The organism is Methylomonas sp. AM2-LC (genome assembly GCF_039904985.1).
Classification (GTDB): Bacteria; Pseudomonadota; Gammaproteobacteria; order Methylococcales; family Methylomonadaceae; genus Methylomonas.
Genome location: NZ_CP157005.1, coordinates 2,306,859 through 2,422,201, shown reverse-complemented (window position 1 = coordinate 2,422,201; position 115,343 = coordinate 2,306,859). Strand labels below are relative to the sequence as shown.

93 protein-coding genes and 3 pseudogenes (2 of these 96 cut by a window edge) are annotated in these 115,343 nt (G+C 44.0%); 38 read left to right on the top strand and 58 right to left on the bottom strand.

Annotated elements, in window-relative coordinates:
* From ABH008_RS10960 to ABH008_RS10940, 5 genes are all read left to right on the top strand, one after another.
* Nucleotides 1-979, top strand: the 3' portion of a protein-coding gene (locus tag ABH008_RS10960) for an IS110 family transposase (protein ID WP_347985910.1). Its footprint begins 56 nt before the window's first position; the window shows 979 of its 1,035 coding nt (coding positions 57-1,035); its start codon lies beyond the left edge, outside the window; its stop codon occupies nt 977-979.
* 1,260 nt (nt 980-2,239) lie between these two features.
* Entirely contained in the window at nt 2,240-2,572 is a 333-nt protein-coding gene (locus ABH008_RS10955; RefSeq protein WP_347989890.1) for a hypothetical protein, read from the top strand.
* 321 nt (nt 2,573-2,893) lie between these two features.
* Nucleotides 2,894-3,169 carry a hypothetical protein gene (locus ABH008_RS10950; protein ID WP_347989889.1) on the top strand — a complete coding sequence of 92 codons (276 nt, stop codon included), beginning with the start codon at nt 2,894-2,896 and terminating at the stop codon, nt 3,167-3,169.
* Between the two features lie 219 nt (nt 3,170-3,388).
* Entirely contained in the window at nt 3,389-3,982 is a 594-nt protein-coding gene (locus ABH008_RS10945; protein WP_347989888.1) for a hypothetical protein, read from the top strand.
* A 315-nt stretch (nt 3,983-4,297) separates the two neighbouring features.
* Nucleotides 4,298-4,714: a hypothetical protein gene (locus ABH008_RS10940; protein ID WP_347989887.1), complete on the top strand. Its 417-nt coding sequence runs from the start codon at nt 4,298-4,300 to the stop codon at nt 4,712-4,714.
* 14 nt (nt 4,715-4,728) lie between these two features.
* Here the strand turns inward: ABH008_RS10940 and ABH008_RS10935 are convergent, their stop codons facing one another.
* From ABH008_RS10935 to ABH008_RS10865, 15 genes and pseudogenes are all read right to left on the bottom strand, one after another.
* On the bottom strand, nt 4,729-5,865 hold the full coding sequence (locus tag ABH008_RS10935) for an HD domain-containing phosphohydrolase (RefSeq protein WP_347989886.1): 1,137 nt from the start codon (nt 5,863-5,865) through the stop codon (nt 4,729-4,731).
* A gap of 1 nt (nt 5,866) precedes the next feature.
* On the bottom strand, nt 5,867-6,865 hold the full coding sequence (locus ABH008_RS10930) for a response regulator (RefSeq protein WP_347989885.1): 999 nt from the start codon (nt 6,863-6,865) through the stop codon (nt 5,867-5,869).
* A complete protein-coding gene (locus tag ABH008_RS10925; protein ID WP_347989884.1) occupies nt 6,801-9,353 on the bottom strand; it encodes an ATP-binding protein in 2,553 nt (850 codons plus the stop codon). The genes ABH008_RS10930 and ABH008_RS10925 overlap by 65 nt, the downstream gene beginning before the upstream one ends.
* Nucleotides 9,354-9,937: 584 nt before the next feature.
* Nucleotides 9,938-13,207, bottom strand: coding sequence for a DEAD/DEAH box helicase family protein (locus tag ABH008_RS10920; RefSeq protein WP_347989883.1), 3,270 nt, complete (start codon nt 13,205-13,207; stop codon nt 9,938-9,940).
* Nucleotides 13,204-14,580, bottom strand: coding sequence for a restriction endonuclease subunit S (locus ABH008_RS10915; protein WP_347989882.1), 1,377 nt, complete (start codon nt 14,578-14,580; stop codon nt 13,204-13,206). The genes ABH008_RS10920 and ABH008_RS10915 overlap by 4 nt, the downstream gene beginning before the upstream one ends.
* Nucleotides 14,580-16,907, bottom strand: coding sequence for a class I SAM-dependent DNA methyltransferase (locus ABH008_RS10910; RefSeq protein ID WP_347989881.1), 2,328 nt, complete (start codon nt 16,905-16,907; stop codon nt 14,580-14,582). The genes ABH008_RS10915 and ABH008_RS10910 overlap by 1 nt, the downstream gene beginning before the upstream one ends.
* Nucleotides 16,908-17,407: 500 nt before the next feature.
* Nucleotides 17,408-17,668 (bottom strand): type II toxin-antitoxin system ParD family antitoxin, encoded by a 261-nt coding sequence (locus ABH008_RS10905; protein WP_347989880.1) that lies wholly within the window; start codon nt 17,666-17,668, stop codon nt 17,408-17,410.
* A gap of 122 nt (nt 17,669-17,790) precedes the next feature.
* Complete coding sequence (locus ABH008_RS10900) at nt 17,791-18,621, bottom strand: transposase (protein WP_347989879.1); 831 nt, start codon at nt 18,619-18,621, stop codon at nt 17,791-17,793.
* Between the two features lie 177 nt (nt 18,622-18,798).
* On the bottom strand, nt 18,799-19,419 hold the full coding sequence (locus ABH008_RS10895) for a hypothetical protein (protein ID WP_347989878.1): 621 nt from the start codon (nt 19,417-19,419) through the stop codon (nt 18,799-18,801).
* 881 nt (nt 19,420-20,300) lie between these two features.
* Nucleotides 20,301-21,131 (bottom strand): transposase, encoded by an 831-nt coding sequence (locus ABH008_RS10890; RefSeq protein WP_347989877.1) that lies wholly within the window; start codon nt 21,129-21,131, stop codon nt 20,301-20,303.
* A gap of 111 nt (nt 21,132-21,242) precedes the next feature.
* Nucleotides 21,243-21,734 carry a DNA-binding protein gene (locus tag ABH008_RS10885; RefSeq protein WP_347989876.1) on the bottom strand — a complete coding sequence of 164 codons (492 nt, stop codon included), beginning with the start codon at nt 21,732-21,734 and terminating at the stop codon, nt 21,243-21,245.
* Between the two features lie 524 nt (nt 21,735-22,258).
* Nucleotides 22,259-23,509, bottom strand: a complete 1,251-nt coding sequence (gene ltrA / locus ABH008_RS10880; RefSeq protein ID WP_347989875.1) for a group II intron reverse transcriptase/maturase — start codon at nt 23,507-23,509, stop codon at nt 22,259-22,261.
* A complete protein-coding gene (locus ABH008_RS10875) occupies nt 23,499-23,705 on the bottom strand; it encodes a hypothetical protein (protein ID WP_347989874.1) in 207 nt (68 codons plus the stop codon). The genes ltrA (ABH008_RS10880) and ABH008_RS10875 overlap by 11 nt, the downstream gene beginning before the upstream one ends.
* A 279-nt stretch (nt 23,706-23,984) precedes the next feature.
* A complete protein-coding gene (locus ABH008_RS10870) occupies nt 23,985-24,215 on the bottom strand; it encodes a hypothetical protein (RefSeq protein ID WP_347989873.1) in 231 nt (76 codons plus the stop codon).
* A gap of 225 nt (nt 24,216-24,440) precedes the next feature.
* Nucleotides 24,441-24,516 (bottom strand): annotated as a pseudogene (locus tag ABH008_RS10865) (helix-turn-helix domain-containing protein); the annotation flags it as partial.
* Between the two features lie 902 nt (nt 24,517-25,418).
* On the opposite strand from ABH008_RS10865, the gene ltrA (ABH008_RS10860) reads away from it, so the two are divergent.
* Nucleotides 25,419-26,750: a group II intron reverse transcriptase/maturase gene (ltrA, locus tag ABH008_RS10860; RefSeq protein ID WP_347989591.1), complete on the top strand. Its 1,332-nt coding sequence runs from the start codon at nt 25,419-25,421 to the stop codon at nt 26,748-26,750.
* 137 nt (nt 26,751-26,887) lie between these two features.
* Here the strand turns inward: ltrA (ABH008_RS10860) and ABH008_RS10855 are convergent, their stop codons facing one another.
* From ABH008_RS10855 to galU, 10 genes and pseudogenes are all read right to left on the bottom strand, one after another.
* Complete coding sequence (locus ABH008_RS10855; protein ID WP_347989968.1) at nt 26,888-27,043, bottom strand: helix-turn-helix domain-containing protein; 156 nt, start codon at nt 27,041-27,043, stop codon at nt 26,888-26,890.
* A gap of 54 nt (nt 27,044-27,097) precedes the next feature.
* Nucleotides 27,098-27,173, bottom strand: a pseudogene (locus tag ABH008_RS10850) (helix-turn-helix domain-containing protein); the annotation flags it as partial.
* A 569-nt stretch (nt 27,174-27,742) separates the two neighbouring features.
* A pseudogene (locus tag ABH008_RS10845) lies at nt 27,743-27,818 on the bottom strand (helix-turn-helix domain-containing protein); the annotation flags it as partial.
* Nucleotides 27,819-28,004: 186 nt separating this feature from the next.
* Entirely contained in the window at nt 28,005-29,057 is a 1,053-nt protein-coding gene (locus ABH008_RS10840; protein WP_347989872.1) for a PIG-L family deacetylase, read from the bottom strand.
* Nucleotides 29,058-29,205: 148 nt separating this feature from the next.
* The gene (gene kdsB, locus ABH008_RS10835) at nt 29,206-29,970 is read right to left on the bottom strand and encodes a 3-deoxy-manno-octulosonate cytidylyltransferase (RefSeq protein ID WP_347989871.1); all 765 of its coding nucleotides are present in this window, start codon (nt 29,968-29,970) and stop codon (nt 29,206-29,208) included.
* Nucleotides 29,967-30,158, bottom strand: a complete 192-nt coding sequence (locus tag ABH008_RS10830) for a Trm112 family protein (RefSeq protein WP_347989870.1) — start codon at nt 30,156-30,158, stop codon at nt 29,967-29,969. The genes kdsB and ABH008_RS10830 overlap by 4 nt, the downstream gene beginning before the upstream one ends.
* On the bottom strand, nt 30,151-31,152 hold the full coding sequence (gene lpxK, locus ABH008_RS10825; RefSeq protein ID WP_347989869.1) for a tetraacyldisaccharide 4'-kinase: 1,002 nt from the start codon (nt 31,150-31,152) through the stop codon (nt 30,151-30,153). Before lpxK ends, ABH008_RS10830 begins: the two co-directional genes overlap by 8 nt.
* On the bottom strand, nt 31,149-31,583 hold the full coding sequence (locus tag ABH008_RS10820) for a biopolymer transporter ExbD (RefSeq protein ID WP_347989868.1): 435 nt from the start codon (nt 31,581-31,583) through the stop codon (nt 31,149-31,151). The genes lpxK and ABH008_RS10820 overlap by 4 nt, the downstream gene beginning before the upstream one ends.
* Nucleotides 31,583-32,197: a MotA/TolQ/ExbB proton channel family protein gene (locus tag ABH008_RS10815; RefSeq protein WP_347989867.1), complete on the bottom strand. Its 615-nt coding sequence runs from the start codon at nt 32,195-32,197 to the stop codon at nt 31,583-31,585. Before ABH008_RS10815 ends, ABH008_RS10820 begins: the two co-directional genes overlap by 1 nt.
* 161 nt (nt 32,198-32,358) lie before the next feature.
* Nucleotides 32,359-33,240 carry a UTP--glucose-1-phosphate uridylyltransferase GalU gene (gene galU / locus ABH008_RS10810; RefSeq protein WP_347989866.1) on the bottom strand — a complete coding sequence of 294 codons (882 nt, stop codon included), beginning with the start codon at nt 33,238-33,240 and terminating at the stop codon, nt 32,359-32,361.
* A 987-nt stretch (nt 33,241-34,227) separates the two neighbouring features.
* On the opposite strand from galU, the gene ABH008_RS10805 reads away from it, so the two are divergent.
* Nucleotides 34,228-35,586 (top strand): hypothetical protein, encoded by a 1,359-nt coding sequence (locus ABH008_RS10805; RefSeq protein ID WP_347989865.1) that lies wholly within the window; start codon nt 34,228-34,230, stop codon nt 35,584-35,586.
* Nucleotides 35,587-35,630: 44 nt separating this feature from the next.
* On the opposite strand, the gene ABH008_RS10800 is transcribed toward ABH008_RS10805, so the two are convergent.
* Nucleotides 35,631-36,677 carry a hypothetical protein gene (locus tag ABH008_RS10800; protein ID WP_347989864.1) on the bottom strand — a complete coding sequence of 349 codons (1,047 nt, stop codon included), beginning with the start codon at nt 36,675-36,677 and terminating at the stop codon, nt 35,631-35,633.
* A 200-nt stretch (nt 36,678-36,877) separates the two neighbouring features.
* On the opposite strand from ABH008_RS10800, the gene ABH008_RS10795 reads away from it, so the two are divergent.
* Together ABH008_RS10795 and soxY are read left to right on the top strand one after the other, a co-directional pair.
* A complete protein-coding gene (locus tag ABH008_RS10795; protein ID WP_347989863.1) occupies nt 36,878-37,399 on the top strand; it encodes a CinA family protein in 522 nt (173 codons plus the stop codon).
* Between the two features lie 5 nt (nt 37,400-37,404).
* Nucleotides 37,405-37,851: a thiosulfate oxidation carrier protein SoxY gene (gene soxY / locus ABH008_RS10790; protein ID WP_347989862.1), complete on the top strand. Its 447-nt coding sequence runs from the start codon at nt 37,405-37,407 to the stop codon at nt 37,849-37,851.
* Between the two features lie 82 nt (nt 37,852-37,933).
* On the opposite strand, the gene ABH008_RS10785 is transcribed toward soxY, so the two are convergent.
* From ABH008_RS10785 to ABH008_RS10755, 7 genes are all read right to left on the bottom strand, one after another.
* Complete coding sequence (locus tag ABH008_RS10785) at nt 37,934-39,355, bottom strand: dockerin type I domain-containing protein (RefSeq protein ID WP_347989861.1); 1,422 nt, start codon at nt 39,353-39,355, stop codon at nt 37,934-37,936.
* Between the two features lie 14 nt (nt 39,356-39,369).
* Nucleotides 39,370-40,017, bottom strand: a complete 648-nt coding sequence (locus tag ABH008_RS10780) for a hypothetical protein (protein WP_347989860.1) — start codon at nt 40,015-40,017, stop codon at nt 39,370-39,372.
* A 647-nt stretch (nt 40,018-40,664) separates the two neighbouring features.
* Nucleotides 40,665-40,880 (bottom strand): hypothetical protein, encoded by a 216-nt coding sequence (locus ABH008_RS10775; protein ID WP_347989859.1) that lies wholly within the window; start codon nt 40,878-40,880, stop codon nt 40,665-40,667.
* 78 nt (nt 40,881-40,958) lie between these two features.
* Nucleotides 40,959-41,384: a hypothetical protein gene (locus ABH008_RS10770; protein WP_347989858.1), complete on the bottom strand. Its 426-nt coding sequence runs from the start codon at nt 41,382-41,384 to the stop codon at nt 40,959-40,961.
* Nucleotides 41,385-41,412: 28 nt separating this feature from the next.
* The gene (locus tag ABH008_RS10765; RefSeq protein WP_347989857.1) at nt 41,413-42,477 is read right to left on the bottom strand and encodes a hypothetical protein; all 1,065 of its coding nucleotides are present in this window, start codon (nt 42,475-42,477) and stop codon (nt 41,413-41,415) included.
* A 9-nt stretch (nt 42,478-42,486) separates the two neighbouring features.
* Nucleotides 42,487-43,869: a sigma-54 dependent transcriptional regulator gene (locus ABH008_RS10760; protein WP_347989856.1), complete on the bottom strand. Its 1,383-nt coding sequence runs from the start codon at nt 43,867-43,869 to the stop codon at nt 42,487-42,489.
* 4 nt (nt 43,870-43,873) lie between these two features.
* Nucleotides 43,874-45,646 carry a HAMP domain-containing sensor histidine kinase gene (locus tag ABH008_RS10755; protein ID WP_347989855.1) on the bottom strand — a complete coding sequence of 591 codons (1,773 nt, stop codon included), beginning with the start codon at nt 45,644-45,646 and terminating at the stop codon, nt 43,874-43,876.
* 700 nt (nt 45,647-46,346) lie between these two features.
* Between ABH008_RS10755 and ABH008_RS10750 the strand changes: the two genes are divergently transcribed.
* The 4 genes from ABH008_RS10750 (at nt 46,347) to ABH008_RS10735 (ending at nt 52,746) form a co-directional block, all read left to right on the top strand.
* Entirely contained in the window at nt 46,347-46,988 is a 642-nt protein-coding gene (locus tag ABH008_RS10750; RefSeq protein WP_347989854.1) for a TetR/AcrR family transcriptional regulator, read from the top strand.
* The gene (locus tag ABH008_RS10745; RefSeq protein ID WP_347989853.1) at nt 46,989-48,062 is read left to right on the top strand and encodes an efflux RND transporter periplasmic adaptor subunit; all 1,074 of its coding nucleotides are present in this window, start codon (nt 46,989-46,991) and stop codon (nt 48,060-48,062) included.
* Nucleotides 48,059-51,223: an efflux RND transporter permease subunit gene (locus ABH008_RS10740; protein WP_347989852.1), complete on the top strand. Its 3,165-nt coding sequence runs from the start codon at nt 48,059-48,061 to the stop codon at nt 51,221-51,223. Before ABH008_RS10745 ends, ABH008_RS10740 begins: the two co-directional genes overlap by 4 nt.
* A 158-nt stretch (nt 51,224-51,381) precedes the next feature.
* Nucleotides 51,382-52,746, top strand: a complete 1,365-nt coding sequence (locus ABH008_RS10735) for a TolC family outer membrane protein (protein WP_347989851.1) — start codon at nt 51,382-51,384, stop codon at nt 52,744-52,746.
* A gap of 291 nt (nt 52,747-53,037) precedes the next feature.
* Here ABH008_RS10735 and ABH008_RS10730 read toward each other — a convergent pair whose 3' ends face one another.
* Complete coding sequence (locus ABH008_RS10730; RefSeq protein WP_347989850.1) at nt 53,038-53,628, bottom strand: TIGR00730 family Rossman fold protein; 591 nt, start codon at nt 53,626-53,628, stop codon at nt 53,038-53,040.
* A 444-nt stretch (nt 53,629-54,072) separates the two neighbouring features.
* Between ABH008_RS10730 and ABH008_RS10725 the strand changes: the two genes are divergently transcribed.
* A complete protein-coding gene (locus ABH008_RS10725) occupies nt 54,073-56,106 on the top strand; it encodes a methyl-accepting chemotaxis protein (RefSeq protein ID WP_347989849.1) in 2,034 nt (677 codons plus the stop codon).
* Nucleotides 56,107-56,621: 515 nt separating this feature from the next.
* Here ABH008_RS10725 and ABH008_RS10720 read toward each other — a convergent pair.
* From ABH008_RS10720 to ABH008_RS10710, 3 genes are all read right to left on the bottom strand, one after another.
* Nucleotides 56,622-57,281 carry a hypothetical protein gene (locus ABH008_RS10720; RefSeq protein ID WP_347989848.1) on the bottom strand — a complete coding sequence of 220 codons (660 nt, stop codon included), beginning with the start codon at nt 57,279-57,281 and terminating at the stop codon, nt 56,622-56,624.
* Between the two features lie 25 nt (nt 57,282-57,306).
* A complete protein-coding gene (locus ABH008_RS10715) occupies nt 57,307-58,851 on the bottom strand; it encodes a metallophosphoesterase (protein WP_347989847.1) in 1,545 nt (514 codons plus the stop codon).
* 392 nt (nt 58,852-59,243) lie between these two features.
* On the bottom strand, nt 59,244-59,612 hold the full coding sequence (locus tag ABH008_RS10710) for a hypothetical protein (protein WP_347989846.1): 369 nt from the start codon (nt 59,610-59,612) through the stop codon (nt 59,244-59,246).
* A gap of 619 nt (nt 59,613-60,231) precedes the next feature.
* On the opposite strand from ABH008_RS10710, the gene ABH008_RS10705 reads away from it, so the two are divergent.
* Nucleotides 60,232-60,828 (top strand): putative adhesin, encoded by a 597-nt coding sequence (locus ABH008_RS10705; protein ID WP_347989845.1) that lies wholly within the window; start codon nt 60,232-60,234, stop codon nt 60,826-60,828.
* A gap of 477 nt (nt 60,829-61,305) precedes the next feature.
* On the top strand, nt 61,306-64,647 hold the full coding sequence (locus ABH008_RS10700; protein ID WP_347989844.1) for an EAL domain-containing protein: 3,342 nt from the start codon (nt 61,306-61,308) through the stop codon (nt 64,645-64,647).
* Between the two features lie 137 nt (nt 64,648-64,784).
* Here the strand turns inward: ABH008_RS10700 and ltrA (ABH008_RS10695) are convergent, their stop codons facing one another.
* Nucleotides 64,785-66,116 (bottom strand): group II intron reverse transcriptase/maturase, encoded by a 1,332-nt coding sequence (ltrA, locus tag ABH008_RS10695; RefSeq protein ID WP_347989591.1) that lies wholly within the window; start codon nt 66,114-66,116, stop codon nt 64,785-64,787.
* A 928-nt stretch (nt 66,117-67,044) separates the two neighbouring features.
* Here ltrA (ABH008_RS10695) and ABH008_RS10690 point away from each other — a divergent pair.
* Together ABH008_RS10690 and ABH008_RS10685 are read left to right on the top strand one after the other, a co-directional pair.
* Nucleotides 67,045-67,344, top strand: coding sequence for a type II toxin-antitoxin system prevent-host-death family antitoxin (locus tag ABH008_RS10690; protein ID WP_347989843.1), 300 nt, complete (start codon nt 67,045-67,047; stop codon nt 67,342-67,344).
* The gene (locus ABH008_RS10685; RefSeq protein ID WP_347989842.1) at nt 67,331-67,753 is read left to right on the top strand and encodes a putative toxin-antitoxin system toxin component, PIN family; all 423 of its coding nucleotides are present in this window, start codon (nt 67,331-67,333) and stop codon (nt 67,751-67,753) included. The genes ABH008_RS10690 and ABH008_RS10685 overlap by 14 nt, the downstream gene beginning before the upstream one ends.
* Before the next feature lie 311 nt (nt 67,754-68,064).
* Here the strand turns inward: ABH008_RS10685 and ltrA (ABH008_RS10680) are convergent, their stop codons facing one another.
* Nucleotides 68,065-69,396, bottom strand: a complete 1,332-nt coding sequence (ltrA, locus tag ABH008_RS10680; RefSeq protein ID WP_347989591.1) for a group II intron reverse transcriptase/maturase — start codon at nt 69,394-69,396, stop codon at nt 68,065-68,067.
* A gap of 584 nt (nt 69,397-69,980) precedes the next feature.
* On the opposite strand from ltrA (ABH008_RS10680), the gene ABH008_RS10675 reads away from it, so the two are divergent.
* Entirely contained in the window at nt 69,981-70,121 is a 141-nt protein-coding gene (locus tag ABH008_RS10675) for a hypothetical protein (RefSeq protein WP_347989841.1), read from the top strand.
* A gap of 235 nt (nt 70,122-70,356) precedes the next feature.
* Here ABH008_RS10675 and ltrA (ABH008_RS10670) read toward each other — a convergent pair whose 3' ends face one another.
* The gene (gene ltrA / locus ABH008_RS10670) at nt 70,357-71,688 is read right to left on the bottom strand and encodes a group II intron reverse transcriptase/maturase (RefSeq protein ID WP_347989591.1); all 1,332 of its coding nucleotides are present in this window, start codon (nt 71,686-71,688) and stop codon (nt 70,357-70,359) included.
* Between the two features lie 1,158 nt (nt 71,689-72,846).
* Between ltrA (ABH008_RS10670) and ABH008_RS10665 the strand changes: the two genes are divergently transcribed.
* Nucleotides 72,847-74,262 (top strand): EAL domain-containing protein, encoded by a 1,416-nt coding sequence (locus ABH008_RS10665; protein WP_347989840.1) that lies wholly within the window; start codon nt 72,847-72,849, stop codon nt 74,260-74,262.
* Between the two features lie 189 nt (nt 74,263-74,451).
* Here the strand turns inward: ABH008_RS10665 and ltrA (ABH008_RS10660) are convergent, their stop codons facing one another.
* Nucleotides 74,452-75,783, bottom strand: a complete 1,332-nt coding sequence (gene ltrA / locus ABH008_RS10660) for a group II intron reverse transcriptase/maturase (RefSeq protein WP_347989591.1) — start codon at nt 75,781-75,783, stop codon at nt 74,452-74,454.
* A gap of 929 nt (nt 75,784-76,712) precedes the next feature.
* Between ltrA (ABH008_RS10660) and ABH008_RS10655 the strand changes: the two genes are divergently transcribed.
* From ABH008_RS10655 to soxZ, 5 genes are all read left to right on the top strand, one after another.
* Nucleotides 76,713-76,916 (top strand): hypothetical protein, encoded by a 204-nt coding sequence (locus ABH008_RS10655; RefSeq protein WP_347989839.1) that lies wholly within the window; start codon nt 76,713-76,715, stop codon nt 76,914-76,916.
* A 334-nt stretch (nt 76,917-77,250) separates the two neighbouring features.
* Nucleotides 77,251-78,495, top strand: coding sequence for a hypothetical protein (locus tag ABH008_RS10650; RefSeq protein WP_347989838.1), 1,245 nt, complete (start codon nt 77,251-77,253; stop codon nt 78,493-78,495).
* A gap of 2 nt (nt 78,496-78,497) precedes the next feature.
* Nucleotides 78,498-79,631, top strand: coding sequence for a glutathionylspermidine synthase family protein (locus ABH008_RS10645; protein WP_347989837.1), 1,134 nt, complete (start codon nt 78,498-78,500; stop codon nt 79,629-79,631).
* On the top strand, nt 79,631-80,047 hold the full coding sequence (locus ABH008_RS10640) for a DUF350 domain-containing protein (RefSeq protein WP_347989836.1): 417 nt from the start codon (nt 79,631-79,633) through the stop codon (nt 80,045-80,047). The genes ABH008_RS10645 and ABH008_RS10640 overlap by 1 nt, the downstream gene beginning before the upstream one ends.
* Nucleotides 80,048-80,108: 61 nt before the next feature.
* Complete coding sequence (soxZ, locus tag ABH008_RS10635) at nt 80,109-80,420, top strand: thiosulfate oxidation carrier complex protein SoxZ (RefSeq protein WP_347989835.1); 312 nt, start codon at nt 80,109-80,111, stop codon at nt 80,418-80,420.
* Here soxZ and ABH008_RS10630 read toward each other — a convergent pair.
* From ABH008_RS10630 to ABH008_RS10605, 6 genes are all read right to left on the bottom strand, one after another.
* Nucleotides 80,410-81,369: a beta-ribofuranosylaminobenzene 5'-phosphate synthase family protein gene (locus ABH008_RS10630; protein ID WP_347989834.1), complete on the bottom strand. Its 960-nt coding sequence runs from the start codon at nt 81,367-81,369 to the stop codon at nt 80,410-80,412. The two genes, soxZ and ABH008_RS10630, sit on opposite strands and share 11 nt — an antisense overlap.
* A gap of 427 nt (nt 81,370-81,796) precedes the next feature.
* Nucleotides 81,797-85,249 (bottom strand): PAS domain-containing protein, encoded by a 3,453-nt coding sequence (locus ABH008_RS10625; RefSeq protein WP_347989833.1) that lies wholly within the window; start codon nt 85,247-85,249, stop codon nt 81,797-81,799.
* Between the two features lie 169 nt (nt 85,250-85,418).
* On the bottom strand, nt 85,419-86,312 hold the full coding sequence (locus tag ABH008_RS10620) for a response regulator (protein ID WP_347989832.1): 894 nt from the start codon (nt 86,310-86,312) through the stop codon (nt 85,419-85,421).
* 678 nt (nt 86,313-86,990) lie between these two features.
* On the bottom strand, nt 86,991-87,377 hold the full coding sequence (locus ABH008_RS10615; RefSeq protein ID WP_347989831.1) for a type II toxin-antitoxin system VapC family toxin: 387 nt from the start codon (nt 87,375-87,377) through the stop codon (nt 86,991-86,993).
* 2 nt (nt 87,378-87,379) lie between these two features.
* The gene (locus tag ABH008_RS10610) at nt 87,380-87,622 is read right to left on the bottom strand and encodes a type II toxin-antitoxin system Phd/YefM family antitoxin (protein ID WP_347989830.1); all 243 of its coding nucleotides are present in this window, start codon (nt 87,620-87,622) and stop codon (nt 87,380-87,382) included.
* 413 nt (nt 87,623-88,035) lie between these two features.
* Nucleotides 88,036-88,425, bottom strand: a complete 390-nt coding sequence (locus ABH008_RS10605) for a hypothetical protein (RefSeq protein WP_347989829.1) — start codon at nt 88,423-88,425, stop codon at nt 88,036-88,038.
* A 310-nt stretch (nt 88,426-88,735) separates the two neighbouring features.
* On the opposite strand from ABH008_RS10605, the gene ABH008_RS10600 reads away from it, so the two are divergent.
* On the top strand, nt 88,736-89,389 hold the full coding sequence (locus ABH008_RS10600) for a hypothetical protein (protein ID WP_347989828.1): 654 nt from the start codon (nt 88,736-88,738) through the stop codon (nt 89,387-89,389).
* 68 nt (nt 89,390-89,457) lie between these two features.
* Here ABH008_RS10600 and ABH008_RS10595 read toward each other — a convergent pair whose 3' ends face one another.
* The 4 genes from ABH008_RS10595 to mltB all read right to left on the bottom strand — a co-directional run bounded on the left by ABH008_RS10595 (nt 89,458) and on the right by mltB (nt 94,724).
* A complete protein-coding gene (locus tag ABH008_RS10595) occupies nt 89,458-89,766 on the bottom strand; it encodes a nucleotidyltransferase domain-containing protein (RefSeq protein WP_347989827.1) in 309 nt (102 codons plus the stop codon).
* Nucleotides 89,766-90,182: a nucleotidyltransferase substrate binding protein gene (locus tag ABH008_RS10590; protein ID WP_347989826.1), complete on the bottom strand. Its 417-nt coding sequence runs from the start codon at nt 90,180-90,182 to the stop codon at nt 89,766-89,768. The genes ABH008_RS10595 and ABH008_RS10590 overlap by 1 nt, the downstream gene beginning before the upstream one ends.
* Before the next feature lie 256 nt (nt 90,183-90,438).
* Nucleotides 90,439-93,705: a DEAD/DEAH box helicase gene (locus ABH008_RS10585; RefSeq protein WP_347989825.1), complete on the bottom strand. Its 3,267-nt coding sequence runs from the start codon at nt 93,703-93,705 to the stop codon at nt 90,439-90,441.
* Nucleotides 93,706-93,713: 8 nt separating this feature from the next.
* A complete protein-coding gene (gene mltB / locus ABH008_RS10580) occupies nt 93,714-94,724 on the bottom strand; it encodes a lytic murein transglycosylase B (protein ID WP_347989824.1) in 1,011 nt (336 codons plus the stop codon).
* A gap of 624 nt (nt 94,725-95,348) precedes the next feature.
* Here mltB and ABH008_RS10575 point away from each other — a divergent pair.
* Together ABH008_RS10575 and ABH008_RS10570 are read left to right on the top strand one after the other, a co-directional pair.
* Complete coding sequence (locus tag ABH008_RS10575; RefSeq protein WP_347989823.1) at nt 95,349-96,524, top strand: GTPase; 1,176 nt, start codon at nt 95,349-95,351, stop codon at nt 96,522-96,524.
* Between the two features lie 9 nt (nt 96,525-96,533).
* The gene (locus ABH008_RS10570; RefSeq protein ID WP_347989822.1) at nt 96,534-98,051 is read left to right on the top strand and encodes a GTPase; all 1,518 of its coding nucleotides are present in this window, start codon (nt 96,534-96,536) and stop codon (nt 98,049-98,051) included.
* Between the two features lie 95 nt (nt 98,052-98,146).
* On the opposite strand, the gene ABH008_RS10565 is transcribed toward ABH008_RS10570, so the two are convergent.
* Nucleotides 98,147-99,016 carry an IS1 family transposase gene (locus ABH008_RS10565; RefSeq protein WP_347989821.1) on the bottom strand — a complete coding sequence of 290 codons (870 nt, stop codon included), beginning with the start codon at nt 99,014-99,016 and terminating at the stop codon, nt 98,147-98,149.
* Between the two features lie 119 nt (nt 99,017-99,135).
* Between ABH008_RS10565 and ABH008_RS10560 the strand changes: the two genes are divergently transcribed.
* The 4 genes from ABH008_RS10560 to ABH008_RS10545 all read left to right on the top strand — a co-directional run bounded on the left by ABH008_RS10560 (nt 99,136) and on the right by ABH008_RS10545 (nt 102,206).
* Complete coding sequence (locus tag ABH008_RS10560; RefSeq protein WP_347989820.1) at nt 99,136-99,432, top strand: type II toxin-antitoxin system RelE/ParE family toxin; 297 nt, start codon at nt 99,136-99,138, stop codon at nt 99,430-99,432.
* 20 nt (nt 99,433-99,452) lie between these two features.
* Nucleotides 99,453-100,556 carry a HigA family addiction module antitoxin gene (locus ABH008_RS10555; protein ID WP_347989819.1) on the top strand — a complete coding sequence of 368 codons (1,104 nt, stop codon included), beginning with the start codon at nt 99,453-99,455 and terminating at the stop codon, nt 100,554-100,556.
* 23 nt (nt 100,557-100,579) lie between these two features.
* Nucleotides 100,580-101,059, top strand: a complete 480-nt coding sequence (locus tag ABH008_RS10550) for a hypothetical protein (protein WP_347989818.1) — start codon at nt 100,580-100,582, stop codon at nt 101,057-101,059.
* A gap of 106 nt (nt 101,060-101,165) precedes the next feature.
* Nucleotides 101,166-102,206, top strand: a complete 1,041-nt coding sequence (locus ABH008_RS10545; protein WP_347989817.1) for an IS481 family transposase — start codon at nt 101,166-101,168, stop codon at nt 102,204-102,206.
* Between the two features lie 57 nt (nt 102,207-102,263).
* On the opposite strand, the gene ABH008_RS10540 is transcribed toward ABH008_RS10545, so the two are convergent.
* Together ABH008_RS10540 and ABH008_RS10535 are read right to left on the bottom strand one after the other, a co-directional pair.
* Nucleotides 102,264-102,485, bottom strand: a complete 222-nt coding sequence (locus tag ABH008_RS10540) for a hypothetical protein (protein WP_347989816.1) — start codon at nt 102,483-102,485, stop codon at nt 102,264-102,266.
* Nucleotides 102,486-102,856: 371 nt separating this feature from the next.
* Nucleotides 102,857-103,345, bottom strand: a complete 489-nt coding sequence (locus ABH008_RS10535; RefSeq protein WP_347989815.1) for a copper resistance protein NlpE — start codon at nt 103,343-103,345, stop codon at nt 102,857-102,859.
* A 302-nt stretch (nt 103,346-103,647) separates the two neighbouring features.
* Between ABH008_RS10535 and sodB the strand changes: the two genes are divergently transcribed.
* Together sodB and ABH008_RS10525 are read left to right on the top strand one after the other, a co-directional pair.
* Nucleotides 103,648-104,229 (top strand): superoxide dismutase [Fe], encoded by a 582-nt coding sequence (gene sodB / locus ABH008_RS10530; protein ID WP_347989814.1) that lies wholly within the window; start codon nt 103,648-103,650, stop codon nt 104,227-104,229.
* Between the two features lie 699 nt (nt 104,230-104,928).
* Complete coding sequence (locus tag ABH008_RS10525) at nt 104,929-105,189, top strand: GNAT family N-acetyltransferase (RefSeq protein ID WP_347989813.1); 261 nt, start codon at nt 104,929-104,931, stop codon at nt 105,187-105,189.
* A 68-nt stretch (nt 105,190-105,257) separates the two neighbouring features.
* On the opposite strand, the gene rodA is transcribed toward ABH008_RS10525, so the two are convergent.
* From rodA to mreC, 4 genes are read right to left on the bottom strand one after another with little or no spacing between them, the layout of a single operon-like run.
* Nucleotides 105,258-106,388, bottom strand: coding sequence for a rod shape-determining protein RodA (gene rodA, locus ABH008_RS10520; protein ID WP_347989812.1), 1,131 nt, complete (start codon nt 106,386-106,388; stop codon nt 105,258-105,260).
* Nucleotides 106,378-108,234 carry a penicillin-binding protein 2 gene (mrdA, locus tag ABH008_RS10515; RefSeq protein WP_347989811.1) on the bottom strand — a complete coding sequence of 619 codons (1,857 nt, stop codon included), beginning with the start codon at nt 108,232-108,234 and terminating at the stop codon, nt 106,378-106,380. The genes rodA and mrdA overlap by 11 nt, the downstream gene beginning before the upstream one ends.
* A 6-nt stretch (nt 108,235-108,240) precedes the next feature.
* Nucleotides 108,241-108,729 (bottom strand): rod shape-determining protein MreD, encoded by a 489-nt coding sequence (gene mreD / locus ABH008_RS10510; RefSeq protein WP_347989810.1) that lies wholly within the window; start codon nt 108,727-108,729, stop codon nt 108,241-108,243.
* Nucleotides 108,729-109,604, bottom strand: coding sequence for a rod shape-determining protein MreC (mreC, locus tag ABH008_RS10505; RefSeq protein WP_347989967.1), 876 nt, complete (start codon nt 109,602-109,604; stop codon nt 108,729-108,731). The genes mreD and mreC overlap by 1 nt, the downstream gene beginning before the upstream one ends.
* 514 nt (nt 109,605-110,118) lie before the next feature.
* Here mreC and ABH008_RS10500 point away from each other — a divergent pair.
* The 4 genes from ABH008_RS10500 to ABH008_RS10485 all read left to right on the top strand — a co-directional run.
* Entirely contained in the window at nt 110,119-111,465 is a 1,347-nt protein-coding gene (locus tag ABH008_RS10500; RefSeq protein WP_347989809.1) for a hypothetical protein, read from the top strand.
* An 816-nt stretch (nt 111,466-112,281) separates the two neighbouring features.
* Nucleotides 112,282-113,619: a hypothetical protein gene (locus tag ABH008_RS10495; RefSeq protein ID WP_347989808.1), complete on the top strand. Its 1,338-nt coding sequence runs from the start codon at nt 112,282-112,284 to the stop codon at nt 113,617-113,619.
* On the top strand, nt 113,616-114,875 hold the full coding sequence (locus ABH008_RS10490) for a hypothetical protein (RefSeq protein ID WP_347989807.1): 1,260 nt from the start codon (nt 113,616-113,618) through the stop codon (nt 114,873-114,875). The genes ABH008_RS10495 and ABH008_RS10490 overlap by 4 nt, the downstream gene beginning before the upstream one ends.
* 44 nt (nt 114,876-114,919) lie before the next feature.
* Nucleotides 114,920-115,343, top strand: partial view of an ATP/GTP-binding protein gene (locus ABH008_RS10485; protein ID WP_347989966.1) — the 5' portion only. Its footprint extends 113 nt past the window's final position; only the first 424 of its 537 coding nucleotides appear in the window; its start codon is at nt 114,920-114,922; its stop codon lies beyond the right edge, outside the window.

Below are 115,343 nucleotides of genomic sequence, written 5' to 3'. Positions count from 1 at the left end.
GAGTTTTAATGCTGAACTGAAACAGATTAAAAAGAAAGTAAAGCGAGCGGATTTATTGTCGTACATAGCGAACTTGCCAGTCAGTATCATTGGTATGGAAGCCTGTGGAGGCTCGCATTATTGGGCGCGAGAAATCAAGAAACTGGGGCATGAAGTGGTATTGCTGAATGCCCGTTATGTGAAAGGGTTTGTGGTGGGCAATAAAAATGATTATAACGATGCAGAGGCTATTTGGACGGCAACACACCAACCGAAAAGACGAACAGTTTCGCTTAAGACGCTTGAGCAGCAAGATATTCAAATGCTGCATCGATTGCGTCAAAGTACAGTGGATGAACGGACGGCGGTGGCGAATCGAATTCGGGGTTTTTTAGGTGAGTGGGGAATTGTGCTGCCTATAGGCATCAATCAGCTCAGAACGCACCTCACTGAAATTATTGAAGATGCTGAGAATGGTTTAAGCGTGATCAGTCGAAATCTGTTTGCCAAACAGCTTGAAAAACTCAAGGAATTGGATAAAACGATCAAAGAGTATGATAAGCAGATTGATCAACTCTGTATTCAGAGCGAATTATGTCAACGATTTGTAGAGGTTCCAGGTATAGGAGCCATTACGGCTACTATGGCTGCATCGGATATAGGGGACGGTAAAGGCTATACCAAAAGCAAAAATTATGCAGCCAGTTTAGGCATTGTACCCAAACAGCACACGAGTGGTGACAAGGTGGTGTTGTTGGGTATCAGTAAACGAGGTAATGGCTATCTGCGAACTTTACTGATTCACGGCGCCCGATCAGTCTTGAAAAACTGCCAAGGTAAAACAGACTCGCTAAGTCGATGGTTGCAGGCGCTAATTGAACGACGTGGTTTTAACAAAGCGGCCGTCGCACTGGCCAATAAAAATGCCCGAATTTTGTGGGTAATGGCTACACAAAATAAGAGGTATGAGGTTAGGTCCGCCGATGTAGTCATGTCGTAGCGTGTAGGCCGGGTTATCCACGCCTTACCCAACACCTACACGTGATAGAAGGGTTCCGGTGTTGGGTAAGGCGTGGATAACCCTCAGTTGATATGATTAAAAGTGAATGGTGTAACACAGAGTAAAACAGATTGCGGAGGCAAGTAAATCCAATTGATGATAACAACAGGTCAGACCGGTGCTATTTATCCCGTTCAAGCACATAGATTTTAAAAATCGTTAGGATGTTTGTGGAAATAGCGCGCGAATACGTTCATCAAGGTTCAGTGGTTAAATTAATCAACCTCTAATTGAAACCGAATATATGGCGGCAATCTTGATTACTTTTGAAATCATTCATTTTGGTAAAATTTGTCTTGCAATAGGGGGGAAGTCCATATATGTGTTGAGCGCCAGCGAACCGCATCAATTCCCACCCAACAACCTACATTATCACAACCCATTACAGCAAAATTGAGAGCTATGCTTTCATTTTGAGATTGATGGCAGCAATTAAGGCTCATGATAGGGGTCGGAACGGCCGCCCTCCGAACTTTACGGGCAGTTCTCCTGCATACGGCTCTCCAGTTAGTAGTTTCCACATCGGGATTGGCAAGCTAATACATGAGCTTCTTTGAGTGAGAACAGCCCGCGTTCAGCAAAGTAGGCGTTTGTGCTTTACTCATCTACTTTCCTACCTTCCTTCCCTAGCATGGGTTATGTTGTCCCATGCGTCATCACTGTTTCTGGTTTTAGGTTCTGGAGGGGCTTCCTCTTTCTCGTTACCCAGTTTCCTAGGTTTGCTGACCCTAAGCAGTTTCAAAACTTACGGTACTATGAAGGCTCTGACTCCTGCAGGTGTTCTCTCGCACCCGCCGGTATCCCTGTTTATCTCGCATAAACTTCCGACCATTCCATCTCCAACCACTTGATGCGCCCACATATCGTTTTTTTTCATCGCCATGACAACGTATGTGATGAGTTTCAGGCTTCGCAGTACGCACGCGTGCTCGCCGCAACATCCCGCCGAATCGAGTTCGTTTCCTACGGACTGGTCTTTCATCTCCAGTTGCTCTCCACCCCACCTCGCGGTGACGCAGTTACTTTTGATTACGGAGTTATGGCATTCTCCGACCCGGACTTTCACCGTACTGTTTATGCGCCTTCACAGGCGCACGTGCGGTTCGTAAACTCACCACACTCTTCGATAACTGTATAACCCACTTGTGTTACCCCCTCTTTAACTTTATATTAAATAAAATACAACAAGGGATTTAACCAATGAAATTAAAAGAAAAAGATGTTGAAGTCGGTTATTTGTATTTAACCAATTTAAATCAGTATCGTGCAGTACTGGCCATGAAAGGTGAGTTTTTGATTTACGCACCCAGTTCAGAAGGCACTGCACCCTTAAACCCAAATGCGCCAGAAATGCCCTTTGAAAATATGCCGTTTAAGAAATGCCAAATCGTTACCTTTGCCAAAAAAGACTATCAAATTTTTGAATTCAATGGCAATCAAGCTGTCAAACATCAATTGAATTCGTTACAGCTAGCAGAAGCCGTAGCACAGTGTAATGCCAAGTCAGCGATTACCAGCCTGTTAGCAGAATAGCGCAAAAACCAGAAAATGCTTTGAAAACACCTCTTTCTTTGCATACAGACAGAACGTTGGAAACAGTTGTCACTCTTTTTTAAAATCTATGCGTTACTATATAGTCATTGCGCATTTTTACTCGGCATCCTTATTTTAAAACGAGTGGCTGCAACGCTAATTTCGAAAACGTGACAACATTACTTTTGGGAGCTTCGAAAAACCCGGCTTTTATGCTTCGACAGGGCTCTCCTGAGTTGTATCGAAGGGTGGTTTTTCGAAGTTACCTTTTATATGCCCCAGTAATTGCATTAAACTACCCATTAATCAACAGGCGTTAATATGAATCAAGTTTCCAACGACCTAGGCATCTCCATTGTCATTTTAGAAAGACTCAGCATAGAAACCATACCAAAAGCCAAAGGTATTCATGACAGGTTAATGGAGGGTGAGCTTTTAGATCATTGGGATCGACAGTTATTAGATGAATTTATTAAAGATGCCGAACAGATTATACCTTTGGTAGAACGCCATCCAGAATATCAGGATCTATACACCCAAGTTTTTCATTTATATAAACTGATTACTGATCAAGCCTTGTTAAATGAAAAATACTGACTCTTTGATGCCCATTAGTTTCAGTTACAGCGTATTCATCAATTAATTATTGAGGCACCCCGGCGAAACCCATCACGACAAGTGCTGGGGCGTTATCAGCAATGCCGTATGGCAGCACGGTTGCTATTTGCAATAAATTTAACTTTAATCTACAGTGTACGTGCTTTTTTACGGTTTATCATCGCCTCAACTCAATAACTCTCTAAAGAAGGAACTAGAATGCCTATTATATATAGCTTAGCAACCACAGTTGAAACACGGCAAATAGAACAAGAATACGAATTTAGAAACAAAAAAAAGAAATGGATTACAAAAACCAGACTAGTCAGCATACAAGAAACTATTAATACCTGGACATTACCTAAAGTAGACCGTAATACTGGAAAATTGCAACCTAGTCATGACAGCTCGATGCCTGATACCGAAGTACTGCGTTTAGCAAAACAAGGGATTGAACTGTTAACCATGCAAACCTTAACAACGGTCACTAAAACGAATGACAGTGACTTATTGGATCTTTATAAAAAGTTGACCGGTGAACGAACCGAATTTGTAACAGTCACCAAAGGTATTCATCAACGTTCGACAAAACCGCATATCACTGCACGCGTAGTTGGCGTTGATACTATTCATATCTGGCTGTCCACGGACGGCGGTGATCGTTTCGCATGGAAAGCCATCGGCATAACTGCATCAGAAGGCGGTTCGATGATACCACCTTGCGTAGTGCAGGGTGTGACCCGCAGAGGCAGTGTTTGCTTTGATGTATTAACAGCGGAAAGACTCCAAGCGGCTATTCAAGCGACGACGTAATAAGCGAACATAAATTGTTATTATCCCTGTTTCAGGCTAACGAAAATGGGTGGCAGTTCTTGGTAGGCTGACCCCATGACGTTGCAATTCGATTAGCTGAAGCTAATGCGTGAATCTGGGGCTTTCCAATCAGAATCACAGTAAGACGCCCCCCTTCATATCACCAGTCCAGCGTACAAATTCATATTAAATTGTAAAAATAGGTATTTATACGCATAGTAATTGCCAGTAGGGAAAGTAATAATTGCCAGTCATATAACCCAGCAACCAATTTGTCGGGTTATATGCATCAGCAGATGAAGTGGAGCGATAAAAATGTATTCTTATCAAATTATTAAATATGTATTTATTCTAATCGGGATAATGGTAGTCGCTCAAAATACCGCTCAGGCGAACATTGCATCGCCACTTATTTCATCCGTTAGCGAGGTATTTGCTAAACCACAGCAAACTATTACTATGGATGACAGTGGCTTAGGGCTGTTTGCTTCCTATACTAGCGAGTTTGATGTGGCCGCATGGAGCGAATCGCAAATCATTTTGTCGGGTAATTATGCGACAGACGACTGGCTGTTAACTAACGCTGATACTCTGACCACCCCACAAACGACCACTCCCTTCGCTATCAATCAAACCAGCTTAGATGCGGTACCGGCACCCGACGCTGTTTGGTTGTTTTTAACCGGATATATGGGGTTATTGGGTATCAATCGCCGAAAACACTCTAGTTAAAATACGCGATACTTTTATGTGTGGTCGTCATTAAAATGCTTCGCAATCTCTTGAAATTGATCACTAATCAGCAGCATGGCATCAACCATGTCTGGATCAAAGTGCCGCCCCCGTTCAGCGCTAATCATCTCAATAGCTTGATGATGAGGAAACGGTTCTTTATATACACGTCTGGAAATTAACGCATCATACACATCAGCAATGGCCATCAGCCGCGCTGATAAAGGAATACTCTCACCCGCCAGACCATTGGGGTAACCACTGCCATCCCAACGTTCGTGGTGGTGATAAGTAATCTCCTTGGCGTAGCGTAAAAAAGAATCTGAGTTTGCTCCCATGGCTGTTTGCGCACTCATCACTGCCGTATATCCATAGTAACAATGACAGCGCATAACCTGCCATTCTTCTTCTGTCAGTTTAGAAGGTTTAAGCAAAATGGCATCTGGAATACCCACTTTGCCAATATCGTGCAAGGGTGCCGATTTATACAGTAATTGAATGGCGTCATCATCCAGTAAATGCTGGAAACGGGGATGCTGTTGTAATTGTTTTGCCAGTACACGCACATAGTTTTGGGTTCGCCGAATATGATTCCCTGTTTCATTGTCCCGCGCTTCAGCCAGCGAACAGAATGCAATAATGGTCGCATCTTGAGCGGCCACCATATCCTGATGCAGGAGCAGTATCTTTTGCGTTTGTTCTCTGATTTTCTGGGTACGCTCATTGACCAGTTGTTCCAGATTTAGATTATGCAGCCTTAATTCAGCTCGAGCAGCACTTAAAGACAAATGTGTACGTACGCGTGCTAACACAACCGGCGCAGAAAATGGCTTATGAATAAAGTCTTCTGCGCCTAATTGCAAGCCAAATTCCTCATCTTTTGCACTATCCAAACTGGTGAGAAAAATTACTGGAATATGGCAAGTTGCGCTATTTTCTTTAACATAGCGACACACGCTAAAACCGTCCATGTCGGGCATCAGCACATCCAGCAAAATCAGATCGACCTGCCCTTCCCTATTAAAATAATCCAAGGCTTCACGGCCACTTTGTGCAGCAATTACCTGATAATGCCTGCTCAATAGGTCTTCTAGTATTAGCAAGTCGCTGTGTTGATCATCTACAATTAAAATACTGGGTTTATCGGTCATGTCAGCTTCCAATGGCACTCGCATTCAGTTCATTGATGAGTCTTTGTGTTAAATTTGTAAGCTCCATCGCCAGTTCCAGACAGTTGGAGTCTTGATTCTTTGCAGCCGTTTCGGTTGCGGCAGCCAAACTATGCACGGTTTGGGCTTTTATATTTCCACCGATACCTTTAAGGGTATGAGCCATGGCCATCAGGGTTTGATAATCCTGTGCCGATGAGGCAACAACCAACTTTTCTGGCATCGCATTAATACTGGTTAATACGGTACTTATTAGTTTAGTGATAAACGACTGGCGATAGTCAAAACGCTCATTCAGGGCTTGCCAATCTATCAGCGAATTGACATCGGACAGTGCTGTTTGTACTGTAAGCGGAGCAATAGGTTGTGACAGCTGACTTCTGTTTTGAATATAAGGCTGCAGTAAAGCCACTAATTGCAGAATATCTATTGGTTTGGTCAGGTAATCGATCATTCCCGCAGCCAGACAATGCTCTCGTTCATCGGCCATTGAATTGGCGGTTAAGGCAATCACCGGAAAATCGGGCTTTAGCTCCCTGATACGTTGCGCCAACTCATAGCCGTTCATATTAGGCATTTGAATGTCGGTAATTACCACATCAAAGGCCTTAAATCCCATTTCTTGCAAAACAGTCAGTGCCTCTATGCCATCGTTAGCCAAGGTAACACTTGCACCTTCCTGTCTGTCCAGAATCTCATCCAGCACCACCTGATTAACCATATTATCTTCCACCGCTAATATGCGTAAGCCTTGCAGACGTTTAAATTCTGTAGGCACAACAATATCCTTATCAGGCTGTTGCAGACAGGCGCGTAATAAACTATGGACTTGAATGGGACGACTAATTAAGGTTGCCAGCCTGAGAATTGAATTAGGCAAATGCGTCTCGTGGCCAGGAATGCTGGCCAGTACCAATTTAGCTATTCCCTGATTCTTTAACGCCGGATGCCGTAAGTGCGGCTTGTACTGGCTGCGTTTCATAATCAGAAAAGCCAGCAATACACAAATATTCATTGCTTTCAGGCGGTGGCTTCAGAGCAACGGGTTCATCCAAGGGCAAGTGCAGAGTAAATAGCGAACCTTGTCCCAACTGGCTTTTCACGAGGATAGTTCCGCCCATTAATTGCGCTAAACGCTGACTAATTACCAAGCCCAAACCACTGCCGCCAAAGCGGCGCGATGTACTGCCATCCGCTTGTTCAAAAGGCATAAACAATTTGGCTATTTGTTGTTCCGTAATGCCGATACCACTATCTTTAACATGGAACATCAGCTCTGAACAGAAACCTTCCTCATGGCACAACATTTCTATGCATAGCGAAACTTGCCCTTGCTGGGTAAATTTTACTGCATTGGTCAGCAAATTAAGCAAAATTTGGCTAATTCGCAATTCATCACCCTTTAGATAAGTGGGTAAATCAGGCGGGGTACTGACAGAAATGTCCAATCCCTTCTCATAAGCCGTTGGCACCGTCATAATCATGACTCTTTCCAGTAAGTCTGTCAGCTCAAAATTTCGATATTCAATCAATAGTTTATTCGCTTCAATTTTGGAAAAGTCCAGAATATCGTTAACGACACACAACAGCAATCGCCCGGAATCGAGAATATGATGAAAAGTACCCTCGCATCGGCGTCCGCGATTCGCATTCATGCCAGTTTCAGCTAAGCCTAATATGGCATTCAACGGGGTTCGAATCTCGTGGCTCATGTTGGCTAAAAACACGCTACGTGCCTCGTTGGCGGTTTCTGCAGCTTTTTTAGCCGCTTCCAGCTCAATCGTGCGTTGTGCAACCAACTCTTCCAGATGATTGCGGTATTGGTTTAACTCCAACTCATTACGCTTGTGTTCGCTGATATCCACCCGTACAGCCAGATAGTGACTGATCGTACCATCATCCTGTTTAATAGGCGCAATGTGAGCATGTTCGGTATAAAACTCACCATTTTTGCGGCGATTAATAAACTCCCCTTTCCAGGCATCACCTTTTGTTAAAGTATCCCATAAGCTCGTATAGGTTTTAATCGGGGTTTTGCCCGATTTGAGCATTTTGCTTGTTTCACCTAAAAAATCTTCGCGTTGATAACCGGTAACATCCAGACAGGCTTGATTGACATATTCAATACGGCCTGTAGTGTCAGTTATCATAATGCTATCTGGAGTCTGTTCAACCGCCAATTGAAATTTATGTAAACTATTTTCCAACTCGATGCGTGCAGTAATATCTTGAATGGTACCCACAGACAGTTTTGCCTTATTCTGTACATCAAAATTACTCACACAGCGAGATTCGACATATTTAACCCGCCCATCTTTCATTAAAAGACGGTAAACCTTGTGCAGGGGCATGTTTTCCTGAGTTGCTTGACTAAAAGCCAAATTGACTTTGTCTCTATCATCTGGATGTACACTCTCCAAAAACAACTCATACGACATTTTAGTTAACTGCGGATCTATCTCAAAAATGTGATAGATTTCATCTGACCAGTTTAGATCTTTGCCAAATTTATCGAAAGTCCAGCAGCCAATATGTGCTAACTGTTGCGCGGCATTCAAGCGCATATCGCTCTCGTACAAAGATTTATCCAAGCGTTCATGCTGTTCAATAGACAAAACCAGTGCAATACCCACTATGGATAACACCATCAAATACAACCAGACGTTCATCAAACCGGTTTGCATGAGGTCATGGGCAAAATAACCAATTTGCAAGGCGGCACCCGTTAAGGCTTGCACCGTCGTTATCAATATAATTAATAAAGTACCGTGCCGACCAAAGCGCAAAGCAGCCCACACCAGCATTGCAAATACATAATAGCCTTTGGTGAATGCCCCAACACTTTGCTTAAACGCATCCAGAAAAATAATTTGGCCGATTAAAACTGTGACACCAAAACAAAGCAGGCTTTCCAGGCGACGCTGTTTAATCCACCCGTTTTCTGGTGGCTGTTGCCATATCAAAATCAAGGGAGTAACCAAAGCAATACCTAACTCATTGCCCATCCACCAATACAGCATATTGGTAAGCATCTGTTGCTGTGATGAGACGGCAATGACATAAAGCGTGGCAGAGGCCCATAAGGTATTGATGGAAACCGCCAGTGCACCACACCCCAAAAGCCGAAAATAATCCTGCAGAAAAACCAGCTTAAACTGCTTACCCGCTAAGAGTCTTGCTCCGACTATTGCTTCCAGGGTATTGCCGCAGGCAAGAGAAGCAGCCATTGGTAAATCAAGGTTTGCCAGTAGATTAGCAGTAAAAGCACCGATAAACACACCCGGCCAATATTTCTGCCCACCCAATAACAAAGCCGCCAAAGCAAGGCCACTGCACGGCCAAACCAGAGAAACCACATGATCTACGGAAAAAAAATCGATAGAAAGCTTACCCAACAAGGCATAGAGTAATGTCAGGACCAGTAAGAGAATAAGATAGTTATCACTGCGAATTAATTGTCTATAAGCCATTTTAACAATAAGTAAAAACAATCCTCTTTGAACAAAACAGAAATTGTCAGGTTATTTAAATAGACTTAAGTAAACAACCTAATTACTGCGTATATTAACTAACAAAATGCATTGATTAACCATCAATAATACTAGGGATTTAATAGGTAAATAATGGGTATATTTATTAACCATTATTTGTATATATAAGCAACTTTAGCAGAAATACGACTAGCCCAAACACTTTTTTATTAGCTGTCCGATAAACTGAGCCACCTGATTAAAAAAGGGTAGAAATGTGCAGCCCCACTGGGAACAGGGTTGTTGATTGTTACGCTCACCAGCAGCATAGCACAAAATGGGGCAATGCCTGAATGGCACCACCTTAACGAAAAATTATTTAATTTCAATCTGGTAGGTTTGGCTAGGCGCAAGCTTAACATCATATGTCAATTATTTAGGGCTATTTGTATTCTAGGGTTGGAAATAGAAAACATAACGGGCTCAGTTCCAATATTCCAACATCGTGATGTTGGAATATTGGAACTGAGCCCGTTGGTTTTACGCTAACAACTGCATATCAGGCGGATAGCCATATTTCTGATTCATTCCGCAAACTTCAACAAATCAAACACAACCTTAGCAAAGTTTGCTGCTTTTGTTGGATCGGATAATAACTGCATCATCTGATTTTGGTGAGCCTCGCTGCTATCCATAATGGCATCATCAACAGCTTTTCTAAAACCACCTAATAATGCTTGTTCAGGAGTATTATTCGCAATTTGCTTCATAACAATCGCATTTTCACTGACTTTGTCTCTGATCGTATAAGCGTAATTGACCAGGTCTTTTTCTGTCAGGCTGTCAGTAATAAATAGTTCGTTTAAACGGTTAATGATTTGCGACAAGAGTTCTTCTTTTCTATCGCTTGGTTTTGCAGAGCCTATATCATTACCCGGTACCAGCTTATAGTCTGCCGCATCTTCTTTAAGTTTCAGATCTTGCTTTTTGATAATAGACAGACGGTAATGACTCAACGTCACGTTATCTAAATCTATGCTGTCTTCTTCCATAAAGGTTTCGCGCAGCAACGGGCGGAGGTTACGGGCATACAAGCTGAGCTTTTCTAAGGCCTTGTCGTCATAATCCACAATTTGGGACATAAACTCATAAAAGCGCACGAATGAGCCTAAATCTTTCTTAAAGATTTCCAAGGCATCTTTTTCCTGCTTGCACTGTTTAAAGCTATTTTCTGCATTGGCGATCAATACGGGGTCAGCTGTTTTCTTCTTGGTGCGTTCAAATATTTCTTTGGCTTGTTTGTAGGCATCAACCGCCGATTTGTACCGTTTTTGCCAGCGATCAACCGCAGGTTTGCAAATATTAGCCAGTGCCGCATTGCTTTTGCTTTTGACAAAAAAGGCTACGCAAAACTGTTCTACTTCCTGCCACGTAAAGATATTGGCGGCTCTCAGTTTGTCATACAGATCAAAGATTAAGTCAGGGTCAGAGACATCAGCGAGTTCAGCAGTTTGGTAATAAGGTTGAAATGCTTTGAGAATATCGTCTGGATCGTTAAAAAAATCCAGGATATAGGTGCCGGTTTCCGCTTTGCCTGGATAGGTACGATTGAGTCGTGACAAGGTCTGTACACATTCCACGCCACCTAGTTTTTTATCCACGTACATTGCGCAGAGCTTAGGCTGATCAAATCCTGTCTGGAATTTGTTTGCAACCAGCATGACTTGATAGTCGTCGCTATCAAAGGCTTTACGCATATCGCGACCTTTGAGATTGGGGTTCATGGAGCTTTCGCTAAACTTTTCACCAATCAAACCCTCAGTGTTCGGATCTTTGCTGTTAAATTCCACCTCACCAGAGAAAGCGACTAAAGCATGAATATTTTGGTAACCTTTGGCCTTGATGTATTTATCAAAGCTCAGCTTATAACGCACCGCCTCTTTGCGAGAACTGGTAACGACCATTGCCTTTGCCTGTCTACCTAACAGACCCATTACATTGTCTTTAAAATGCTCAACAATAATCTGCACCTTCTGCGAAATATTGTAGTCGTGCAGTCGCACCCATTGATTGAGTTTGACCTTAGCTTTTTTGCTTTCAACTTCCTGGTCAGTGCCTTGGATTTTTAGCGCCAAGTTATAAGCGACCTTGTAATTGGTATAGTTCTTCAACACATCCAGAATAAAGCCTTCTTCAATCGCCTGACGCATACTGTAGACATGGTACGCCTCTGGCAGATTGTCTTTTGACGGCTCCTCGTTTGGATTAGGACAGCGACCAAATAACTCTAACGTTTTCGTTTTAGGTGTCGCGGTAAAAGCAAAATAACTGACATTCTTGGAGGCGCGACGCGAGGCTATGGCCGCATCCAAAATATCCTCTGTTGTAAATTCTTCTTCGCTCTCTTCCGCAGCCTCAATCATCAGCACTTCTTTGAGTTGACGCGCTGTAGAACCGCTTTGCGACGAATGCGCTTCATCGGCGATGATGGCATAGCAACGCTCTTTTAAACTGACGCTGTTTTCTATCGCTTTCAGCACATACGGAAAGGTCTGAATCGTCACAATGATAATCGGTTGGGATTTTTCCAGTGCTGCCGCTAATTTTTCTGATTTTGAGCCATCGCCTTCTTTGTTGTTAATCCGTCCAACTACGCCATCCACATGTTCAAACTGATAGATGGTGTCTTGGAGTTGGTCATCCAGTACGGTTCTATCTGTAACGATAATCACCGAATCAAACTGCTTATGGCCGTTTGCGTCATATAGCGACGAGAGTTGATGCGCTGTCCAGGCAATAGAATTAGATTTACCAGAACCTGCGCTATGTTGAATCAGGTATTTGTGGCCTGTGCCTTCACTACGCGCAGCAGCTATCAGTTTTTTGACGACATCCAATTGGTGGTAACGCGGAAATATCAACGCCTCTTTCTTGTACTTACGGCCTTCCCAGTCTTCTTTTTCCTCAATCTGTAAATGAACAAAACGCGCTAAAATATTCAACAAATTGGCAGGAACTAAAACCTCGTTCCACAAGTAACCAGTCGCGTATTGGTTCACATCATGTGGAATATCGTTACCCGCACCGCCCTCTGCTGTACCTTTATTAAACGGCAGAAAAACAGTGTTGGCACCTTCCAAGCGCGTAGCCATGTAGACTTCATATTGACTCACTGCAAAGTGCACCAAAGCACCGCGCTTAAACGTTAATAATGGCTCTGGTTTCTTAGTGACAGGATCAACAGCATGACGTGTGGTTTTGTATTGCTTAATCGCATTATGAACCGCTTGTTTGAATTCTGACTTTAGCTCTAAGGTCGCTACTGGCAATCCGTTGACAAACAACACCAAGTCAATGCGCCAGGCTTTGGCTTTTGTATCGGTTTCCGCTAACTGCTGCGCAGTCGCCCAAGGGCTATACACCAACTCAGGCACGACACGACAACGATTTTTTTGATAACGCGCCAAGGTCTCGGGGTTTAGATCATGCTCTGGCTTAAACTGACACAGGCTGAAGCGCGTACCTCTATCACGTAGTTCGTGACGCAATACACCCAAGGTGCCAAAGGTGCGCATTTCTTTATTGGCGGCATTGGGGTCGGATTTGTTTAGCTGACTAGCTACACGTTCTAAAAACTTTTGCTCTGGATTATTTGGGTAAAGCGCACAGAATTTTTGCCATTGGACATCTTGGGTTTCCTGCACAAAACCTAGTAAATCTTCTGGATACAACGCTAATTCACGATTGTAGTTTTCAGATTTACCTAGCAACCAACCATTAGCCAGCAGATGCTCAATGATGTCGTTTTGAAACGGTAATTCATTGGCTTTGTTATGTCCGTATACAGTGTTCATGAAGCTTCAGTGGTATTCGTTTGTGGAGGTTGCCAGTTTCTGACATCTATTTTTCCTGTAACAGCGGCGGAGATTAGGGCGGTGCGGCGTTCTTGCATTAGTTCTATTGCAGAACTGGCTTTATTTATTAGAATGTCGAGTTTGGTGGTTTCGTTATAAACAAATTGCAATATTACGTCTTGCTCACTAATTTCGGGAACAGGCAGGATAATTTCGTTAAGTGTTCCAATGTTAATTACATCCATTGTGCCACCACGACTTAACAGTGAAAACTGTTCAAACACCACCATACTTCTTAGCAATGTCACAAGGTAGCTGGGTGTCACTGACGTTGCGCACCGTAGCCTTATAAGTCGTGGGTTTATTACGCCGAGTTCAATGTCAGGAGGAACAATCGCAATTTTTCCAAATGTTCCAACGCAGCTTATGAGTATGTCATCGGTTGCAATTTGATACTGCTTAAGTTCTTGGTATTTTTCTTCAGAAATGTAGTAATCACCTAAGTTAAAGTCGTCTGGAATGACTTGTTCTTGACCATAAACTCTGTAACCAGATTTTACATACATATCTTTAGTTAAGCTAGAACCAAACGGCCCCGCTTTAATATTGGTTAATAAATGCTTTAATCTTGCTACATCCCAATGTTCCGGTACTTCACCCAACCACTCAACCCCAGAATCCCGCATAGGCACATCAGGATTTAAACCTTTGGTCACAGCATGACTAATCACCGCCTGACGTTTTTCTTTTAGCAGTTGGATTAGTTGTTGCTGTTTTTCAATCAGGGTGTCTATTTTGGCGGTTTCGTGGTCTAGGAAGTTGTTTATCACTAACTGCTCACTATAGGCAGGCATCGCATACTTGAAATTTACGAATGTATCTTGATATAGATGAACGATAGTGCTTCCTGTTTTGTTGAAATCTACAAAACCAGTAAAAACGCTTGACTGTAATAGCCAAAAATAAAATCTACTTGTGTAGTTTTGGCCTAATGGTCTTACAACGAAAACACCGCTATTAAGTGTAGCCCTCCCTAATAAATTATTCACTAGTGCGACTTTTCCAATGGTTCCATCTTTAGTAATTAAAAGATCACCCTCTTGCAATTGGATATAGGGGTCCTGATCATATCTTTCTAAATCACAGTGATAGCAATCTTCCCATTTAATATTAGAACCTCTGAAATCTGAACCTGTTACTAAGTAAGGACCTTCATCTGTGAAGTCATCAGATTTTAATCCATGCCAGCCAACACGAGCTTTGACGTAAGACTCGAATTTAACACGAGTGATATTCCAGCTTGATGGATACTTACCAATCCAATCAACCTCAGAATTCTTATATTCTGGGTAAGCTTGATAACGACCAGTCATTACGAATGTACCTCTTGCAGCAGTAGCATAATCTCTGCACTCACTGCATCCAAATCAGCGTCAATCTCAATTAAGTCTCTTGGCGGCTGGTACTGATAAAAATGCCTGTTAAACGGAATTTCATAACCGACAATACCAATTTGCTGATCTTTATCATCCTTTTTACTGGCATCTATCCAGGCATCCGGCACATGCGGTTGCACTTCTTTGATGAAATAGGCTTCGTTAATGGCATTCACTGTCTGACTAGGGTCAAGTGGTACATTCTCATTATCACGAAGATCGCTATCGGCTTGGTACTCAATGATTTGTCCATCCACTGCAAATAAGCCGTAGATCGGATTCGCTTTACCTTTATGAATTTTTTTAATCACTTTTTCCGCAGCAGGATTTTTCCAGCTGACAGCCGCTTTAATTTGTTTCTTATCTTTTGCGTCCAGGTCGACAGCGGCTTTCTTACTAGCGGCATTGAGAGCATCATCAAACCGATTCATATCGTCATGCTGTTCTAAACCAATGGCTGTCTGCAATTGTCGGGCTTTAAGCAGTAGCTTTTTTTGATCAAGCCAAAGATTACGATCCAACAGGTCTTTGAGCTGTTTTTCTTTGAGTTCGCTAAAGTGACTTTTGCAGTGTTTGCGTATCGCCTCAAAGTGTTCTGTTAAATCACCGTAATTTTTACAATCAGGTGACTCTGACCAGCTGTCTTCTGTTGCATATTCTGCATAAACCCATTGCATCGCAGCAGTTAACGCACCACTGTCAAAACGTAAGGTGTCTATGCGTTCATCGCTAAATTGATAGGATTCGCGTAACGGACGTTCAATGGTGATGCGACGATAGCCGAATTGATAGGTATTAAAGATTTTGCTGGCAAAGGTTTTTGCAGCTTCGGATTTTGGATTGGCTGATTGACGACCGCGATTGCTTTTTTGTTCTGCGGGTTTATCCAGCTCACGCGCATCCACTACTTCATAAGCACCAAAGCAACGTGTAATCGTCGCAATATCGTCGTCATCCATAACGTTACGCTTACTGCCTAAGGACTTGCGCATTTTGCCGCACAAGTTGACGCCGTTGATCAACTGAACTTTGCCTTTGCGTTCCGCTGCCTTTTTATTGGATAACACCCATACATAGGTAGAAATGCCGGTGTTGTAAAACATGTCCGTTGGCAACGCAACGATGGCTTCTAACAAATCAGCTTCTAGGATGTAACGACGTATTTCCGATTCTCCAGAACCTGCACCGCCAGTGAACAGCGGTGAGCCGTTGAGAATAATACCAATGCGGGCACCACCCTTCGCTGAATCGCGTAATTTGCTGATCAGATGCAATAAGAACAGTAATGAACCATCGGAAACACGCGGCAATCCTGGACCAAAACGACCATCAAAACCTTTTAGCGTATGTTCGTCTTTGATGTCAGTTTCAATTTTTTTCCAGTCAACGCCAAAAGGTGGATTGGAGAGCATGTAGTCAAATTTATCAGCGTAGAGCTGGTCATTGGATAAAGTATTACCCAGTTTGATATTTATGACTTCTTGGCCTTTAATCAGCATATCCGCTTTGCAAATGGCATAACTTTCTGGATTAAGCTCCTGACCATAGCTAACCATTTTAGTTTGCGGATTAAGTTCGTGAACGTATTCCATGCCCGCAGAAAGGAAACCACCTGTGCCGGCAGTCGGGTCATAAATGGTGCGAATGATGCCGGGTTTTGTAAGGGCGTCATCATCTTCCATGAATACCAGCGAGGTCGTAAGGCGGATAATGTCACGCGGTGTAAAGTGTTCGCCAGCGGTTTCGTTTGAGCTTTCAGCAAAACGGCGTATCAGTTCTTCAAACACTAAACCCATGTCATGATTTGAAATGACCTTGGGACTTAAATCGGTTGTTCTGACTTTTTGCACAATTTTGTAGAGCAGGTTCGCATCATTGAGTAAACCAATAAATTCTAAAAAATTAAAGTGTTCAAAAATCTCACGCGCATCTTTGGAAAAGCCTTGGATATAGGCGGTAAGATTGGCGGCGATACCTGCTTCGCCTAGTGTGGACAAGTCCATTTTTGAGGTGTTGTAAAACTTCAAGTCATTGGCAGCTCTGAGTAGCAACTTTTCCTGCGCCTCTTCTGGCAAGTTCATGGCTTGTACTTTTTTAACCTGAGCTAACACGGCATCTTTGCTGTCTGCCAATACGCATTCAAGGCGACGTAACAAGGTAAAAGGCAGGATGATACGACCATACTGACTTTGTTTAAAGTCACCACGTAACAAGTCTGCGAGTGACCAGATGTAGGCAGCTAAGTTGTTGGGGGTTTGCGACATTGCGTCCTTTCTAATTAAGTGAATGCGTGTAAAAAAAAGATAAAATTGCTTGCAAATATAGCACTTTTACGTAAATTCAGATTCATCAAGCACTAACGAAAAATTGCAATTCAATAAAAATCCAGCACTTAGACCGATTATTTTTTGAATAAATCTGAAAATTGCGAATTGCCGATTCAACGAATCATGGCACAAGCAAACACTGTTGATTGCGATGTGGAGTATTCACGTAATCGCTGATTGGTGTCGTCAGCGAATTTTGAGCAAAAAAATCCGACAACTCGTGTCGGATCAGAGAACTGACCTTGTTGGTATGCTACGCTCACCAATGCAATCACAGGCAAAGCCCAATTCCGGATTTTCAGCGATTAAAGCGAAAGCATCATTTAATTCATCAAAATAAAAATCCGCCTGCTTCTCTACCCAGTTGTTAAACTAGTAAAGCCAGATATTTTTTAGATCCTGTTTTGCGAGGGCCTGAGTATGGATTTTGCGCATTTTCAGGCTAAACCGCTTTCTTTTTTGGCTTCCAGTCTGATTGTTTCCATTTCTAATTCACCAGCATCGCCACTTTCTTCACCTTCAATTAGGGCTGTGCGTAAAGATTGCAGTTTTGAGTTTGCTTCTCTTTCTTCTAGCAATCGTAAAGAGTCACGCATAATTTCACTAACACTTGCATAGCGTCCACTCTTGAGCAAAGAGTCAATGAGGTTATTCCAGTGCTCACCCAGGCTAACAGTTTGGGTTCGTGTTTGTGCCATGTTGTTCTCCTGGCCGGATTATAAAAGGCTAGTGTAAGATATATTCTTACACTTTACAAAGCAAACCTATTTTTCGAAAGGGGCATAGGTGTCAGGTCTTTCCATAACACATGCAAGTAATTTCATTTTACCGTTCGACTAACTGTTGAGTAATGCACACCAAAAATAGTCGCTATTTGTTGTAAAGTAAAGTCGCCTGTTTTGAATGCTAACCTCATACCTTCTTTCCTATTTTGATATTTATTCTTATAGAACTCTAACGGTTCAGCGGGTGGACGCCGTTGAGCCTTGGGAATTTCATTAATAAGTTCGGAATTGCCTTTTAAATTGCTTTGTAGTTGTAGAACAAAGTCTTTATTTCCTAAATAAATTTGATTGCGTAAATTCTGCCAAATTGGTGGCAAACCAACGCCAGCATTTACAAAATCAAGATATTGAATTATTGCATGTGCTCTATTAAGGCTAAATTGGCTCAATAACCAATCCGTTTGCAGCCATCTAGGGGGTATTACACTATCAATCATAGCGTTATAACTACTCCATTTCCATTGTCCAGGTAATGACACCATTAACGCTCTAACGGGATTCAAAACCACATATCGCGACAATTCCAGTAAATAGCTCTCTTTTTCAACCAAAATTCCTTTAAATCTTCCCTGATAGACATGCCCTACCTGTTGATGCCTGCGGTTAAAACTTTGAGTATAAACCCCATTTAACTGCCGCATGCCAGCTGATAAATTACCTTCAATGGTTTCAATAACAACGTGGTAATGGTTAGTCATCAAACAATAAGCATGGCATATCCAGTTGAATCGCTCACAAACTTGACCAAATATTTCCAGCCAACATAATCTATCTTCATCGTCTAAAAAAATATCATCACGAGCATTTCCTCGCGAAGTGACAGGATACAATCCGCCCGCTAATTCAATTCTTAAAGGTCTTGCCATATTGTTTAACCTTTCATATATATTTATGTTATTCATTCTGTATATGCTGTACATTTATTTTAACATAAAAATGCGTTATTGAAAGACCTGACCCCATTGTGCTTGACCCCGTTGTGCTCTGAATCAAGAAGCACAGGATAGCCAGATTTAGAATATTCTGGCTATCCTTGTCAAAAGTTATGCTGTAGCTATTTGCATGGCAGATTGTTTACGACGAGTAACCCAACCAACCAGCGGTAAACCTAATAACATCATTGCCCATTCTTCAACTTCTGGCGCTGGAGAGAAATTTATCAATGCTTTATAGTTCGCAGAACCTCCGATTGGGTTGTCATTGAAGTCTACAATTGTGGTGTAATGATTAGATAGAGTGGGGAGTTGTATTAATGAAATCGTCCCCCTTCCTACTTCTGTTGTTAGAGTAACGATAAATGGTTGTTGTGGTGCTCCTGGGTATAACCCTGAAAAAGTAGATGAAAGTACTCCTCCGTCGTTGCCATAACTATTTAGTCCAGTCGTCATGTCAGGCCAAGTCGGATTCCATACGTAATAATTTAGCGATTGATTGTTATTTACCGTAGAGGTCATACTCAATATGGTCGAAGAGAAATCTGGGTTGTAAAGTCCAACAGTTCCATAATCAAATTGTTGCCAAGTTACGTTGTTACCAGAGATGATCAAGTCAGAACGCCCATCTATGTTGGCCGTTACTTCTAGACTAAAAGTATCGGAATGAGCTGTTGTTGAAAAGAGATAAGCAAGAACAAATATGGCTTTTATAATGTGTTTAATTTTCATGGGATGTGTTGTTCCTGTTAGCAATGTAAGATTGAGCCTTGTGTGGGAATACAGGCTTATAAAAATAATAAATCGTTATCTGTATCAGTTATTAAAAGTACTCGATAATGGATAACATGTTTTATAGTGATATCAGTGATGACAAAAACGCTAAGCAGTCTATCGACTGAATATTGGCTATTTAACTAATCTCTACCTTAAGCCGACTTCATCATATAGGGCATTTAGATTGGATGTATATTCGTAATAATACCTATATAGTGGACCCCAATTTTCAGACAATAAATTAAGATGGTAACCTACCCCAAAAGGAGTAGGAAATGAGTGAAACGAAGCGCAAAAACTTTACAGGAGATTTCAAGGCGAAAGTAGTAACATAACGGGGTCATATATGGTCTACCCCGTATTGCAAGAAAAATTTCACTCGTGACAAAAAGAATATTGCTTCCATATATCCGGCTTTTAATTGCTGAGGAACCATTATCCTCTAGCCCTGATGGAATCCGCACATTCCTACCTCATCAGTTCCACGGCTTCTAAGAGCCCGAGACCCCATCAGGTTCATAGGAATGCAGGTGTTACCTTTTTTGCCATCACTTGAATTTTATCCACGCAATTCGTTGTTAGCCTCATTCCTTGTGACTTTTATTAAAATCTAAACCCTAGCGATCCGCTAGGCCGATTGTGGGCAAGTCAAGGAGGAACGCAGACGCTTGCGTCGAGTAGTCCTTGACTTGCCCACAACCGGCCTACCCTATGTAGGGGCCGGGCTATCCCGGCCCCTGCCTCTCGGCGAGGGTGGGGTAAGCCGCACGGCTAGGGGCAAAGCCCCTAATGAGAGGCATAGGTGTCAGGTCTTTCCATAACACATGCAAGTAATTTCATTTTACCGTTCGACTAACTGTTGAGTAATGCACACCAAAAATAGTCGCTATTTGTTGTAAAGTAAAGTCGCCTGTTTTGAATGCTAACCTCATACCTTCTTTCCTATTTTGATATTTATTCTTATAGAACTCTAACGGTTCAGCGGGTGGACGCCGTTGAGCCTTGGGAATTTCATTAATAAGTTCGGAATTGCCTTTTAAATTGCTTTGTAGTTGTAGAACAAAGTCTTTATTTCCTAAATAAATTTGATTGCGTAAATTCTGCCAAATTGGTGGCAAACCAACGCCAGCATTTACAAAATCAAGATATTGAATTATTGCATGTGCTCTATTAAGGCTAAATTGGCTCAATAACCAATCCGTTTGCAGCCATCTAGGGGGTATTACACTATCAATCATAGCGTTATAACTACTCCATTTCCATTGTCCAGGTAATGACACCATTAACGCTCTAACGGGATTCAAAACCACATATCGCGACAATTCCAGTAAATAGCTCTCTTTTTCAACCAAAACTCCTTTAAATCTACCCTGATAGACATGCCCTACCCGTTGATGCCTGCGGTTAAAGCTTTGAGTATAAACCCCATTTAACTGCCGCATGCCAGCTGATAAATTACCTTCAATGGTTTCAATAACAACGTGGTAATGGTTAGTCATCAAACAATAAGCATGGCATATCCAGTTGAATCGCTCGCAAACTTGACCAAATATTTCCAGCCAACATAATCTATCGTCATCGTCTAAAAAAATATCATCGCGAGCATTTCCTCGCGAAGTGACATGATACAAACCGCCCGCTAATTCAATTCTTAAAGGTCTTGCCATATTGTTTAACCTTTCATAAATACTGTACATTTATTTTAACATAAAAATGCGTTATTGAAAGACCTGACCCCATTGTGTTTTTTTGAAACAGATCGCCCCCTATAGCCAATCTTAGGCTGCTTCCAAAACTTGTCGATCAAGGTTGATTTTCATGTTGGTTTCCGAAACTTCAAGCAAACTATCTTCTACATTGTAATTTTCTTTCTCCTTGAACCAATAAAGCACTTTAGCGAGATGCCAAATTGTTACGCTTCCCTCATGGATAGGCGTGGGAAAAGTTGCCTGATATTTGATATAAATATTCCTGATATTTTGACGGCTGCATCCCAAAATATCAGCAATATCGGTTAAGCCAACAAAATCGGGCGTGGCTTCGATTAACTTTGCTTTAGGGATTACTTTATTAACATCTGTTAGTGCGCTTGAGACTGCCTCTAATGCCGATCCGGCTTCTCTTGTGAAATTCAGAGCGATTCGCCCTGGCCGTCCAATCCCGATAATGGCATCATCACACCCTGCCTCATAAAATTGATCTAACAAGGATTCCGGTTCGCACTCAAGGGAAGTAATATCAAACTTCAACGTAAAATCATAATCAGTCATCGCCTATTCCTCACCAATATCTGTGTGTTTTTGCATAATGCAGTTATCAACAATACGTCTAATTTGCTTGGCGTGGTTTCCAGGATTTTTTGGTGTACTCCAAATGCTCGCCCTGCAAAATTCACCGCACCTACATTCTTTATCGTTGTAAGGACAATACATTTGCCCCCATGCATGAGATCCACCTTCTACAATTCTCCATCCCTTACTTGATGCATATTCTAAAGCGGCCGCGATCTCTTTTTTCTGATGTGGCATTATTGATCTCGAAAATTTTCCCACATAGTAGTATTGTCGTAATAAGTTGTCAAATGACAATTATTGATGTTGAGCAAGCTTAGGCAGATTTAAACAAACTACAGAAAAGTTTCATGTGTCCGGGTCACGTCTTTCCAGGTAAATATGATTTATGCTTCACCTCTATTTTTAGCCCCGATCGGGTCGGGGCGACGGGATTTCGCCCGTCACCTCTCCCACACCACCGGACGTGCGGTTTTCCGCATCCGGCGGTTGAACCCAGTGACTTATCTTGTCACAAAATCTGATGGTAACCATAACCCCCATCGTTTCAACCTTGCGTTATTGAGCACTGTGCTTAGCATTGGGCTTCTCGCCATCCTCCATGCACCTACCGATACGGTTGTTTGACGCAAATGGTATGGCTTGGCTTTCAGCCGTTTTAATGCGTTTATTCTGCCCCGCTTATTATGCCAGCGTTGCCAGAAGTATTTCCGCATGTGCCTCCTTATCCAACCCTCCAATGCTCTGGTGATTGGATATTTTATGCACGCTCCATAATAGGCATACCAGCCTCTTATGTATTGCTGCCACTCCTTTATCCGTTCTTCCAATGCTTGCCTGTTTTGATTGTTCCAGTAATTTCTCACTTGATCTTTCAATTTCTCCAGGCTGGCTTTCGCCAGTTTTATGCTGCCATCGCTGTTGATTCTAAATCCAAGAAATTTTCCTTGCCAAGGCCTGCCTGTTCCACTTTTGTTTGGATTAACTCTCAACTTCAAGTGTTTGGCTATCCATTCCGTTAGGCTTGCCAGTATCCTTTCCCCGCTTCTTTCGCTTTTTACGAATATCACAAGGTCATCGGCGTACCGGCAGAAGCTTAATCCTCGACTTTCCAATTCTTTGTCCAAATCATCCAGGTAGATGTTGGCCAGCAGTGGGCTTAGCGGGCCACCTTGCGGCGTGCCTTGGCTTCGCTTGATTCTCTGGCCGTCTCTCTCCATTGGCGCTCTCAGGTAATTGCCTATCAGTTTCAAAACTCTCTTATCCCTGACTTTCTGGCCGATTTTCGCCATCAGTTTGTCGTGGTTAACTTCATCGAAGAACGCACAGATGTCTATATCCACTACCCAAGTTTTACCTTCCATCACATAGCGACTGGCCGCTCTGACCGCGTCATGCGCGCTTCTTTGCGGCCTATACCCGTAGCTGTGCTCACTGAATTCCGCTTCGAAGATCGGACTCAGTACTTGGCTTACCGCTTGCTGGATTACTCTGTCCTGAACATTCGGGATGCCCAACACTCGTTCTCCTCCTTGCGGTTTCGGTATCGCTATGCCTCGTATCGCTCCGGATTGATAAGTTCCCGCTTTCAGTTTCTCCGCTATCACAGGCCAGTGTTTACCAGCATGGTCTGCGAAATCTTCTACGGTCATACCATCTACTCCGGCCGATCCTTTATTGGCTTTTACTCGCTTATACGCTTCTTGCAGGTTGTCCCGATTTAGGACTCTTTCCATCACATCTTCATTCAGCACCTTCTATTTCTCCTTCGCCCAAGATCAGACTTGTATCCCGCGCTACTGTTATCAAACGGGAATCCACCCGTTCCTTTAGGTCGCCAGTTCGAGTAACTGCCGCAGTTGCAACGCTCGACTGTTTCGAAATACTACTCGCCGTTTCCTGGAGTTGTTCAATCGGTCTGTCTTTTGGTTCTTCGGCCCTTCGCTCCATCCTGTTTCCAGGACTTCCTCACTAATACGGCCTCTGCTGACTTCTCCCAAACTCTCATTCGGGAGATCTCCCCGGGTAGGGTGCTAAAACTTTCTGCCCGTGCCGTCAAGCTCTACCTGATGCGTCTTTCGGTAACGGTTGGATTTCGTGTTCCCTAGCACACTCATCGCCCACACCCGGCCTCACTGCTTGTTCTTGTTCATACGGTCGTGCATTTGCTATCCGCTTCTTTCAGGCTGGCCTCGCGGCTTCCCCCTTGCGGTTTCGCTACGGTTATTGTTACAATTTCCGGTTATCTCCTTTCAGATAACAAGTTTTAGCCCATGCCGGGCACACTAGGGTGGGCACCTTTTTGTGCCCACGCGAGTTGAATCGCTCGCAAACTTGACCAAATATTTCCAGCCAACATAATCTATCGTCATCGTCTAAAAAAATATCATCGCGAGCATTTCCTCGCGAAGTGACATGATACAAACCGCCCGCTAATTCAATTCTTAAAGGTCTTGCCATATTGTTTAACCTTTCATATATATATTTATGTTATTCATTCTGTATATGCTGTACATTTATTTTAACATAAAAATGCGTTATTGAAAGACCTGACCCCATTATCCCTTTGTATATGCTGTACATTTATTTTAACATAAAAATGCGTCATTGAAAGACCTGACCCCATTCTCCTTATCTGGAACTAGATACTTTGCTATTTCTGCCCATTCCCTCCAATATTGGGGGTTATTGTTTTTGGGAAACGGCAAGGATTCGATAAACGCTTGCTTTCCCTATATTAAGTTGTCTGGCAATCTGAGTTTTCGTCTATCCGCTTGCGGTGAGGCAAAGGACTTCTTGGCGTAATTCATAAAAATGCGTTATTGAAAGACCTGACCGCATTGTGTTCGTCGTTCGGGGTCGCTATCCAATTTCTATAGTTAAGGCAACCGTTGATCCAGTTGACTGTCTGGTATTCGGCGAGATAATCGGGGGCATTGAGGTCAGGTCTTTCCATAACACATTGTGCTTGATTACTAATTCAATTCTTAAAGGTCTTGCCATATTGTTTAACCTTTCATATATATATTTATGTTATTCATTCTGTATATGCTGTACATTTATTTTAACATAAAAATGCGTCATTGAAAGACCTGACCCCATTATCCCCCCTTGCGGTGAGGCAAAGGACTTCTTGGCGTAATTCATAAAAATGCGTCATTGAAAGACCTGACCGTACGCAGTAACAACTGCAAATCTAGCGGGTTAAAGTCCCGACCGTGGAATTGTCCGTACGCCACGGTAGCATGAGAAAGCGGCGTTGTGGCGACACGGGGTCGTAAGTTTTCAAATAGCAAAAGTGCAGGCCGAAACGAAAGTGAACCTATAAGTAGCCTCGTAAACGTAATCGAAGAAGCCGACCCTGTGGTCAGAAGGGGAAGGTCGTCGTACGAACACTTAAATAACGGAAATGGTGTTTGTGTTCTTCCGGGGTAGCAGGGTTGGCATGTACTAGAAGATTTGTAGTCCAGTGCTGGAGACCTGTATTGAGGGATGGGGAGGCCATCGATCATTGGATATAAGGAAACGAAATTTCAATGGCTGAATACAGGAGTCGGAGGGGCTCATAGTACCGTTTGAAGCCAAAGGACAACATAACCTTGGCTGAGGGAAGGGGCTCTACTTTGTTCACGCAACCCAAGAATGGAGGATGAGGAGATTGCCATGTTGCTAGTCACTCCTACGAAAATCAGGACATTACAGAGGAAGCTATATACCAAGGCCAAGCAAGAACCAGCCTATCGTTTTTACGCGCTTTACGACAAGATATACCGGGAAGATGTCCTCTATCACGCCTGGTGTCTGGTTAGAGCTAATAAGGGAAGTCCCGGCGTTGACGGGATAAGCTTTGAAGCCATAGAGCATGTAATTGGGTTAGATAAGTTTTTGTTGGAACTTGTCCATGATCTGAAAGAAAAGACCTACCGAGCCCAGCCAGTCCGGCGCGTTATGATTCCTAAAGCGGATGGTAGTTTAAGACCGCTGGGGATTCCGACGATACGTGACCGGGTGGCGCAAATGGCGGTTAAACTTGTCATTGAGCCCATATTCGAAGCAGACTTCTGTCCGAATTCGTATGGATTCAGACCAAAGAAATCGGCGCATGATGCGGTGGATGACATTGCCAATGCGCTATGGGCGGGTTATACACAAGTCATAGATGCTGATTTGACGAAATATTTCGACAGCATACCGCATGCAAAGCTGATGGCAGTGGTTGCAGAACGCATTGTTGATGGTGAGATTCTCGCACTGATCAAGCAATGGCTGAAAGCCCCCGTGATTGGTAATGATGAAAACGGTAAGAGGAAGGTGTTGGGTGGTGGAAAAGCCAATCGTAAAGGAACGCCGCAAGGTGGTGTAATCTCCCCGCTATTGGCAAACTGCTACCTACATATTCTTGACCGGATATGGCAACGACATCAGCTCAAAGGCAAATTAAAAGCGCAGTTGGTGAGATATGCCGATGACTTTGTTGTGTTGTGTAGAAAGGATGTTGAAACACCCATGTTGGTTGTAAAGCAAGTGCTGGAAAGATTAGGTCTTACCCTGAACGAATCCAAAACGCACATTGTTGACGCTACCCAATCAAGCTTCAATTTCTTGGGATTTTCAATCAGAATGAGCCAAGGAAGGCGAACAGGCAAGCCATACCCGCATGTCTGCCCATCAGCTAAATCTGCGAAGAAGATCAAGGACAAGCTGACACAGATGACGGGGCGAAATCAAACCACCCTGCCACTAGAAATTATGATCAGAAATATTAATCTAAGCCTCAGAGGTTGGACAAACTATTTCCATTATCAAAACTCTAGTCAGGTATTTGAGAAAGTTAAGGTACACGCAGAGCAACGCCTGCGTAAACACTTGATGAAACGCCATAAGATAAAAGATCGAAAGATTGGCGAAGGTCGATTTCCTAGCGTAGATTTATACAAACGCTATGGTTTATTTAAGGTTCCAGGGAAAGCTGGCTGGCGATCAGTGCATGCCTGAGTACGAAGAGCATCGGAAAGCCGTGTGCGGGAAAACTGCAAGCACGGTTTGATGAGGAGGGGTAGGCGCAAGCCTGCTCCTTACTCTACCCATTATCCCCCTTTGCTATTTCTGCCCATTCCCTCCAATATTGGGGGTTACTGTTTTTGGGAAACGGCAAGAATTCGATAAACGCTTGCTTTCCCTATATTAAGTTGTCTGGCAATCTGAGTTTTCGTCAATCCGCTTGCGGTGAGGCAAAGGACTTCTTGGCGTAATTCATAAAAATGCGTTATTGAAAGACCTGACCCCATTATCTTGGAACTAGATACTTTGCTATTTCTGCCCATTCCCTCCAATATTGGGGGTTACTGTTTTTGGGAAACGGCAAGGATTCGATAAACGCTTGCTTTCCCTATATTAAGTTGTCTGGCAATCTGAGTTTTCGTCTATCCGCTTGCGGTGAGGCAAAGGACTTCTTGGCGTAATTCATAAAAATGCGTCATTGAAAGACCTGACCCCATTATCCCCTATCGGCCAAGAGCAGTCGTTCGGGGTCGCTATCCAATTTCTATAGTTAAGGCAACCGTTGATCCAGTTGACTGTCTGGTATTCGGCGAGATAATCGGGGGCATTGAGGTCAGGTCTTTCCATAACACATTGTGCTTGATTACTAATTCAATTCTTAAAGGTCTTGCCATATTGTTTAACCTTTCATATATATATTTATGTTATTCATTCTGTATATGCTGTACATTTATTTTAACATAAAAATGCGTCATTGAAAGACCTGACCCCATTATCCCTTTGAGGTCAGGTCTTTCCATAACACATTGTGCTTGATTACTAATTCAATTCTTAAAGGTCTTGCCATATTGTTTAACCTTTCATATATATATTTATGTTATTCATTCTGTATATGCTGTACATTTATTTTAACATAAAAATGCGTCATTGAAAGACCTGACCCCATTATCCCTTCTATTTCTGCCCATTCCCTCCAATATTGGGGGTTACTGTTTTTGGGAAACGGCAAGGATTCGATAAACGCTTGCTTTCCCTATATTAAGTTGTCTGGCAATCTGAGTTTTCGTCTATCCGCTTGCGGTGAGGCAAAGGACTTCTTGGCGTAATTCATAAAAATGCGTTATTGAAAGACCTGACCCCATTCTCCTTGTGACCCCATTCTCCTTGTGACCCCATTCTCCGTGTGACCCCATTCTCCGTGTGACCCCATTCTCCGTGTGACCCCATTCTCCGTGACCCCATTCTCCCCTACTCCCTAGCAATACGCCAACGGCTAACTGGATGCGAATCAAACTGTTTTCTGGCATGTTGCCATTGTTTCACTACATTCTCAATACCACGGCTATCGGCAACTTTAAACTCGGTAAAACACTCATTGCTGTGTACAAAGGCTTGTAGAAACGGACCCATGGCCTGTTGCTGGGTTTTGTATAATTGTAGGGCTTGTGATTTCAGTTTTACTTCAGGCTGATTAAGTGCTAAGCAACTGCGGCTATGACCACGCAAAGGTAAATCCTCCGGCAAAAACAGGGGTTGCTCGCTGTTATCAATGGCTTTATCGGCGCTTGATCCGGGTGGCCAGCCGTCTTGCCAGTGTATTAAATAGGCTAACAGGCGCGGTTCAGTGTGAGCGGTTTTGTTACTTTCTCGCCAGTCATCAACGGCCAACAGGGCAAACATTCCTAATCCGGCATGATCAGAATCATTTTCCATTACATCAGGAAATACGATAATGGTCGGCTTGGTGTCTTTTAGTATGGCTACCAGTTCGTTGCGTAAATCTTCACCATCCTGGGCTATGCCTTTATCTTCTGCGGCACGGTAAGGTACATGGTCAAAACCAGTAAAACCAGAGCGATCTGGATGACTACGCCGCCAATGCGAGACCAGCATGGCGTATACCGAACCATCGGAATAGCCTAACAAATCCAGATGAATAAAACCTTTACCTAACAGTTGCGCGGCATGCCGCGATTCATTCAGTCTATCTTCACCGTAATGAATAAAGTCGCTGGGTTTAAGATGTTGTTTGCCAGTGGCTTTTTGAATGGCTTCCACATAAGCATCGCCTGAAGTGACTACTACAGAACGTACCGATCCGCCCTGTGCCAGCACTTGCTGTATCAAGCCACCTGCGCTTAAGGTTTCGTCGTCTGGATGTGGGGCCAATACCAGTAATCGCTCGGCATGACCGACATTAAAATTGGCGGGTGTTTGGGCTTGGGCAACAGTAATGCAAAGCATTGCCAATATGACTGTCATGGTCAGTGTGATTAGCTTGCAAAAACGCGAAATTTTCATAAACAATCCTTGAATAGTGGCATCTGAGGGTGTTTTATGGTTAAAAAATAAGTTTGATTGGGTGTTGTTATTAATGCTCAGTTTGATTAGCTGTCTGCTGGGTTATGGCTGGTGCCTAACCCAGCCTACGCCATTGAGTTAATTAGGCTTATTTACTTAGCAAACGCGCGGTTACTCGCTGTAAATCGGCATCTGTGTCTACACCGGCTTCCGGTGTTTGTGCGACTATTTCCACGCGGATTTTTTCGCCATGCCATAGTATGCGCAGTTGTTCCAGGGCTTCCACGCTCTCTAGGGGTGAGCTGGACCAGCGGCAATAGCGTTGTAAAAAATCGACAGTATAGGCATACATACCAATATGCCGTAAGGCACCAAAGGGAGGCTGATTAGCGTAATGTTCTGGAAAGTTGGCGCGTTGCCAGGGGATGGGCGCTCGGCTAAAGTACAGCGCATAGCCGTTTTTATCCAGTACCACTTTCACGGCATTCGGGTTAAATACTTCTTCGCCACTGTCAATATGGGCGGCCAGTGTGGCTATGCCAGCCTGTGCATCACCGGCCAGTGCTTGCGCCACATCATGAATATAGGCTGGTGGAATCAAAGGTTCGTCGCCCTGCAGATTGACAACGATGGTGTGAGCATCCCAGCCTAACAGACTGGCAACTTCGGCAATACGCTCGGTGCCGGACTGATGTTGGGGAGACGTCATCACCACCTGAATACCTAAAGCACTGACGGTATCAAAAATACGCATATCGTCTGTGGCCACCACTACTTGTTCGGCCTGGGCTTCTAAAGCACGCTGACAGACATGCACTATCATAGGCTTGCCTGCAATGTCTAGCAGTGGCTTACCCGGTAAGCGGGTGGAGGCATATCGGGCCGGAATAACGACCTTAAAACCAGTACTCATTTGCGTAAGGCTTCACATTCATCAAAAGTTAAGCTGCGAGCTTCGTCTTCCAGCATCACCGGAATATCATCGCGAATCGGAAACGCCAGTCTATCCGCTTTACAAATTAATTCCTGCTGTTCTTTCGCATAAATTAAAGGGCTTTTGCACAAGGGGCAAGCCAATATATCGAGCAGTTTATTATCCATGAATTTTATCTTTAAGTGAGCTAAGTAAGGGGTCGGTAAACAGGGGCGACACGTCTGCAGTGATCGGTAAATACCAATGCTGGGCTTGTGCAAACGGTCGACATTTAACCGCATCTTTTTCGGTCATAATGATGGGTAGCGACTGTTTAAAGTTTAAATCAGACGCGCTGTAGGCGTAATGATCCGGGAAAGCATGCGGGGTAATTGTTAGTCCTGCCGCGCTTAATTGTTTAAAAAATCGAGCGGGATTACCAATGGCGGCTACAGCATGACAAGCCGTGTTGTTAAAAGCCGTTAAGGGTTTACGTTCGCCACTTAACAGGTTTACCAATTCGTCGCCTCGGCAGTATAAAGCGGTTTCATTCTCTTGCAGATCCTGACCACCATTGACCAGCACCCAATCCACTTTTTTAAGGCGTTCAGTGGGTTCGCGTAACGGGCCTGCTGGCAGGCAATAGCCATTGCCAAAGCGGCGTTCGCCATCGATGACCACTATTTCGAAATCGCGCTGTAAGGCATAATGCTGTAAACCATCATCGGAGATGATGACATTGCAGTCAAAATTTGCCAGCAAAAACTGGGCAGCTTCTACGCGTTTAGCCGCAATTACCACCGGACAGGCACAACGGCTGGCTAATAAAACCGCTTCATCACCCACCAACGCGGTATCGCTGTGCGCCGTAACAGTTTGTGCAATTTGATTAGCGGTGCCAGCATAGCCGCGACTAATAACGCCGGGTTTATAGCCTTGCTCAGTCAGTAATTCCACCAGTTTGATAACCAGTGGTGTTTTGCCGGTACCGCCTACGGTAATATTCCCGACAATAATCACCGGCACTGGTGAGCGCCAGGATTTCAATACGCCAATACGGTACAAAAAATGCCTAAAACGTATCACATCGACATACAGCATCGACAGCGGCATAATTGCGCTGGACAAGTACATCTCTTTGTACCAGGCATCTGTCAGCCATCTAACCAGCTTTGCTTTCATTGCGTTTCCGGCGGATTAATCGCAAAGGTAATATGGTGAAAACCAATTTGATTGGCAATATCCATGGCACTCACCACCGCCTGATGCGGGGTTTTACCATCGGCATTAATAATGAACGGCAAATGGCGGGAGGTATCGGCCATTTTGACTAATGCTGCTTTCAAGCCTTCCAGATTCTGATTTGGCAGCACTGTGACTTGTTCGGTATCGCTGCCCAGTGCATACACACCTTTGGCATCGATATACAGATTAATGGCTTTAGTGGTTTGCTGGATTTCACTGCCCTCTGCTTGCGGCAAATCGATCTTTAAATCTGAATGTTGCCGGAAAGTGGTAGCCATCATAAAGAAAAACAACAGCACCAGCAATACATCAATCATCGGTATTAGACCGATATCCACGGGCGCTCTTTTTTTACGGCGAAAATCCATCAGGCTTCCTCTCTATCGCCCTGCATAATATCAATCAGACGCAGTGATTCCTCTTCCATGTGCAACACATGGTCATCTACCAAACGTTCGAAATAGCGATGAAAAAACAGACTGGGAATCGCCACGGTTAACCCTGAAGCGGTACAAATTAATGCTTCTGAAATACCGCCACTTAAAATGGATGGATCGCCCATACCGCCTACGGCAATATCGGAGAACACGCGGATAATACCATCCACTGTACCCAGCAAACCGATTAATGGCGTAATGGTGGCGATACTGCCCAGTGCATTCAGATAATATTCCAGCTCGTGAGCGACTTGCCTGCCCACTTCTTCGATACTGGTTTTCATCATTTCCCGGCCATGCTTATGATTTTGCATACCGGCAGCCAGCACCCTACCCAAGGGTGAGCTTTGTTTAATGCGGCGAATGGCTCCCGCATCCAGTTTATTTTCACGCTGTAATTGCCAAATATAAGGCACCAGATCGGGTGGCAGAATGCGTTTGCGCTGCAAAGACCACATCCGCTCTACAATAATTGCCAGTGCCGCAATTGAAGCCAGAATGATGGGAGCCATCATCCATCCACCATTTTTGATAATATCAAACACCTAACTGTTCCCCAACTTGGATTTAGTAATCACAATTTTAACCTAAGCGCAGCTATTTTGCAGAGTAGAAGTCTACACTGACAATACGGCTTGCTGGTTTGATGCGGTTCGCTGGCGCTTACCGCATCCTACACGATAGTCTAATTACGCTGAGTTGTTGCTTAAATTTTAGCCACTCGCTGTTTCAGATAGGCTGCAAATTCGTTTTTAATTTCGTCGTGCAGCAAGCCATATTCCACATTGGCTAATAAGAAACCAAATTTGGAGCCGCAATCATAACGATTGCCTTCAAATTCAAATGAATATACTTTCTCGTCGTTCATTAAGGCGGCGATGGCATCAGTTAGCTGAATTTCACCACCTGCGCCTCGGCCAGTTGTCTCGATTTTTTCGAAGATGGCCGGGGTTAAAATATAGCGGCCTACCACAGCAATATTAGAAGGTGCCACTTCGGGTTTTGGCTTTTCCACGATAGATTTTAATTGCCCTACCCCAGGTGCCGTTACGGTGTGTTCAACAATACCGTATTTATGCGTTTCTTTGGGATCGACCTGTTCTACGCCCAAAATACTGCTCTGAGTGCTGGCAAATAAATCGACCATTTGTTTTAAGCAACCGCGACTGCCATCTTCGATCAAATCATCAGGCAAAATGACTGCGAACGGTTCATTGCCCACGACCGGTTTGGCGCAATGCACAGCATGCCCTAAACCCAATGCCTCAGATTGTCTTACAAATACGCAAGACACATGCGGAGGTAATAAATTACGCAGCATTTTTAATAATTCGGTTTTACCATTTTTTTCCAGTTCTTTTTCCAGCTCATAGGATTTATCAAAATGATCGGGAATTGAGTTTTTATTGCGCCCGGTTACAAAAATCATGGTATCAATACCCGCTGCAATAGCCTCTTCCACAGCGTACTGTATTAAGGGTTTATCAACAATCGGCAACATCTCTTTGGCAACTGCCTTGGTTGCTGGTAAAGAACGGGTACCCAGTCCTGCGACCGGAAAAACGGCTTTAGTAATTTTTTGGCTCATAGTAACTCTTGTGTGTTGATGAAGCGGCTATTAAAGGTAACAAAAAAGGAGAACATCGAAAAACCCGCCTTTAAACGCGCAGGTTTTTTGAGGTTCTCAACACTGTAGCTTAACGGTAAATAAATAATCTATACACCACCCTGCAACGTAATTTTTAATGTTTTAAATCAATTATCTACAGAAAGTGAAGCGCAGCTATTGCGATTAACGCTCCAGTTGCCATGGACACATCCTTTAAAAATTGAGCTTTACACTGAATAGAAAGGCTCTATTTTAAACATAGTCAGCAAACCAGCAAAATACTAACTGCTTAATTGTCAGAAAAATTAAACAACCCCGCCAAGCAACTAGATAAATCCAGCCTAGAAAAGCGGCATGCTGATTATTATAGCGAGTATCTTGCAAAATACAGTCATGCCTAAACTTAAAAGTTTAGGCACTATGCACGCCTGTAGAGGAAGAGCCGATGCCAAAAGTCGCATTGATCGTGATAGCTGCGCTACACTTTGTTCAGCACCGCCAATAGTCCATTGATTTTAATTACAAAAAATTCATTGCCAATTAATAAAGTTGAAAAGCAAGTCAACATGGCTACACCCTTATTTTCTATTCCTGTAAGGTAAAATTTGCCGCGTATTGATGGCTTAATTACAGCACCAACCACTCGCTTTAAAACAGCTGACCTGCCCGCTGCAAAATGCCGCACTTTACAATCAGTGTTTAACAAGGTAACTTTAGCCACAGAAAAAAATACATCATGTGATTTCGGCCGTTGTAACCTGTCAGCTCACACTGTGATTGAAAGCAGTGACTGACTTGCTTATGTAAAGCGGATTGTTGGGTATAGGTTAGCACCTAACCCAAGCTGCGTTATTGAATCTAATTAATTGTTCTTTAAGAAAGTAATCCTATTAAGAGTAGTACAACTCTTAGCATGATGACCGACTATTGAATCGCGCCACTTAATGACCCAACCTTCAGTAAACCATGAATATTTCCATTATCCAACGCCTTATCCAATTACTGGCAGACGCATTTTTTGCCTTGTCAGTAAAATCGGGACCCATGGAAATTGAAAAACTGGCTATTTTGATCCATCAAGCCATGGATCACAATCGACGTATTTACCATACCTCGGCGCATATTTTTGAACTGTGTGAAGGTATGCAAGCCCGACAAGTTTTGGCCGCGTTGTTTCACGACATTGTTTATCAGCAATTAGATTGCAGTTTCCCTTGGCTGGCACAAAATATAGTCGATAACATTGGTAAAATAGAAAACAACACGCTGCAACTAAATGCATCCCCAGCAAAAGAATGGGATATTAAACTGTGTATGGCGGTATTTGGTTACCAACCCGCAGCAAGTATCAGTTTAAACCACGGCGCCAATGAATTTTTAAGCGCTATTTTCGCCGCCCGTCAATTGCAAAAGCTGTTATCAGCACAAGATTTACTGGCGATTACGGCTTGCATAGAAGCCACCATCCCCTTTCGCGGTACGGATGCGGACGGTTTGAGCTATCCCCTGCAATTGGCAGAACGGGTACAAACAGCAGCTAGCTTACTAGACATTCATTTAGATGATGTGCAACTATCCACACTGGTTACGGAAGCGATTACTTTGGCAAACCGTGATGTAGCGAACTTTGCACACCCAGACCCCAGTCATTTTTTGGCTACCACCTGGCAACTGCTGGAAGAAGCTAACATCGTATTGAGCAAACCCAAATCCTATACCATTCAAGCCTATCGCAACAGCTTGCTGGGCATGGAAAGGTTCTTGACCACCCTAAATCCGGCTTTGGTATTTCACAGTTATCAAAATACTCCCAATCCAGAGCAACTGCTGGCCATGCAACAGGCGGCGCAGCACAATATCCAGTTTGCCAACCTGTATCTGGGTGTCAAAATTACGGGTATTGCCGTGATTGAAGCGCTGGCCTTATTAACCGGTGGCGATTGCGCCATCGCCGAATTTCTGGGCGATCCGTTCGCGAAAAGAAACCAACAAACGCATGCTTGTCAGTTTATACCCCACATAGCAGTCTGCCAGCCTGTTGATGAGGCATTATTGCAGGTTTTGGATAGTGGGCGCAGCCAACCCTGTGATTATGATTTAAATGAATCGCCGTTTAGTGCCTATCTGTGTCGCATTCTGGGGCAAACGCAGGTGATGGCACTTAGCCAGCATGCCAGACAATTCTTTATCGGCACCTTAGATTCGCAAGCATTTTTAAACCTGCTGCCACAGCAAGTGATACACACTATTGCCAGCGCCTGCGCAAATGTTATGCTTAGCCGCGCACCGGCATTGCTGGCATTAACCACAGACTTTACTCAATAAGTGACTCTAGGTACTAATGTAGGAAGTGGCAAGCGCTGGCGAAATTATTTTGCAAACACAATATAGCGTCGCAACGGCGAACCCGCCGCCCATACAAATGCTTCGGTGTAATAATGCATCAAAGCCAGATAGCCAATCACGCCCAAAGTGACTGCTTTATAGATTTGCGTTGCGAATAAGGTTTGCGTAATAAAATTAACCGCTTCATCACCATAAACCTGTAACACATAGGTTAATAAAAACGATAACAACGGTAGCACCACGGCCACGGGTACATGACAGGCACTGGTAAAACGCAACAGAAAATTATCCGCCTGTTGCCGATGCCGATTCACATCGTGACTGACATAAAAACTATAGGCAGTGACATCATGTACTAATCTTGGAATTAAAATTGCCAGAAAGTAATACTGCTGCGCATACAAATACCAGCTGCTGATAACCAGCAAACTATTTGCCCACAAAAAATACAGCCCCATACCACGCGGTACTTTAGACTGACAACGCCAGGTACTTACCACTAAAGCCAATGTTAAAGCGCTGGCAAGCCTTAACACCCAGACAGCTTGTTCTGCGTCCAAAGTATTTTTAAGGAAAATGCCCAGATAAATAAAAATACCGGCACTGACGCTTAAGCCTAACTGCCAGTAAAACTCGGCACTGGGTAAACGGCACACGGCTTTGGCTACTCCATGCTGTTGCCGTAACACATGGTAAACCGTCCAGCAAGCCGTCAACACATACAACCAGGTATAGGGTATAAATAAGCTGCCGATACCAAAAAACACTATAATAAACGCTGTCATACCCAGCAATTTATACTTAAAGGCCGCTAGATAATCGCTATGCGTAGCCAGTAATACATTACTGGCGATAATGTGCGGCGTACCAAATAATACTTGAAACAACATAAAATGACTGGGACTACTGGGCAGCATATCGCGTAAAGTAAAGTGTAAGGCAAACTGGTCGATTAGCTGTAACAGTAAACAAAGCGGCACGATGCCATACAAACTTAACAAAAACCGAAAAGACACCGCCATAGATGAGCGGGCGGGCGGGCTGGAAACATCGAGACTGGCTGCTGACATAGTGTCACCTTTGTTATTATTTTAGGTCAGGATAGTAAGCACTATTTTAACGGGCAACGCCAAAAACGAAAGCGATAATCTCTATTCAGCTTGTTTTTTTAAATCAATAGGCTGTAGGATGATGTACTGAACGAAGCGTTGCGCATTTGTCGCGATGGCTGCTACTCCTGACGTTGGCTCCTATATAATCTTAAATTACGATGCATACTGCACTGATTGAAAGCTTAAAACCGCTGCTGATACAGCAAAAACTGCACGTTGCCGCGGCCGAAAGTATCACCTGCGGCATGCTGCAAAGCGCGTTAGGCTCTATCAGTGGTAGTTCCGAGTATTTAGAAGGCGGCTTAACCGCCTATAATCTGCAACAGAAATTCAGTTTGCTGCATATAGACTATCAACATGCGCAAAGTGTTAATTGTGTGTCGCAACAAGTAGCCGAGCAAATGGCCGAACAAGTGTGTTTATTATTTGCCTGCGATATTGGCTTGGCCACTACCGGCTATGCCGAACCCAATAAAGCACATCACATCGCCATACCAGAGGCGTATATTGCTATCTGTCATCGGCATAAACTGGAAATTAGCTGTGTACACAATGCCTATGTCACCGGAAAAGACTTGAACCGCAAACAGATGCAAGCCTATGTCACGCAGCGTATCTTACAAGCATTGCTGGATTATTTAACACATCGTAATCACATTATAACCATGCATCAATACTGACTATCATGCCGCGCCGACTGTTTCTAAAACAATGTATGCTTACCGTGTTGGGCTGGTGTGCCAGCAAATCTGCAGTTAGCGCCTGGGATGCTGGTCGTTTTAGTGCCTCGCCCTATACAGACATTTTGCATCAACTGGTTAAGCAGCAAACACTTATAGACAGTAACGACATGCAAATCAGCCTGCCAGACATTGCCGAAAACGGTGCCGTTGTCCCTATCAGCATTCGTAGTGATTTGGATAATATTCAACAGATTTACGTACTGGTAGAAAAAAACCCCACGCCACTGGCCGCCCAATTTAGTTTGTCTGCGCGTGTTGCCGTGCAAATCAACGCTCGTATCAAAATGGCGGAAAGCTGCAATGTTGTGGTGATTGCCCAGCAAGGTGATCGCTACTTACGTAGCCAGCAATGGGTTAAAGTTAGTGTGGGTGGTTGCGGAACCGGCTAAGCTTTCCGCAACCCGACACCCGTATGTCAGTGCATGACATACGGGCGATGTAACGAAGAAAAGTCCTGTTTTATCAGTACCCTTATTTGCTAGGTCCTGGCGCACCGTTGCCTGGACTAACCGCCGTACCTGGGGTTAGCAAATAGGCTTTTAAAATGGCAAGATCGCTGAAGTTAACTTTACCATCGCCGTTTAAATCCGCATTAGCAGCAGCATTATTGGCATTATCGTTAAAGCCTGTTTTCAGAAAACTGGCTTTCAGCAACGTAAAGTCTTTCAAATCCACGACATGATCGTTGTTTAGGTCTGGGTCGCAAATATTGCCAAAGCCATCGCCGTCGGTATCGCGTTGATTGGTATTGGCTTTGTGCGTGCAGTTATCGGTTATATCCAGAACGGTATCACTATCCACATCGACAATATTAACCGCTGCCATTTGCGCACCGATGTAATCGCCTAAGCCGCCATTAGGCGCATCACCCACCACAGCTTCGTGGGTTTCTGGATCGTAATAATCTAAAACGGTTTGACCGGGGTTATCTTTGAATTTGTAAAACTCATAACGGCGTGTAACCGATTCGCTGTTATTAGCCATTGCTTTACCGCCAGAGTTACCGGTCAGATCAGACACTGAGTAAGTAGCGCCGGCACCATTAGCTATACCGGTGGGCGTAAGGGCTTGCATGACTACCCAATTCACTTCGGTTTCGCCAGGTTGATTAGGCACATCAGGATCGTCGGTCAATAAATGTTTCAGTTCTGCCGATTTAGGCGCTTCTGTTACATACACTTTAACCCAAATAGCATCACTAAAATCGTAGGTGCTACTGACATTTTGCAAGGCCGGTGGGGTTTGAATCACAGGTTGAACCACCGGTGGCAGCGGCTTTGGTGGTGGCACTGGCGGTACAGGTTGTGGTTGAACATTCCAGATAGGTGCTGGAATACTGGCTGGCACAGGCGAACCGTTTACTGAATAATAGGCCAGACTACCTGGATTAACCGGGTCCGCGATCAACCAACGGTAAACGGTGTTGGTTGGCGTACCCAGTACACCAATACCAAAATGTTCGCAGCCTTCACCCGGATAACTGGCACCACTGCCCCCTGTCCAGCAAAAATGGCCAGCAGTCTGCATGGTGGGATTAACCGCTTTGGGCGTGGTTTGTAACCAGGCTTTTTTTACTGAGTCGTATTGGCTTTCATAACGGACTTTAACGCCTTTTTTTCCACCTGTAGCGGTATCGTCAAAGTCGATTAAACGTGGCGTGCCGTATTGAATATATGGCGCACTAAAAGTATATGTCACCTGTTTGCTGGTAACATCGTCCAGTTCGATTTCAAAACCGTGACAATCATCACCGGTGTCGTTGATGGCATCAAAATTACTAAGCGAACCAAAGCTGGCAGCCGCATGTACCGGACTGGCAGCCCAGCACAACATTAAAGCCAAAGATAAGCGCGTGGTGGTTGCCACTAAACTATGTTTTTTAAGTTTCATCATTTTCTCCTGTTGGCTTAAATGCTGTGTTTAGCAGTGGTCGCCTGCATACGGCGCGCACGTACCAACAAGGCACCCATGCCACTGATTAATAAATACACGGAGTCTAATTCCGGTACAGCGCTGGTGACTTGCACAACCGCACCGGTGTAGGTGTAAAGCAGTTGTTGCGCTGGATTTCCGGTATCAACAAAACCACCGGCATTGGCGTTATCATTCAGGGTTAAATAATAATTACCGACATGGTTAGTATGAAAAACCAGCGTACCAATGGTTACAGAGCCTGAAGTGGGTAAGCCATCTAAGCTGCCAAAGGCAATGCCATCCAGATGATCGCTTGTTGAAGTGGGTGCGAAACTAAAAAAATTAGTATCATTGGCAGGCAAGGTTGGATTGTAAGTGAACGATGCGAAACTTAAACCGTTGCCGTTCGTAAAGGTATGGGTGGGGACTGCGCTGGAATAATCACCGTACCAAACATTCAAACCGCCGCCCAAAGACACGTCAGAAAAGTTGTATATCAAGTTAAACGACACATCCGTTCCCACAGATACGCTTGGAGTGGCTGGGCTTAGCGAAATGTCATTGGCATAGGCAACGCCGCTACCCAAAGAACACAGCATAATAGTGGCTAATAACTTAGCTTTGACGGGCTGAAAACACATACGGAACACTCCATTATTGTCATAAATGCTTATTAATAAACAAGAAACATGCCACGCTTTATTCTTATGAAATATAAGGGTATTTAAAGGTTAGAGCTAGCCATTTCATACCATTTTTGCAGTCATGCCTCTAAAAAGCATGAAAAAATGGTATGAATGCAATGAACGATTACAAAACGATAGAATATGGTGAGCGATGGAGAAACACATCTGTGACCACCTACAGGTTTATGATGACGTAGTATTGAACAATTAGTTAATGACGGTAAATTACAGCTTGATGGTGCGCGAAGTGGCACCCGTTATTTTCTCCTATAGTTTGGTTCAAAAGCGGGTCTATCGACCAAGCCTGAGCTAAACTAATGCGCTATACGATAGGCATATCGCTGCGACACTTTGTAAAATAAATACTTTTTGTTTGGCTCACTCTCAGAACTTGAGCCAAACTTTTCTACCTAAACGACAATTTAAGACAATATTCGCGCCCAGCTTAGTTGGATGTGGTGTGGCACGAACCGCACCTTAATGCCTTAATCGACGTCATCAATCTCAAAATAAAAACACGACAAACAATTCTGCTGTATCTGGTTGTGATAATGCATGTGGTTGGGTGTAAATTGTTGCGGTTCGCTGGCGCTCACCACAACCTACGCGGCGTGTCTGTTGGTATTTTGTGCGTAGGGTGTGGTGAGGCACGAACCGCAGCATAAAGCCTTATTCGATGTCGTCAATTTCAAAATATAACCATGATTATCAATAGGGAGCGTGGTGGTCTGTTTGTTTTTAAGGTTGGTGGTTAGCTGCTTATAGGCTTGGTGGGTTAGGATGCGCGGATAGGGTTTCAATGCTTGAAGGTTATACATTTTGCGCATCTAACCCACCCTTGCAGCCTATCGTTAGCAAAAATGATTGATTTGCGCCCATTTAAGCACCCTACAGCTTTAATTTTTTGATGATAGCGAAATTACTTTCAAAACCTTAACTCTATCATCCACGCTATGCAGCCACACATAGCCTATGGCACCAGGGGTTATGGTCACGAAGCGCAGTACCGCTTCTTCTGAGGCTAATACTTCAGGTGGCATGATGCCTTGAAAGTATTGTTCATTCCAGTAACTTTCCTGATCGTCGGGCAATTTATTGAATAAGGTTAAGGAAAATGCTTTGCGTAGTTCATTGGCAGAGGGCAAATTAATGGGAATCCAGCGCCGTCCATTACTATCCAGCATCAATTTGCGTAAATACACCCATTTTAATTGATCCAGCGTGACGCTGTTCAGCTCATTGCTACGTTGGGTGATGATGGCAAGTGCTTCGTCTGCCAGACAATTGCGGCTATAGCCAGCCACACCCCATAGGAAAATCATAAAGATCAAGTGTCGTAAAAAAAGCATATTAAAACAACACAGAAAACGAGGCAAACAGGCCATCAGCTGCCAGTTGCCGATTGTTAACACCGGTTCGGTATTCCAATTTAAAGATCAATGGCGCTTGTGGTCGATAGGCTAGACCCATAACACCCACCTGCCCTAAGGTTTGTGCGTTCAGCCTATCAAAAAACTCGTAGCGGCCAATAGCATAGATATTCCCGACGATGGGATTGACGCCTTGAATATAACCTTCCCAGTTATTTTGGTTACTCAATGCCGTGCTGTTGCGATACACGATTTCGCTATTCAGGGTGAAATGCGCATAGGTCCAGGCCAAATCCAAGCCAGTTAGATGATTTCTGATACTGGCATTTCCCAGTAAGGCATAATCAGCATACGATAAGCCGATCTGTAGGGCATCATTGGCGTGATAGCGTAAGCGTAATCCTTGCGCATTATCAAACACCGGACTCTCAGAAATGATACGGGTTGGATCAAGTGCAGAACTGTAATCACTATAAACCGAATAGTCCAGATAGCGCTTACCCAGCGTCACGGTGCCTTGCAACATTAAGCCAGTTGCATAATCTGCAAATAAATGCGTGGTTGCTACCGGACGCGAGGTCGTCCACACCAGCGGGTCGACATGTATCAAATTCCACTGCCCAACAGGCGTTAAAATTTTCCCCACTCTAAGGCTTAAGCTATCGGCAACCAGATAATCAAAGTATAAACGTTCCATATGCACGTTAACACTGTCACCATTTAGAACTTGGCTGCCACCCACCTGTAATATATTTTCTGCCTCGGTTTCTGAGAAAAATCGCAGCTTAGAACCACTATCCCAAGACACAAACAGACTGAGGCTGCTCAGTGTAAATGAGGCGGGGTTTTTTCCCAAGCCTTCTACATGGCTACTGCTATAGCCACCCAAGCTTAAACCGCTATCACCCAAGGCATAACCACGGCCTAATTGGTAAGGGCTATCCGCAGCCCAAAGCGGTTGTGCTAAACCTGCTGCCAATAAAAACCCCCATAAACTGATTGCCATCCTTAGCGCAAATAGGGGCAGGCCTAATTTCGTTGACAAAGATGACTCCTAGGTTTTGTCCAGATCGCTGTGGTATTTTTTAAGTTTATACCAAAGTGTACGCTCACTGATTTTTAACTGGCGTGCCGCTTTGGCTTTATTACCATCCGCATTGTGTAAAGCCTGGTTAATCATGCGCACCTCTAAACTGGCCACAGACGCTTCCAAATCGGCACGTCTGTCGTTATTTGCAGTCTCCGGGGTTTGATCGCTTTGACGCTGTTTAGGAATTAATTCGTGAGGCAAATGCTCTGTACCTATCTCACCGTTCCGACTTAAAACCACTGCTCTTTCGATAATATTTTTAAGTTCTCTCACATTACCAGGCCAGGCATAGGCGCTTAAAATTTTAGCGGCGGCGGCTGACAGACTTAGTGCTTGACAGCCTAATTGTTTACGGAAATGTTCGATAAAATTATTGGCCAATAGCAAAATATCATAATCGCGCTCACGCAGTGGCGGCAGGCTAATATTAAACACGTTTAAGCGATAAAAGACATCTTCTCTTAAATGCTTTTCTGCCACGGCCAGCCGGGGATCACGATTGGTGGCGGCAATGAAACGAATATCCACGTCAAAGCTGCGATTGCTGCCCAAGCGCTCTACGCAGTTTTCCTGTAATACCCGCAATAGTTTGGCTTGGATTTCCAGGGGCATTTCGGTAATTTCATCCAGAAACAAAGTCCCCTGATGTGCATATTCAAATTTACCGATTCTATCTTTGTTGGCCCCGGTAAAGGCACCGCGTACATATCCGAACAGTTCGCTTTCAAACATGCTAACCGGAATGGCGGCACAATTAAGCGCGACAAACAAACCTTTACGCCCGGAATATTGGTGAATGGCACGTGCTACGAGTTCTTTACCGGTACCCGTTTCGCCGGAAATTAACACACTGGCTTTTGTGGGAGCCACTTGACGGATTAATTGATGAATAGCCTGCATGGGCTGACTATGCCCCACCAGTTCATCCCAGCCATCTTTAAGTTGATCGCGCAAAAACAGGTTTTCTTGTTTTAAGCGCGAGGTTTCTAGCGCCTTATGCACTACCATTTCAATTTGTTCGATATCCAGCGGACGCATAATAAAATCAAAGGCGCCCGATTTCATAGCAGACACTGCACTTTCAACGGTACCATGAGCCGTAACCACGATCACCGGAATATCATTATTTTCGGCACGTAAGGCAGCCAGCAGTTGCAAGCCATCCATGTGCGGCATTTTTAAATCGGTAATTAACAGGTTGATCGAGTTTTTACGAATAATGTCCAGTGCTTCCTGACCGTTGGCGGCCACAGAAACTTGGTAACCCAATTTGCTTATCAGGATTTCCAGCATTCTGCGGCCATTTTTTTCATCGTCAGCAATACACACATGTGAACCTTGCAACATATAGTTAGTCCTGCCTAATTGGCAATTGTATTGTAAAACAGGCTCCGCCTAAACAACTGGCAGACACACTAATTTTGCCATGATGCGCCAGCACGATTTGCCGGGTAACGGTTAAGCCTAAGCCGATACCACCCTCGCGTTTCGAAAAAAACGGTTCGAATAACTGTTGAAAATCATCCTTATTAATACCCGGTCCAGTATCAGCAATGTCTATACAGATAAAATGCAGAATAGACCGGGTGCGTATGTGTATTAAGCCACCAGCGGGTAAAATTTGTATGGCATTCAGCAATAAGTTTAAAAAAACCTGTGTGAGCATTTCAGCATCGCAATCAAGCTGTGCTGAGTTAATCAACCATTGTTTTTCTATTTGAATGTGTTTGTTTTCGGCCTGTATTGACAGCAGCTCAATGGTATGTTCAATAATGTCATGCACATTGTTTTCCAGCATCAACGGCTCTCTGGGACGTGAGCAGTCCAACAAGGTATTCATCAGTTTTTTCAGGCGCGCACTTTCATCTAAAATAAATTGCGACATTTCCTTGCCCTCTGCACTCAAAGAGGATTCTCTTTGCAACCATTGCGCCGAGGTGGAAATGATACCCAGCGGGGTACGAATCTCATGCGCCATAATGGCTGACATTTCCCCCACTACCGCGAGTTTTGCGGTTTGAATAAGTTGTTCTCTGGATTGTTGCAACTCATGTAACACTTCCAAAAAAGTGCTGGCTAATTCCTGAATTTCGACCGCGCCTTTCAGTAAGGGTGGTAAGCGCTTATCGATAAGGCGCACATCACGCACCCATTGCGTTAAAGATAACAAGGGTTTGGCAATATAGCCGGATAGCCAGTGCGAAGCAGATAGCGCCAATAACAGGGTTAACACAATCACCAACACAAACAGGATCAGTAACGAGCGTACCGGCAAAAAGGCATCATCAACGCGTTGAAATACCAGAATAGACCAGCCCATTTGCATATAGCTTAAATAGCCAGCGGAGTTGGCATAGCCCACCAAGACCGGCGAGTCAACAATCGGATTGCCATCATGTACCAGTAAGGACTGGTTTTGTTTGGGTTTCCAGTCCGCAAACATCATGCTGGATAATACTTGCGCATTTCTTAGGTTTGCCGATGCGGCAATGGCTCTGCCGCTACCATCCAGTAATACGATATAGCGTTCACCAATATTGAAGTGCATGGCCTGATCAAGCAAATTGTAAAGCTGTTGCATATCAAACAAGCCAAATAACTGCCCAATTTCGCTAGCGCTATACCTATCGTTTACCGGCGCACGTATCACCAGCTTGGCATTTTGGTAAGGCGGTGGTGGAAAGCTTAAATCTTCTATAAACACTTCGCCCAACGGTACGTCCACCTTAAGTTCCGGTGCAGAGTGTTGGTAGACATGACCAATTTGTGCGGCGCGACTGGCGGCAATGACTTTATTTTGAGTATCGATATAAAACAGGTTTTGATACATGCCTTTGTAGCGATATTCCATATCACTTAAAAATTGCGAAAGTCTTTTATCAATATCACCTATGCGCGCTTCCTGCATAATATCCAGATGCGACCATGAATGTACATTTTGCATGCATTCAAACAATACGATATCCACTTCCTGCATTAACATGACCGCATCGCTATTCAAATTGCGGCTGATTTCAGTTTCTATGGTATTTCTGGAGGAAAAAAACAACACGGCCAACAACGGCAAGGCAATCAGCGATGATAGCAAGACAAAGGAAATCAGAATAATGCGGCGTATGGGCATGTAAAGGCAACGATAAGTGGCTAAATATAACTATAAAAAGCAATTGTTTGACTCACCTAACTTTGCAGAGTAATCAACTAGGATATTTATTAAGCACAATTTATGCCACTATCTATGTTATTGATAAATAATTATCTTGCGGTGTTTAGGACCACATTCAACTCATAAAGCCTGCAAAATTGGTATGCTTTAGTTTATCAGCATTGGGTAAACTGCGTTAATCGTCGCCATTAATCTCAATATGAAACCTTAACTCTCAATTGTGTTGTATTGGGTATTGATAATGTAGGTTGTTGGATGGGAATTGTTGCGGTTCGCTGGCGCTCACCACAACCTACGCGGCGTGTCTGTTGGCATTTGGTGCCTAGGGTGTGGTGAGTTTACGAACCGCACCGTGAAGCCTTAATCGATGTTTTTAATCTCAAAATAAAACCGTAACTCTCAATTATGCTGTATTGGGTTTTGATTATGTAGGTTGTTGGGTGGAAATTGTTGCGGTTCGCTGGCGCTCACCACAACCTACGCGATATACAGCTATCGCCTTTGATGCCCAAGGTTATTTTCAATCCTCACCACAAGCTACGCGATACATAGCTTGATAATGCCCTAAAAATATTTTTGAATCGGCACATAAAATTCGTTTACATTTTTAGTTAACAGTGTTAACTTAACACCGTTAACTAAAAATTTATATTTAATTATGGCTCCAAAAATTAAATCAAACCAAGACCGTGAACATTTGCGCAAGCAAATTTTGGATGCTGCGCGCAGCTTATTTGTTGAGCGTGGTATTGAGGCGGTTTCTATGCGCGAAATTGCCAAAAAAATTAATTATTCAGCGACTACGCTGTATAACCACTTTGCGGATAAAGACGCTTTGTTACAAGCTGTGTGCGATAACGATTTTTTAGCACTGACCGGGGATATGCAAAAAATTACGCAAATCCCCGATTTAATAGAACGCTTAAAAGCGTTTTTACTGGGCTATGCACACTTTGCCTTACAGTATCCGAATCATTATCGGCTCATGTTTATGACGCCGCGTCCCAATTGTGATCCTGACACCAGTGCTATAGAAAAAGGTAATGCTGAACAGGATGGTTATGCACTCATACAACAATTAGTACAGGCGGTATTTGCGGCGGATTTATTCAGAGCCGATATTAGCGATTGCGAATTACTTGTGCAAACCCTGTGGGCAGGAATGCACGGTGTTTGCTCTATCGAAATTACCCTAGGAAAAGACCAGTGGGTCGAGTGGACCACTATTGAAGAACGTTTAAATTTAATGCTAAACGTTATGTTGCGCGGCTTGTTACGTTACCCAGACAGGATTTCATAAATGCGAAAACAATTATTAATCATACCGACCTTAAGCTTATTAATTGCTTGTGACAAACCCGTAGAAGCGCCACCGCCACCACGCCCAGCTCTAGTGATGGTGGTGTCTGCCACCACCTCTGATAATGCTATGCGCTTAGTGGGCGAAGTATTACCACGCTATGAGTCTATACAAAGTTTTCGTATTCCCGGCAAAATTGTCGAACGTAAAGTGGAAATCGGCACGCGGGTTAGTAAAGGCCAAACCCTGGCACGCCTGGATGCCGTTGATACTCAATTAAGTGCAGCGGCAGCGATTGCGGAAGTTACCTCGGCAGAAGCCAGTCAAGCCCTGGCACAGGCGGAAGTATTGCGCCAACGCCAGTTATTCGACAAACAGTTTATCTCTGCTTCTGCGCTGGATGTTAAAGAAGCCGATCTTAAATCCGCTAACGCGCGCTTGGCACAACTTAAAGCGCAAGCCAAGGTATCGGATAATCGCACCGAATACAATACTTTAACGGCAGATAGAAACGGTGTTGTCACCTTTATACAGGCCGAACCGGGGCAAGTGATTGCAGCGGGCGAAGCGGTTGCGCGGATTGCCGATACCAGCCATATTGATGTATTGGTCAGCGTGCCGGAATCGCGTATGGCTGAAGTTAAACTACAAGCGCCCGTGCAATTACAACTGTGGGCAGATAAACAAAAAATCTATCCGGGCGTAGTGCGTGAAATCTCGCCGCTAGCAGATGCCGTTACGCGCACCTTTAATGTGCGAATCACCCTGCAAGATGCCGATGCATTTGTTAACTTGGGCATGACGGTTGGCGTCAGGTTTCCACAATCCGGTGCTAATGAAAGCGGCTTATTAATTCCCAGCTCTGCCTTAACCGCAGTCAATGGCAAAGAGAGTGTGTGGATTATCGACGAGAATAACCGCGCGCAGCCGCGTGAGGTGGATGCCGGCGCATTTCGCGAAGATGGCGTACTTATTCGCAGTGGTTTAAAAGCGGGCGAAACCATTGCTATTGCTGGTGTACATACCTTGAATAAAGATCAAGTGGTTCGTAAAATCATTGAGGCAAAACCATGAGCGGACCGCAACTAGAACACCCCGACTCAGACGTTCCCGAAACTTTTAATTTAAGCTATTGGGCGTTACAACATCAAACTCTGGTGCTGTATTTTATTCTGGTATTTACCCTGGCAGGCTTGATCACCTATACCAAGCTGGGGCAATCTGAAGACCCCTCCTTCACTTTTAAAGTGATGCTGGTGCGTGCCACCTGGCCGGGAGCCAGCGCACAGGAAATGGCAGAGCAAGTGACGGATAAGCTGGAAAAGAAAATTCAGGAACTGCCGCATTTAGATACCACGCGCAGTTTTTCCAGACCCGGTGAAACCATGATTTTTGTCACCATCAAGGACGATACCGAGTCTGATGCGATACCGGAACTGTGGTATCAGGTGCGCAAAAAACTCGGCGATATTCGCCACACTTTGCCGCAACAACTGGAAAGCCTGACCTTTAACGATGAATTTAGCGATGTTTACGGCATTATGTATGCCTTAACCGGCGATGGTTTTGATAACGCTGCGCTCAAAATTCAGGCCGATTTAATCCGTAACGAACTGCTAAAAGTAAAAGATGTTGCTAAAGTGGAGTTTTTTGGCGAACAAAAACAACGTTTGTTTATCGAATTGTCCAATGCCAAACTGGTCACCTTAGGCATCAGCACACAGGATTTAATCAAAACTTTACAAGCGCAAAATACCATTGCGGCGGGCGGCACTTATGATTCTGCGGAAGAACGTATCCGCATTGCCGTGTCTGGACGTTATACCGATTTAGACGATCTGCGCGAGTTACGCTTGCGTTCCAATAAACGCGATTTTCGCTTAGGCGATGTGGCGCGCATTTATCGCGGCTATGAAGATCCACCGCACGACCGCGTACGCTATCAAGGTAAAGAAACTTTGCTGCTGGGTATCAGCATGGTGGATGGTGGTGATGTGATTGAATTGGGCGTAGCGCTGGATAAAGCCATCGCCCGCATTAAACAAAATATGTTAGTGGGCTTGGAACTGAATACGGTTACCTCGCAACCTAAAATTGTAGAACATTCGGTACACGATTTTGTGCAATCACTCAGCGAAGCACTGGTCATCGTACTGGGTATCAGCTTAATTTCCTTAGGCTTACGCACGGGTATTGTGGTTGCCATTACCATACCCGTGGTATTAGCCTGTACCTTTCTGGTGATGGAACGATTGCATATCGGTCTGCATAAAATCTCGCTGGGCGCTTTAATCCTTGCTCTGGGTTTGCTAGTGGACGATGCCATTATTGCTGTAGAAATGATGTCCGCAAAAATGGAACAAGGCTGGAGCCGCATCCGCGCCGCTTCGTTTGCCTACACGTCGACCGCCATGCCCATGTTAACCGGAACCTTGGTGACAGTGGCCGGCTTTTTGCCCATCGCCACCGCCGCCTCTTCAACAGGTGAATACACGCGTTCCATTTTTCAGGTAACGGCCATTGCTCTATTAATATCCTGGTTTGCGGCGGTAATTTTTGTACCCTATTTAGGCTACCATCTATTACCCGATTACAGCCAGGCTCCGCAACAGTCTAAACTGGGCAACTGGTTCAGAGCGCTGTTAAAACTGAAACCCAAGGTTGCGGAAATACATCATCACGATATTTACAACACGGGTTTTTATCAAATATTCCGGCGAGTAGTTACCCTATGTGTACGTTACCGTAAAACCGTGATTGCCATTACCTTGCTGATGTTTGCTTTATCTATCTATGGCTTTGGTAAAGTGCAGCAACAGTTCTTTCCTGACTCTACGCGTCTGGAGTTAATTGTGGATTTACGCATGGCAGAAAATGCCTCGTATGCCGCGACAGATACCCAGATTAAAAAACTGGAACTGTGGTTAAAAAACTGGAATCAGCAGCATCAGGGTATTGATAATTCGGTGGCTTATATCGGTAATGGTGCGCCACGTTTTTATTTGCCGCTGGATATCCAATTGGCACATCGTGGATTTGGGCAATTTATTATTTTAACCAACACCATTGCAGATCGCGAAGCCTTGCGTAAGGATTTATTAGACTTATTTGCTAACGATTTCCCTGCCTTACGCGCCTCGGTATTGCGTCTGGAAAATGGCCCGCCGGTAGGGTTTCCGGTGCAATTTCGGGTGAATGGCAACAACATTCCGTTAATCCGTGACATTGCGCACCAGATTGCAGACATCATGCGCGGCAATACTAATCTGGTAAATGTGCAATTGGATTGGGATGCGCCTAGTAAAGTCATCAAAATCGATATTGATCAAAGTAAAGCGCGTTTGTTAGGGGTTAGCTCTGTCGATATTGCCACGGTGTTAAATGGCGGTATACAGGAGTTTTATATTACCGAATTCCGCGAAGGTATAGAGCGCATTGATCTGGTGGCACGTGGCCCGGAAGCGCAACGTAAAAGTTTGTCCAATATCCAAAACTTGATGATCAACACCCAATCAGGCGTCGGCGTACCCTTAGCGCAAATTGCTAACATTCGTTACGAATTTGAAGACGGTGTTATTTGGCGACGTAATCGCATCCCTTCCATTATCGTGCGTGCCAATATCACAGGCGATATACAAGCGCCGGTGGTGTCTAATCAGGTGGAAGAAAAACTGGTTGCGCTTAAACAGCAATTACCGATGGGTATCAGTATTGAAACCGGTGGTGCAGTGGAGGAATCAGCCAAAGGCGGTGCCTCGGTAGCGGCGGGTTTTCCTTTATTTTTATTGGTGGTGTTAACCATACTGATGTTTCAACTGCAAAACTTTTCCAGGGTGGCCATGGTGGTGCTAACCGCGCCGCTGGGTTTGATTGGTATTACCCTGGCATTATTAGTGTTTGATAGACCTTTTGGCTTTGTGGCCATGCTGGGTGCTATTGCGCTATCCGGCATGATAATGCGTAACTCGGTTATTTTGGTGGATCAAATCGACCAGGACCGTGCCGCCGGGGTTGAAGCATGGGAAGCCATAGTCGATTCCACCATACGCCGTTTTCGTCCCATTATACTCACCGCATCCGCGTCCATTCTAGCTATGATACCGCTCACAGCCAGTAGCTTTTTTGGCCCCATGGCAACGGTGATTATGGGGGGGTTAACCATAGCCACGCTGTTAACAGTATTGTTTTTACCGGCTTTGTATGCGGCTTGGTTTCGGGTACAGGTACCGGATTAATCGTAGGATGGGTTGGATGCGCATCAATCGCGACAGATGGCGCCTCGTGACCTCGGCACATATATAGCTGCTTTCCATTAGGGTAACTTTTTTGGTTTTCCAGTTTCTGGATATTTGTACTCATATTTTTTGACTGTCATATAGGTTTTTAACTCGATATGCTTAAACAACTACTCATTATTCCAGCCTTTTTGGCTACTGTATCGTTGTGGGCAAGCTCTGTCTGTGCGGCCCCCAAACCCCAATCACTATTAGATATTTATAATCTGGCTTTACAGCATGACCAGAATTTAGCTTCAGCATTAAGTGCTAATCAAGCCGCACAAGAACTGATAGAACAGGGTAAAGCCTTGTATCGTCCGTCGGTGTCGTTCAATGCCAGTACCAATGCTTCGCGGATAAATATTCATTATCAGGGCAATAATCTGCCCTTCCCTAGCGGTTCACGTTCCTATGAAGGTTATCAATACGGCTTCGAAGCCCGCCAACCCTTGTTCCGCATGCAAAATCTGGTACAAATGCAACAACTGCATACTCAGGTTAACCAAGCCGACAAGCAATTACATTTAAGCCAGCAAAACCTGCTGTTGCGCAGTACCGAAAATTATTTTGCGGTGCTGTTAGCGCAAGATAAACTGAATTTGATTCTGGCGCAAAAAGCCGCCATTGTCAGGCAGTTGGACGAAGCCAAATCGCGTTTCGATGTGGGCAGCGCCACTATTACCGATGCTAACGAAGCGCAGGCCAGATATGATTTAATTGTTGCCCAGGAAATTGCCCAACAAGCTGCCGTGGAAATTGCCAAACGCACTGTACAGGAAATGACTGGCGAACCTCTGCAAACCCTGGCTAAGGTGAAAGCCAATCTCACGCCCAATACCTTAAGCCAAAACCTTAACCAGTGGTTAGAAGTGGCGGCCGACAATAATTTAAACATCCAAATTCAGCAAGATATGGCTAAATATGCTGAGCAGGAAATAGACCGTAATCAAGCCGAACATCTACCCACTTTAGATGCCGTAGCCAACTATACCGAAACCTATGCCAATGGCAGTAGCTATGGTTTTGGTAGTGATTTAAGCAGTGGCGTCATTGGTGTGCAATTACAAGTACCTTTGTATCAGGGTGGTGCTACCAGCTCACGCGTCAGACAAGCCAGCATCAATAAACAAAAAGCCCTGGATGATGTAAGTCAGGCACGTCGCCATACCGAACTTGAAACACAGCGTGCCTATTTAAATTTAACCACCAGCATTGCGCAAGTAGCCGCCTACAGCCAAGCCTTAGTCAGCAGCCAAAGCCAGTTAGATTCTACCCACATCAGCTATGGTGCGGGTATACGCACCAGCGTTGAATACCTTAATGCTCAGCAACAACTCTTTTCCGCAAAACGCGATTTACTGGAAGCCCGTTACCAGTATTTAATGAATATCGTACGCTTAAAAAATATTGCTGGCATTATTAATGAAGAAGATATAGCTGATATTAACCAGCAGTTGGAGGTAGAGGTCGCGGCCGAATAAACAGACGCCCCGCGTAGGTTGTGGTGAGTGCCAGCGAACCGCAACAATTTGTACCCAACCACATGCATTATCACAATCCAAATTTGGCAATTGTTTGTTGTGGTTTTGTTTTGAGATGGATGGCGGCGGTTAGGGCTTTATGGTGCGGTTCGTGCCTCACCACACCCTACGACTGTTGTATACCCGCGTAGGTTGTGGTGAGTGCCAGCGAACCGCAACAATTTGCACCCAACCACATTGAGGATCACAACGCTAGGTAGTGGTTAGTACCCGTTAACCACTCTAAAGAAATTAAATCTCGGCTTCGTCCACCCAGCGCCTGACTGCTGGTGGCTGATAACGCATAAAACGCTCTAACAGCACATCTGCGTGTTCTTCAACCATTAGCAGAGCATGATGCTGTGCTTTTACAAACTGCTCGGCCATGACGTGTTCTAAAAATGTGTTCAACCCGTCGTAGTAACCTGCCACATTTAATAAACCACAAGGTTTGCTATGCATGCCCAGTTGCGCCCATGTCCAGATTTCAAACAATTCTTCCAGGGTACCTATACCGCCCGGCAATGCAATAAACGCATCGGCTAACTGCGCCATTTTTAATTTACGCTCGTGCATGGATTGGGTAATATGCAATTCTGTCAGATTGGCATGTATCACTTCCTTATGTGCCAATGCTTTTGGAATTACCCCCACCACTGTGCCCCCCAATCGTAAGACTTCATCGGCCACGCTGCCCATTAACCCAATACTGGCACCGCCATACACCAGGCGTATGTTGCGACTGACTAAACTGGCTGCCAGCTGTAGTGCCGCTTCTGTATAAACAGGTAATCGTCCCGAACTGGAACCACAATAAACACACAGACTGGTGATAGCAGACATAATGAAACTCAGCAAAAGTAACGACAATACTCAGTAAATTGCAAGCTTGCCAGGGTAAGGTTAAAACAAGCTTCAATACAAATACAGTTATAGTCTAACATCATTAGCGATTACGACTAGTTGTTAAACGTAACCTGGCTATATAGCTTTGGTTTTGTGTACTAATAGCTTACTGTTCGTTTTTAAGTTCTGTTCGAACACAAACGGCAACTTCGATTTCCCTAGCATTTTTGTGATTTAGTTAAAAGAAATACTAAATAAACTGTGGCACTGGTTCAAAACCAGGCATTGTTGAATTGTCAATAACGCTAGTATCAACTACTTTGAATAAGCAGGAATATCAAGGTCTGTAACTACGTAGTTTCTATAAAAGTGACAGGCTAACTTAGCTTACTTTCCAGAACAACTTAGTACACTAATCAAAACACTACCTAAGGTTAAAACATGAAGAATATGAAGATAGCATTAAAGCTGGGACTTAGTTATGCTTCAATATTAAGTTTGATGGTCATTATTTCTTGGCTAGCCATTCAGAGCCTCACCACCTTGAATAACAATACCACTTCAATAGTTGAAGATAGGTTTACAAAAATTAAACTTTACAACGATGTAATAATACGCGCCTCTGAAAATGGTCGCTATATGCGCAATATTGCCTTGCTTGATAATCCCACCAAGCAGGAAGAATATAAAAATATGATCCTAAAAAACCGAGAACTCAACAAAGTGGATCTAGAGCGCTTAAATGGATTAGTCATTACCCCTAAAGGCAGAGAATTGTATACCGTTCTGATGGGAAAACGCGCTGACTCTGCAGAAAAATCCGTGGCATTCTTTAAATTACAAGCCGAAAAAGCAGATTTGAAAAAGCTGGGGGACTTTATCATTAATGTGTTTGCACCTGCCAATAACGCTTATATGGATGCTGCAAAAGCCGCCATTGAGCATCAAGTTATAATGATGAACGAAGCCGAGCAAAACTCTAAACACACTTACGAAACTCAATTTTATACCATCATTACCATCACAGCACTTGCCATACTGTTGGGCATAGTTTTGGCTTGGTTTATTACCCGTAATTTGATGCGCCAATTAGGTGGCGAACCGCAACAAGTGGCCGATATTGCTAACCAAGTGGCGATTGGTGATCTTAGTGCGCACATTGAATTAAGAGCAGGCGATACACAAAGCATCATGGCCGCCATGAGCAATATGCTGGGCAATATTCAAACGGTTGCCAATTTGGCCAATAAAATTGCCGCAGGTGATTTAAGCACACAGCTGGATACAAAAACCCTTGAAACAAACGGCATGTTGGCAGCAATGCAGAATATGACCACTTCTATTCAAGCCGTGGTTGACGACTCGACTATGCTGTCTGCTGCTGCCAAAGCCGGATTATTGCAAACCCGCGCCGATGCAGACAAACATCAGGGGGATTACCGTAAAATCGTGCAAGGCTTTAATGACACTTTGGATGGCGTAATACTGCCGGTCAACGAAGCCATACAGGTGTTAACCCTGGTAGAACAAGGCGACCTGACCCATACGGTGACTGGCAATTACCAAGGCCAGCTGGGAGAGTTTAAAGAAACCGTGAACAACACTATTAGCAAACTCTCGCAGACAATTTCAGAAGTAATTATTGCCGCAGAAGAACTGGGCAACGCCTCCTCACAAATAGACGCAACCTCACAATCTTTGTCGCAAGCCACCAGTGAACAGGCGGCAAGTGTTGAGCAAACCAGTGCCAGTATTGAAGAAATGTCGGCCAGTATTAATCAAAATGCTGATAATGCCAAAATTACAGACAGCATGGCTGCCAAAGCAGCTAAAGAAGCCGACCAGGGCGGCACAGCTGTGAAACAAACCGTGGTAGCCATGAAAGAAATTGCGAACAAAATCAGCATTATTGATGATATTGCCTATCAAACCAATATGCTGGCGTTGAATGCCGCCATTGAGGCGGCACGTGCAGGCGATCATGGTAAAGGTTTTGCGGTTGTGGCAGCGGAAGTACGTAAACTGGCAGAACGCAGCCAAAAAGCCGCGCAGGAAATTGGCGAATTGGCCGGTAGTAGTGTGAGTACCGCCGAAAGCGCGGGCCATTTATTGGACGAAATTGTCCCCAGTATTGCTAAGACATCGGACTTGGTGCAGGAAATTGCAGCAGCTTCTCATGAACAATCGGTCGGTGTTAACCAAATTAATACGGCGATGAACCAGATGAGCATGATTACCCAGCAGAATGCCTCGGCCAGTGAAGAACTATCAGCAACGGCCGAAGAAATGAACAGTAAAGCTAAGCAACTACAAACCTTGATGAGTTTTTTCAAGATTAACGGCTACGCAGCGCAGAATATTCATTCCCTGGCAAAATTCAATACGGGTAAAGAAAAGTCCAGATATACCCCGTCGTCCAGCAACAACCGAGAATTTGAAAACCACAGTGAAAGTCATCATTTTAGCCGCTTCTAGACACTAAAGGCTTAATCGGGATCTGCATGCCCTGCGTTGTTTATTTATCAACAACGTAGGGTATGCACTATGCTTTCCAGTCAACATTAAGCCCAGCGTAGGATATGGTGAGGTACGGACCGCATCGTGAGGCCTTACACCCGCATCAATCTTAAAAGCTATTAACAAAGTGGTATTTACCTACAACAATTACTACGGTTGTCAATTCTATTGTATTTGGGCGTGATAATGAATGTGGTTGGGTGGAAATTGATGCGGTTCGCTGACGCTCACAGCATCCTATGCATTACGGCGTATGCTTTCCCATCATCCTACACATCTCAGCCACGAATCACAGCCTAAGCTTCTGGTTTAGCGGATAGGTCTCGGGCTAACCTATGTCCTTACCTATTATGTGATGCGGTTGTCTTGATAATGAAGGGTTAACTTACAAACTCTTTAAAATGGATGGGGCAAAAAAAACGGCATTGCGGGTGAGTTAAACCCGGCAATGCCGTTATCACTAACAACCCAACTTAGCTTGCTTTACGCTTACCAAACCGGCCTACTGCAAACAAGCCTGACACAAACAACAACACGCTAGGTGGTACCGGTACAGAACTGATCTGCACACCGATATCGTTACCTGGCGCAGAGCTGTAGTTATAGTAACTACCACCACTGTAAGCCGCATAAGCCGCTAATGGGGTGCTGGTAGAAACTGGCATGGCACCTTGGAAGCTATCGTTGTTTCCATTGTTACCAATCTCAAACGCTACCCAATAAGTACCCGCCGCCAGAAAAAATCCAGCGTTGTTATTAATACCGCTTAAACCATTCCAACCATTACCCGTGAATGTTGCATCACCGGTAAATTCTTGATTGGCTGTATTGACATTAATAGCCGGGATAGAGTTACTGCTTGAACTACTTGGATTACTATCGTAAACAGTAATCGTAAAAGTATTACCCACTTCCGCATTACCGTTATCGATTAAATAACCCTGTATGCTGTTGATATACTGATCTTGGCTGATGGTAAACTGCGCCGCCACCCAATCAGTACCATCCAGCGTGGAAGGGAAATAACCATTTCCGCTTGGATCGCCGGTATTAACCAGCACATCCGCTTGGGCTTGCTGGCTAAGCGATAGCGTTAATAACGCCATGCCCGCTAATGAATATATGTTTTTCATAAGTATTCCTGAAAAAAACTAGTCGTTATTGAGCTGAATAAGGCAGTGTAAATGTCGATAATGTTTTTAAAGCACCATTCATCGAACCATTAAAGTTACTGCCACAGGTTGCATTCAGGCTTGGATTACACTGTACGGTAGGATCAAAACCATAGGTATTGATGGTTACAGAGTTATCGGCATGCACAGATACATTCGCCCATGAGTACATACGGTCACTTTGTACCGGTGTCACGCTACCTGTTTCTTCAGCAACGGGTGCAGTACCCACTGTTTCTGGGTGAGTGGTGGTTGATAATAAATCATCAAATGGAGAACCGCCCGCACCAACGATAATTTGGTAAGAATTGTTGGTTTGACCCGCATAAGGTGTGGTATTTACTGTATTAGGTGCATCGTTGCCAGTAGGTTGCGATACATTATAGATATGCTCATGACCACAGAAATACGTTGCATTATGCTTTTGGATCACTTTCCAGAAATTGTTAGCCGCTGTAGCGTCGGTTAAAAATAAAGAAGACGCTGAAGAAGTGGTTAAGCCAGTTCCGGCAACATTGCTACCTGCATAATAATAGTAATAGGCAGGTTTATGACCAAACACGAACAGGTTTTTAGCGCCAGCGGCAACGGCTTTGCTCAAATCGGCATCTAACCAGTTGTAAGGTGCGTGGCTGTCATTACCCACTGGGTCGGTATTAATAACGGCAAAGTGATTGCTGCCTACATCAAAAGAGTAACTCAGTTTTTGTTGCGCAGAGCTAATTTTATCTGGGTTAACTGTACCCGCTGCTACCAATACATTACCATTGGCATCGGTAAGACCTGGACTCACATAAGTGGCGCTAGGTGTATTGTTAACATTCCAAGGATTGGTGGTGGTGTTCAAGCTTAAACCGATCGGTGATAACACCGTGTTTAAACGTGTCGTATCAATCACCAGATCACCCATGTTAGCAACCCAGGCTGCTTCGTTTTCAACCACAGAGGCTTTATTGCAACGTTTACATTGGGTTTCATGATTGCCTGGTACAGGCACTACATAAGTACCTGTTTCTATCATCGGAGCGACCATACCGCGCCAGAAACCATACTCAATATAAGTTTGCAACAAATCGGAATTGGTAATATCGCTTACTGTAGGGCTGGCAATCACAGTTTCATTACTGCCTTTATTTCTGACAACTGGCACGCCTGCTTTACCATAACCCATGATCATGTCGCCGTTAAAAAACAACAGATTGGATTTTTGCGCTTGCACAGTACGAATAATACGTGACCAGGCAGTGGAGTTTTGCATGTACAAACAATCTTGACCGGTTAAACCAGGATTAGCCAAATACCCGGTGGTGTTTGGATAATAGCAATTGCCCACACCCACTTGATTGGCATTAATCAAAGACTCGTCAGGACCCGAAGTATCTTGTCTGGAATCGCCTAAGGTAGAGAATGTAAGTACCACAGGACTGGTGCTGCCAGCAAACACAGGTGCCATATTAAGCAGCGCGCTTATTGAAATCGCTGCGGTCAACAAGCTTTTTGGCTTGAACCGGTTAAGGGTTAGTTCGAACATGTGAAAATACCTAAATAAAGTTAAAAAAACTTTATTAGACTAACTTCACATTATTGCAATTTGATGACTTACACCCATAAACTGACACAAAAAAGCTTAAAAAACAGCAATAAATTAGTAACTTGCATAAGTCGACCAACGAGTGCACTGCACCAATAGCTACTGCGTAGCATGCGATGAGGCATAAACCGCTTGCCTCAATGACCATCTAGCACCTTATTTAAAAAACTATCTTAATACTGAGGGAACTTCGAAAAACCACCCTTCGACAAGGCTCTCCTGAGTTGTATCGAAGGGCTCAGGGCGAACGGTGGTATTTATTTACCGTTCGTGCTGAGCCCTTCGAAGCGCAAAAGCCAGGTTTTTCGAAGTTCCCTTGATTGATTAGCTATTTACTGATTAGGCGCAGCGGTTTTTTGGCGTAATTTTTCTACCCGCGCCGCAGCTTTGGCGGCCGCTTCTTCGGCTTCCTCAGCCTCTTCAGCCGCTTGTTCCTCCTGACTTAGCACCGCAATTCCGGAATTGCCTTCGCCATCTGCACACGCTCTGCCCAGTAGCGCAGGTTTGGCTTTACCTTGCAGATCGACAGTTTGACCCACTTTCGGACCCAAGTTAAAGTAACAAATAGAGGAAGTTTGCCCTGGCTTGGGCTTATTTGCGCTGGCCTGAGCAAGTGTGGACGTTAAACCGAGTGCTACACTCAGCACACCAGCAGTCAGACTCTTGACAACAGGGTGTTGGATAAAATTGATTACAGACATAAAAGTTGCGTATGACAGCAGAGTAAAACAGCACTATAAATAGTTTTTATGACAGAAATATTTATTGTGTTGTTTTACTAGACAAACCACGAAAATTTTTTATCACACTATCCGCAGACACAGCTTACGACAACCACAATTTTAATGAAGAATTTTGACAAGCCATTTCAAAAAAAGTAGCATTCCGAACATTGACTATTTTAATCGTTGTAAGCTTTTTTACTTTCTAGTTTCTAAGGCTGAAAATGAAACAACCGTTGGTCCTGAGTGTTTCGTTACCACTCGGAGGAGCCTTGCCGAAGAGCGATTAATACTTATCATTTAAGTGATTATTCAGCTTGGTTTTTTGTAATTAAAATCAATGAACTATAGAATTTTTTAAACTTAGTAACGCGCAGTTTTCGCGATTGATGCGCCTCCTGGCGTCGGTACAGCCTATATAGGTTTTGCTTTACCGTGTAGCGTGCGTAGACTGAGTATAAATATGACTTTTACAACTGCGTGGACATAAAAGCAACGTGTACCCTATGCGTTTGCTTGCTGTAATGCCGACACAGGGTATTTAGCTGTGGTAGTTTGCCAATTTGGAATCAATGAAACAATACTGACGAGGAATAGAATGGGAATAAAATATTTAGGTTCGCACTTGTGTGTCATTACCAAGAACGACACTGGCAAAAAATCCAACAACGGCATCATCATTATTGCGCATGGTGCAACCATTACAGGTAAGAACTTTGACCTTGAAGGTGGCGGCGTGTATTTCTATTGTCCACCTGGCGACTCATTAATCACTAACGATTACGATTTTCTTAAATGCTGGGCTGGCAACCGTGTCTACTCGAAGATCATTTCCACGGGTAATAGCAAGTGTCCGGATTACGAGCTGTCAAAATCTATCAGCTACCACGCAAGTGCAGCGGCTGAAAAAATGGGCAAAAAAGCTATCAATAAGCTGATCAAAGACGACCCTAATCAAGCCGTAAAAGAAAACAGAAGCAATTACGAGGCCATAGAAAAACTGGTTACCTCGGGCAATTGTCCCTACGATGTAGTGTCTATTCGTAACAGATGGTTTTCCGACGGCACCACTCTCTCTTACGTTATCAAAAAACTTAAAAAAGAAGGCTACGGTTACGGTGAATTCCACTGCTGTTTTTGTCGCGCAAGTGATGGCGGCGGTGATTGGGATGTTGAGTTAAGAAAACACATCTAATACAGTATCTGCCTCTTGCAGTCCGCAGGCTGGGTTAACATCAGCAAACCCAGCCTAATGATGCAGTATGGCTCCAAGCGTATCATCACACCTGCCCGCGCCGTGTCAATCACAACATCACAGCTTCGATATCCATTCTGCCGTATTGCTTATCTTACAGAATGTTATTTGTTTCATGAAAAGAGCAAAGGATAGCCATTATTTTCCTGAAATTTAGGTTTTTGTTAACTAAATCTAAAAAAATCATCACTATTTAATGACAGAATATTGAACTTTCTAGCACAATCATAATTTAATTTCGCTATCAGCCCTGATTCGGGCTAGAATAAACTTGTAAAGTTTACTGGAAATTTGCTTTGATAAAAATGTCAAGCAACGCTCTAAATGTGGAAGTAGCCATTGTTTCAGTTGCTTCATAATTTTATCTAAATTTTAGTGTGCCACTCTAACAGTGACTACTTAAGAAACGTTTTAATTATGCATAATAACAAGGCTACTGACCGGATTAATGCACAGGTGCTGATAGTTGAGGACGCACCCGTTGCTCTGCAATCTCTGTTAAAAAGCCTGGAAACTGCAGGTTACCAGGTGACTATTGAGCAGGACACTAAAAACGTTTTGCAATGTGCAGCTCGGTTAAAACCCGATCTAATATTACTGGCGGCAGTATTAGCCAACCAAGACAGTTTTGAATTCTGCCGGCTAATCAAACAACATGCCGACTTTAAAGACATCCCCATCCTGTTTATACTCGATAACGGCTCTAGCGAACAAAGAAGTCGTGTGTTTAAGGTGGGCGGAAGCGATTACCTTTATAAACCCATAGTGTATGAGGAATTGCTAGCCAAGTTCTCCACCCATCTGCAAGCCAATACCCTAAATAAAGCTTGGCTGCGGATTACGGCAGAACATACGCAATTGCTGGCGAATCAGCAGATCTTGACGCAACAGGTGAATGGATATATCACCGAGTTAAATGCCATTAGCAGCTGCAACCAGAGCTTATTACGCGCTGAAACTGAACAAAATCTGCTCAACGACATCTGCCGTATAGTCTGTGAACAAGCCAATTACGATCTGGCCTGGGTGGGCTATATCGAAGATGCTGCGGCTAACATGCTACGCGCCGTGGCTTGGGCCGGTGTGGATGATGCGGATATTGAACAGTTAACCAACCACCCAAACCATTCTATACTGGCGGGGTATGCCTCCTCTATTGCCCTGCCCCTCAAAAATGAACACGCCATCACCTTCGGCATGCTCAATGTTTATGCTAGGAAAGCGGAGGCATTTACTGATCGTGATGTCGTTTTGCTGGAAAAGTTGGCCGCCGATCTGAGCTTTGGCATCAGCGTATTACGCGCCAAACTGGAACGCAATCAACAACAACAGTGGCTTAGCTTGCTGGAACATGCTTTAAATCATACCTACGAAGCGGCCTATCTGCTTAATGAACAAGGTGACATCGTCTATGTCAACGATGCAGCTTGCCAAGTATTGGATTATAGCCGCGAACAATTGCTGGGCATGAACTTAACAGAGATTGATCCTGATATTTCGCTGGCTGAATGTGCTGTCATTTGGGAGATAGCCCAGAGCAAGGGCCATTATACTTTGGAAAGCCGTCATCGGCATCGCGATGGCAGACTATTCCCGGTTGAAATTCTGACCACCCTCACCCACTACCAAGGGCAAAAGCTGTCTATTTCGCTAGTGCGCGACATCAGCGAACGCAAACAAGCCGCAGAGAAACTGCAACTTTCGGAAGAACGTTTACGATTAACTTTGGAAGCCGCGCAAATCGGTATCTTTGACTGGAATGTCACGCAAGATCAATTTTTTACTTCGGCGACCTATTACACTATGTTGGGCTACACTTACGAACCGAGTGCCGGTAATCGCGAAGAATGGCTGGAGCGAGTCCATCCCGATGATCGCGCTTATGTGGCATTTAAGATTAAACAGGTGTTGTTAAAAGAAAGCGATTCTTATCATTACGAAGCACGTATTCGGCATGCAGACGGACAATATCGCTGGATAGCAGCTCAAGCCTTTAGCATCCATGCCGATACTGACGGCACAGTCACCCGTATTTTAGGTATCCGCCAGGATATTACCGAACGCTATGAGGCCGCAGAACAACTACGCATTGCCGCTACTGCTTTCGAATCTCAGGAGGGTATTTTTATTACCGATGCCAAGGGCTGTATTTTGCGCGTTAATCGGGCCTTTACAGAAATTACCGGTTTTACGCCTGACGATGTGTGCGGCAAAATGCCAGATTTGCTGATAGCAGAACGTCTTAATCCCAATTTTTATCAAACTGTATGGGAATGCATGCAACGCCATAGTGTCTGGCAAGGCGAAGTGTGGAACCAGCGCAAAAATAAAGAAATTTACCCGGCCTGGAGCATCATTACCGCAGTGACCAATGCTCAAGCCAAAATTACCCATTACGTTGTCATACTAGTGGATATTAGTGATCGTAAAAAAGCGGAGCAGGAAATCAAACAACTGGCTTTCTTCGACCCACTGACCCGCCTGCCAAACCGTCGTCTGCTGCAAGATAGGCTTCAGCAAAGTCTGTGCAGCAATTCGCGCCATCTGCACTGCTCTGCTTTGGTGTTTATTGATCTGGATAACTTTAAATTGCTTAACGATATTAGTGGACACGACATGGGTGACCGCTTGCTGGTGATGGTTGCCGAGCGTTTAAGCGCCTGCATTCGCGAGGGCGACACCATTTCGCGATTGGGGGGTGATGAGTTTGTGATTATCCTGGAAAACCTGAGCAATAATCTTGAAAAATCTGCAGCGCAAGCACAGAAAGTCTGCGAAAAAATTCTGTTGACACTCAATCAACCCTATAAATTCGGCGACAATGTTTACCATAGTACCCCCAGTATTGGTATCACTTTGTTTGCAGACGCCGAAAATTCGGTAGAAGATCTTTTAAAACAGGCTGATATAGCCATGTATGAAGCCAAATCTGCGGGACGCAATACTCTGCGCTTTTACGATCCAAACATGCAAGCGTCACTTGCCGCTAAAGCCAACTTGGAGATCGAATTGCGCACTGCAATTAAGGAAGCGCAGTTTGAACTGCATTATCAGGCACAAGCAGACGGCGAACACGGTATAGTCAGTGCCGAAGCGCTGCTGCGATGGCGACATCCAGAACGCGGCTTGATATCACCCATTGTATTTATCACCTTAGCCGAAGAAACCGGCTTGATCTTGCCCATCGGCTTATGGGTACTGGAAACCGCCTGCGCTCAACTCAAAAATTGGCAAAGCCATGCGCGGGCGTGTCGGTTAACGTTGGCCATCAATGTCAGTGCGCGCCAGTTTAGACAGTCCGATTTTGTCGAGCAAGTGTGTTTGGCACTCAAAACTAGCGATGCGCCCGCTAAGCAGCTGAAACTGGAATTAACCGAAAGCCTGGTGCTTGACGATGTTGAAGATACCATACAAAAAATGCATGAACTCAGGGCTTTAGGCGTTAGTTTCTCCATGGACGATTTCGGCACCGGCTATTCGTCTCTTTCTTACCTGAGCCGTTTACCGCTGGATCAACTAAAGATAGATCAGTCGTTTATCCGCAACCTGCCTGACAATGCAAATGACGCGGTGGTCGTACAAACCATCATCACCCTGGCCAGAAGTTTAGGTTTAAATGTGATTGCCGAAGGCGTTGAAACAGAGGAACAAAGACAGTTTCTGACTATTCACCATTGCCCCAGCTATCAGGGCTATTTACTCAGTAAACCTATACCGTTAAATGAGTTTGAGAAACTTTGCGGTTATGATGTTATTTAAGGACGGAGTTGCTAACACACACTAACACACACAACGGGGTCACAACGGGTAGAGTAAGGAGCAGGCTTGCGCCTACCCCTCCTCATCAAACCGTGCTTGCAGTTTTCCCGCACACGGCTTTCCGATGCTCTTCGTACTCAGGCATGCACTGATCGCCAGCCAGCTTTCCCTGGAACCTTAAATAAACCATAGCGTTTGTATAAATCTACGCTAGGAAATCGACCTTCGCCAATCTTTCGATCTTTTATCTTATGGCGTTTCATCAAGTGTTTACGCAGGCGTTGCTCTGCGTGTACCTTAACTTTCTCAAATACCTGACTAGAGTTTTGATAATGGAAATAGTTTGTCCAACCTCTGAGGCTTAGATTAATATTTCTGATCATAATTTCTAGTGGCAGGGTGGTTTGATTTCGCCCCGTCATCTGTGTCAGCTTGTCCTTGATCTTCTTCGCAGATTTAGCTGATGGGCAGACATGCGGGTATGGCTTGCCTGTTCGCCTTCCTTGGCTCATTCTGATTGAAAATCCCAAGAAATTGAAGCTTGATTGGGTAGCGTCAACAATGTGCGTTTTGGATTCGTTCAGGGTAAGACCTAATCTTTCCAGCACTTGCTTTACAACCAACATGGGTGTTTCAACATCCTTTCTACACAACACAACAAAGTCATCGGCATATCTCACCAACTGCGCTTTTAATTTGCCTTTGAGCTGATGTCGTTGCCATATCCGGTCAAGAATATGTAGGTAGCAGTTTGCCAATAGCGGGGAGATTACACCACCTTGCGGCGTTCCTTTACGATTGGCTTTTCCACCACCCAACACCTTCCTCTTACCGTTTTCATCATTACCAATCACGGGGGCTTTCAGCCATTGCTTGATCAGTGCGAGAATCTCACCATCAACAATGCGTTCTGCAACCACTGCCATCAGCTTTGCATGCGGTATGCTGTCGAAATATTTCGTCAAATCAGCATCTATGACTTGTGTATAACCCGCCCATAGCGCATTGGCAATGTCATCCACCGCATCATGCGCCGATTTCTTTGGTCTGAATCCATACGAATTCGGACAGAAGTCTGCTTCGAATATGGGCTCAATGACAAGTTTAACCGCCATTTGCGCCACCCGGTCACGTATCGTCGGAATCCCCAGCGGTCTTAAACTACCATCCGCTTTAGGAATCATAACGCGCCGGACTGGCTGGGCTCGGTAGGTCTTTTCTTTCAGATCATGGACAAGTTCCAACAAAAACTTATCTAACCCAATTACATGCTCTATGGCTTCAAAGCTTATCCCGTCAACGCCGGGACTTCCCTTATTAGCTCTAACCAGACACCAGGCGTGATAGAGGACATCTTCCCGGTATATCTTGTCGTAAAGCGCGTAAAAACGATAGGCTGGTTCTTGCTTGGCCTTGGTATATAGCTTCCTCTGTAATGTCCTGATTTTCGTAGGAGTGACTAGCAACATGGCAATCTCCTCATCCTCCATTCTTGGGTTGCGTGAACAAAGTAGAGCCCCTTCCCTCAGCCAAGGTTATGTTGTCCTTTGGCTTCAAACGGTACTATGAGCCCCTCCGACTCCTGTATTCAGCCATTGAAATTTCGTTTCCTTATATCCAATGATCGATGGCCTCCCCATCCCTCAATACAGGTCTCCAGCACTGGACTACAAATCTTCTAGTACATGCCAACCCTGCTACCCCGGAAGAACACAAACACCATTTCCGTTATTTAAGTGTTCGTACGACGACCTTCCCCTTCTGACCACAGGGTCGGCTTCTTCGATTACGTTTACGAGGCTACTTATAGGTTCACTTTCGTTTCGGCCTGCACTTTTGCTATTTGAAAACTTACGACCCCGTGTCGCCACAACGCCGCTTTCTCATGCTACCGTGGCGTACGGACAATTCCACGGTCGGGACTTTAACCCGCTAGATTTGCAGTTGTTACTGCGTACGGTCAGGTCTTTCAATGACGCATTTTTATGTTAAAATAAATGTACAGCATATACAGAATGAATAACATAAATATATATATGAAAGGTTAAACAATATAGCAAGACCTTTAAGAATTGAATTAGCGGGCGGTTTGTATCCTGTCACTTCGCGAGGAAATGCTCGCCATGATATTTTTTTAGACGATGACGATAGATTATGTTGGCTGGAAATATTTGGTCATGTTTGCGAGCGATTCAACTGGATATGCCATGCTTATTGTTTGATGACTAACCATTACCACGTTGTTATTGCTCAACAGTTGGTCGAACGGTAAAATGAAATTACTTGCATGTGTCATGGAAAGACCTGACCCCAATGCCCCTCAAAAATACAACGGTATAAATGCATATCAGCTATAATCACTGTAACAGCTAGTTTGTTTAAAAAGGAGAATTGATTATGCTAACCATGACATCTTTAGCCGCTCAAAATCATTTCGGTGAACTGATCGACACATCTCAACGAGAGCCTGTTTTAATCACTCGTCGGGGACGTCCTGTTTCAGTTGTTTTGTCGACGTCTGGAAATACTGTACAGACCCTGTTGCAAGTTATGAAGTTAATTAATGAGTTATCTCCATTAAAAGGCGATTCGGCAGCAAACGCTTACGAAGCTTTCAGACAAAAAATCGGTAATGAAGCTGAAAATGACGGATTAAGTGAAGAGGATGTAAATACATTAGTCCATGCCAATCGCTAAAACTAAACGAATTGTTATCGATACGAGTCTTGCGATAAGTGCCGCAATCTTACCGAATTCAATATCTACCAAAGCATTTTCGTTAGCATTAAAAAACTTTCAGCCCGTAGCATCCGATTCAACATTGACAGAATTGATTGATGTAATCTATCGACCAAAATTTAATAAGTATTTGAGTGATGAAGCACGGCTTGAGTTTTTGACCTTATACGCGCAATCGTCAGAGATTGTTTCAGTCACCAGCGTCATTACTGATTGCATTGATCCTAAAGACAATCAGTTTCTGGCTTTAGCGATTGATGCAGGTGCCAGCTTTATCCTAAGTGGTGATCCGCATTTGACAGACATGACCCCATACAGAGGTATTGCAATTGTTGGGTCCAAGAATTTTGTCGATAAATTCCAATGAAAATTTATATCGCATCGCATGATAACTACTTATTAGATAAAAGTTATGACTTTTGACTGCTATATTTCGCTGACACAGAAGTTTCGATAACCGATTGGCGTTACCAAAAAACTATAAAAATTACTGAATACGATATTCAACAAGCTATATCAAGTTTTCCTAAGACTCGGTATTACGGGAGTAAAAGACGATTACTATGTCGCACACAATAGCACACAATAGGTAGAGTAAGGAGCAGGCTTGCGCCTACCCCTCCTCATCAAACCGTGCTTGCAGTTTTCCCGCACACGGCTTTCCGATGCTCTTCGTACTCAGGCATGCACTGATCGCCAGCCAGCTTTCCCTGGAACCTTAAATAAACCATAGCGTTTGTATAAATCTACGCTAGGAAATCGACCTTCGCCAATCTTTCGATCTTTTATCTTATGGCGTTTCATCAAGTGTTTACGCAGGCGTTGCTCTGCGTGTACCTTAACTTTCTCAAATACCTGACTAGAGTTTTGATAATGGAAATAGTTTGTCCAACCTCTGAGGCTTAGATTAATATTTCTGATCATAATTTCTAGTGGCAGGGTGGTTTGATTTCGCCCCGTCATCTGTGTCAGCTTGTCCTTGATCTTCTTCGCAGATTTAGCTGATGGGCAGACATGCGGGTATGGCTTGCCTGTTCGCCTTCCTTGGCTCATTCTGATTGAAAATCCCAAGAAATTGAAGCTTGATTGGGTAGCGTCAACAATGTGCGTTTTGGATTCGTTCAGGGTAAGACCTAATCTTTCCAGCACTTGCTTTACAACCAACATGGGTGTTTCAACATCCTTTCTACACAACACAACAAAGTCATCGGCATATCTCACCAACTGCGCTTTTAATTTGCCTTTGAGCTGATGTCGTTGCCATATCCGGTCAAGAATATGTAGGTAGCAGTTTGCCAATAGCGGGGAGATTACACCACCTTGCGGCGTTCCTTTACGATTGGCTTTTCCACCACCCAACACCTTCCTCTTACCGTTTTCATCATTACCAATCACGGGGGCTTTCAGCCATTGCTTGATCAGTGCGAGAATCTCACCATCAACAATGCGTTCTGCAACCACTGCCATCAGCTTTGCATGCGGTATGCTGTCGAAATATTTCGTCAAATCAGCATCTATGACTTGTGTATAACCCGCCCATAGCGCATTGGCAATGTCATCCACCGCATCATGCGCCGATTTCTTTGGTCTGAATCCATACGAATTCGGACAGAAGTCTGCTTCGAATATGGGCTCAATGACAAGTTTAACCGCCATTTGCGCCACCCGGTCACGTATCGTCGGAATCCCCAGCGGTCTTAAACTACCATCCGCTTTAGGAATCATAACGCGCCGGACTGGCTGGGCTCGGTAGGTCTTTTCTTTCAGATCATGGACAAGTTCCAACAAAAACTTATCTAACCCAATTACATGCTCTATGGCTTCAAAGCTTATCCCGTCAACGCCGGGACTTCCCTTATTAGCTCTAACCAGACACCAGGCGTGATAGAGGACATCTTCCCGGTATATCTTGTCGTAAAGCGCGTAAAAACGATAGGCTGGTTCTTGCTTGGCCTTGGTATATAGCTTCCTCTGTAATGTCCTGATTTTCGTAGGAGTGACTAGCAACATGGCAATCTCCTCATCCTCCATTCTTGGGTTGCGTGAACAAAGTAGAGCCCCTTCCCTCAGCCAAGGTTATGTTGTCCTTTGGCTTCAAACGGTACTATGAGCCCCTCCGACTCCTGTATTCAGCCATTGAAATTTCGTTTCCTTATATCCAATGATCGATGGCCTCCCCATCCCTCAATACAGGTCTCCAGCACTGGACTACAAATCTTCTAGTACATGCCAACCCTGCTACCCCGGAAGAACACAAACACCATTTCCGTTATTTAAGTGTTCGTACGACGACCTTCCCCTTCTGACCACAGGGTCGGTTTCTTCGATTACGTTTACGAGGCTACTTATAGGTTCACTTTCGTTTCGGCCTGCACTTTTGCTATTTGAAAACTTACGACCCCGTGTCGCCACAACGCCGCTTTCTCATGCTACCGTGGCGTACGGACAATTCCACGGTCGGGACTTTAACCCGCTAGATTTGCAGTTGTTACTGCGTACGGTCAGGTCTTTCAATAACGCATTTTTATGTTAAAATAAATGTACAGCATATACAGAATGAATAATATAAATATATTTATGAAAGGTTAAACAATATGGCAAGACCTTTAAGAATTGAATTAGCGGGCGGTTTGTATCATGTCACTTCGCGAGGAAATGCTCGCCATGATATTTTTTTAGACGATGACGATAGATTATGTTGGCTGGAAATATTTGGTCAAGTTTGCGAGAGTTAGTCGAACGGTAAAATGAAATTACTTGCATATGTTATGGAAAGACCTGACCCCAATACCCTAACATGTGCTTAATTGCAGTTACTATTAGTATCACTCTGATATCACAATCTTAACCCGCCATAGTTTTCGACGTTAAGACACAATGGGTAGAGTAAGGAGCAGGCTTGCGCCTACCCCTCCTCATCAAACCGTGCTTGCAGTTTTCCCGCACACGGCTTTCCGATGCTCTTCGTACTCAGGCATGCACTGATCGCCAGCCAGCTTTCCCTGGAACCTTAAATAAACCATAGCGTTTGTATAAATCTACGCTAGGAAATCGACCTTCGCCAATCTTTCGATCTTTTATCTTATGGCGTTTCATCAAGTGTTTACGCAGGCGTTGCTCTGCGTGTACCTTAACTTTCTCAAATACCTGACTAGAGTTTTGATAATGGAAATAGTTTGTCCAACCTCTGAGGCTTAGATTAATATTTCTGATCATAATTTCTAGTGGCAGGGTGGTTTGATTTCGCCCCGTCATCTGTGTCAGCTTGTCCTTGATCTTCTTCGCAGATTTAGCTGATGGGCAGACATGCGGGTATGGCTTGCCTGTTCGCCTTCCTTGGCTCATTCTGATTGAAAATCCCAAGAAATTGAAGCTTGATTGGGTAGCGTCAACAATGTGCGTTTTGGATTCGTTCAGGGTAAGACCTAATCTTTCCAGCACTTGCTTTACAACCAACATGGGTGTTTCAACATCCTTTCTACACAACACAACAAAGTCATCGGCATATCTCACCAACTGCGCTTTTAATTTGCCTTTGAGCTGATGTCGTTGCCATATCCGGTCAAGAATATGTAGGTAGCAGTTTGCCAATAGCGGGGAGATTACACCACCTTGCGGCGTTCCTTTACGATTGGCTTTTCCACCACCCAACACCTTCCTCTTACCGTTTTCATCATTACCAATCACGGGGGCTTTCAGCCATTGCTTGATCAGTGCGAGAATCTCACCATCAACAATGCGTTCTGCAACCACTGCCATCAGCTTTGCATGCGGTATGCTGTCGAAATATTTCGTCAAATCAGCATCTATGACTTGTGTATAACCCGCCCATAGCGCATTGGCAATGTCATCCACCGCATCATGCGCCGATTTCTTTGGTCTGAATCCATACGAATTCGGACAGAAGTCTGCTTCGAATATGGGCTCAATGACAAGTTTAACCGCCATTTGCGCCACCCGGTCACGTATCGTCGGAATCCCCAGCGGTCTTAAACTACCATCCGCTTTAGGAATCATAACGCGCCGGACTGGCTGGGCTCGGTAGGTCTTTTCTTTCAGATCATGGACAAGTTCCAACAAAAACTTATCTAACCCAATTACATGCTCTATGGCTTCAAAGCTTATCCCGTCAACGCCGGGACTTCCCTTATTAGCTCTAACCAGACACCAGGCGTGATAGAGGACATCTTCCCGGTATATCTTGTCGTAAAGCGCGTAAAAACGATAGGCTGGTTCTTGCTTGGCCTTGGTATATAGCTTCCTCTGTAATGTCCTGATTTTCGTAGGAGTGACTAGCAACATGGCAATCTCCTCATCCTCCATTCTTGGGTTGCGTGAACAAAGTAGAGCCCCTTCCCTCAGCCAAGGTTATGTTGTCCTTTGGCTTCAAACGGTACTATGAGCCCCTCCGACTCCTGTATTCAGCCATTGAAATTTCGTTTCCTTATATCCAATGATCGATGGCCTCCCCATCCCTCAATACAGGTCTCCAGCACTGGACTACAAATCTTCTAGTACATGCCAACCCTGCTACCCCGGAAGAACACAAACACCATTTCCGTTATTTAAGTGTTCGTACGACGACCTTCCCCTTCTGACCACAGGGTCGGCTTCTTCGATTACGTTTACGAGGCTACTTATAGGTTCACTTTCGTTTCGGCCTGCACTTTTGCTATTTGAAAACTTACGACCCCGTGTCGCCACAACGCCGCTTTCTCATGCTACCGTGGCGTACGGACAATTCCACGGTCGGGACTTTAACCCGCTAGATTTGCAGTTGTTACTGCGTACGGTCAGGTCTTTCAATAACGCATTTTTATGTTAAAATAAATGTACAGCATATACAGAATGAATAACATAAATATATATATGAAAGGTTAAACAATATGGCAAGACCTTTAAGAATTGAATTAGCGGGCGGTTTGTATCATGTCACTTCGCGAGGAAATGCTCACCATGATATTTTTTTAGACGATGACAATAGATTATGTTGACTGGAAATATTTGGTCAAGTTTGCGAGAGTTAGTCGAACGGTAAAATGAAATTACTTGCATATGTTATGGAAAGACCTGACCCCAATGCCCTCTTTTTTTAGACGATGACGATAGATTATGTTGGCTGGAAATATTTGGTCAAGTTTGCGAGCGATTCAACTGGATATGCCATGCTTATTGTTTGATGACTAACCATTAACACGTTGTTATTGCTCAACAGTTAGTCGAACGGTAAAATGAAATTACTTGCATGTGTCATGGAAAGACCTGACCCCAATGCCCGCGAGGAAATGCTCGCCATGATATTATTTTAGACGATGACGATAGATTATGTTGGCTGGAAATATTTGGTCAAGTTTGCGAGCGATTCAACTGGATATGCCATGCTTATTGTTTGATGACTAACCATTACCACGTTGTTATTGCTCAACAGTTAGTCGAACGGTAAAATGAAATTACTTGCATATGTTATGGAAAGACCTGACCCCAATGCCCTCTCAAGCCAAAATTACCCATTACGTTGTCATACTAGTGGATATTAGTGATCGTAAAAAAGCAGAGCAGGAAATCAAACAACTGGCTTTCTTCGACCCACTGACCCGCCTGCCAAACCGTCGTCTACTGCAAGAGAGGCTTCAGCAAAGTCTGTGCAGCAATTCGCGCCATCTGCACTGCTCTGCTTTGGTGTTTATTGATCTGGATAACTTTAAATTGCTTAACGATATTAGTGGACACGACATGGGTGACCGCTTGCTGGTGATGGTTGCCGAGCGTTTAAGCGCCTGCATTCGCGAGGGCGACACCATTTCGCGATTGGGGGGTGATGAGTTTGTGATTATCCTGGAAAACCTGAGCAATAATCTTGAAAAATCTGCAGCGCAAGCACAGAAAGTCTGCGAAAAAATTCTGTTGACACTCAATCAACCCTATAAATTCGGCGACAATGTTTACCATAGTACCCCCAGTATTGGTATCACTTTGTTTGCAGACGCCGAAAATTCGGTAGAAGATCTTTTAAAACAGGCTGATATAGCCATGTATGAAGCCAAATCTGCGGGACGCAATACTCTGCGCTTTTACGATCCAAACATGCAAGCGTCACTTGCCGCTAAAGCCAACTTGGAGATCGAATTGCGCACTGCAATTAAGGAAGCGCAGTTTGAACTGCATTATCAGGCACAAGCAGACGGCGAACACGGTATAGTCAGTGCCGAAGCGCTGCTGCGATGGCGACATCCAGAACGCGGCTTGATATCACCCATTGTATTTATCACCTTAGCCGAAGAAACCGGCTTGATCTTGCCCATCGGCTTATGGGTACTGGAAACCGCCTGCGCTCAACTCAAAAATTGGCAAAGCCATGCGCGGGCGTGTCGGTTAACGTTGGCCATCAATGTCAGTGCGCGCCAGTTTAGACAGTCCGATTTTGTCGAGCAAGTGTGTTTGGCACTCAAAACTAGCGATGCGCCCGCTAAGCAGCTGAAACTGGAATTAACCGAAAGCCTGGTGCTTGACGATGTTGAAGATACCATACAAAAAATGCATGAACTCAGGGCTTTAGGCGTTAGTTTCTCCATGGACGATTTCGGCACCGGCTATTCGTCTCTTTCTTACCTGAGCCGTTTACCGCTGGATCAACTAAAGATAGATCAGTCGTTTATCCGCAACCTGCCTGACAATGCAAATGACGCGGTGGTCGTACAAACCATCATCACCCTGGCCAGAAGTTTAGGTTTAAATGTGATTGCCGAAGGCGTTGAAACAGAGGAACAAAGACAGTTTCTGACTATTCACCATTGCCCCAGCTATCAGGGCTATTTACTCAGTAAACCTATACCGTTAAATGAGTTTGAGAAACTTTGCGGTTATGATGTTATTTAAGGACGGAGTTGCTAACATGTGCTTAATTGCAGTTACTATTAGTATCACTCTGATATCACAATCTTAACCCGCCATAGTTTTCGACGTTAAGACACAATGGGTAGAGTAAGGAGCAGGCTTGCGCCTACCCCTCCTCATCAAACCGTGCTTGCAGTTTTCCCGCACACGGCTTTCCGATGCTCTTCGTACTCAGGCATGCACTGATCGCCAGCCAGCTTTCCCTGGAACCTTAAATAAACCATAGCGTTTGTATAAATCTACGCTAGGAAATCGACCTTCGCCAATCTTTCGATCTTTTATCTTATGGCGTTTCATCAAGTGTTTACGCAGGCGTTGCTCTGCGTGTACCTTAACTTTCTCAAATACCTGACTAGAGTTTTGATAATGGAAATAGTTTGTCCAACCTCTGAGGCTTAGATTAATATTTCTGATCATAATTTCTAGTGGCAGGGTGGTTTGATTTCGCCCCGTCATCTGTGTCAGCTTGTCCTTGATCTTCTTCGCAGATTTAGCTGATGGGCAGACATGCGGGTATGGCTTGCCTGTTCGCCTTCCTTGGCTCATTCTGATTGAAAATCCCAAGAAATTGAAGCTTGATTGGGTAGCGTCAACAATGTGCGTTTTGGATTCGTTCAGGGTAAGACCTAATCTTTCCAGCACTTGCTTTACAACCAACATGGGTGTTTCAACATCCTTTCTACACAACACAACAAAGTCATCGGCATATCTCACCAACTGCGCTTTTAATTTGCCTTTGAGCTGATGTCGTTGCCATATCCGGTCAAGAATATGTAGGTAGCAGTTTGCCAATAGCGGGGAGATTACACCACCTTGCGGCGTTCCTTTACGATTGGCTTTTCCACCACCCAACACCTTCCTCTTACCGTTTTCATCATTACCAATCACGGGGGCTTTCAGCCATTGCTTGATCAGTGCGAGAATCTCACCATCAACAATGCGTTCTGCAACCACTGCCATCAGCTTTGCATGCGGTATGCTGTCGAAATATTTCGTCAAATCAGCATCTATGACTTGTGTATAACCCGCCCATAGCGCATTGGCAATGTCATCCACCGCATCATGCGCCGATTTCTTTGGTCTGAATCCATACGAATTCGGACAGAAGTCTGCTTCGAATATGGGCTCAATGACAAGTTTAACCGCCATTTGCGCCACCCGGTCACGTATCGTCGGAATCCCCAGCGGTCTTAAACTACCATCCGCTTTAGGAATCATAACGCGCCGGACTGGCTGGGCTCGGTAGGTCTTTTCTTTCAGATCATGGACAAGTTCCAACAAAAACTTATCTAACCCAATTACATGCTCTATGGCTTCAAAGCTTATCCCGTCAACGCCGGGACTTCCCTTATTAGCTCTAACCAGACACCAGGCGTGATAGAGGACATCTTCCCGGTATATCTTGTCGTAAAGCGCGTAAAAACGATAGGCTGGTTCTTGCTTGGCCTTGGTATATAGCTTCCTCTGTAATGTCCTGATTTTCGTAGGAGTGACTAGCAACATGGCAATCTCCTCATCCTCCATTCTTGGGTTGCGTGAACAAAGTAGAGCCCCTTCCCTCAGCCAAGGTTATGTTGTCCTTTGGCTTCAAACGGTACTATGAGCCCCTCCGACTCCTGTATTCAGCCATTGAAATTTCGTTTCCTTATATCCAATGATCGATGGCCTCCCCATCCCTCAATACAGGTCTCCAGCACTGGACTACAAATCTTCTAGTACATGCCAACCCTGCTACCCCGGAAGAACACAAACACCATTTCCGTTATTTAAGTGTTCGTACGACGACCTTCCCCTTCTGACCACAGGGTCGGCTTCTTCGATTACGTTTACGAGGCTACTTATAGGTTCACTTTCGTTTCGGCCTGCACTTTTGCTATTTGAAAACTTACGACCCCGTGTCGCCACAACGCCGCTTTCTCATGCTACCGTGGCGTACGGACAATTCCACGGTCGGGACTTTAACCCGCTAGATTTGCAGTTGTTACTGCGTACGGTCAGGTCTTTCAATAACGCATTTTTATGTTAAAATAAATGTACAGCATATACAGAATGAATAACATAAATATATATATGAAAGGTTAAACAATATGGCAAGACCTTTAAGAATTGAATTAGCGGGCGGTTTGTATCATGTCACTTCGCGAGGAAATGCTCACCATGATATTTTTTTAGACGATGACAATAGATTATGTTGACTGGAAATATTTGGTCAAGTTTGCGAGAGTTAGTCGAACGGTAAAATGAAATTACTTGCATATGTTATGGAAAGACCTGACCCCAATGCCCTCTTTTTTTAGACGATGACGATAGATTATGTTGGCTGGAAATATTTGGTCAAGTTTGCGAGCGATTCAACTGGATATGCCATGCTTATTGTTTGATGACTAACCATTAACACGTTGTTATTGCTCAACAGTTAGTCGAACGGTAAAATGAAATTACTTGCATGTGTCATGGAAAGACCTGACCCCAATGCCCGTGAAAGGTTAAACAATATGGCAAGACCTTTAAGAATTGAATTAGCGGGCGGTTTGTATCATGTCACTTCGCGAGGAAATGCTCGCCATGATATTTTTTTAGACGATGACGATAGATTATGTTGGCTGGAAATATTTGGTCAAGTTTGCGAGAGTTAGTCGAACGGTAAAATGAAATTACTTGCATATGTTATGGAAAGACCTGACCCCAATACCCCACGCAATGCCCTCTTTGTTTGATGACTAACCATTACCACGTTGTTATTGCTCAACAGTTAGTCGAACGGTAAAATGAAATTACTTGCATGTGTCATGGAAAGACCTGACCCCAATGCCCGCATGAGTCATTTTGATTTCCAACCCTATAATGCAAATAGTCTATATTTACTATAATCCGGCGTGGTTTGGCGGGTTACAATGCGCGAGAAATATCAAACCCATATTAACAGGAATTAACGCGTATCTAACCGCACTACCCTAACATTTTTCACCCATGTCCACCTCGACCCTAGCTAATAAATTAACTATCTATTACAGCCTCTGGAAAAAGTTGCTGGCGCTGGTGGGCTTTTCTCTGGTGCTTTGGCTATGCTGGCTGGGTATTCAAAGCCAGATTTATATCCTGGAAGTATGTTGTGTGTTGCTGGCTGTTTACCTGATTGCGTTACTGGGCGATATCATCAATACCCGCAGTATCAGTTTTTATCCAGAACAAATCGTTAAATCCGGCTATTTGTTCAGCAGCACTCTTCCCAGCAACGCGCTCTGCGTTGCCAATCACCCGCAGCTGCACAGTCGCCGCCTCTTGCATGGTTCGGCGCAAAATTGGCGTGAATCTATTAATGTGCATACTTGGCTAATAGGTCCGGAAATGTTGCTATGGTTAAATTCCTACCAGCGCAATACCTATCAGATCGGTACATTTAGAGCAGAACCTGTGCATGGCAAAAGTGCCGCTTGCATGCAGTTTGAAAGCGCAGCCGCCGCTTTTCGCTACGCCAGTGTGTTAACGCTGTTTAATCTATTGTGTTACATCTTTTTCGCCACCAGTATTGCTTGGCAGTATGCCGAGTTTACGGGTTACGTCACGCATTTATCGGCCACACCAGTCCGGTTACTGTGTGTGGGGTTGGCGCTAGTGGTGTATGCCTTGCTCTACCAATTGGCTAAATCACCATCTGCTACTGGGCTGAGTTATCAGGACAAAACCCGCCGCGCTCAAAAACGCGCTTTATACTCCGCACTACTCATCAATGCTTTGGTATGGATAGGTTTACCGCTGTTTTTAAGCTTTGGCAATAAACTGGATTATTATGTGTTTCTACTGGTGGGTATCTGCTTTTATGCCGGATTTTATCCACGCTTAACCGATTGGGAGATCTGGGTACAAACCGGTAATGCACTGGAACATAACCCCGCCCCGCCCATACCCAACCAGCGCCGCTCCATGCAGGTATCGCTGGCTGTATTGAGCAGTCTGTCTATGGCCGCTTACCTTAATCACCCGAATGATTTTCGTATTGCCCAACCACCGTGTCAAGATCCTAATGCCATGCCACAAGCGTGTAACACTGCCAATAATTCTACGGGTGGCAATGGCGGCTCCGGTGGCGCAGGGAGTGGCTCGGGCAGATATACCCGCAGCAGTTACGGCAGCCGTTGGGACAGTAATCCAAGCGAAGTACGCCGTGGTGGTTTTGGTGGCTTTGGCCGCTTCTTTTCCGGTTTCGGCGGCTAAGCATGCAGCGTATTGCCTTAACACCCCGTAGCGACTGGCAGGCACGCGTCGGCAGCGTCGGCATGCATTATCATAGTCCGGGTGGAGAAATCTATTGGGATGAATCGGCTTGCTATTGCTTTACCCGCAGCCAAATCGATTTACTGGACGATGTGACCCACGAACTGCATCAATTGTGTTTAAGTGCAGTTGATCACATCATCAGACGCAACGGTTTTGCTAAATTACACATTCCGCAATGGGCCGTGCCTTATATTATTCAGTCGTGGGAACAACAGGAACCTAGCCTGTATGGGCGTTTCGATTTAGCCTGGAACGGCACTGGTACACCAAAACTACTGGAATATAACGCCGACACGCCTACCGCTTTACTGGAAGCCAGTGTGGTGCAATGGTTCTGGTTACAAGAGTGTTTTCCACAAGCCGACCAGTTCAATTCCATACATGAAAAATTGCTGAGTTTCTGGGCAAACTATCGCCATCGTCACCCTGCCCTGCACTTTGCCAGCATGGATGGCAGCGACGAAGATTTTGGCAATGTTGAATATTTACGCGATACTGCCCTGCAAGCTGGCTTGCAGACCTGGCATCTACCGATACCACAAATCGGTTGGGATAAGCGCCAACAGCGGTTTGTGGATGAACAGTTACAGGTTATATCTGCCTTGTTTAAACTCTATCCCTGGGAATGGCTGTTACAGGATGAGTTTAGTCGCTATTTGCCAAGCGCAAACTTAACCCTACTGGAACCGGCTTGGAAGCTCTTGCTCAGCAGCAAAGGTATTTTGCCAATGTTATGGGAGCTATTCCCGGATCACCCCAATCTGTTAGCCGCCAGTTTTGGCGATCAGCCATTACTGGGGGCTTATGTGCGTAAACCTTTGTACTCGCGAGAAGGTGCCAATATCGAAATTCGCCGTGGTGCCAGTGTGGTGGAAACCACAGGGTCGTATGGTGCGGAAGGTTATATTTATCAGCAATATACCCCCTTGACTGCCTTTGCTGGCCATTACCCGGTCATCGGCAGCTGGGTTATCGCCAATCAGGCAGCTGGCATCGGTATCCGCGAAGATACCAGCGAAATTACCGGCAATAACAGCCGCTTTATTCCCCATTATTTTGTTGAGGATAACTGATGGAAGTAACTGATCTGGCAGAACTATTGGCGGGTGCCAACGGGTTTTTTCTGCACTTTGTAGCGGCGATTGTACTCACCGGCCTGTTTGCCTGTTGTTATGTGTGGATTACGCCTTATGCGGAATTTGAACTCATTAAACAGGGCAAAACCGCACCCGCCATTGCTTTTAGCGGTGCGGTATTAGGCTTTGCCGTGGCCTTGGCGGGCGTAATTGCCAACAGTATTTCTCTACTCGACATGTTGGTCTGGTCTGGCTTTGCCTTGTTTATGCAAGTGTTGGTATTTTGGGGTTTGCGATTGTTATTTGCGGATTTATGCCGACGCATTGCTGATGATGAACTAGGTCCGGCCTGGGTATTATCCAGCTTTTCCTTAAGCACCGGCATTTTAATGGCCGCCTGTATGACGATGTAAAATCAATGGCATCAATGAAAGTTGCCAGGGCGAATTTCGTTGCAATAGATACGGGTTACAGATGACGAGTATTAAAATTAGAACCGAAACGCAAGGCAGTGACACAGAATTACGCTTGCTGATTATGCACCCCATGGAAAATGGTCGTAATCGGGATCCGCTGACTAATGACTTGATTCCCGCTCACTTTATTACCGAACTAACGGTCATGGTTAATGCCGAACCTGTATTAGAGGTGGATATGGGGGGCAGTATGGCGAAAAATCCATTTTTTAGTTTTCGGCTAAAAAATCTGCAACAAGGTGACAAACTGTCGGTTAGCTGGGTCGATAATCAGTTAAACACAGACCGTAATGATCACCTTATTGAATAAGGATTTCGGCGCTTTGATTACGTGCAGTAACCACCATAAACGTCAATTGCGTGGCAGCAAAATCGGCACTGAGTTGTGCCAATAAGGCTTCAGCACGCTCTGCACCGTGCACAGCACAAAAGCCGGTTGGCCCCCAAGAGGTTTGACCAATAGCCATCGCCCCTTGCGCTTGTAACCAAGCCATGGCTGCTGCCACTTCCGGGCTGGTAAAGATACCGCCCTGCACAGGCGCAAAGTGTTCACCCACGGCGGTCTGCAATAAGCTAATCACTTCACCAAATTTGGCTAAATCCTGTTCTGCTAATGCGGGCAAAGCTTGCATCAACAATAGATAACATAAGCGTTCTGAAGCGCTGCGTGGAAAGGCGGGTAATTGTTTAAAGGCATTAATTTCCTGTTCACCGTGCAAGCCTTGCCCGCGCTGATCAAACACCAGAATAAAACGCCAGTCTTCAGGTACCGGCATTTGTACCAATAGCGGCGGGGTGGATGTTAAAGGACCACGGCCTCCATCGACAATTAAACCACCTTTTTCAAACACACCTATGCCGATACCAGAACGGGTACCGCGGTCGGTAAGACACGCTATATCGCGTACTTGCAGACCTAATTGATAGTAATGATTAAGGCCCATGCCAATGGCTAATGCCAGTTGCGTACCCGAACCCAAGCCTATATGTTCTGGGATGGCACTCAAAATATCAATATGCACCTGCTCTGCAACCTGTAATGCCTGACATAATTGCCGCGCGCATTTTTCTGCCCGTTTTGTCACTTGGCCGGTAACGGTTAACGATTCTGCCGCAGTGATGCTCAAGCGGGTATTGATTTCGTTCAGACCAATGCCGATGCTACCAAAATCTCGACCCAGCGCCCCGCTTAAATCGATAAAGCCCATATGCAACCGGGCTGGCGCTAAAACAGTGACTTTTTTGTGCTGTGCTTTCACAAGCCGCGTTTCCTTTCAAAAATCTAAATAGACCTATTATACCGAATGCAGCACTATAATCAGCGTTGTTTGCCCGTCTAAACACAATATTCTAATAAAACCAGCGAATTTTCTACCCATTCAGGTTGAGTTTTTGGCTGTGATTTTGATTTACTTAGGGTATATGCTGTATTTCCTTTAGAGTTTGATGCAATTAATGAACATTTGTAACTATTCAGCTTAATTTTTTTTGTAATTAAAATCAATGCACTATAGAATTTTCTGCACAACGTGAAGCGCATCTGCCGCGATTGATGCGCCTCCTGGCGTCGGCACATCCTATCTAGGCTTAGTACATCAGCTAGTCCGTTCATGGTTCGACGGTGCTCAACATGAACGGACTAGCCGATCGGAGGTAAATAATGCAGACGGATTGATTGTTAAGCGCTTATTCCCTGATGGCTTGTACAATGTTTTGCAGTTGTTGTTCGCACGCTAAAGCTAAGGTAATGCAGTCGTTATCCGGCAGCGACTGATATAAGCCCCTATCCAGCGCCTCAGCGCTTTTATACAAATCAGTCATTGCCATAGTACCCGCCACGCCTTTCAAAGCATGTGAGATACGTTTTGCCTTTGGCCTGTCGCCATCGCGAATGGCTGTCAATATATTCACCATATCATTAGCATGACCGCTAACAAACATGGTCAGTAAACGCTGGAGTTTTTCTACATCGCCATTTACCACATTCATGCATTGCTGAATATTAATACCGGGTATATTTAGCCACTGTTCGGGAATAGCTTGCGCCGCCGTGGAATTATTCTGCCCCACTGTAGTGGGGCTGGGTAACGCTGATAGTTCATGTTCCTGCAAAGCGGGATCTTTTTGTACAGGGGCTAACCAGCGTAACAAAACAGCGTAAAAGGATTCTGGATTGACGGGTTTAGTCACAAAATCGTTCATGCCAACCGCCTTACAGCGATTACGGTCTTCATCGAAAGCATTGGCCGTCATGGCCAGTATGGGCAAATTAGCAAACAGTGGGTTATTACGTATCTTGCGGGTAGCCTGTAAACCATCCATTTCCGGCATGTGCATATCCATCAGTACCAAGGCATACTGCTGGTTGAAAATTTTCTCGACAGCAATGGCACCATTCACAGCGGTATCAACACTCAAACCAACGGCATGCAACAAAGCTTCAGCCACTTCAAGGTTAATGGCATTATCATCCACCACCAGAATACGCGTGCCAGCATACTGCTCTCGCAATTGCGTTTCTGCCGAGACACGCTTGGTATTTTTAGTCACACTGTGTAGGCCATGTCCACGTTGCAGGACCACAGTAAACCAAAAAATACTGCCGACACCGGGTGTTGATTCCACCCCTACTTCGCCACCCATTAACTTGGCAACGCGCCGCGATATGGCCAAGCCCAACCCGGTTCCGCCAAAGGTACGTGCGGTGGAAACATCTGCCTGCGTAAAGGCATCGAACAAATGCGGCAGAAAATCGGCACTGATACCGATACCGCTATCCTCAACCTCGAAGCGTACCCCGATACCTTGCGGGGATTCTTCCAATAATTTAGCACGTAAGCAAATACCGCCCTGTTCTGTAAATTTAATGGCATTGCTGACAAAATTAAGCATGATCTGTCGTACCCTGGTTTGATCGCCCCATAACCAGGTTGGCACACTATCATTGTCAACGCTAATGGTTAAGCCTTTAGCTTTGGCTTGCGTTGAAAATAATGAACACACATTATCCAATACACTTTCCAGGGCAAAATCTCGAAGTTCTAGTTGTAAATGTCCGGCTTCTATTTTCGACAAGTCTAAAATATCATTAATAATGGAGAGCAAGTGCTGACCTGAAGCGGCAATCTTTTCCAAACGGGTGCGCTGATCTGTATTTAAGCCACTTTGTTTTAACAAGTGTGTAAGGCCAATAATAGCATTCAGTGGCGTACGAATTTCATGACTCATATTGGCCAAAAACGCGGTTTTGGCTTGATTGGCGGCCTGAGCATGAGCAATGGCGGTTTGTAATTCTGCCGTGCGACTCTCCACCAGCGCCTCTAACCGATAGCGATATTCGTCTAACTCGCGGGCATTACGTTTCTTTTCGGTAATATCTTCCTGCACCGATACATAATGACTAATGCTACCGTCAGGTTGCCGCAAAGGAGTAATCAGTGAAAACGCCACATATTCACTGTCATCTTTACGTTTATTGATAAACTCGCCTTTCCAGCTTTTACCTTGCTGCATCGCCTCCCAAAAAGCCTTAATAGTTGCTTTAGGGGTTTTTCCAGAATTAAGTATGCGCGGGTTTTGTCTTATTAATTCCGCAAATGAATAGCCGCAGTTATGTAAATACGCTTGATTTGCATATTCAATTTCGTAATGCATATTGGTAATAATAATTCCTTCAGAACTTTGTTCCACAGCTTGTACCAATATATGCAATTGCTGTTCTGTTTGTTTACGTATCGTTATATCCAGATTAATGCCAGACAGACGTACTGGCGTGCCATCGGCATCATATAGCGCCTTGCCTTTACTGACAAACCAACGCAGTTCACCATTTAAACAGCGCGCTCTAAATTCCACTTCAAATCGTTCTCCTTTTAAAATATGACTATCCCATACGGCATCAATGACGGCCAAATCCTCAGGCAGCACCAGCGCCCGCCACTCATCATTGCTCGTAATTCCTTGTGCAGAATCATATCCATACAGTTTGGAATATTCGGGGGAAAAATAACATTGCTGGGTGAGTAAATCCCATTCCCAAATACCGACTTGCGCGGCTTCCTGCGCCATTAATAACTGTTGTTCGCTTTTTTGCAGAGCCAGATTGGCCAATTCTGCGCTGTTACGCGCCATCTGTGCATCCAGCATCAATTGTATCGCATCGGAATGAGCCTGTTTTTGCTTAACTAAAGCCGATTCCTGAAGTTGCTGCAAAAAAGCTTCCTCCAGTTTACGTTGGGTAATGTTCTGTATGGTGCCACGCAATTTAATAGGCTGTCCCTGCGCATTAAATTCCAATCTGCCCATACCATGCACCCAGCGTAAGGCCTGATCGTTATGCCGGATAATGCGATATTCTTTATTAAAGGGTTTAGCCTGCTTAAGTAAACTTTGCTCAACATAGCGGCTCATCATATCCCTATCCATAGGATGCAATAAGCGTTTCCAGCCCTCTAATGAATGTTCGTAATCCCGATCAATACCCAATATATCATCCAATAGATTAGAGCAAGACCACATGCCGGTTTTAATATCCAGCACATAACTACCCAAACCGGCGATGTTCTGTGCTTCCTGAAGTGATACTTCGTTGTCTGTGAGTGCTTGTGCCACCAATTTACGTTCTGTAATATCGCGCGAAATACCAAACACCCCAATGACCTGTCCTGTGGCATCGTGTAATGGGCCTTTGGTATTTAGATAGGTACGATCCCCCGTCACTGTTGACAAAGTAACTTCAAACGATAACACCTGCTGAGTACTCAACACTAATTGATCATGAGTGCTTACCAGCTCCGCCTGCTCATGTGGAAATAATAACGAGGCATCACTTTGTAACACCTCATCCGCCAATTTGTCTGTAGCGGCCGCAAAGGTTTGATTAAACAGCAAGTACTGGCCTTGCAGATCTTTGGCAAAAATGGCATCCGTAGACGCATTTAAAATTTCGGTCGCGATATTCTGGCTATTTTCGGCGTCCACTCGAGAGAAAATCTGCGTAATACCTGGTGCGATGGCAACAGTAAACTGCTGTATGACTATGCGATAAAGCACCCAAGAACCCACCACGATGAAGGTAGCATCGACCAGTAAGCCTGCATAATGTAACAGCAATAGATCAGCAAACCAGTATCGCAGCACAAGCTCTGCAATTAATCTGAAGAGCAAGGTACAAATAATAAAGTTGATTAAAGGCTTTAAAGTCTGATTATGGGAGCGCTGAGTTGTGGAATGCTTATTCACTAGCCCGCCCTTTTACGCATTGCTGGCAGCCAGGCAGCCACTAACAGTGAAAATAAGTCACGGCACATCAAATATGCACCGTGGCAATAACCGTATTTCCATTGCCCTGATACTGTAACTGATCAAAGCTCATTAATTTTGCCATAGCGATACCCCGTCCATGCAAATCAAAAGCGCGTTCTGTAGAAAAATCCAGATATTCATGCCAGTTAAATCCTTGACCTTGATCTGTAATCATAAAGCGAATCGCCTGAGCTTGCCGTTCAAATTGTACTTCAACAAAACGCTGACTATATTGGGGCATATTTAAGCGGCCAGCCACTTCTTGCTGCCAGCGGTTACTCAATAATAATCTCGATTTTTCCTGATAAGTGATCCCCAGGTTGCCGTGTTCAACGGCATTGATTAATAGCTCCTGCAAACCAATTACGCTTCGTTCTGCGTCTGGACAAGCGATCGCCAGATAATTAGCCAGTAGGCGCGCTTCATCCAGCTCTCGAAAATGAAAAATGCCGTTTTGTAGTAAGGCCAGTGGACGCTCTGCCCTTTTTACTTTTGCCACCATGGCGCTAAATTCAATTTTTTGCTGAATAGCCGCGTTAACCACCGCCAGCAATAAATCGGGTTGGATAGGTTTAGTTAAAAAATAATAAGCACCTTTTTGCAAACCTTCACGTATTGATTCTTTATCTTCGATTCCGGTTTCAAAAATGACAGGAATATTTGCTAAGCGACTATCATTCTTAATACGAACCAATAATTGCATGCCGTCCAGGCTGGGTATATTAATATCCAATAATATTAGGTCGTAATTAATCGCTGTGTTTTGCAAATGTTCCCAGGCTAACAGCCCATCGGCATAAACACTGACTTGAAACCCCTGCAAACTTAAAAGATCAGCAATCACAGTTGCGATAATTTCTTGATCTTCAACTAATAACACATGGGTAATCGGGTTCATTCTATCCCTGTATTGCGTAAATCCAGTGCCTTGCACTGTCAGTTATGGAGACTGACCATTACAGGGGAAACAGCTATCCTAACTGGAGTGTGATGATCTAATTAGGTTTCCAATGGTCGGTCGGTAATTTTTTGATAATTATTCCATTTATATTCAAACAGAAACTGTGAGCACCACCACAAAAAAAACACGAAAAGCAGAAAAAAGTGTGAAAAATCTCATTGCAATTAAAATTTAACCAAAATGTTCTATCTGTAAGCTCACTTAAAGATAGCATAAAGCAAAGCCCACTCATTACTTTGCCAATAGTGTCTGTGGTAAATAGCAAAAACCTGGTAAGTGGTAAAACTTTTAAAGGCAGTAGTGATTAATAAAACGACATTTTAAGCTTATGCGGATTATTGTAGCGAGGGAAAGTTATTAATTAACGGACTCTGGGCGTTAGATATTACCGTGTACGAGGGCTATTTGATAATGCACGCATTTGGCCGCATTCCACTTTTCATCGCTGGGTTAGAAAGGGGGTGTATACACTTGATTGGGCGGCATTGCCTAGTATTAGCGATCAAAATTGGGAATATTTTTTTTGTGCGGTTTGTCGCTTCGAAGCTGGGTTTCGTTACTTCAACCCAGCCTATGGCCCTTATACGGTGCTAATAAGCACTAATCAATCGAGTCTTAAATCTTGATGATTGTGTCGCTATAGACTGCCACCAAGGGATCGTGGGTCATTAAACGCATCGGTTCTACGAGTGCCTGAGCCACAAGAATGCGGTCGAACGGATCTTGGTGGTGCGCAGGCAACTCTTCGACGGCAATCGCATGCTCCGCCTCGACGGCGAGGAAGCGATAACCAGATTCCTGAAAATAGCGCATTGCGTCTTGGCTAGAAACCGGCATGTCGCCTCGACCTAACGAATGCTTGATTGCAATTTCCCAGACATTCGCGGCGCTGACCCAAACGGTGGTTTTGGGCGACGTAATCAAATCACGCGTCTTTTGCGACAATTTTGGGCTATCCGTGATAGCCCATAGCGCGACGTGAGTATCCAGCAGCAGATTCAAGATTACACCTCGCCCATGAACAACTGAACCACTTCGTCGTTATGTGCATCGATGCTATCCGGCACCACGAACAAGCCTTTTGCTACACCAATCCGCTTCCCGGAGGGTGCAGTATCCATCGGAACAAGTTTGGCAGCTGGGCGGCCATTCCGGGCAATCACGATTTCACGCTCCTTCCCTTGCTCGATTGCCTCTACTAAGCGGGACAGAGAGGACTTGGCTTGCAACATATTTACAGTTTGCATTACATTCTCCAAAAAACACGTAGTTAGTCTAGTCTAGCTAACCATGAGAATCAAGTAGGTATGAATCGTTATTACTCAAATTTTCTTTGGTGATGTGTTTTTATGCTGGATCAGTATGACGCTTTATTTTCATTGGCTGATTTTCATATAAGAAGAATGCTGACCTCCAGCATATTTCAGTATGATTCTTTATTGCCATGCTATAGGAATGGTGTTTCGGTGAAGCCAAATTGTTAGCCGAATAACGGACAGTCAACTGGGTCAAAGGATGTCTTAACTATTAAATTAGAAAGCCAGCAAGTAATTATGTAGGATGGTGAGGCACGAACCGCTGCATAAGGCCTTAATAGCCAGCCTCAATCTAATCTTGAATCCTTAAAGCGGGTTAAATGCTTATTGCTAGGCGCTTAGATTTATTCTTCAATTTCGGTTATGTCTAACCCATACACACCGGTTAATTCTTGCAGGTTCTTGCCGGATTTTACATGCAGGCGACTAAACGCGGAATGCAATACTTCCCAACCCTCAAACGCAATCAGCATCCAGTGTTGGGTATTTCTATCCCATTCTGTATCCAGCAATATCCCGGCTGCAACCAATTGTTTAAAGCTTTCGTCACTAGAGTTATTGATATAGCTTTGCGCAACATCAAAATGTTGAGTAGCTAAAAAACGCGCGGCGGGCTGGTGATTACCGGCATGATGATTGGTGTACATGACAAACCCTGGATCAACCCCAACCCGATGCAATCCTTGACAGTAACTTTCAAAATTTTCAAGCGGAAACGGAATTTGATGCAACATAGAATTTCCAGATCAGTACAGATGTGCGTATAGGGGGTGTTTTACAGATTTTTTAAGCGCAATTCAAGTAAAACTTGCCAATATAGTCTGTTTTGAATACAGAGAATACCGAGAATTGAAGCCTATATAAAGCAGCCTTTAACCTTTGGGGCCTTAACTTTAAAATGTAGAAATGGCAGCGCTGATAAGCAATAATTTGTTTGTCAACTCAGTATTATCACTACCTATTGACAATATTATATTTTAAGTTTGTATAATATAGCCCAATCTGAGAGAATCATTAAACGCCTAAAATATCGAGGAAAGACTAATGAAAAATATCACCTTAATTGCAATAGGTTTTGTTACTTTTGGAACGGCTAATGCAACTCCTTTTATTGAATATCAGGGTGTTATTTCGTATTCAAGTATTAGCGGTCTAAGCGGGCAATCTTATACTGAAACTTTTTCCTGGAATGCTAATGAGGCTTATACGTATACTGTGCCAGGCCAGTCTACTACCGCATATCTTGGGCCAGCATATTATACCGATCAAGGAGTACCTGCGGGTGCAGAAACGGTAGTATTTACTACAGCGGGTTACTCAACCACATTTACCGCCGACTATTCTGTTTATAATGCTATACATATCAACCCCAATTATGCCAATAAAATTGAATCGGGCATTACCGATACCTTTGGTAACACCGCTACGGCGTATCTTCAGGATGATAGTTCTTCCCAACCGTTATTACAGAAGTTGGACTTTACCGCGAGTGGAACCTATGCTCCTAAAAATCATATATTAGGCGCTATGTATTTATCTTTAAATGACGGGCTTACCATCTTAGACGGAACTACCATTTCTGGTTCAGTAAGCTCAGTTAGCTTAAATTCATCACCAGTGCCCGAAGCGGAAGAATGGGTGTTAATGATGCTGGGTTTAACTATGGTGGGGTGGGTAACTCGTCGTAAAAATATTTAAAATCAATGGGACTAGTTTGAATTAGGCTCAAAACATCACTAAGTGGCTTGAATTTATCCCCACCAACGCTACACACTACGTTCATAAAATACCTTACCAGCCTGTTCAATATGCTTTATAAGCAGTTCATGATCCAGCTGTGCAAATAGCGATAGATCAATGCAATAAGGGAGCATTAGATCGTCCAAAGCATCCATTATCTGCCAAAGCCTATCTGCAGTGAGTTCTGTACCATACAAAACCAGATCGATATCCGACCCGGTTTTGTAATTGCCTTTAGCGCGTGATCCGTACAAAACTGCTTTTTCAATTGCCTGAAAGTGTGCAAAAACGCCACGGATTTTTTGCAAGGTTTCATCGCTTAAACCATGATGCATCAGTCTGGTAACTCATAAAACTGGTTGAATTTTTGCGCGAAGTTAACAAAGGCAGGATAAAAGCGCAGAAGAATATCATCAACCACTTGCTTGGCGATGTCGGGGCTATAGGCATGGGATGTCAAATTCCGGGCTTGTATCATTTTCATCCAGTCGTCACCAGCTTCAATCAGTCCGTTTTTAAAGGCAAAGCGCGTAGCGTCTTTTGTACCAATCAATCCTACAATGCCTTTATCCTCTAGGTAATCTTTCAAGACATTCCATGCCAATTCATGAGTAAACTCAAAACTCTGAATTACCCCCTGTTCTTCCAGTTTTGATAATTTGCGCTGTTTGGATAATTCCACCGCCTCTATCAGCGTTTGAAAAGCTTTGAGGTAGTTATTAAATCGTTGTTTCCAACGTATGTCTTGCATAAAACGCCTCGTTATACAATCTACTGATAGGCTAACACACTTACATACACATTATCTAAGCCGATAATGCACACTATACAGCTGCCATTAGGCGCAGCGTTCGAGTGATGTACGATTAAGAATATCACATACCGCCATCCAGACACATGAGATTGCTTAAACCATGCAGCATTTCGTAACATACCGCATCTCAATGAATGCAACGGTGTTAGCTTCGATCCCCCGGATTTCATTGCATTGCATCCAGGCTACATTTTTACGCTAAAGGCTCGAACAATAAACGTAAATCATCTGCACTTAATTTAAAATTGCCTTCCTCTTTATCGCCCGCATACACCCCATCTGCCAGGGCGCGTTTGCGCTCTTGCATGGCGATAATTTTTTCTTCTACAGTATTTTCGGTTATCAGCTTATACACAAACACGGGTTTTTCTTGTCCGATACGATGCGCGCGGTCGGCTGCCTGACTTTCTACTGCTGGATTCCACCATGGATCGTACACGATGACGGTATCGGCTTCGGTCAGGTTTAACCCCACCCCACCTGCTTTCAGGCTGATTAAAAACACATCGGCGGCACCGCTTTTAAAGCGCTCGATGGCATCGTCGCGCTGCCGGGTTTGTCCGGTTAGTTTGCTATAGGCAATATTTAACGCATTTAACTCTTGCTCTATGAGACTGATCATGCGCGTAAATTGCGAAAACACCAAAATTCGCCGCCCTTCTTCCAGCATTTCTGGCAACATTTCCATCAATAACTCTAGTTTGGCGGATTCGTTGACTTTTCTGGCCTGTTCTAGCGGTAAGGTACGTGGATCGCAACAGGTTTGGCGTAATTTTAACAGCGCATCTAATATGGTAATGTGGCTACGCGCCAGGCCTTTTTCAGCAATGGCACGTTGCACGCGCTGTTCCATGGTTAGACGGATGCTTTCATAAAGCATGGCTTGTTTTGGCCCTAGCGCCACGGCACGAATAATTTCGGTTTTGGCCGGTAATTCTTCCACCACCCCCTGCTTGGTGCGCCGTAACATAAACGGTGTAATGCGTTTTGATAGGCGTTGGCGTTGTTCGCTATCGCCATGTAATTCTATCGGCGTGCGGTAACGGCGTTTAAAATCGCTACTATCACCCAGAAAACCCGGCATTAAGAAATCAAATTGCGTCCACAATTCGCCCAGATGATTCTCCATGGGCGTACCGGTTAGACACAGACGATGTTCGGTACGAATGGCACGCACGACTTTTGCCGCCTTGGCATTAGGATTTTTGACAATTTGCGCTTCATCCAGTATCAAATAATAGTAACGCTTTGCCAGAATATATTCTTCGTCACGCGGCAGCAGTGGATAGGTGGTTAATACTAGGTCATAATCCTGAATGCTATCAAACAGTTCTTTTCGATCTGTACCTTGCAAAATGAGCACTTTTAGATTGGGGGTAAAGCGCGCCGCCTCACGCCGCCAGTTACTCATTAAACTGGTAGGGGCAATTATCAGACAGGGTGCTGTCATACGCCCGCTGATTTTTTCCACCAGCAAATGACACAGGGTTTGCAGCGTTTTACCCAAGCCCATATCATCTGCCAAAATACCCCCAAAGCGGTATTCGCGTAGGAACTGCAACCAGTTTAAGCCTTGCATTTGATAGTTACGCAACACCGCATTCAGTTGTTGCGGCACTTCTACCTCGGCTATCCCCTTAAAATCGATTAATTTTCGACCTAGTGCCAGTAAGTCTGCGCCACCTGAAATGGAAAACAAGCCATAACTATGTGTTTCCAACGTGGCCAGCCCGGCCGCATCAAAACGCGACAGCCTTAATGGCTCTTGTTTGTCCAATCCCAAATAATTGAACAGTTCGTAAAGTACATCCAGAAAGGGTTTAAGCTTGGCACTGGGCAAGGTTAAATATTGATGGGCGGATAGCGGTAAGGTCAATATCTCTGGCAGTTCATTGGGTGCATATTTTTCCAGTACCGGCATCAGTATGGGTAGCAAGGGCAGTTTTTGACCATTGATATCGACATTAAAACGCATTTCGAACCAGTCATTGCCTGATTCTGCAATTTCTGCATCCCAGTGGTCTGCATTTTGAAAAATCATTTGAAAACTGGGATCAAACTCGACCTGCCAGCCCTGCTCTTGTAAAGCGGGTAGTTGCTCGTGTAAAAATGCATGCCAAAGCTGGGCTTGCGAACTGAGATCGGTGTCTGGGGTTTTAAATAACAAACGGGTACGCGTCTCTTCGTCTTCCAACTCAAAACCACAAGCCAGCAAGCTATCCATAAACTGTTGTTCGCGCTCTATTTGCCGTTCGATACGCAAATAACCTTGCGGTGTTTGCAGCATGGTATAGGTTTCGGCACGATAACCCGGAATGCGATGCGTCGCGTAAACAAAGTCCAGTTGTAGCTGATGGATAAATTGCTCATCTGCATTCACCACACCTTGCAAAGTCAAATGCGGGCTTGCATCAAGGCCAGACAGCTCCTGAATGGATAATTTAGCCGGCGTGGGCAGTTTAATGTGCGGATAGTCGACCACCAGTCGTTGACTGAACTGTTGCGCCAATTGCTCGGGTACTGGGGGCGCTGTTAGCAGTTTACTGAGCTGATTGACGGGTAATTCCTGACAATCGATCAAACCTATTTGATGTGTATCATGATCGATAAAATAGGCGGGAACGGTGTCTATCAGCAATGCCGGGGGTTGGGTAAATACTTTTAATTCATAAGCGCCCTGCTCATTTAACTGCCAATCAAAGTTAAGGCTTCTGATTGGTGCGTGCTGAAAAGGTGTATTTTTATGGCTATCCCAATATAAATGCCCGGTTTCCAGCATTTTTTCCAAGGCATAAGCCCCTGACCAACCTTTTATTTGCAACTGATAGGTATTACCGGAATTGCTGAGTAACAGCTTAATAATTTCGATATCGTGTTCGCGTAAACACGGGGGCAGTTTATAGTTATAATTTAAACTGTATTTTAAATTATTGATATTAAGATCGCGACCTTTGGTGATACCGCCATTTTTCTTGGTTTTTGTCACCAAAAGATCAACCCATAGCTGATGGGTAACTGGGTTATATTTCAACACATAAGCCATAAACTCGGTGTTATCCAGTATCGCTTCTTCGCCATCTACATCCAGACTTTCCAACCAGTCGAAACAGGCGGTGGCAGTAGAGGGAGAAGCAATTGCCTGCAAGCGCTTTAAGTATTCCAGACTAGCCGTCACCACATGTTTGCAGTTATAGCCCATGGGACAGCTGCATTGCCCGGAAATATTGACGGTTTGTAAATCTTCCCGCCATGCAATAAAAATATTTTGCTTATAGGCATGCTGATGTGTGCCTTTAACGCGAGACACCAAGGTTACGCTGCTATCTTCTTCATCTTCTATGCTAAATTCAAGCAAACGCTTTTCTTCAAAATACAATTGACCCCGTTGAAAATTAATCAGACTGCATTCATAACGAATGGTATCTACATCAAAATTCTGACACAGCTTACTTGTCATCATCTGGCTGCTCAAAGGGGTGCGGGGGCGGATTTTTTACGTTCCGCGATGGCCTGACTTAACTGATACACAGCCAGTGCATACAAAGGACTGTGGTTATAGCGGGTAATGACATAAAAATTATGCAATCCCAGCCATAAATCGTCGCCGTCTGCTTGTTGAAAACTAAGTAACTTAACAGATGTAGAGGCCGCTAATTGCGGCGGTGTCTGAATCTGCAAAGCTTGCAGGGCTTGCACCGAAGTATCAGGCTTTACGCCACTGTGTAAGGCTTGCTGGTAAGCCTGACCATTGCGGCTGACAGGAAAAGCAATGGGTTGCCCACTATGCCATTGATTACGGACAAAATAATTTGCCACGCTGGCAATGGCATCGGCGCTGTTTTTCCAAATGTCGCGCTTGCCGTCGTGATCAAAATCCACTGCATAGCTTAAATAGCTACTGGGCATAAATTGCGGTAAACCCATAGCACCCGCATAAGAGCCCATGGGTTGCAGAGCATCCAACTGTTCGCTACGTGCTAACAGCAGAAAATTTTCCAGCTCTTTTTGGAAAAAATCGCTACGTGCCTCCCGCGCAAAACCTAGTGTAGCCAAGGCATCGATCACCCGGTACTTGCCGGTATGCGCACCGTATTTACTTTCTACGCCAATAATAGCGATAACGATTTCAGCAGGAACACCATATTCCTGTTGCATAGCCTTTAATGCAGCTTCATTATCTTGCCAGAATTTAACGCCACCCGCGATACGCTCTTCTGTCATGAAGATTTCACGGTATTGAAACCAGGGTTTGGCTTCCGCTGGTTTAACGATGGCGTCCAATATGGCTTGTTGAATTTGCACCTGGGCAAACTGTTGTCTTAGCGCCGCTTCCTGAAAACCATGTTGCTTAACCATCACATTGATAAAGTGCTGAAAACTAGCTGTTTCTGCCACTTCTGCCTGCACAGCCTGTGTGGGCAACAGTGCAGCCAGAGCCAAAATCAATACTCCAAGTTTCATTTCTTTGCGTTTGTTCACTCGTTATATCCTAAGTTAGCGCTTAATTTTGCAGTCTTAACCACAGTCGCAGGTAGCATAAATAAACACTGTTTATGCTTGTTTTTGCCAGCATAAATATCTACCCGCCCCGACTGAGTCCGCTAAATCACAAGCAAAACCCCTATGGTAATACAAAGCGTGGCATTTATGCACATCAAAACCAAGCTTTTTAATCTGGATCAACAAAATACTTTAAAAAAACTGAATTAAACCAATGTGGAGCGGCTGTTAGGGTAAAGTTAGGCATGTTCCAATATTAGTTGCATGGCTAATTTTGTTAGCTATTGGCTTCGATCCCCGGATTCTATTTCATTGCATCCAGGCTACGTTTAAACGGTTTGTTAGGTCAATTAATGAGTTGAGTTGGATGCCATCGTCATGCAAAATATCGATTTTTCACCACATTTAACGATCAATGTTAAAATCGATTTGACGGCCGCCCCCAGATTTACCGGCTCTCCATTATAGGCGCCCAACCCAATCCATCTTTCAACATCAGATATTCGCTGCATTGATGCTATTTGTATTGGATCAAAATCAGGTGAACTTTGTGTCTAGCGTTTGGCACAGAGGTAATACACCAAAATATATTAAGCAATGACTATGAATATTATCGGCAGTTGGACATGGAAAGGTTTGGGCGATGCACTCTTTAACCCTAGAGCGACTGGCTTAGATGCCAAAATAAACGAGGTTAAGCAACGCTTACCTATACCGGTTTTTTGGCTACTGGGCAAAACACAGGCTGGCAAAACATCGCTCATTCGAGCATTAACCGGTAGCGAAGTGGCTGAAATTGGTAATGGCTTTCAGGCTTGCACGAAAAGATCGCGATTTTATGACTTTCCATCATCCAGCCACCCGATGATCCGTTTTCTGGATACACGAGGCTTGGGCGAAACCGCATATGATCCCGGCGAAGATTTAACGTGGTGTGCCAATCAGGCGCATTTATTGGTGGTGGTACTCCGAGCTCTGGATATGAATCAAGCAGAGGTGGTGAATACCGTGCTGACTATTCACCATCAACACCCGGACTGGCCTATCATAGTGGTACAAACTGTTCTACACGAAGGCTATGCCAGTGATGCAGAACATATTCAACCGTATCCTTACCAACAAACACCCTTTCCGCCGCAAGTACCCCATGCTTTAGCGCAAGTGCTATTACATCAACGTGACTGGTTTAAGTCAGTGCCAGTGCATTTTGTGCCCGTTGATTTTACCTTACCTGAGGATGGTTTTGAGCCTGTCGATTACGGGTTGGAAGCCTTATGGGATGCCATTGAAAGTGTGCTGCCAACGGGCATGATCGGCTTATTACGCGGTAGTGAGCAGCATAAAGAATTACTGGATTTTCATGCAGGGCAAGCGCATCCGCACCTAATCGGTTACGCCGTATTGAATGCCGGCATGGGCGCAATTCCTCTGGCAGGCTTACCTCTAGTGCTAGCGGTGCAAGCCAAACTATTTCATAGTATTGCTTCCATTTATGGCCTGGAGTTGACCCGCCGACTTTATGCTGAATTTACCAGCCTTATTGGTATGAGTGTCGGTATAGGATTATTAGGACGGGAATTGCTGAAATTTGTGCCGGTTTACGGTTCGGCCGTGGCCGGTGTGTATTCGGGAGCAATGACGTATGCACTGGGCAAGGCTTTTTGCGTCTATTTGCAAGGTGTTAAGCGCGGCGCTTTACCTGACCATGCATCGTTAAAACAAGCTTACGACGAAGCTTTCGTCCAGGCACGTCAATTTCTCAACAAAAAGGAAACTTAGCCGATGCCTATGTCTATAAACCGCTTTGCCGTGGCATTAGCCATCCTGTTTTTACTACCTTGGCTGGTGTTAATCGGCTTAGGCGGTTACTGGTTATGGCTACAGGGTTGGATTTATCAGGGCATTGGCATCTTGTCGGCTAACATTGCCCTAGTCTATGCACTGTTACACTGGCGCAGTCATCGTGCAAAGACCTTGCTTGTAGAGCATATTGAGATTGAGCCTAATCCTAACTGGCCGGACAAAGCCCAATTAGCCTGGCAGGCACTTAAGCCGTTAACTGAACGCTGGCAAAAAGAAACGGATTTACTCACGGATTCAAGCAAAATCCTAAAATTGTCTAATGAAGTATTAACACTGGTTGCGCGACATTTTCACGCCGAATCGAAATACCCAATTTTAGAATTTCCGTTGCCGTATTTGCTGAAGTTAATCACATTGATCTGCGATGATATTCAACACGAGGTATTAGACAAGATTCCCGGCAGCCATGCGGTGAGAGTCGGTGATTTATTACGCGCCAAGCAGGCCGTTGCTACCTTGAATAAACTCAAATCTGTTTTCGATGTTGGAAATTGGCTGTTTAACTGGTCAGGCGCGGGGTTGGCTAAAGCACGCAGTATATTAATCGGCAAAGGGCTAAATACCGTTACCCAAGAAATATCACAGCGCTTCCTTAGTGCTTATATCAACAAGCTCGGCTATTACGCTATTCAACTGTACAGTGGCCAATTAAGCTTAGATGATATGGTCCCGACTGATAGATTAACGACGACCTCAAAGGAAAATATTGCAACGAGTGAAGCGCATAATCAGTCTATAGAGCCGCTTCGACTACTTGTTTTAGGACAAGTCAGTTGCGGTAAATCCAGTTTAATTAATGCCTTATTTGGCGAAATTAAAAGCGCGGAAGGATTTTTGCCGACTACTGCCGAAATTACCCCTTACTTACTCGAACGCGAGGGCCTGCAACAAGCCATCTTATTAGACAGCGCGGGTTATGGCGGATTAATGCATGATCAGGTGCCTGATGCATTAAAGAAAGAATTGGCAAAAGTCGATATAATTTTAATGGTTTGCAATGCTGCACAAGCTGCTCGCCAAGTCGATACGCTGCAATTGAATGCTATTCGCCACTATTTTCAAGCAGAATGTCCCAATCAAGCCTTACCGGTTATCATTGCGGTTATTACACATATTGATCGTTTGCGTCCAGTCCGTGAATGGCAGCCTCCTTACAATATCCAACAACCAGACAACGCCAAGGCAGATAGTATTCGCCAGGCTTGTATAGCCATTGCTCAAGATCTGAGTTTATCGCTAGATTGCATAGTTCCGGTTTGTCTTTTCCCTGAAAAACCAGTTTACAATATTGAAGACGGTTTGATACCACTGATTCACGACCATCTTAACGCTGCACAACGGGTGCGTTATTTACGCTGTTTACGTCAACAACAAGCAGAAAGCTACTGGCAGCATTGGCGAAAACAGGCATTACAAGCGGGCCAGCTCATTTTTAGACTTTAAAGAGGAATGTTGAGGGCTACGCTATTCGATGATGATAGATTAAATTGCAACTGATGCGCCGCCCGGGCAGTGGTTAAGTTTGAAATAAATTATTTTTAATCGGCTTTCTTTTTGTATGGGCCGCGTTTTTTAGGTTCTGGTTCTGTAATCAAGTTAACAATGTCTGTCAGCTCCCAAACATGATCTGTTAAGCCTGCTGCCATTGCTGGCGTAATTCTAAGCGACTTATGAATTTTGCAGTAGTTATAAAACATAAAATAAAGGCTAAGAGCGTGCATGTGGTTTTCAAGTTTTTTGCTAAATGTATTTGTTAATCTGGTAAATCTACGCATACGCATGGTTAAATTCTGACGTTCTACATAACTGGTAGATACGTAGTAAAAGTCTGGATTACCTTCAATTCTTCTTTTTTCAATACCTGTGCATTCTGCTGGACTGTATCGGGTATCGTCTTTAGCATTTCCACCATTACCATAAAGCTTAATCAATTGAGCAAAGTCTACATTTGCACCGAAAGCATCTTCTACAGCATTTAAATAGGCTTTGTGTCCGTCACTTGTTAATTGCACTCTGTTGCTAAGACGACTGGCTAAATCGTTAATAAAACAATTTGCTGAACCAGCATCACGAGTACCAACGTGCCAGCATGGAACTAGTTTTGTATCAGCGTCTATAGCCGTCCAAGTGTAAACATCGCCGATACCGAACAATCCTTTCATTTCTTCTGGCACATTCTTTTGTTTCATTCCGACAAATGAACAGATTTCATCACATTCAATGCGCTTTAGTTTTAGATTATGATGATTTTCATCTTGATAAATAGCGCAAGCCTCACCAGCATCAGCCAGCAATTTAAGGATCGTATTTTTTGATGCACCAGTTACACGACTAGCCGCATTAATTCCCATGCCTTCGCATAGTACGGATAGGATTTTTGCGCGGTCTTTGGTGTTAAGTTTGTTCATTGGTTTTCATAAATTCAAAATGAAATTATATGCGATATGCAAGTATAATCAATAAATATTTACGCATAACGGTTATTTATGTATTATATGTTTTATTTTATGCTAAAATTAAGAAGAAAATGGAAATCAAATTTGAAGATGAACAGTTAGAACGTCTAGAAAGAGACTCAAATTTTGATGCAGGATTTGATAGGTCTGTAGTTAAAAAATTTAGGATGAGAATACAGTTTATAAGATCAGCACCAGATGAACGTACCTTTTATTCAATGAAGTCACTTCACTATGAGAAATTAAAGGGTGACTTAGATGGCTATCATTCTATGCGTCTAAATGATCAGTGGCGATTAATTATTAAAATTATAAAAGATGAGATTGGTAAATTAGTTGTTGTAATTTCAATAAGTGATTACCACTAAAATAGGTGTTGGAGGAAAAAATGAGCATGACACAAGAGATATTTCCACCGGGAGAGTTTTTGTTAGAAGAACTAGAGACTAGGGGATGGTCACAAATAGAGCTTTCAGAAATTATGGGCAGGTCTACCAATGTAATAAGCGGAATTATTACAGGGAAAAGACAAATAACTCCTGATACTGCAATTCAACTAGGAGATGCCCTAGGCACTGGCGCTGAAGTTTGGATGAATTTAGAAAGTCAGTATCAATTATCAAAAGTTAAAAAACCAGATAATTTAGTGGTAAGGAAAGCTTATCTATACGAAAAATTTCCAGTTAGAGAAATGATAAAAAGAGGATGGGTAGAAGCATCAGATAACATTGATGTTTTTGAGCAGCAATTCATTAAGTTTTTTAATATTCCTGATTTAAAGACACCACCTAGTTTTAATGTTGCAGCTAAGAAATCAAACGAGACTAATGATTTGAGCATACAGCAATTGGCATGGTTAAATCGCTGTAAAGCTATTGCCACATCTCAACTAACTAAGGGCTATAAAGAATCGGAACTTAGAAATGCACTTCCTAAGCTAAATGCTTTATTGTCAGCTCCAGAGGAAGCAAGACATGTATCAAAGATACTTTCTGATTGTGGTGTCAAATATGTCATTGTTGAGCCATTGCCTGGTTCAAAAATCGATGGAGCATGTTTTTGGCTAGAGAATTCTCAGCCAGTGATCGCCATGTCTTTAAGATTAGATAAAATTGATAATTTTTGGTTTGTATTACGCCATGAAATTGAACATGTCCTACACGGGCATGGTAAAAAAATTGGATATATTATCGACAATGACGATTCGTTTAGTCCCAACAATGTTATTGATGAAGAAAATATTGCTAATTTAGCTGCGGCTGATTTCTGCGTACCTAATGCAGAATTAAGTAACTTTGTGGCAAGAGTATCTCCGTTTTTTAGCGAACAAAAAATTATTCTGTTTTCAGAAAGAATAGGGGTTCATCCAGGTGTCGTAGTTGGGCAACTGCAACGTAAACTCGATAGATATGATTTTTTAAGAAAACACTTGGTTAAGATACGAAACTTCGTAATATCAGGCGCAATGACTGATGGATGGGGCTTTTTATAGTTTTTTAAGTAAATGGTGAAACAATGACAGCATATTCAAACGCAGTACGAGATTATATTGAACTTTACAAAAAAGAAGTTGGCGACAATCCACTTATAGACCCGCAGGAATTAGCAGCTTGGGCATATCATAAGGGGTTACATAAGCCCAATACTAAAACAATTATTGACCTTATCGCTAAGGATATTTCGCAAGTATTTAGAGAGGAATATAGAACTGATAAAAATGGGCAGCGTTATAGGGCAAAACATGCTGTTACTAGCAGAAAAGACAATAAAACTCTTTCAATTTGGGCTGATATGGATGACCCGAATGCTCCACACGAGCATTTTCAAAAATCTTTTGCTCAAAGAAGGTCGCAAATTGTTGGAGATTGCTTCCAACTTAAAACGGATGCTGATGTGTATAATGAAAATATAAAGCCTAACGACCCAATTCAAATAGTTCTTGATTTTACTTTTGATGTAGAGGAATTACAGCAGCCTTTTTTAAGGGCTTCTTAATTGTATTAGTCACGACCTAATCTGACACAGGGCTTGCAAAAAAGAGCGTTACCGATTTTGATATGGGTGTCGAATCCGTCATCAAAATCACAAAGAGGTAACGCTCATGCTACATACTAACAATCCCATTATTAAACATAAAGCAGGATTATTGAATCTTGCTGAAGAGCTTCAAAATGTATCCAAAGCTTGCAAAATAATGGGCTTATCAAGAGATACATTTTATCGGTATCAGGAGTTGGTAGAAACCAATGGACTGGATGCTCTCATCAATCAAAATCGTCGTGTTCCAAATTTAAAAAATCGTGCAGATGAAGCGACTGAAACGGCTGTCATTCATTACGCCATTGATTTTCCAGCTCACGGCCAGCACAGAACCAGTAATGAATTGCGTAAACGAGGCATCTTCATTTCAGGTAGTGGCGTCCGCTCAATTTGGCTACGCAATCAATTGGCCAACTTCAAGGATCGCTTAAAGGCTTTGGAAATAAAAGTAGCCAATGAAGGTATCACGCTGAGTGATGATCAAATTGCCGCCCTAGAGCGCAAAAAAGAAGATGATGTGGCTTGTGGTGAAATTGAAACGCATCATCCCGGCTATCTGGGGGCGCAAGATACTTTTTATGTGGGTAATCTCAAAGGTGTTGGTCGTATCTATCAGCAAACCTTTATCGATACTTATTCCAAAGTGGTTCATTGCAAATTGTATACGACCAAAACACCTATTACCGCAGCAGACGTGCTAAATGATAGGGTTTTACCTTTCTATACAAGCCAAAATTTACCCATGCTTCGCATACTAACAGATCGGGGAACCGAGTATTGCGGCAAAGTAGATCAACACGATTATCAGCTTTATTTAGCGATCAATGACATTGACCACACCAAAACAAAAGCGATGTCACCCCAAACCAATGGCATCTGCGAACGCTTCCATAAAACAATTTTGCAAGAGTTTTACCAGGTTACTTTCCGTAAAAAACTCTATGCCGATTTGGATAGTTTGCAAAAAGATCTGGACGATTGGTTGGTTTATTACAATAATGAAAGAACTCATCAAGGTAAAGTTTGTAATGGCAGAACACCAATGGAAACTTTACTGAATGGGAAACAGATTTGGGCAGCTAAAAATTTAAACCAAATCTAATCTTACAGACACCCATTAAAATCGGTAACTGTCAGATCAAGTCTGAGCTAGTACATCTTAATCTATTTTATGCCATCTAGCACTAGCAGCATTTTTTGCAATCTCAGATCGTTCTTCCGGCGTTAGCTTGTCTGCTCTCGCCTTTCCTCCTTTCTGACCTACTTTTTTAGTGTCGGTATTATTTACCTTTAACTCCGCTTCAGCTTCGCCTATAGCCTGCTGAAACACATTAAAGGCTGTTTGGGTAAAATCTTTTCTTGGATTTGTTTTTTTAGTCATGATTATAAGGTAGCATAATGACAAAAAAAGTTCAGCTAGCTAAATTTCAAACTGAACCACTACCGCCGCCCGTTGGTTGGCACATCCCAACGTTGATGGTAACAATTAAGGCTTTATGATGCGGTTCGTAAATTCTCCACACCCTACGAGCTGTTTTATGATTTTGGTGTTTCAGCTTTATCGAGTGATAGCTGCATAGCTTATTTTGTTATCGATTGACTTCGAAACCCGGATTCCATTTCATTGCATCCAGGCTACATTGTTTAGCGTTGCAAACTTAAAAACACCGTTGGACCTACCTGCTTAGGTCGAACGGTGTTTTTTAGACCACAACTAATAAAACCATTATTGTAAAGGCCAGTACCTCAATATTAATGCGATCCGTGCTGAGAAGGCGCAGTTTCTACCATATCATTTCTGCGTAAGGTATAGCGCTCGGCGTCTTTACCTGTATAGCGATTGCCTTTATTATCGAGTTGGATCAACACGTTTTCGCCTACCCAGTATTGATGAGTGGTTTCGCTGTTTTTGGGTGTTAACAATATGGTATTTTCTTGGCTACCCAGGCTAAACTTACCTTTCTCTACAAATTCACGTTCCGATTTACCTGCATACTGAGTCATTAATATATACGTATTATTTTTGTTCAATGCCAGCGTTGTTTTAATGCCTATGCAGTCAAAACAAGGGGTAAAGCCTTTATAAATGCCTGGCCAATCCTTACTGGTTTGACTATGCTCATGACCTTCCGCTGCGGCTTGTTCTGCTGCTTCAGCAAAAGCCTGACTCTGTAGGGATACTGCGCTAATCAACAGCGAAACAGTCAGCATGCGAAAAGTTCTCAGTGTTATTTTTTGCATATTTGCTCCTCAGCAAAATTATTATTATGGAAGAATAATGGGCGGCAAACACCAGAATGTATGCTTAATTATCTATCAAAACCATGGCAATCACTCGGTCTAATCTATTTTACCTGAGTTTTTTGATCTCGCTGCAATGTTTAGGCACTATTCATAGACCTATGCTGTTACTCTAACCGCTGTTTACGTTTCTCAATTTAGCATTACTCGCCGTTCTTGAATATAATGCTTCCAATCGTTATATTGAGCTTATCGCTCTGTTCTTAATCACAATTGCATTTCAATCTAGCCGGAGAAAAAACATGAGTATTGAATTACCCGCATTACCTTACGCCAATGACGCTTTGTCACCCCATATTTCTGCCGAAACCATCGAATTCCATTATGGAAAACATCACCAAACCTATGTGACCAATCTAAACAATTTAATCACAGGTACCGAGTTTGAAGGTTTATCGTTGGAAGAAATCGTTAAAAAATCGTCTGGTGGTATTTTTAATAACGCGGCACAGGTTTGGAATCATACTTTCTACTGGAACAGCCTGTCTCCAAATGGTGGCGGCGAACCTACCGGTGGATTGGCAAATGCTATCGAACGCACTTTCGGTTCTTTTGAACAGTTTAAACAAGAATTTGCTAAAACGGCTGTGACCACCTTTGGTTCGGGCTGGGCTTGGCTGGTAAAAAAACCCAATGGCGGTTTGGAATTGGTCAGCACCAGTAATGCGGCCACTCCGTTGACTGAGGGTAAAACGCCTATTTTAACATGCGATGTCTGGGAACACGCCTATTACATCGATTATCGTAATCTGCGTCCAAAATATCTTGAAGCGTTCTGGGCTTTAGTTAACTGGGAATTTGCTAGCGCGAATTACGAGGGTTAAGCCTTACTCTCTGCTAACCCGTATGGCGTAAAACGAAATACGGGTTACGGCCTTAAATCTAGCCACTGTGATTATGCTACATAGCTAAACCACAGGTGTAGAATGTGTCAACTAACTAGCGGCGCATCTTTTACGGGCATGATAATCGACATATAGATTATATGATTAGATGAGCGTTTTTTATTGTAACAAGGTTCGTCTTGAATTAAATCCCATAAAAGTAAACAGAGATAAAGCAAATATCCATATTGCATGCGCAGTCAGTGATGTACTTGTGATTGTTTCTGGTGCATTGCCGTTGTGCAAAGAAATATTTCTGCTAGTAAAACCAACCGCAATATTCTGTGTTTGATCCGCATTAACCACTGGGTATAGAACCGCATCAATTTCCACCCAACCAAAATCATTATTACGTCTAATTAGTACAGAATAGATAGGCGTGGTTTTAGTTTGAGCTTGATGGCGGGTTTAAGGCTTTATGGTGCGGTTCGTGCCTCACCGCACCCTACGACGTGAACATAAATCAGCTGATATTAGTGGCATTGAACTCGATTGATCGCCGCCCGTTGGTTGGCACATCGTTCCTTCATAAATTTCTGGGGTTTAGACTTAGAACCCTAAAAATAAATAATATTTACTGGTAACAGTTTGACACCAATTACCTATAATGGATCTAGACACAATTAACCAGAAAATCTGATGAAAGCCCTACCATTAAAAGTACCCGCAATAACGCTCGCCCGTTTAGCTGTAACGCTTGCAGAGCAAAAAAAAGGTCATGGCGAACGTTTACTTCTTGATGCAATGTATCAAGTTAAAGCGGCTTCCGGCCTAATTGGCGGCAGCTTCTTATTTGTCGATTCGAAAGATACAGAATTATCTTTCTACACTCGTTATGGATTTGTGCCGCTTGCTGACAGCCCACTTACATTGTGCATGCCCATCACTCAAATCCCCTAACATAAGTGCCGTAGGGTGTGGATGTGGAGAACGTCAACGAACCGCATCAACCCCCAGGCTATAATCCCCTACCCTGGCAACAACTTCCGGTGCGTATGAATCGACATCAATATTCCAAAACCCGCCATTAAAGTCACCATTGAGGTACCGCCGTAACTGACCATGGGCAATGGCACACCCACCACCGGCAATACGCCAATAACCATGCCGATATTGACAAACACATACACAAAAAAGGTAAAGGCCAAACTGCCGGCCAGTAGGCGGCTATAGGTATCTTGCGCTTGTACTGCAATATAAAAACAGCGGCTGATGACCAACAGATACAGTATCAATAAACCCACACAACCGAATAAGCCAAATTCTTCGGCATACACGGCAAAGATAAAGTCGGTGGAGCTTTCGGGTAAAAAGTCTAGCTGCGCCTGACTACTGCCTAACCAGCCTTTGCCGTTAATGCCGCCAGAGCCGATGGCGATTTTCGACTGAATGATATGATAACCTGCGCCCATGGGATCGGCTTCTGGATTGATAAAGGTTAGCACCCTATTGCGCTGATATTCACGCATAAAATGCCATAATAACGGGGTTAAGGCGGCAAAAATCAGCACAGTACCGAAGATTAACCACCAGGACAATCCAGCGAAAAATAATACCGCAGCACCGGAACTAGCCACTAGTAGCGCGGTACCCAAATCCGGTTGCTTGGCGATCAACAAAACCGGTAACAAGAGCAACCCGGCAGCGATTAACACTTGTTTAGCTTTGGGGGGCAAAGGATGTGCAGCCAAATACCAGGCGATCATCATGGGTGTGGTCAGTTTGGTTAATTCTGATGGCTGAAAGCGAAACACGCCCAAGTCCAACCAGCGTTGCGCACCTTTTCCAATCTGACCCATAATGGCCACTGCAATCAATAACAATACGCAGATGCTAAACAAGGCTACCGAAAAGTTCTGAAACTGGCGCGGATTAACATGTGCCAGTACCGTCATGACGGTTAAAGCTAAAGCCATACGTGTAGCGTGGCGGATTAACACGGGAATTTCCTGCCCACCCGCACTGTATAAAATCACAAAACTCAGGCTGCAGATCATCAGCAAGCCCAACAGTAACGGTATATCGATATGCAGTTTGCGTAACAGATTGCCGATTAAAGACGGCGACTGAAAATGCTCTTGCCGCGTTTCATTTTTCATGCGTTTCCGGGGGTTTAGGGTGCAAATAGGCATCAATAATTTCGCCGGCGATGGGCGCAGCGACCGAGCCGCCGTGTCCACCGTGTTCGGCAATTACCGCCACTGCAATTTGCGGATCATGTACCGGTGCAAAGGCAATAAATAAAGCATGATCGCGCATTTTAAAATCAATATTATCTTCGTTGTATTTTTCTTCCTGCTTAATGGTAAACACCTGCGCAGTACCAGTTTTACCGGCAATCTGATAGCCAATAGCTTTATCCAACCGCCCTGCCGTACCGCGCGCACCATGGACTACGTTGGTCATACTTTGAATGATATTACTGACATTCTGATATTTAAGCGGGATAATCTCATCCGCCTCCACATCAAACGAATCGGTATAATTTGCATTAATAATGCGCTGCACCAGATGCGGAGTAATCACCTTGCCGTAGTTAGCCATGGTGGCGGTGGCTTTGGCCAATTGCAAAGGCGTTACCTGCATATAACCCTGGCCAATCCCGGTAATCAGGGTTTCTCCGGGAAACCAGGCTTGATTTCGACTATTGCGTTTCCATTCCTTAGACGGCATTAAGCCATCAATTTCCCCAACCAAATCAATACCGGTGCGTTTGCCAAAACCAAATTTATTCAAAAAATCATGCATTTTATCGATACCCAATGCCAAAGCCAGATCGTAAAAATACACATCGCAGGATTGGGTAATGGCTTCGTTCATATCCACCATGCCGTGTCCGGTTTTTTTCCAATCTCGATATTTATGGTCTACATTGGGCAATTTGTAATAGCCAGGACAAAACAGGCGATGCCCGAAATCGGTGACCCCATATTCCAGACCCGCTAAAGCTAAAAACGGTTTTACCGTGGAACCTGGCGGATACTGTCCACGCAAAGCACGATTGTAGAGGGGTTGATCCGGTGATTCTTGCAAAGCTTTATAGTCTTTACCGGAAATGCCCGACACAAACGGATTGGGATCAAATCCAGGGCGACTGGCAAACACTAATACGCCACCGGTTTTAATATCAATAGCCACCGCTGCGCCGTTATATTCACCCAGAGCGTCAGTGGCAATTTTCTGTAAATCCACATCCAGGGTCAAATATATATTGGCACCCGCTATGGGTTCGGTGGTGGCAACGGTGTTAACCGCGCGCGCCTGGGCATTGGTTTCAATTTCTTCGTAACCGGCAGTACCATGCAACTCGTTTTCGTAGGTTTTTTCGATACCGTTTTTACCAATAAAATCGGTACCGCGATATTCATCCGCCGGTAAGGCTTTTAATTCTGCCTCATTTATGCGCCCCACGTAACCGAGTACGTGTGCGGTAAGATCGCCATACGGGTAATATCGTACCAGACGCACATAGACATCCACGCCGGGAAAATAGGGCCTGACTACCGAAAACCTGGCCACTTCCTCTTCGTTTAAATTTTGTAGTAAGGGCGTGGTGGTAAAGGCTTTATTGCGTTTACGCTGTTTTTGAAACAGCTCGATTTTTTCCTCGGAGATATTCAGCAGTTCTTGCAATTGCTTTAGAGTCTGATCCAGATTTTCGATTTGTTCCGGGATCAACTCCAAACTGTAGGTAGGCACATTCTGCGCCAGCATGCGCCCGCGGCGATCATAGATAATGCCGCGTGTGGGTGGCAAGGGCGCAATTTTGATCCGGTTGTCTTTGGAAAGAGTTGCATAATGTTCGTGACCCACAATTTGCAAGTACACCAGACGCACCACTAGTCCAGCAATCAATACCAAAATTAAAAAGAACGCAGCAACGACGCGACTTAAAAATATACGGTTTTCTGCCAAACCATCCTTAAAACCAAAGCCTCTATCCATAGATTATCATGCAATACGCGCTTCAAGACGTACTATGCGTAATAAAGCAAATACGGCTGGCCACATCAGGGTGCCGCTCAATAAGGGGTACCAAAATTCCAATGTGAGATGATTACTGCCTTTCATGCTTTCAGTGCCAAAAATAATACTTTGCGCACCCAGCAAGCAAAAAAACACAAACATGCATTGCTGTATAATGGGAAACTGACGCAAGCGTCTGTGTTCTTTAATACTAAAATAAGCAATCAGCGCGTAAATCAGACCATATTGGCCCAGTAAACGTCCAGTCAACACATCGGTTAACAAACCGATACCCCAGGCAGCAAACACCCCGAAGCGTTCCGGCACGGCCATCGCCCAATAAATCAGTACCAGCATTATCCAGTCTGGATTCCACACATCCAACAGCGGTGAAAGTGACATGATACGCAACACCATAGCGATAGCGATAGTGAGTAAATAATAAAACAAGGCAATTGAACTATGTTGTGACATCAGTGTGGTATTGCAGGTTGTTGGGCTTTGTCTTTATTATCCAAAACCACGGGTGTGGAATCGCTCCAAACAATCAGGAATTCGCGGCTTTTATCCAGATCAGCCTTAGGAGTAGCGTAGATATTGGCAAAAGATTTATCCGGTCTGGCTTCAAATTTATCCACCACCGCCACCGGATACCCGGCCGGAAAGCCCCCGCCCAAGCCTGACGTAACCAGTAAATCACCTGGCACTATATCGGCATTATTGGCTAAAAACGGCAGCTGTAAACGATTGGACTGCCCGGTACCGAAAGCAATGGTGCGTAAACCGTTGCGATTAACTTCCACCGGAATGGCGTGATCGGGATCGGTAATCAACATCACTTCGGAGCTATTGGGATACACTCTGATAACCTGACCGACAATACCATTGGCATCTAAAACCGGCTGTTTGGGATGTACCCCAAACCGCGAACCTTTATTAACCACCACCGAATGATCATATGGCGCCAGCTTGACCGATAACAATTCGGCCACCAGTACTTGCTCCCCCAGTTGGAACGAGTTTTCCAGTAATAAACGCAGACGTATATTTTCTTTTTCCAAAGCCGCCAGTTTTAATAATTTGGCATCGTTAATCAATTGCTGCTCTATCAAGTGGTGATTTAACTTTTGTAATTCGATATAGGAAATAACTGAGTCCGACATCGAGTGAAAAGTATCCACCGGTAAACTGGCCAATGATTGCAAAGGATAGACCGCAAAAGACAGCATCGAACGTAAGTACGACAAGCGCGTACCCCGATAATCGATCACTAATAAGCTAATCGAGGCCAAAACAGCCACCAAAAGGCGGGTATTTAACGAAGGGCCGGTAGCAAATAATAGTTTTATAACAAAACCTCAATAGGGATAAATAGTATGCATGACAAATCTGTAGTGTAAGCAGAGGTTGATCTCAAGAGATAACTGCGCATACTCACTATAAGTTTGAAAAGCATAATGTTAGTGTTTCTACAGAACAATTAATCATAAATACATAGACTTATAAATTAGCGCAGGCAACTTTCTTGCAATATGTGGCTTTCTTTGCTGAAAATCTCTACTCAATCCCTATATTTTAAAGCAATCCTGATTAAAATTCGCTGATTATTGCGCGTCTATCTAAAATCGACATTCATTTCAGCGCATTTTAAAAGCTTAAGCCTAGGTGCTTAAGAATTATCATGCCCACTTTAGCGTAATTAAGAAGTGTGGTGTATGACGAAATAGGTGCAAATACACACATAAAACAGGTAAAATCCGTTAGCCACTTAGGGTAAGTCTAGTGATGAAGACGCATTCTGAATGTAGCATTGATATGTATTTACTTTATAACACCTGCCCTTAAGGTAACCTGGAGTCGCTAATGTCACGCAAGACGACCTACACTAACAGTATTGTGCCTTTTTGGCAGCGCATTCCTCTTTTTTTCTGTTTCCCGGCTAACCCTACTAATCTGATAGGCATTGGCTTTTTTTCCGTGCTTAGTTCCCTGCCCTTATTGATACTAAGAACACCTTATTTTTTCCCTATCTTGCTGGTACTTAACTTCATCGCTTGGGCTATGTTTTTTCGGCTGGCTTATAAAGTAATGAATTTAACATCGCAGGGATTTCTAAAAGTCTCCGAATATCCAGACGACCAGGAACTGGATGCGAATTTAAAACCCTATAAACAGATGCTGATGTTTATTTTGTTGGGCGTTGCCATTGCGCTGGTGTTCAATTATCTGGGCAATGTGGCGGGTTACTGTTATCTAATTTTGGCCATACTGACCCTGCCAGCCAGTATTATGGTTATCGATATTCAAAATAGTGTGTTTGCCGCTCTAAATCCGTTTCAAGCCATGCGCATTATTTCCAGCATAGGCTGGCCCTATATGGTGATGTTTGCTTTCTTATTTGTATTGTATTCAAGCCAGGGGATTGCCACCCAATGGATAATAAAAACTCAGCTACCGGTGTATAGCGCCAGTTTCAGCCCAACTGACATGGCCAACTATCTGGGAAAAATACAAAAAAGTGCAAAATGGTTGGTATTAAACGCCACTTTTATTTCTATGTATTTTACGATCATTATGTTCAATATGATTGGTTACGTACTCTATCAATACCATAAGGAACTGGATTTAAATGTCAGCAAACATCAGGTCGAACCAGCAGAAGCGGAAATAGCTCATTATATGGGTGCAGGAGATATAAACTCTGCATTGAAAATTGCCCGTAAAGAACTGGGCAAAGATGATACCAATTTACAGGCGAATGACCGTTACCTTAAATTATTAATGCTGAGTTCAACCCCCGAGCAAGCACTTTCACATGCGCAAAACTTTATCACCACCCTGCTCAAGCAAAAAAAAACCGGTAAAGCAGTGGAAGTTTATGAAAACATGCTGAACATCAATGCCGACTTTCAACCTGCGCGTGCCTCTCAAGTGCTACCCATTGCACAAGCAGCCACGGCGATGGGCAAAGCCAAAACTGCGTTGCGCATGATGGATAAATTTGAAAAACGTTTTCCGCTCAGCAACGAAACCCCAGAGGTTTACCTGTTTGCCGCCAAACTGTTATGTGAAGAGTTTGAAAAATATCCACAAGCCCGCCAAACCTTGACAGGTGTGCTGCTAAAATACCCAGAACACCCAAAGCAGGAAGAAGTACGTCATTATCTAAATCTTATTGAGCAACTGGAAAAGGGGCAATATTCTTTGTAGGATTGTCGCTCTTTAGATGGGGAATCATTGATGTGAGCATAGCCGTAGAAGCTATTTTGTTAGCCATGTTATTTAAAGATACGCTAAATTCAGGGTCGAATGATTACGCAAGGCATTTTGGTGCGGTTCGTGCCTCACCGCACCCTACAATTGTGCTACTTTAATTCAAGACAGCTCGCGGAGCCACGATTAGCGTTAGCGTAATCGTGGGAATGTATACTCTCCGAATATTCATTAGCCTTTCCAAAAACTTGCATTTATTTTAATCCTCGCCACCAATATCAATATTTAAGCCGTTACCCCGATAATTACGCAGAAATAGTTAAGCGTAACCGATTGTTAAGTAACGCCTCAATGACTAGGAAGCTTTTCATTCCCACGATTACGCTAACGCTAATCGTGGCTACGCTGACTGTATTGTTGGCTTACCTATATTATGGTGGTATTTATTCTCACCCTTTTCCACTAGAAAGCCGCAGCAAATGCGTTGTTTTGACTTTAGCTTAGGTAACATCGGTTTCTACAGAGTACTTTTTGCTTACTTTACCCTGTGCAAAAAAGTTCTTGTTCCGATGGTTACTCGAGTCATTGAACGTGTTGTTCTGTAACAAAGATACTTCAAAGAAAAACAAGTTAAAACGCTTGGATCGTTTACTTTAGAAAACGACTAAACGGCAGCACACATGTAATCGCATAGTGTAAAAACTGCCTTTACGCTAAATAGTTATAAAATAATTACCATAGACTTATTGAGGTTAATTGCGTTTTCTGTTAAGCTCAGGCGCTTTCAACTTTTGTTGCAAATTAAGGAGGGAAATGATGCCCCGGTTTATTAATCAACTGGTGACGACTGGAGTCGCAAATGTGCCTATTGAGAGCAATTTTTGGCAAAATCAATCTCTAACACCCTTCAATTTTAACGCTAATAATAGCTTAACACTTAATTCGCTGACTAGTCGTGTTAGAAAAAACCCTAACAATCTGCATGCTCATATTCACCGAATTAACTTCTGTTATTGCGCAGCATTATCAGAACAACTCTATGCTGCCTTACTCGATTTATTAATTGTCTTACAGAACAAGGGAAAAGCGATTAGCCTGAGAATGATTAAGGGTAGCCGCAAGCAGCTGAGTCCTGGCTTGTATGCTGCTTTAATGCAGGCTGACGGCAAAGACTTTGAAAAGCTAGGTAATGCTTTTTCATTATTTACCACAGGACGAATTGGGCAACAAGAGCTAGTTAGAATCAGTCAATCAACTCAATCAACACATGATCCCTTAACACTTGCCAACGATTTCATCGAATTTAGCCAGTTAGACGAAGCCATGGAGGTATTGGAAGCTGGTTTGCGCCAAGAATCTGGACGGCAGGATTTGCAAAATACTTTGCTGGAACTCTACCAATGCACACACAGTACTGAACGGATGCAGCACTTTTATCAGTTTCTACAGACGAGTGGCGCGGCACTCAGCGCAAAATGGCCCTTACCCGCCAAACCTGCTGATCCTTCCTTGCTTGAAAGCGGTATTTGGTATGATCTTCAGCTAGCATTAAGTGAATATGATGCTGCCGATACCCCACTTATCTTAAATTCGTTGACGAACAATGTCAGTAAAAACCCAAACAATCTAAATTTGCATATTCGCCGCATCAGTTTTTGTTATAGCCTAAGTTTAGCGGATCCTCTCTATGCAGCCATACTGGATTTATTAATCATTTTGCAGGGTAAAGGAAAAGCTCTCAGTGACAGGATGATTAAAGGCAGTCGTAAAATTCTGTCGGAGCAACAGTGTTTGCTGTTACTAGAGACCAAACCCACAGAGTTTGCGCAACTAGGGAATACCTACTCATTATTTGCGATTCCCCTAAGTGCACACGAACACCAGATAACGGCCCAAACTGACTACGATTGGTTAAGCATTGCTAACGATTTTATTCAGTACAGCCAACTTGAGCAAGCTATGGAAACACTGGAAGCAGGCTTAAAAGTTGATGCTAAGCGTCTGGATTTGCAAAATGCATTATTCGAGCTTTATCAATCGACGCAAAGTTATGAGCGGATGCAAAATTTTTATCTATTCCTAAACACAAAGGGTGTGCCACTTTCCGCTGAATGGCATCAAGTTATTATCAGTCAGGACTTACCACTATGATAGCAACTGCTGAACAAATACCGTTGCGAATTGCGCTGTTCTGTATGGATAATCGCTTTTCTAAAACCATGGAAATGTATTTGAAAGGTCCCTGTCATGGTATCGCCGTTGTAGTTACGGAAGCTGAGGCAGAGATTGACATGATTGACGCCGATCATAGTAATGCTCGAGAGATACTGGAGTTTCGAAGAGCCTATGCACCCAAACGGCCTATCATTTTATTGTCTCTAGAAGATTTGCTTTGCGAAATAAACAACACTTTTTTTATTAAAAAACCCGTGACGGTTTCGCAGATAGAAAATGTGCTGAGTAAAATTAAGGGCGATACAAGGCCATTTTTTTCAAAAGTGACTCACCAGTCAGCTTCACCGGCGGCTGGAACAGCGTATCCTGTTGCCACAGCCACAGTACAGGCGATGGCTGATGAGCCCAAAAAAATGGCTATGGAAGTGTTTGTACACAAAAAATCCGTTAATAACAGCGAAGCGCTCCCTCCTGAAAGCCACAGAAATGTTCGCCAACAAAGCGCACTTGAATTAAATGAAGGGGGATTTACGGCTTTTCTGGGTACCCTTACTGACATAGATCTAGATGATTTAACGCAACTGCATACCGCCAGTTTTGATCACCGCGAGTATTATTTGAGTTTTGTTAAAGCGGCATTCGACTCTGCGATAAGACAAAACCGGGTATTAAAGCTTATGTCGGTCTGGAAGCCTTTATTAATATTTCCTGAACAACGACAAGTGTGGGTGGATGCACAAGACAAACAACTGCGTTCTTTGGCCTGCATGAAAATGTCTAGGGAATTTTCAAGCAATGTTGCTTTCTATAAACACGATACCACATTTAACTATTCTGACATGCCCCCAGACTGGTTTGTGGATATGGATGCGTTTCTCTGGAAATTGACGCTTTGGACATCCAAGGGCCGTTTTCCGGTTGAACTGGATCTAAAACGCCCCGTTTATTTGCATAGATGGCCGAACTTTACTCGACTCGTTATTACACCTGACGCCTTACGCATTACCGCATTACTTTGCGAAACACCCAGAATGCCGTTAGAAATAGCCAGCATTCTGAATACCAAACCAAAATTCGTATTTGTATTTCTCAGCGCCTGCTTTTTTCTGGGTTATTTAGGGCAGTCAAAGCCTGAACCTTCTATTAAATTTGATGCATTGCCATCTGTGCAGCCTGAAAAACCCAAAACAGGACTTTTAAGTAAAATCTTAAAAAAATTACGTGGAGACTAATTGTAATGACTGCTAATACCGTTGATTTAAAAAAAGGAAATTTGATGAATCAATACAAAATAATTTTTACAGGTCCCGTAGGGGCCGGTAAAACCACCGCCATTACCACGATCAGTGATGCGCCTCCGATTAAAACCGATGCAGCGGCCAGTGATATGACCAAAAACCGTAAACCATCTACCACGGTGGCTATGGATTATGGGGTTATGAATTTGGCAGGTGGCGAGAAGATTCATCTATATGGTACGCCAGGACAGGAACGTTTCGATTTTATGTGGGATATATTAACCGTAGGCGGCATTGGCCTGATTTTATTACTGGATAACACCCGCGATTATCCATTTAAGGATATGAAGTTTTTTCTGGATGCTTTTGATAAATTTATCAACCAAACAGGTGTAGCCATTGGCGTTACGCAGATGGATCTGAATAACAAACCCAGCATAGACGAATACCATGCACAACTGC

Bases quoted from the DNA above. Each gene is read 5' to 3' on its own strand.
- ABH008_RS10955 (WP_347989890.1), top strand. From the start codon at position 2,240: ATGAAATTAAAAGAAAAAGATGTTGAAGTCGGTTATTTGTATTTAACC.
- ABH008_RS10950 (WP_347989889.1), top strand. From the start codon at position 2,894: ATGAATCAAGTTTCCAACGACCTAGGCATCTCCATTGTCATTTTAGAA.
- ABH008_RS10945 (WP_347989888.1), top strand. From the start codon at position 3,389: ATGCCTATTATATATAGCTTAGCAACCACAGTTGAAACACGGCAAATA.
- ABH008_RS10940 (WP_347989887.1), top strand. From the start codon at position 4,298: ATGTATTCTTATCAAATTATTAAATATGTATTTATTCTAATCGGGATA.
- ABH008_RS10935 (WP_347989886.1), bottom strand. From the start codon at position 5,865: ATGACCGATAAACCCAGTATTTTAATTGTAGATGATCAACACAGCGAC.
- ABH008_RS10930 (WP_347989885.1), bottom strand. From the start codon at position 6,865: ATGAAACGCAGCCAGTACAAGCCGCACTTACGGCATCCGGCGTTAAAG.
- ABH008_RS10925 (WP_347989884.1), bottom strand. From the start codon at position 9,353: ATGGCTTATAGACAATTAATTCGCAGTGATAACTATCTTATTCTCTTA.
- ABH008_RS10920 (WP_347989883.1), bottom strand. From the start codon at position 13,207: ATGAACACTGTATACGGACATAACAAAGCCAATGAATTACCGTTTCAA.
- ABH008_RS10915 (WP_347989882.1), bottom strand. From the start codon at position 14,580: ATGACTGGTCGTTATCAAGCTTACCCAGAATATAAGAATTCTGAGGTT.
- ABH008_RS10910 (WP_347989881.1), bottom strand. From the start codon at position 16,907: ATGTCGCAAACCCCCAACAACTTAGCTGCCTACATCTGGTCACTCGCA.
- ABH008_RS10905 (WP_347989880.1), bottom strand. From the start codon at position 17,668: ATGGCACAAACACGAACCCAAACTGTTAGCCTGGGTGAGCACTGGAAT.
- ABH008_RS10900 (WP_347989879.1), bottom strand. From the start codon at position 18,621: ATGGCAAGACCTTTAAGAATTGAATTAGCGGGCGGATTGTATCCTGTC.
- ABH008_RS10895 (WP_347989878.1), bottom strand. From the start codon at position 19,419: ATGAAAATTAAACACATTATAAAAGCCATATTTGTTCTTGCTTATCTC.
- ABH008_RS10890 (WP_347989877.1), bottom strand. From the start codon at position 21,131: ATGGCAAGACCTTTAAGAATTGAATTAGCGGGCGGTTTGTATCATGTC.
- ABH008_RS10885 (WP_347989876.1), bottom strand. From the start codon at position 21,734: ATGACTGATTATGATTTTACGTTGAAGTTTGATATTACTTCCCTTGAG.
- ABH008_RS10875 (WP_347989874.1), bottom strand. From the start codon at position 23,705: ATGGAGCGAAGGGCCGAAGAACCAAAAGACAGACCGATTGAACAACTC.
- ABH008_RS10870 (WP_347989873.1), bottom strand. From the start codon at position 24,215: ATGGCAAGACCTTTAAGAATTGAATTAGCGGGCGGTTTGTATCATGTC.
- ltrA (WP_347989591.1), top strand. From the start codon at position 25,419: ATGTTGCTAGTCACTCCTACGAAAATCAGGACATTACAGAGGAAGCTA.
- ABH008_RS10855 (WP_347989968.1), bottom strand. From the start codon at position 27,043: ATGGGGTCAGGTCTTTCAATAACGCATTTTTATGAATTACGCCAAGAA.
- ABH008_RS10840 (WP_347989872.1), bottom strand. From the start codon at position 29,057: ATGAAAATTTCGCGTTTTTGCAAGCTAATCACACTGACCATGACAGTC.
- kdsB (WP_347989871.1), bottom strand. From the start codon at position 29,970: ATGAGTACTGGTTTTAAGGTCGTTATTCCGGCCCGATATGCCTCCACC.
- ABH008_RS10830 (WP_347989870.1), bottom strand. From the start codon at position 30,158: ATGGATAATAAACTGCTCGATATATTGGCTTGCCCCTTGTGCAAAAGC.
- lpxK (WP_347989869.1), bottom strand. From the start codon at position 31,152: ATGAAAGCAAAGCTGGTTAGATGGCTGACAGATGCCTGGTACAAAGAG.
- ABH008_RS10820 (WP_347989868.1), bottom strand. From the start codon at position 31,583: ATGGATTTTCGCCGTAAAAAAAGAGCGCCCGTGGATATCGGTCTAATA.
- galU (WP_347989866.1), bottom strand. From the start codon at position 33,240: ATGAGCCAAAAAATTACTAAAGCCGTTTTTCCGGTCGCAGGACTGGGT.
- ABH008_RS10805 (WP_347989865.1), top strand. From the start codon at position 34,228: ATGAATATTTCCATTATCCAACGCCTTATCCAATTACTGGCAGACGCA.
- ABH008_RS10800 (WP_347989864.1), bottom strand. From the start codon at position 36,677: ATGTCAGCAGCCAGTCTCGATGTTTCCAGCCCGCCCGCCCGCTCATCT.
- ABH008_RS10795 (WP_347989863.1), top strand. From the start codon at position 36,878: ATGCATACTGCACTGATTGAAAGCTTAAAACCGCTGCTGATACAGCAA.
- soxY (WP_347989862.1), top strand. From the start codon at position 37,405: ATGCCGCGCCGACTGTTTCTAAAACAATGTATGCTTACCGTGTTGGGC.
- ABH008_RS10785 (WP_347989861.1), bottom strand. From the start codon at position 39,355: ATGATGAAACTTAAAAAACATAGTTTAGTGGCAACCACCACGCGCTTA.
- ABH008_RS10780 (WP_347989860.1), bottom strand. From the start codon at position 40,017: ATGTGTTTTCAGCCCGTCAAAGCTAAGTTATTAGCCACTATTATGCTG.
- ABH008_RS10775 (WP_347989859.1), bottom strand. From the start codon at position 40,880: ATGTATAACCTTCAAGCATTGAAACCCTATCCGCGCATCCTAACCCAC.
- ABH008_RS10770 (WP_347989858.1), bottom strand. From the start codon at position 41,384: ATGATTTTCCTATGGGGTGTGGCTGGCTATAGCCGCAATTGTCTGGCA.
- ABH008_RS10760 (WP_347989856.1), bottom strand. From the start codon at position 43,869: ATGTTGCAAGGTTCACATGTGTGTATTGCTGACGATGAAAAAAATGGC.
- ABH008_RS10755 (WP_347989855.1), bottom strand. From the start codon at position 45,646: ATGCCCATACGCCGCATTATTCTGATTTCCTTTGTCTTGCTATCATCG.
- ABH008_RS10750 (WP_347989854.1), top strand. From the start codon at position 46,347: ATGGCTCCAAAAATTAAATCAAACCAAGACCGTGAACATTTGCGCAAG.
- ABH008_RS10745 (WP_347989853.1), top strand. From the start codon at position 46,989: ATGCGAAAACAATTATTAATCATACCGACCTTAAGCTTATTAATTGCT.
- ABH008_RS10740 (WP_347989852.1), top strand. From the start codon at position 48,059: ATGAGCGGACCGCAACTAGAACACCCCGACTCAGACGTTCCCGAAACT.
- ABH008_RS10735 (WP_347989851.1), top strand. From the start codon at position 51,382: ATGCTTAAACAACTACTCATTATTCCAGCCTTTTTGGCTACTGTATCG.
- ABH008_RS10730 (WP_347989850.1), bottom strand. From the start codon at position 53,628: ATGTCTGCTATCACCAGTCTGTGTGTTTATTGTGGTTCCAGTTCGGGA.
- ABH008_RS10725 (WP_347989849.1), top strand. From the start codon at position 54,073: ATGAAGAATATGAAGATAGCATTAAAGCTGGGACTTAGTTATGCTTCA.
- ABH008_RS10720 (WP_347989848.1), bottom strand. From the start codon at position 57,281: ATGAAAAACATATATTCATTAGCGGGCATGGCGTTATTAACGCTATCG.
- ABH008_RS10715 (WP_347989847.1), bottom strand. From the start codon at position 58,851: ATGTTCGAACTAACCCTTAACCGGTTCAAGCCAAAAAGCTTGTTGACC.
- ABH008_RS10710 (WP_347989846.1), bottom strand. From the start codon at position 59,612: ATGTCTGTAATCAATTTTATCCAACACCCTGTTGTCAAGAGTCTGACT.
- ABH008_RS10705 (WP_347989845.1), top strand. From the start codon at position 60,232: ATGGGAATAAAATATTTAGGTTCGCACTTGTGTGTCATTACCAAGAAC.
- ABH008_RS10700 (WP_347989844.1), top strand. From the start codon at position 61,306: ATGCATAATAACAAGGCTACTGACCGGATTAATGCACAGGTGCTGATA.
- ltrA (WP_347989591.1), bottom strand. From the start codon at position 66,116: ATGTTGCTAGTCACTCCTACGAAAATCAGGACATTACAGAGGAAGCTA.
- ABH008_RS10690 (WP_347989843.1), top strand. From the start codon at position 67,045: ATGCTAACCATGACATCTTTAGCCGCTCAAAATCATTTCGGTGAACTG.
- ABH008_RS10685 (WP_347989842.1), top strand. From the start codon at position 67,331: ATGCCAATCGCTAAAACTAAACGAATTGTTATCGATACGAGTCTTGCG.
- ltrA (WP_347989591.1), bottom strand. From the start codon at position 69,396: ATGTTGCTAGTCACTCCTACGAAAATCAGGACATTACAGAGGAAGCTA.
- ABH008_RS10675 (WP_347989841.1), top strand. From the start codon at position 69,981: ATGGCAAGACCTTTAAGAATTGAATTAGCGGGCGGTTTGTATCATGTC.
- ltrA (WP_347989591.1), bottom strand. From the start codon at position 71,688: ATGTTGCTAGTCACTCCTACGAAAATCAGGACATTACAGAGGAAGCTA.
- ABH008_RS10665 (WP_347989840.1), top strand. From the start codon at position 72,847: ATGTTATGGAAAGACCTGACCCCAATGCCCTCTCAAGCCAAAATTACC.
- ltrA (WP_347989591.1), bottom strand. From the start codon at position 75,783: ATGTTGCTAGTCACTCCTACGAAAATCAGGACATTACAGAGGAAGCTA.
- ABH008_RS10655 (WP_347989839.1), top strand. From the start codon at position 76,713: ATGAAATTACTTGCATGTGTCATGGAAAGACCTGACCCCAATGCCCGT.
- ABH008_RS10650 (WP_347989838.1), top strand. From the start codon at position 77,251: ATGTCCACCTCGACCCTAGCTAATAAATTAACTATCTATTACAGCCTC.
- ABH008_RS10645 (WP_347989837.1), top strand. From the start codon at position 78,498: ATGCAGCGTATTGCCTTAACACCCCGTAGCGACTGGCAGGCACGCGTC.
- ABH008_RS10640 (WP_347989836.1), top strand. From the start codon at position 79,631: ATGGAAGTAACTGATCTGGCAGAACTATTGGCGGGTGCCAACGGGTTT.
- soxZ (WP_347989835.1), top strand. From the start codon at position 80,109: ATGACGAGTATTAAAATTAGAACCGAAACGCAAGGCAGTGACACAGAA.
- ABH008_RS10620 (WP_347989832.1), bottom strand. From the start codon at position 86,312: ATGAACCCGATTACCCATGTGTTATTAGTTGAAGATCAAGAAATTATC.
- ABH008_RS10610 (WP_347989830.1), bottom strand. From the start codon at position 87,622: ATGCAAACTGTAAATATGTTGCAAGCCAAGTCCTCTCTGTCCCGCTTA.
- ABH008_RS10605 (WP_347989829.1), bottom strand. From the start codon at position 88,425: ATGTTGCATCAAATTCCGTTTCCGCTTGAAAATTTTGAAAGTTACTGT.
- ABH008_RS10600 (WP_347989828.1), top strand. From the start codon at position 88,736: ATGAAAAATATCACCTTAATTGCAATAGGTTTTGTTACTTTTGGAACG.
- ABH008_RS10595 (WP_347989827.1), bottom strand. From the start codon at position 89,766: ATGCATCATGGTTTAAGCGATGAAACCTTGCAAAAAATCCGTGGCGTT.
- ABH008_RS10590 (WP_347989826.1), bottom strand. From the start codon at position 90,182: ATGCAAGACATACGTTGGAAACAACGATTTAATAACTACCTCAAAGCT.
- ABH008_RS10585 (WP_347989825.1), bottom strand. From the start codon at position 93,705: ATGATGACAAGTAAGCTGTGTCAGAATTTTGATGTAGATACCATTCGT.
- ABH008_RS10575 (WP_347989823.1), top strand. From the start codon at position 95,349: ATGAATATTATCGGCAGTTGGACATGGAAAGGTTTGGGCGATGCACTC.
- ABH008_RS10570 (WP_347989822.1), top strand. From the start codon at position 96,534: ATGTCTATAAACCGCTTTGCCGTGGCATTAGCCATCCTGTTTTTACTA.
- ABH008_RS10565 (WP_347989821.1), bottom strand. From the start codon at position 99,016: ATGAACAAACTTAACACCAAAGACCGCGCAAAAATCCTATCCGTACTA.
- ABH008_RS10560 (WP_347989820.1), top strand. From the start codon at position 99,136: ATGGAAATCAAATTTGAAGATGAACAGTTAGAACGTCTAGAAAGAGAC.
- ABH008_RS10555 (WP_347989819.1), top strand. From the start codon at position 99,453: ATGAGCATGACACAAGAGATATTTCCACCGGGAGAGTTTTTGTTAGAA.
- ABH008_RS10550 (WP_347989818.1), top strand. From the start codon at position 100,580: ATGACAGCATATTCAAACGCAGTACGAGATTATATTGAACTTTACAAA.
- ABH008_RS10545 (WP_347989817.1), top strand. From the start codon at position 101,166: ATGCTACATACTAACAATCCCATTATTAAACATAAAGCAGGATTATTG.
- ABH008_RS10540 (WP_347989816.1), bottom strand. From the start codon at position 102,485: ATGACTAAAAAAACAAATCCAAGAAAAGATTTTACCCAAACAGCCTTT.
- ABH008_RS10535 (WP_347989815.1), bottom strand. From the start codon at position 103,345: ATGCAAAAAATAACACTGAGAACTTTTCGCATGCTGACTGTTTCGCTG.
- sodB (WP_347989814.1), top strand. From the start codon at position 103,648: ATGAGTATTGAATTACCCGCATTACCTTACGCCAATGACGCTTTGTCA.
- ABH008_RS10525 (WP_347989813.1), top strand. From the start codon at position 104,929: ATGAAAGCCCTACCATTAAAAGTACCCGCAATAACGCTCGCCCGTTTA.
- rodA (WP_347989812.1), bottom strand. From the start codon at position 106,388: ATGAAAAATGAAACGCGGCAAGAGCATTTTCAGTCGCCGTCTTTAATC.
- mrdA (WP_347989811.1), bottom strand. From the start codon at position 108,234: ATGGATAGAGGCTTTGGTTTTAAGGATGGTTTGGCAGAAAACCGTATA.
- mreD (WP_347989810.1), bottom strand. From the start codon at position 108,729: ATGTCACAACATAGTTCAATTGCCTTGTTTTATTATTTACTCACTATC.
- ABH008_RS10500 (WP_347989809.1), top strand. From the start codon at position 110,119: ATGTCACGCAAGACGACCTACACTAACAGTATTGTGCCTTTTTGGCAG.
- ABH008_RS10495 (WP_347989808.1), top strand. From the start codon at position 112,282: ATGATGCCCCGGTTTATTAATCAACTGGTGACGACTGGAGTCGCAAAT.
- ABH008_RS10490 (WP_347989807.1), top strand. From the start codon at position 113,616: ATGATAGCAACTGCTGAACAAATACCGTTGCGAATTGCGCTGTTCTGT.